The organism is Streptomyces sp. NPDC026515 (assembly GCF_055567595.1).
Genome location: NZ_JBVHQD010000003.1, coordinates 224,717 through 338,308 on the forward strand (window position 1 = coordinate 224,717; position 113,592 = coordinate 338,308).

General features: G+C 71.3%; 102 protein-coding genes, 1 tRNA gene and 6 pseudogenes (2 of these 109 only partly in view). 64 read left to right on the forward strand and 45 right to left on the reverse strand.

What is annotated here, in order from left to right; translation table 11 throughout:
• From ACZ4O3_RS07075 to ACZ4O3_RS07085, 3 genes are all read right to left on the reverse strand, one after another.
• Positions 1-528, reverse strand: the 5' portion of a protein-coding gene (locus ACZ4O3_RS07075) for a PP2C family protein-serine/threonine phosphatase (protein ID WP_467721663.1). Its footprint begins 1,062 nt before the window's first position; only the first 528 of its 1,590 coding nucleotides appear in the window; the start codon lies at positions 526-528; its stop codon lies off the left edge, out of view.
• Between the two features lie 244 nt (positions 529-772).
• On the reverse strand, positions 773-1,981 hold the full coding sequence (locus ACZ4O3_RS07080; protein ID WP_467721491.1) for a phospholipase D-like domain-containing protein: 1,209 nt from the start codon (positions 1,979-1,981) through the stop codon (positions 773-775).
• A 206-nt stretch (positions 1,982-2,187) separates the two neighbouring features.
• Positions 2,188-2,853: a hypothetical protein gene (locus tag ACZ4O3_RS07085; RefSeq protein ID WP_467721492.1), complete on the reverse strand. Its 666-nt coding sequence runs from the start codon at positions 2,851-2,853 to the stop codon at positions 2,188-2,190.
• Between the two features lie 300 nt (positions 2,854-3,153).
• Here ACZ4O3_RS07085 and ACZ4O3_RS07090 point away from each other — a divergent pair, with 300 nt between their 5' ends.
• Both ACZ4O3_RS07090 and ACZ4O3_RS07095 read left to right on the forward strand, forming a co-directional pair.
• Complete coding sequence (locus ACZ4O3_RS07090; protein WP_362726577.1) at positions 3,154-3,294, forward strand: hypothetical protein; 141 nt, start codon at positions 3,154-3,156, stop codon at positions 3,292-3,294.
• Positions 3,294-4,376: a glycoside hydrolase family 25 protein gene (locus ACZ4O3_RS07095; protein WP_362726580.1), complete on the forward strand. Its 1,083-nt coding sequence runs from the start codon at positions 3,294-3,296 to the stop codon at positions 4,374-4,376. Before ACZ4O3_RS07090 ends, ACZ4O3_RS07095 begins: the two co-directional genes overlap by 1 nt.
• Before the next feature lie 310 nt (positions 4,377-4,686).
• On the opposite strand, the gene ACZ4O3_RS07100 is transcribed toward ACZ4O3_RS07095, so the two are convergent.
• Complete coding sequence (locus ACZ4O3_RS07100) at positions 4,687-5,160, reverse strand: ArsI/CadI family heavy metal resistance metalloenzyme (RefSeq protein WP_362726583.1); 474 nt, start codon at positions 5,158-5,160, stop codon at positions 4,687-4,689.
• Positions 5,161-5,653: 493 nt separating this feature from the next.
• Positions 5,654-6,517, reverse strand: coding sequence for a helix-turn-helix transcriptional regulator (locus ACZ4O3_RS07105; RefSeq protein ID WP_362726586.1), 864 nt, complete (start codon positions 6,515-6,517; stop codon positions 5,654-5,656).
• 131 nt (positions 6,518-6,648) lie between these two features.
• On the opposite strand from ACZ4O3_RS07105, the gene ACZ4O3_RS07110 reads away from it, so the two are divergent.
• Entirely contained in the window at positions 6,649-7,572 is a 924-nt protein-coding gene (locus tag ACZ4O3_RS07110) for an SDR family NAD(P)-dependent oxidoreductase (RefSeq protein ID WP_467721493.1), read from the forward strand.
• A 65-nt stretch (positions 7,573-7,637) separates the two neighbouring features.
• Positions 7,638-8,528, forward strand: coding sequence for an NAD(P)-dependent oxidoreductase (locus tag ACZ4O3_RS07115; RefSeq protein ID WP_467721494.1), 891 nt, complete (start codon positions 7,638-7,640; stop codon positions 8,526-8,528).
• A 60-nt stretch (positions 8,529-8,588) separates the two neighbouring features.
• Here the strand turns inward: ACZ4O3_RS07115 and ACZ4O3_RS07120 are convergent, their stop codons facing one another.
• A complete protein-coding gene (locus tag ACZ4O3_RS07120; RefSeq protein WP_467721495.1) occupies positions 8,589-9,551 on the reverse strand; it encodes a zinc-binding dehydrogenase in 963 nt (320 codons plus the stop codon).
• 77 nt (positions 9,552-9,628) lie between these two features.
• Here ACZ4O3_RS07120 and ACZ4O3_RS07125 point away from each other — a divergent pair, with 77 nt between their 5' ends.
• Positions 9,629-10,273, forward strand: a complete 645-nt coding sequence (locus tag ACZ4O3_RS07125) for a TetR/AcrR family transcriptional regulator (RefSeq protein WP_467721496.1) — start codon at positions 9,629-9,631, stop codon at positions 10,271-10,273.
• A 204-nt stretch (positions 10,274-10,477) separates the two neighbouring features.
• Here ACZ4O3_RS07125 and ACZ4O3_RS07130 read toward each other — a convergent pair whose 3' ends face one another.
• Complete coding sequence (locus tag ACZ4O3_RS07130) at positions 10,478-11,191, reverse strand: VOC family protein (protein ID WP_467721497.1); 714 nt, start codon at positions 11,189-11,191, stop codon at positions 10,478-10,480.
• 201 nt (positions 11,192-11,392) lie between these two features.
• A pseudogene (locus tag ACZ4O3_RS07135) lies at positions 11,393-11,821 on the reverse strand (TetR/AcrR family transcriptional regulator); the annotation flags it as partial.
• Between the two features lie 38 nt (positions 11,822-11,859).
• Between ACZ4O3_RS07135 and ACZ4O3_RS07140 the strand changes: the two are divergent.
• Positions 11,860-12,159, forward strand: coding sequence for a hypothetical protein (locus ACZ4O3_RS07140; protein WP_467721498.1), 300 nt, complete (start codon positions 11,860-11,862; stop codon positions 12,157-12,159).
• Positions 12,159-12,443: a hypothetical protein gene (locus ACZ4O3_RS07145; RefSeq protein WP_467721499.1), complete on the forward strand. Its 285-nt coding sequence runs from the start codon at positions 12,159-12,161 to the stop codon at positions 12,441-12,443. The genes ACZ4O3_RS07140 and ACZ4O3_RS07145 overlap by 1 nt, the downstream gene beginning before the upstream one ends.
• Before the next feature lie 114 nt (positions 12,444-12,557).
• Here ACZ4O3_RS07145 and ACZ4O3_RS07150 read toward each other — a convergent pair whose 3' ends face one another.
• Positions 12,558-12,914, reverse strand: a complete 357-nt coding sequence (locus tag ACZ4O3_RS07150; protein ID WP_362726652.1) for a CAP domain-containing protein — start codon at positions 12,912-12,914, stop codon at positions 12,558-12,560.
• Between ACZ4O3_RS07150 and ACZ4O3_RS07155 the strand changes: the two genes are divergently transcribed.
• The 3 genes from ACZ4O3_RS07155 to ACZ4O3_RS07165 all read left to right on the forward strand — a co-directional run bounded on the left by ACZ4O3_RS07155 (position 12,901) and on the right by ACZ4O3_RS07165 (position 14,809).
• Positions 12,901-13,140, forward strand: a complete 240-nt coding sequence (locus ACZ4O3_RS07155) for a hypothetical protein (protein WP_467721500.1) — start codon at positions 12,901-12,903, stop codon at positions 13,138-13,140. The two genes, ACZ4O3_RS07150 and ACZ4O3_RS07155, sit on opposite strands and share 14 nt — an antisense overlap.
• Before the next feature lie 9 nt (positions 13,141-13,149).
• The gene (locus ACZ4O3_RS07160; protein ID WP_467721501.1) at positions 13,150-13,410 is read left to right on the forward strand and encodes a hypothetical protein; all 261 of its coding nucleotides are present in this window, start codon (positions 13,150-13,152) and stop codon (positions 13,408-13,410) included.
• A 652-nt stretch (positions 13,411-14,062) separates the two neighbouring features.
• Positions 14,063-14,809, forward strand: coding sequence for a phosphotransferase (locus ACZ4O3_RS07165; protein WP_362726643.1), 747 nt, complete (start codon positions 14,063-14,065; stop codon positions 14,807-14,809).
• Positions 14,810-14,954: 145 nt separating this feature from the next.
• Here the strand turns inward: ACZ4O3_RS07165 and ACZ4O3_RS07170 are convergent, their stop codons facing one another.
• Both ACZ4O3_RS07170 and ACZ4O3_RS07175 read right to left on the reverse strand, forming a co-directional pair.
• Entirely contained in the window at positions 14,955-16,022 is a 1,068-nt protein-coding gene (locus ACZ4O3_RS07170) for a DNA polymerase III subunit beta family protein (protein WP_467721502.1), read from the reverse strand.
• 129 nt (positions 16,023-16,151) lie between these two features.
• Positions 16,152-16,529 carry a hypothetical protein gene (locus ACZ4O3_RS07175; protein ID WP_467721503.1) on the reverse strand — a complete coding sequence of 126 codons (378 nt, stop codon included), beginning with the start codon at positions 16,527-16,529 and terminating at the stop codon, positions 16,152-16,154.
• Between the two features lie 204 nt (positions 16,530-16,733).
• Here ACZ4O3_RS07175 and ACZ4O3_RS07180 point away from each other — a divergent pair, with 204 nt between their 5' ends.
• The 3 genes and pseudogenes from ACZ4O3_RS07180 to ACZ4O3_RS07190 all read left to right on the forward strand — a co-directional run bounded on the left by ACZ4O3_RS07180 (position 16,734) and on the right by ACZ4O3_RS07190 (position 20,077).
• Positions 16,734-18,539 carry a RecQ family ATP-dependent DNA helicase gene (locus tag ACZ4O3_RS07180; RefSeq protein ID WP_467721504.1) on the forward strand — a complete coding sequence of 602 codons (1,806 nt, stop codon included), beginning with the start codon at positions 16,734-16,736 and terminating at the stop codon, positions 18,537-18,539.
• Between the two features lie 228 nt (positions 18,540-18,767).
• A pseudogene (locus ACZ4O3_RS07185) lies at positions 18,768-19,391 on the forward strand (glycoside hydrolase family 16 protein); the annotation flags it as partial.
• Between the two features lie 101 nt (positions 19,392-19,492).
• Positions 19,493-20,077: a YrhB domain-containing protein gene (locus ACZ4O3_RS07190; RefSeq protein WP_467721505.1), complete on the forward strand. Its 585-nt coding sequence runs from the start codon at positions 19,493-19,495 to the stop codon at positions 20,075-20,077.
• A gap of 73 nt (positions 20,078-20,150) precedes the next feature.
• On the opposite strand, the gene murQ is transcribed toward ACZ4O3_RS07190, so the two are convergent.
• Both murQ and ACZ4O3_RS07200 read right to left on the reverse strand, forming a co-directional pair.
• Complete coding sequence (gene murQ, locus ACZ4O3_RS07195) at positions 20,151-21,059, reverse strand: N-acetylmuramic acid 6-phosphate etherase (protein WP_467721506.1); 909 nt, start codon at positions 21,057-21,059, stop codon at positions 20,151-20,153.
• Positions 21,060-21,125: 66 nt separating this feature from the next.
• Complete coding sequence (locus ACZ4O3_RS07200; RefSeq protein WP_384990276.1) at positions 21,126-22,070, reverse strand: MurR/RpiR family transcriptional regulator; 945 nt, start codon at positions 22,068-22,070, stop codon at positions 21,126-21,128.
• 216 nt (positions 22,071-22,286) lie between these two features.
• Between ACZ4O3_RS07200 and ACZ4O3_RS07205 the strand changes: the two genes are divergently transcribed.
• From ACZ4O3_RS07205 to ACZ4O3_RS07220, 4 genes are all read left to right on the forward strand, one after another.
• Positions 22,287-23,291 carry an N-acetylglucosamine kinase gene (locus tag ACZ4O3_RS07205; RefSeq protein ID WP_467721507.1) on the forward strand — a complete coding sequence of 335 codons (1,005 nt, stop codon included), beginning with the start codon at positions 22,287-22,289 and terminating at the stop codon, positions 23,289-23,291.
• 8 nt (positions 23,292-23,299) lie between these two features.
• Complete coding sequence (locus tag ACZ4O3_RS07210; protein WP_467721508.1) at positions 23,300-24,865, forward strand: sodium:solute symporter; 1,566 nt, start codon at positions 23,300-23,302, stop codon at positions 24,863-24,865.
• Positions 24,866-24,998: 133 nt separating this feature from the next.
• On the forward strand, positions 24,999-26,216 hold the full coding sequence (locus ACZ4O3_RS07215) for an anhydro-N-acetylmuramic acid kinase (protein WP_467721509.1): 1,218 nt from the start codon (positions 24,999-25,001) through the stop codon (positions 26,214-26,216).
• Between the two features lie 41 nt (positions 26,217-26,257).
• Entirely contained in the window at positions 26,258-29,110 is a 2,853-nt protein-coding gene (locus ACZ4O3_RS07220) for an FAD-binding and (Fe-S)-binding domain-containing protein (RefSeq protein WP_467721510.1), read from the forward strand.
• Positions 29,111-29,149: 39 nt separating this feature from the next.
• On the opposite strand, the gene ACZ4O3_RS07225 is transcribed toward ACZ4O3_RS07220, so the two are convergent.
• From ACZ4O3_RS07225 to ACZ4O3_RS07235, 3 genes and pseudogenes are all read right to left on the reverse strand, one after another.
• Positions 29,150-29,317, reverse strand: a complete 168-nt coding sequence (locus tag ACZ4O3_RS07225) for a hypothetical protein (protein ID WP_362731004.1) — start codon at positions 29,315-29,317, stop codon at positions 29,150-29,152.
• 82 nt (positions 29,318-29,399) lie between these two features.
• Positions 29,400-30,290: an NAD(P)H-binding protein gene (locus ACZ4O3_RS07230; protein WP_362731006.1), complete on the reverse strand. Its 891-nt coding sequence runs from the start codon at positions 30,288-30,290 to the stop codon at positions 29,400-29,402.
• A gap of 606 nt (positions 30,291-30,896) precedes the next feature.
• A pseudogene (locus tag ACZ4O3_RS07235) lies at positions 30,897-31,634 on the reverse strand (SDR family NAD(P)-dependent oxidoreductase); the annotation flags it as partial.
• A gap of 93 nt (positions 31,635-31,727) precedes the next feature.
• On the opposite strand from ACZ4O3_RS07235, the gene ACZ4O3_RS07240 reads away from it, so the two are divergent.
• The 3 genes from ACZ4O3_RS07240 (at position 31,728) to ACZ4O3_RS07250 (ending at position 34,071) form a co-directional block, all read left to right on the forward strand.
• Entirely contained in the window at positions 31,728-32,024 is a 297-nt protein-coding gene (locus ACZ4O3_RS07240; RefSeq protein ID WP_467721511.1) for a hypothetical protein, read from the forward strand.
• 237 nt (positions 32,025-32,261) lie between these two features.
• Entirely contained in the window at positions 32,262-32,888 is a 627-nt protein-coding gene (locus tag ACZ4O3_RS07245) for a TetR/AcrR family transcriptional regulator (RefSeq protein WP_467721512.1), read from the forward strand.
• 196 nt (positions 32,889-33,084) lie between these two features.
• The gene (locus ACZ4O3_RS07250; RefSeq protein ID WP_467721513.1) at positions 33,085-34,071 is read left to right on the forward strand and encodes an NAD-dependent epimerase/dehydratase family protein; all 987 of its coding nucleotides are present in this window, start codon (positions 33,085-33,087) and stop codon (positions 34,069-34,071) included.
• A 278-nt stretch (positions 34,072-34,349) separates the two neighbouring features.
• On the opposite strand, the gene ACZ4O3_RS07255 is transcribed toward ACZ4O3_RS07250, so the two are convergent.
• Positions 34,350-34,853, reverse strand: coding sequence for a MarR family winged helix-turn-helix transcriptional regulator (locus ACZ4O3_RS07255; protein WP_362729430.1), 504 nt, complete (start codon positions 34,851-34,853; stop codon positions 34,350-34,352).
• Positions 34,854-35,121: 268 nt separating this feature from the next.
• Here ACZ4O3_RS07255 and ACZ4O3_RS07260 point away from each other — a divergent pair, with 268 nt between their 5' ends.
• The 4 genes from ACZ4O3_RS07260 (at position 35,122) to ACZ4O3_RS07275 (ending at position 38,061) form a co-directional block, all read left to right on the forward strand.
• Complete coding sequence (locus ACZ4O3_RS07260; protein WP_467721514.1) at positions 35,122-36,066, forward strand: NADP-dependent oxidoreductase; 945 nt, start codon at positions 35,122-35,124, stop codon at positions 36,064-36,066.
• Positions 36,067-36,212: 146 nt separating this feature from the next.
• Positions 36,213-36,286, forward strand: a tRNA-Met gene (locus ACZ4O3_RS07265).
• A 179-nt stretch (positions 36,287-36,465) separates the two neighbouring features.
• Complete coding sequence (locus ACZ4O3_RS07270) at positions 36,466-37,398, forward strand: SMI1/KNR4 family protein (RefSeq protein WP_467721515.1); 933 nt, start codon at positions 36,466-36,468, stop codon at positions 37,396-37,398.
• Positions 37,399-37,761: 363 nt separating this feature from the next.
• Positions 37,762-38,061, forward strand: coding sequence for a hypothetical protein (locus tag ACZ4O3_RS07275; RefSeq protein ID WP_467721516.1), 300 nt, complete (start codon positions 37,762-37,764; stop codon positions 38,059-38,061).
• Positions 38,062-38,192: 131 nt separating this feature from the next.
• On the opposite strand, the gene ACZ4O3_RS07280 is transcribed toward ACZ4O3_RS07275, so the two are convergent.
• A complete protein-coding gene (locus ACZ4O3_RS07280) occupies positions 38,193-38,519 on the reverse strand; it encodes a hypothetical protein (protein ID WP_467721517.1) in 327 nt (108 codons plus the stop codon).
• 626 nt (positions 38,520-39,145) lie between these two features.
• Between ACZ4O3_RS07280 and ACZ4O3_RS07285 the strand changes: the two genes are divergently transcribed.
• Together ACZ4O3_RS07285 and ACZ4O3_RS07290 are read left to right on the forward strand one after the other, a co-directional pair.
• Positions 39,146-39,691 carry a helix-turn-helix domain-containing protein gene (locus ACZ4O3_RS07285; protein WP_467721518.1) on the forward strand — a complete coding sequence of 182 codons (546 nt, stop codon included), beginning with the start codon at positions 39,146-39,148 and terminating at the stop codon, positions 39,689-39,691.
• Positions 39,692-39,708: 17 nt separating this feature from the next.
• A complete protein-coding gene (locus ACZ4O3_RS07290) occupies positions 39,709-40,770 on the forward strand; it encodes a threonine aldolase family protein (RefSeq protein WP_467721519.1) in 1,062 nt (353 codons plus the stop codon).
• A 164-nt stretch (positions 40,771-40,934) separates the two neighbouring features.
• On the opposite strand, the gene ACZ4O3_RS07295 is transcribed toward ACZ4O3_RS07290, so the two are convergent.
• Both ACZ4O3_RS07295 and ACZ4O3_RS07300 read right to left on the reverse strand, forming a co-directional pair.
• Positions 40,935-41,165, reverse strand: a complete 231-nt coding sequence (locus ACZ4O3_RS07295; RefSeq protein WP_467721520.1) for a hypothetical protein — start codon at positions 41,163-41,165, stop codon at positions 40,935-40,937.
• A 363-nt stretch (positions 41,166-41,528) separates the two neighbouring features.
• Positions 41,529-42,725 (reverse strand): MFS transporter, encoded by a 1,197-nt coding sequence (locus tag ACZ4O3_RS07300; protein WP_467721521.1) that lies wholly within the window; start codon positions 42,723-42,725, stop codon positions 41,529-41,531.
• 444 nt (positions 42,726-43,169) lie between these two features.
• Between ACZ4O3_RS07300 and ACZ4O3_RS07305 the strand changes: the two genes are divergently transcribed.
• On the forward strand, positions 43,170-43,400 hold the full coding sequence (locus ACZ4O3_RS07305) for a hypothetical protein (RefSeq protein WP_467721522.1): 231 nt from the start codon (positions 43,170-43,172) through the stop codon (positions 43,398-43,400).
• A 576-nt stretch (positions 43,401-43,976) separates the two neighbouring features.
• Positions 43,977-44,261 carry a hypothetical protein gene (locus tag ACZ4O3_RS07310; protein WP_467721523.1) on the forward strand — a complete coding sequence of 95 codons (285 nt, stop codon included), beginning with the start codon at positions 43,977-43,979 and terminating at the stop codon, positions 44,259-44,261.
• A gap of 169 nt (positions 44,262-44,430) precedes the next feature.
• Here ACZ4O3_RS07310 and ACZ4O3_RS07315 read toward each other — a convergent pair whose 3' ends face one another.
• The 4 genes from ACZ4O3_RS07315 to ACZ4O3_RS07330 form a co-directional block, all read right to left on the reverse strand.
• Complete coding sequence (locus ACZ4O3_RS07315) at positions 44,431-45,501, reverse strand: helix-turn-helix transcriptional regulator (protein WP_362727934.1); 1,071 nt, start codon at positions 45,499-45,501, stop codon at positions 44,431-44,433.
• 152 nt (positions 45,502-45,653) lie between these two features.
• Entirely contained in the window at positions 45,654-48,287 is a 2,634-nt protein-coding gene (locus ACZ4O3_RS07320; RefSeq protein ID WP_467721524.1) for a carboxypeptidase regulatory-like domain-containing protein, read from the reverse strand.
• A gap of 343 nt (positions 48,288-48,630) precedes the next feature.
• The gene (locus ACZ4O3_RS07325) at positions 48,631-49,002 is read right to left on the reverse strand and encodes a hypothetical protein (RefSeq protein WP_467721525.1); all 372 of its coding nucleotides are present in this window, start codon (positions 49,000-49,002) and stop codon (positions 48,631-48,633) included.
• Between the two features lie 391 nt (positions 49,003-49,393).
• Positions 49,394-50,173 (reverse strand): hypothetical protein, encoded by a 780-nt coding sequence (locus ACZ4O3_RS07330; RefSeq protein WP_467721526.1) that lies wholly within the window; start codon positions 50,171-50,173, stop codon positions 49,394-49,396.
• A 120-nt stretch (positions 50,174-50,293) separates the two neighbouring features.
• Between ACZ4O3_RS07330 and ACZ4O3_RS07335 the strand changes: the two genes are divergently transcribed.
• The 6 genes from ACZ4O3_RS07335 to ACZ4O3_RS07360 all read left to right on the forward strand — a co-directional run bounded on the left by ACZ4O3_RS07335 (position 50,294) and on the right by ACZ4O3_RS07360 (position 56,933).
• Positions 50,294-51,163, forward strand: a complete 870-nt coding sequence (locus ACZ4O3_RS07335; RefSeq protein WP_467721527.1) for an alpha/beta hydrolase — start codon at positions 50,294-50,296, stop codon at positions 51,161-51,163.
• A 233-nt stretch (positions 51,164-51,396) separates the two neighbouring features.
• Positions 51,397-53,016 carry an FAD-dependent oxidoreductase gene (locus ACZ4O3_RS07340; protein ID WP_467721528.1) on the forward strand — a complete coding sequence of 540 codons (1,620 nt, stop codon included), beginning with the start codon at positions 51,397-51,399 and terminating at the stop codon, positions 53,014-53,016.
• A gap of 132 nt (positions 53,017-53,148) precedes the next feature.
• A complete protein-coding gene (locus ACZ4O3_RS07345; protein ID WP_467721529.1) occupies positions 53,149-53,730 on the forward strand; it encodes a hypothetical protein in 582 nt (193 codons plus the stop codon).
• 216 nt (positions 53,731-53,946) lie between these two features.
• On the forward strand, positions 53,947-54,519 hold the full coding sequence (locus ACZ4O3_RS07350; protein WP_362721664.1) for a TetR/AcrR family transcriptional regulator: 573 nt from the start codon (positions 53,947-53,949) through the stop codon (positions 54,517-54,519).
• A gap of 111 nt (positions 54,520-54,630) precedes the next feature.
• Positions 54,631-55,614 carry a zinc-dependent alcohol dehydrogenase family protein gene (locus tag ACZ4O3_RS07355; protein ID WP_467721530.1) on the forward strand — a complete coding sequence of 328 codons (984 nt, stop codon included), beginning with the start codon at positions 54,631-54,633 and terminating at the stop codon, positions 55,612-55,614.
• A gap of 914 nt (positions 55,615-56,528) precedes the next feature.
• Complete coding sequence (locus tag ACZ4O3_RS07360; RefSeq protein WP_362721672.1) at positions 56,529-56,933, forward strand: VOC family protein; 405 nt, start codon at positions 56,529-56,531, stop codon at positions 56,931-56,933.
• A gap of 55 nt (positions 56,934-56,988) precedes the next feature.
• Here ACZ4O3_RS07360 and ACZ4O3_RS07365 read toward each other — a convergent pair whose 3' ends face one another.
• Positions 56,989-59,106 (reverse strand): GAF domain-containing SpoIIE family protein phosphatase, encoded by a 2,118-nt coding sequence (locus tag ACZ4O3_RS07365; protein WP_467721531.1) that lies wholly within the window; start codon positions 59,104-59,106, stop codon positions 56,989-56,991.
• Positions 59,107-59,243: 137 nt separating this feature from the next.
• Here ACZ4O3_RS07365 and ACZ4O3_RS07370 point away from each other — a divergent pair, with 137 nt between their 5' ends.
• On the forward strand, positions 59,244-59,531 hold the full coding sequence (locus tag ACZ4O3_RS07370) for a hypothetical protein (RefSeq protein ID WP_384990229.1): 288 nt from the start codon (positions 59,244-59,246) through the stop codon (positions 59,529-59,531).
• Positions 59,532-59,550: 19 nt separating this feature from the next.
• On the opposite strand, the gene ACZ4O3_RS07375 is transcribed toward ACZ4O3_RS07370, so the two are convergent.
• From ACZ4O3_RS07375 to ACZ4O3_RS07385, 3 genes are all read right to left on the reverse strand, one after another.
• Entirely contained in the window at positions 59,551-60,318 is a 768-nt protein-coding gene (locus ACZ4O3_RS07375; RefSeq protein WP_467721532.1) for a copper homeostasis protein CutC, read from the reverse strand.
• Positions 60,315-61,838, reverse strand: coding sequence for a M81 family metallopeptidase (locus ACZ4O3_RS07380; protein WP_467721533.1), 1,524 nt, complete (start codon positions 61,836-61,838; stop codon positions 60,315-60,317). The genes ACZ4O3_RS07375 and ACZ4O3_RS07380 overlap by 4 nt, the downstream gene beginning before the upstream one ends.
• Before the next feature lie 62 nt (positions 61,839-61,900).
• On the reverse strand, positions 61,901-63,157 hold the full coding sequence (locus ACZ4O3_RS07385; protein ID WP_362726163.1) for an ROK family transcriptional regulator: 1,257 nt from the start codon (positions 63,155-63,157) through the stop codon (positions 61,901-61,903).
• Between the two features lie 319 nt (positions 63,158-63,476).
• Here ACZ4O3_RS07385 and ACZ4O3_RS07390 point away from each other — a divergent pair, with 319 nt between their 5' ends.
• From ACZ4O3_RS07390 to ACZ4O3_RS07420, 7 genes are all read left to right on the forward strand, one after another.
• On the forward strand, positions 63,477-65,291 hold the full coding sequence (locus ACZ4O3_RS07390; protein WP_467721534.1) for a peptide ABC transporter substrate-binding protein: 1,815 nt from the start codon (positions 63,477-63,479) through the stop codon (positions 65,289-65,291).
• Positions 65,292-65,458: 167 nt separating this feature from the next.
• Positions 65,459-66,418, forward strand: a complete 960-nt coding sequence (locus tag ACZ4O3_RS07395; protein WP_362730242.1) for an ABC transporter permease — start codon at positions 65,459-65,461, stop codon at positions 66,416-66,418.
• A complete protein-coding gene (locus ACZ4O3_RS07400) occupies positions 66,415-67,314 on the forward strand; it encodes an ABC transporter permease (protein WP_467721535.1) in 900 nt (299 codons plus the stop codon). Before ACZ4O3_RS07395 ends, ACZ4O3_RS07400 begins: the two co-directional genes overlap by 4 nt.
• Positions 67,311-69,053, forward strand: a complete 1,743-nt coding sequence (locus ACZ4O3_RS07405) for a dipeptide ABC transporter ATP-binding protein (protein ID WP_467721536.1) — start codon at positions 67,311-67,313, stop codon at positions 69,051-69,053. The genes ACZ4O3_RS07400 and ACZ4O3_RS07405 overlap by 4 nt, the downstream gene beginning before the upstream one ends.
• Before the next feature lie 41 nt (positions 69,054-69,094).
• Entirely contained in the window at positions 69,095-70,039 is a 945-nt protein-coding gene (locus tag ACZ4O3_RS07410; RefSeq protein WP_467721664.1) for an ROK family protein, read from the forward strand.
• Between the two features lie 294 nt (positions 70,040-70,333).
• Positions 70,334-71,560, forward strand: a complete 1,227-nt coding sequence (locus ACZ4O3_RS07415; protein ID WP_467721537.1) for a cytochrome P450 — start codon at positions 70,334-70,336, stop codon at positions 71,558-71,560.
• A 323-nt stretch (positions 71,561-71,883) separates the two neighbouring features.
• On the forward strand, positions 71,884-72,165 hold the full coding sequence (locus tag ACZ4O3_RS07420) for a hypothetical protein (protein WP_467721538.1): 282 nt from the start codon (positions 71,884-71,886) through the stop codon (positions 72,163-72,165).
• Here the strand turns inward: ACZ4O3_RS07420 and ACZ4O3_RS07425 are convergent.
• The 4 genes and pseudogenes from ACZ4O3_RS07425 to ACZ4O3_RS07440 form a co-directional block, all read right to left on the reverse strand.
• Positions 72,093-72,851 (reverse strand): SDR family NAD(P)-dependent oxidoreductase, encoded by a 759-nt coding sequence (locus ACZ4O3_RS07425; protein ID WP_362730373.1) that lies wholly within the window; start codon positions 72,849-72,851, stop codon positions 72,093-72,095. The two genes, ACZ4O3_RS07420 and ACZ4O3_RS07425, sit on opposite strands and share 73 nt — an antisense overlap.
• Positions 72,852-72,917: 66 nt before the next feature.
• The gene (locus ACZ4O3_RS07430; protein ID WP_467721665.1) at positions 72,918-73,382 is read right to left on the reverse strand and encodes an MFS transporter; all 465 of its coding nucleotides are present in this window, start codon (positions 73,380-73,382) and stop codon (positions 72,918-72,920) included.
• A gap of 49 nt (positions 73,383-73,431) precedes the next feature.
• Positions 73,432-74,256 (reverse strand): annotated as a pseudogene (locus ACZ4O3_RS07435) (MFS transporter); the annotation flags it as partial.
• Positions 74,257-74,370: 114 nt separating this feature from the next.
• A complete protein-coding gene (locus ACZ4O3_RS07440; RefSeq protein ID WP_467721539.1) occupies positions 74,371-74,955 on the reverse strand; it encodes a TetR/AcrR family transcriptional regulator in 585 nt (194 codons plus the stop codon).
• A gap of 139 nt (positions 74,956-75,094) precedes the next feature.
• On the opposite strand from ACZ4O3_RS07440, the gene ACZ4O3_RS07445 reads away from it, so the two are divergent.
• The 6 genes from ACZ4O3_RS07445 to ACZ4O3_RS07470 all read left to right on the forward strand — a co-directional run bounded on the left by ACZ4O3_RS07445 (position 75,095) and on the right by ACZ4O3_RS07470 (position 81,711).
• Positions 75,095-75,838 (forward strand): TetR/AcrR family transcriptional regulator, encoded by a 744-nt coding sequence (locus ACZ4O3_RS07445; protein WP_362725363.1) that lies wholly within the window; start codon positions 75,095-75,097, stop codon positions 75,836-75,838.
• Between the two features lie 16 nt (positions 75,839-75,854).
• Complete coding sequence (locus tag ACZ4O3_RS07450) at positions 75,855-78,308, forward strand: SpoIIE family protein phosphatase (RefSeq protein WP_362725360.1); 2,454 nt, start codon at positions 75,855-75,857, stop codon at positions 78,306-78,308.
• A 326-nt stretch (positions 78,309-78,634) separates the two neighbouring features.
• Positions 78,635-79,558 carry an aldo/keto reductase gene (locus ACZ4O3_RS07455; protein ID WP_467721540.1) on the forward strand — a complete coding sequence of 308 codons (924 nt, stop codon included), beginning with the start codon at positions 78,635-78,637 and terminating at the stop codon, positions 79,556-79,558.
• A 495-nt stretch (positions 79,559-80,053) separates the two neighbouring features.
• A complete protein-coding gene (locus ACZ4O3_RS07460) occupies positions 80,054-80,611 on the forward strand; it encodes an RNA polymerase sigma factor (RefSeq protein WP_362725354.1) in 558 nt (185 codons plus the stop codon).
• The gene (locus ACZ4O3_RS07465; RefSeq protein ID WP_467721541.1) at positions 80,608-81,279 is read left to right on the forward strand and encodes a hypothetical protein; all 672 of its coding nucleotides are present in this window, start codon (positions 80,608-80,610) and stop codon (positions 81,277-81,279) included. The genes ACZ4O3_RS07460 and ACZ4O3_RS07465 overlap by 4 nt, the downstream gene beginning before the upstream one ends.
• 129 nt (positions 81,280-81,408) lie before the next feature.
• Positions 81,409-81,711 carry a hypothetical protein gene (locus tag ACZ4O3_RS07470; RefSeq protein WP_362733016.1) on the forward strand — a complete coding sequence of 101 codons (303 nt, stop codon included), beginning with the start codon at positions 81,409-81,411 and terminating at the stop codon, positions 81,709-81,711.
• 131 nt (positions 81,712-81,842) lie between these two features.
• Here ACZ4O3_RS07470 and ACZ4O3_RS07475 read toward each other — a convergent pair whose 3' ends face one another.
• From ACZ4O3_RS07475 to ACZ4O3_RS07485, 3 genes are read right to left on the reverse strand one after another with little or no spacing between them, the layout of a single operon-like run.
• Complete coding sequence (locus tag ACZ4O3_RS07475; RefSeq protein ID WP_467721542.1) at positions 81,843-83,045, reverse strand: bifunctional class I SAM-dependent methyltransferase/NUDIX hydrolase; 1,203 nt, start codon at positions 83,043-83,045, stop codon at positions 81,843-81,845.
• A 28-nt stretch (positions 83,046-83,073) separates the two neighbouring features.
• Positions 83,074-84,021, reverse strand: a complete 948-nt coding sequence (locus ACZ4O3_RS07480) for an NUDIX domain-containing protein (RefSeq protein ID WP_467721543.1) — start codon at positions 84,019-84,021, stop codon at positions 83,074-83,076.
• On the reverse strand, positions 84,018-86,009 hold the full coding sequence (locus tag ACZ4O3_RS07485) for an ATP-binding cassette domain-containing protein (protein WP_467721544.1): 1,992 nt from the start codon (positions 86,007-86,009) through the stop codon (positions 84,018-84,020). Before ACZ4O3_RS07485 ends, ACZ4O3_RS07480 begins: the two co-directional genes overlap by 4 nt.
• Positions 86,010-86,553: 544 nt before the next feature.
• On the opposite strand from ACZ4O3_RS07485, the pseudogene ACZ4O3_RS07490 reads away from it, so the two are divergent.
• A pseudogene (locus ACZ4O3_RS07490) lies at positions 86,554-86,703 on the forward strand (MFS transporter); the annotation flags it as partial.
• A 151-nt stretch (positions 86,704-86,854) separates the two neighbouring features.
• Here the strand turns inward: ACZ4O3_RS07490 and ACZ4O3_RS07495 are convergent.
• On the reverse strand, positions 86,855-87,079 hold the full coding sequence (locus tag ACZ4O3_RS07495) for a hypothetical protein (protein ID WP_467721545.1): 225 nt from the start codon (positions 87,077-87,079) through the stop codon (positions 86,855-86,857).
• Positions 87,080-87,195: 116 nt separating this feature from the next.
• Between ACZ4O3_RS07495 and ACZ4O3_RS07500 the strand changes: the two genes are divergently transcribed.
• Both ACZ4O3_RS07500 and ACZ4O3_RS07505 read left to right on the forward strand, forming a co-directional pair.
• Positions 87,196-87,606, forward strand: a complete 411-nt coding sequence (locus ACZ4O3_RS07500) for a hypothetical protein (RefSeq protein ID WP_467721546.1) — start codon at positions 87,196-87,198, stop codon at positions 87,604-87,606.
• Between the two features lie 79 nt (positions 87,607-87,685).
• Positions 87,686-88,249, forward strand: a complete 564-nt coding sequence (locus ACZ4O3_RS07505; RefSeq protein ID WP_467721547.1) for a class I SAM-dependent methyltransferase — start codon at positions 87,686-87,688, stop codon at positions 88,247-88,249.
• A 131-nt stretch (positions 88,250-88,380) separates the two neighbouring features.
• Here the strand turns inward: ACZ4O3_RS07505 and ACZ4O3_RS07510 are convergent, their stop codons facing one another.
• The 3 genes and pseudogenes from ACZ4O3_RS07510 to ACZ4O3_RS07520 all read right to left on the reverse strand — a co-directional run bounded on the left by ACZ4O3_RS07510 (position 88,381) and on the right by ACZ4O3_RS07520 (position 90,595).
• Entirely contained in the window at positions 88,381-88,965 is a 585-nt protein-coding gene (locus ACZ4O3_RS07510; RefSeq protein ID WP_362732859.1) for a 3'-5' exonuclease, read from the reverse strand.
• A 247-nt stretch (positions 88,966-89,212) separates the two neighbouring features.
• Positions 89,213-89,407, reverse strand: a pseudogene (locus tag ACZ4O3_RS07515) (beta-galactosidase); the annotation flags it as partial.
• A 219-nt stretch (positions 89,408-89,626) separates the two neighbouring features.
• On the reverse strand, positions 89,627-90,595 hold the full coding sequence (locus tag ACZ4O3_RS07520) for a helix-turn-helix domain-containing protein (RefSeq protein ID WP_467721548.1): 969 nt from the start codon (positions 90,593-90,595) through the stop codon (positions 89,627-89,629).
• A 246-nt stretch (positions 90,596-90,841) separates the two neighbouring features.
• Here ACZ4O3_RS07520 and ACZ4O3_RS07525 point away from each other — a divergent pair, with 246 nt between their 5' ends.
• Positions 90,842-94,579, forward strand: coding sequence for a S8 family serine peptidase (locus tag ACZ4O3_RS07525; RefSeq protein WP_467721549.1), 3,738 nt, complete (start codon positions 90,842-90,844; stop codon positions 94,577-94,579).
• A 368-nt stretch (positions 94,580-94,947) separates the two neighbouring features.
• Complete coding sequence (locus tag ACZ4O3_RS07530) at positions 94,948-95,418, forward strand: helix-turn-helix domain-containing protein (RefSeq protein WP_362715527.1); 471 nt, start codon at positions 94,948-94,950, stop codon at positions 95,416-95,418.
• 10 nt (positions 95,419-95,428) lie between these two features.
• Here ACZ4O3_RS07530 and ACZ4O3_RS07535 read toward each other — a convergent pair whose 3' ends face one another.
• Both ACZ4O3_RS07535 and ACZ4O3_RS07540 read right to left on the reverse strand, forming a co-directional pair.
• On the reverse strand, positions 95,429-96,082 hold the full coding sequence (locus ACZ4O3_RS07535) for a class I SAM-dependent methyltransferase (protein ID WP_467721550.1): 654 nt from the start codon (positions 96,080-96,082) through the stop codon (positions 95,429-95,431).
• Between the two features lie 272 nt (positions 96,083-96,354).
• The gene (locus ACZ4O3_RS07540) at positions 96,355-96,966 is read right to left on the reverse strand and encodes a hypothetical protein (RefSeq protein ID WP_467721551.1); all 612 of its coding nucleotides are present in this window, start codon (positions 96,964-96,966) and stop codon (positions 96,355-96,357) included.
• A 410-nt stretch (positions 96,967-97,376) separates the two neighbouring features.
• Here ACZ4O3_RS07540 and ACZ4O3_RS07545 point away from each other — a divergent pair, with 410 nt between their 5' ends.
• The gene (locus tag ACZ4O3_RS07545) at positions 97,377-97,580 is read left to right on the forward strand and encodes a cold-shock protein (protein WP_190192812.1); all 204 of its coding nucleotides are present in this window, start codon (positions 97,377-97,379) and stop codon (positions 97,578-97,580) included.
• A 99-nt stretch (positions 97,581-97,679) separates the two neighbouring features.
• On the forward strand, positions 97,680-98,381 hold the full coding sequence (locus ACZ4O3_RS07550) for a hypothetical protein (RefSeq protein WP_467721552.1): 702 nt from the start codon (positions 97,680-97,682) through the stop codon (positions 98,379-98,381).
• Positions 98,382-98,419: 38 nt separating this feature from the next.
• Here ACZ4O3_RS07550 and ACZ4O3_RS07555 read toward each other — a convergent pair whose 3' ends face one another.
• Positions 98,420-99,322: a DUF3152 domain-containing protein gene (locus tag ACZ4O3_RS07555; protein ID WP_467721553.1), complete on the reverse strand. Its 903-nt coding sequence runs from the start codon at positions 99,320-99,322 to the stop codon at positions 98,420-98,422.
• 154 nt (positions 99,323-99,476) lie between these two features.
• On the opposite strand from ACZ4O3_RS07555, the gene ACZ4O3_RS07560 reads away from it, so the two are divergent.
• From ACZ4O3_RS07560 to ACZ4O3_RS07570, 3 genes are all read left to right on the forward strand, one after another.
• The gene (locus tag ACZ4O3_RS07560; protein WP_362714599.1) at positions 99,477-100,166 is read left to right on the forward strand and encodes a response regulator transcription factor; all 690 of its coding nucleotides are present in this window, start codon (positions 99,477-99,479) and stop codon (positions 100,164-100,166) included.
• A gap of 116 nt (positions 100,167-100,282) precedes the next feature.
• The gene (locus tag ACZ4O3_RS07565; RefSeq protein WP_467721666.1) at positions 100,283-101,776 is read left to right on the forward strand and encodes a sensor histidine kinase; all 1,494 of its coding nucleotides are present in this window, start codon (positions 100,283-100,285) and stop codon (positions 101,774-101,776) included.
• Positions 101,777-101,787: 11 nt separating this feature from the next.
• Positions 101,788-102,369, forward strand: coding sequence for a hypothetical protein (locus tag ACZ4O3_RS07570; protein ID WP_467721554.1), 582 nt, complete (start codon positions 101,788-101,790; stop codon positions 102,367-102,369).
• 67 nt (positions 102,370-102,436) lie between these two features.
• Here ACZ4O3_RS07570 and ACZ4O3_RS07575 read toward each other — a convergent pair whose 3' ends face one another.
• Positions 102,437-103,600, reverse strand: a complete 1,164-nt coding sequence (locus ACZ4O3_RS07575) for a VanZ family protein (RefSeq protein ID WP_467721555.1) — start codon at positions 103,598-103,600, stop codon at positions 102,437-102,439.
• Positions 103,601-104,101: 501 nt separating this feature from the next.
• On the opposite strand from ACZ4O3_RS07575, the gene ACZ4O3_RS07580 reads away from it, so the two are divergent.
• Positions 104,102-105,646 carry an FMN-binding glutamate synthase family protein gene (locus ACZ4O3_RS07580; protein ID WP_362714591.1) on the forward strand — a complete coding sequence of 515 codons (1,545 nt, stop codon included), beginning with the start codon at positions 104,102-104,104 and terminating at the stop codon, positions 105,644-105,646.
• Between the two features lie 354 nt (positions 105,647-106,000).
• Positions 106,001-106,372 carry a hypothetical protein gene (locus ACZ4O3_RS07585; RefSeq protein WP_467721556.1) on the forward strand — a complete coding sequence of 124 codons (372 nt, stop codon included), beginning with the start codon at positions 106,001-106,003 and terminating at the stop codon, positions 106,370-106,372.
• 428 nt (positions 106,373-106,800) lie between these two features.
• Here the strand turns inward: ACZ4O3_RS07585 and ACZ4O3_RS07590 are convergent, their stop codons facing one another.
• Positions 106,801-107,103 (reverse strand): muconolactone Delta-isomerase family protein, encoded by a 303-nt coding sequence (locus ACZ4O3_RS07590; RefSeq protein WP_362714587.1) that lies wholly within the window; start codon positions 107,101-107,103, stop codon positions 106,801-106,803.
• A 40-nt stretch (positions 107,104-107,143) separates the two neighbouring features.
• A complete protein-coding gene (locus ACZ4O3_RS07595) occupies positions 107,144-108,022 on the reverse strand; it encodes an ABC transporter substrate-binding protein (protein WP_467721557.1) in 879 nt (292 codons plus the stop codon).
• Positions 108,023-108,707: 685 nt separating this feature from the next.
• On the opposite strand from ACZ4O3_RS07595, the gene ACZ4O3_RS07600 reads away from it, so the two are divergent.
• The 4 genes in view from ACZ4O3_RS07600 to ACZ4O3_RS07615 are tightly spaced (at most 28 nt apart) and all read left to right on the forward strand, a layout consistent with a single transcriptional unit that may run on beyond the window.
• Positions 108,708-109,904 (forward strand): CaiB/BaiF CoA transferase family protein, encoded by a 1,197-nt coding sequence (locus tag ACZ4O3_RS07600; RefSeq protein ID WP_467721558.1) that lies wholly within the window; start codon positions 108,708-108,710, stop codon positions 109,902-109,904.
• Between the two features lie 28 nt (positions 109,905-109,932).
• A complete protein-coding gene (locus ACZ4O3_RS07605; protein WP_362714581.1) occupies positions 109,933-110,820 on the forward strand; it encodes a TIGR03619 family F420-dependent LLM class oxidoreductase in 888 nt (295 codons plus the stop codon).
• A gap of 24 nt (positions 110,821-110,844) precedes the next feature.
• Complete coding sequence (locus ACZ4O3_RS07610; RefSeq protein ID WP_121417686.1) at positions 110,845-112,293, forward strand: aldehyde dehydrogenase family protein; 1,449 nt, start codon at positions 110,845-110,847, stop codon at positions 112,291-112,293.
• On the forward strand, positions 112,275-113,592 hold the 5' portion of the coding sequence (locus ACZ4O3_RS07615) for an AMP-binding protein (protein ID WP_467721559.1). Its footprint extends 305 nt past the window's final position; only the first 1,318 of its 1,623 coding nucleotides appear in the window; the start codon lies at positions 112,275-112,277; its stop codon lies off the right edge, out of view. Before ACZ4O3_RS07610 ends, ACZ4O3_RS07615 begins: the two co-directional genes overlap by 19 nt.

A 113,592-nucleotide genomic window follows, 5' to 3' on the forward strand; every position in this document is an offset into this window, starting at 1 on the left:
CACCTCGTCGGGGTCGACCATCTCGTGGGTCTGGGTGGGGGTGCCGCCGCGCAGGCATGTCACCACCGGCAGTCGGCTGCCGCGCGAGGGCGCGATGGCCAGTGCGGCGTCCGCGAGGCTCTCGGCGGCCAACTGGGCGGTCACGTCCATGCAGCGCCCCAGATTGAGGGAGGAGAGCAGGGTGTTGGACGCCTTCGCCAGGAACGCCGTGCGCTCCCGCTCCACGCGCAGGGCCTCCCGGGCCAGCTGGTGATCGGTGTCGTCCACCAGCCACCAGGCCACCGTGCCGTCGGTACGGACAGTGGGATGGGCCTCGAAGTGACGGCCGTCGATCGCACCGGTCGGCGGCTGCGGGGCGGCGAGGTCAGGCTCCGTGCGCGGGCCGGGGGAGGACAGCGCGTGATGGGCCGCGGCGAGCCACGGCGGGGCCACGTCGGCCAGACGTGCCCCCGGCTCGGCCCGGGGCAGGAGGGAGGAGGCGACGTCGTTGCGCTGCACGAGCGTGCCACGGGGGTCGGCGACCAGCACGGGGTACGGGGCACTTCCCCAGGGGAAGTCCTGAGCTGCTTGGGCGGTCTGCGCTTGGGTGGAAGCCAAATATCGAGGACCCGCTGCGCGAATCCCTCACCTCACTTACTCGACGGAAACATTGCTCTAAAGCAACCATCCTCCACCGTGACGCTCCCTGACAAGCGGCCCCTCCCCGTCCTGCGGGCGCGCCTCCCTCCGCCGACACCGTCTGACGGGCAGCCAGGATTCACGGCGGTGCGGCTCACAGGAAGCGCCGGAAGGGGGTGACCGCGGCCTCCTTGGCGCGTTGCAGCACCGGCCGGCGTCTCCATCGCGTCAAGTCGACTTCCGCGCTGCGCAGCACGTCCGCGTCGTAGTCGCGGTCGAGCGCGGTGGTGAACGTCTCGTCCAGGACCGCGAGCATGACCTCCTCGTCATGGTCCATGGACCTTCGGTTGAAGTTGGTGGATCCGATGAGGGAGGCCACCGAGTCCACGGTGATGATCTTGGCGTGCATCATGGTCGGCTGGTACTGACGAAGGCGCACTCCCGCCCGCAGGAGGCGTGTGTAGTGCTGCTGGCCGGCGAGTTGACAGGCACGCTGGTCGGTGTGCGGCCCGGGCAACAGGATCTCGACCCGCACACCGCGCCGCGCTGTTTCGCACAGCAGGTCGATGAAGTAGGTGTCCGGGGCGAAGTAGGCGGTGGCCAGCCGGAAGCGTTCCTCGGCGGAGGTGAGCATGACCCGGATGAGGGTCTGCATGTCCTGCCAGCCGATACTCGCGGAACCGCGGACGACCTGCACCACCGACGAACCGGTCTGCGGGTGCTCCGCGAAGAGGTCACGGTCGTCGAAGAGCTCGTCGTGACACTCCGCCCAGTTCTGCGCGAACGCGGCCGCCACACCGTCCACGGCCGGGCCGCGCACCTGGACGTGGGTGTCGCGCCACTCGGCGGGGTTGCGGGCGTCGCCGCACCATTCCTCCGCGATGCCGACGCCGCCGGTGAAGGCGGTGTGCTCGTCGACGATGAGGGCCTTGCGGTGACAGCGGTGGTTCTGCTTGAACGGCGACAGCCACACGGGTTTGCGGAACCACGCCACCTGTACGCCCGCCGTGCTCATGAGGTCGAGCAGCTGCCCCTCGATCTCCTTGGCGCCGAAACCGTCGAGCAGCAGACGCACGCGCACCCCCGCGCGGGCGCGCTCGGCCAGCGCGACGGCGAAGTCGTGAGCTATGTCACCCCGCCAGTACACGAACGTCATCAGGTCGATGGTGTACTGAGCCGCACGGATCGCCCCGAGCATGGCGGGGAAGATCTCATCACCGTTGCGCAGGCGTACGAGTTCGTTGCCTTCGGTGGCGGCCACGCCGATCAGCCGCTCCAGGCGGCGGCGCAGGCGCTGCTTGCGCGCCGCGGTGTCGCCGGGCGCGGTGTCCTGAGCCGAAGGCACCGGTACGTCGTCGACCATCACGGCAGATCCCCCCACTGGGCCGGAAAACGGAATGTCACGGGCCTCGGCACGAGCCCGAACAAGCGGATGCCCGTTCGGGCCGGCCCTACTCCAGCCATCTGCCGGGGCGAACGCACCGGGGGCGCACCCGTGGGCGCGACCGGGTAGGTTGCGGTGCCCGGCCCGGGGGCCGGGCACCGCGTCGGTCTCCTGCGCGGGCGGCGTCAGTGATGCAGGGCCGGCAGGCCGGCGGGTGCACGCAGTGCGGCACTGCGGTAGCTGGAGATGCCCACGGCGAGCAGCCAGTAGCTGAGGATCGCGCCCATCAGGGCCGTGGTGCCCCAGCCGTTCGCCGCGTAGAAGTGTGCGGGGTCGTTGCCGAAGAACAGGGACGGTACGAAGACCAGGTTGGCCGTGGCCAGGACGTAGGCCGAGCGGCCTGTCCACCGTGGCAGCAGGCCGGTACGGCACACGCCGTAGCCCAACGTGATCAAGAAGAGCGCGAGCATGAGGCGGCCGATCGCCCCGTAGAGGATGTAGGTGCCGCTGACCGCGACGGTCGGGTCGATCGGGTGGTCGGCGGCGATGACCGCGCCGGCTTCCAGACCGCTGGAGACCAGGGTGATCGTCGCGTAGACAAGTCCGGTGGCGAAGGCCATCGTGCCGACCCACTCGTACCCGGGGTTCACGAGCTTGACCAGTTCGCGGAAGGCCGTCACGAACACGGTCAGGAATGCCAGTGCGACGATTCCGATCAGCAGCCTGGCCAGGACGTTCGAGTCCGGCGGTGGGCCGGAGTAGATGAAGTACAGGGGCACTTCGACGATGAAGGCGGTCGCGGCGGCGATGCCCGTGAGGCCTGTCAGGCGCCTGGCGATGGTTTCGTTCATGGGTCTCCCCCGGGGCGTCCGTTGCTGGGTTCTCCGTCGGCTCGTTGCCGACGACATCCACCTTGTCGCTCTCGGCGACGCTCGTCGCTGGGCCTGAACACCGGACGGGGGGTGGTCCTACCGCCACCTGGTGACCGGGTGCTGGACTCGCGACCGACCGTACTCGACAACGGTCTGACCACTTCCGGGCGGTCTCCGAAACGCAAGATCCAATCGCGGCACAAATGTGCTCTTATCCGCGTGTTCCCCCCGAGAGGGTGTAAGCGTGGTCAATCCATGGCTGAGCACAGGGAGTCGACCATGCCCAAGCCCCGAACCATCTGCGTCCGCGCCCCGCGGCCCGACCGCGACGCCCTCCGTCACCACATCCGGTGCGCCTGGGCGGCCGCGGCGGACGCCGTCCCGTCCGAGGCCGTCCGCGCGACGGAAGGCGGTGTGTGATGACTCCGTCCACGTGCCGCGGCATCGATGTCTCCGAGCATCAGGTCCCGCAGGACTGGGCAGCGCACAGACGGGACGGCGTGGCCTTCGGTTTCGCCAAGGCCAGCGAGGGCGAGCACAGCCACGACAGCCGCTTCGCGCGGCACATCTCCGGTATCGTCGCCGCCCAACTCCTCCCGGGCTCCTATCACTTCGCCTGGCCCAACCAGGATCCACAGGCCGAGGCGGCGAACTACATCGGCGCCGCCCGGCCCTACGCGGCCGTACAGCCGCTGTACACGCACTGGCTCGATCTGGAGGTCTATCCCGACCGGCGCAACTACGCGGGCCGTTCCGCCGCGCAGATCCGGGCCTGGGTGACGACCTGGACCGCGGCCGTGCGGGCCGCCTTCCCCGAGCAGCGGGTGGGGATCTACACCTCGGGTGACGACCTCGCCGCCGGTCACGTCCCCGACGGCCTGCCGTTGTGGTACCCGGCCTATCCCTGGGGCGCCGCCGACTACCCGCGCGCCGAGACCGCCGCACAGCCCCGGCCGGCCGGGCGGACGCCGCTGCTGTGGCAGTTCACCAGCACCCCGCTGGACCGATCCATCGCCTACCGTTCCGAGGCCGCCCTGCGCGCCTGGGCCGCGGGTACGACGGCGAGCACCATCGAGGAGGACCCCGTGCCCGACGAAGTGAACCTCGGTATCGCCAAGCCCTACGAACTCGCGCCCGGCGCCTGGGACTCGATCGAGTTCACCACGGAGTGGAACGACACCGCGAACGAGCACGCCGCCGGCGGGAGCGTGTTCGTGCGCGGCGCCTGTCGGTTCACCGGCTCGGTCAGCCTGCGCATCAACGGACTCCCGGTGGGCGAGACCGTCCAGGTCCGCATGTCCGAGTACGAGGGTGAGCGGCACATCGCCGACCACCCGATCGACGAGGCCGTCGGCACCCGCGGCGACACCTTCCATGTCACCCCGCTCACCAAGCACCTGGCGGCCGGCCGCGGCATGCGTGTCCGTCTCTTCAACAACGGTGGCACCCCGGTCACGGTGCGGTCCGCGGTCCTCACCGCGCTCTTTTGGCCGACGACCTGACAAGGGGCGTTGTCAGGGGTGCCTGTCGGTCTGGCCGGTGGAGCGAGACCGGTCAGAGAACCTTCGAGGTCCGCGGTCCAGGGGGCCCAAAGGTCCCAGGGAGCCACCTCGGGACCATGTTGCAGGCCGTGGAGCCCCACCCCCTCATCCGCGGAGAGGGCCATGGGCACCGGCCCGCTTCCGGCCCGAAGCCCACGAAGAGGCGTTCTGGCACCGGCAAGCCACGGGACCGGGGGCAGTCGGCCGCCGCGTATCCGGTGGGCGAAGCCCTCGGGCGGACCTGGGCCGGCCGGTCAGGCCGTCCGGCTCGCTATCCGCAGGCACATCCGCCGGCTGTGGGCGCGGTCTCCTCCGCGTCCTGGCCGGTGCAGCAGCCGTCGCCCGTCGCGGCCGGGCCGGCGCTCCTGCCGAGGGTGTCCGCGTCGGCCTTGACCACGTAGACCTCCCACGGCTCCTTGCCGGGGCCGTGCACCCACACCTTGTCCTGGAGGGCGTAGCAGCAGGACGTGTCGTTCTCCTCGAAGGTGGCGAGGCCGGCCTCCGTGAGCCGAGTGGTGGCGGCGCCGACCTGGTCGGTGGAATCGACCTCGACGCCGAGGTGGTCGAGCCGGGTCTCCTCGCCGGGGCCGCCCTCGATCAGGACGAGTTTGAGCGGGGGCTCGGTGATGGCGAAGTTGGCGTATCCCTCGCGACGCTTGGCCGGTTCGGTGCCGAACAGCTTCGAGTAGAAGCTGATCGACGCCTCCAGGTCGCTGACACGCAGGGCGAGCTGAGCGCGGGACATGGCGGGCTCCCATCGGCTTGCATTGATGTCTGTCAATGCGAGCTTGCGTCCTGGATAGAAGATTGTCAACATAGACGCATGTCGAAGCCAGAGCTTGTGGTTCTCGGACAGAAGGACGAGAACGGCGGCCGGTCTGATCGACTGCGAGCGACGGGCACCTGGGCCTCCTGCTGGGCGCTGTCCGCCACCCTCGAGCGGCTGGCGCTACCTCGACTGGGGCTCCAGGATCCGGCCGGACAGGGCGCAGACGCCGTACGGCGGCCCGCGACGGGATCGAGAAACGCATCCGCGGCCCGGCCGACGGGACCGCCCCCACGGCCGGACCATGAACATGCCGCCCGGCCTGCACATCACGAGCATGCCGGGCGAAGTCCCGACCATCCACGGACTCGGCACCGACGAGGGCCGCGCCGCCTTCGAGCTTCGATTCCCTGGTGGTGGGCCGGCGGCAGGGAGATGACCCGCCGGATCGTCCAGGTGAGGGGAGTGCCGGTCAGGCTGACTGACGCCGTGGGACACGCGCCGTGGCCTGGCCGGAGGCGTTCATGCTGGCGAGCAGGCGCAGCCGCTCTTCGGTGGCGCTGCCGGGCTGCGCGTGGTAGGTGATCAGGGTCTGCCCGTCGGTGCCCGGGAGCAGCAGCTTTTCGTAGTGCAATTCCAAAGGGCCGGCCTGGGGGTGACGAAGCAGGCTGACGCCGGTGGTCTTGTGCTTGACGTCCTGCCTTGCCCAGAGGGCACGGAACCGTTCGCTGCGCAGGGAGAGTTCGCCGACGATCTCGACCAGGCGCGGGTCCTCGACGTCCGCGCCGGCGACCGAGCGCAGGTAGGGGACGACCCGGGCGGTCATGTCCTCCCAGTCCTCGTGGAGTTCCCGCATCTCCGGTTCCAGGAACGCGGCCAGGATGCCGTTGTGTCCCGGCGCGTTGAACGGCGAGAGCGCGATCGCGAGGCTGTTGGCGGCCAGGACGTCCATGTACTTGCCGTGGACGTACGCCGGGGTCAGCGGCCACGAGTCGATGAGCGTGCGGATGCCGTCGCCGGCCTTCTCCGGCCTGCGGGGCCGTCTGCGGCGCGGGCTCTTGCGGGTGGCGATCTGCAGCAGGTACGCCGTCGCCTCCTCGTCCAGTCGCAGGGCGCGGGCGATGCTGCGCAGGACCTGCTCCGAGGGGTTCCGGTCGCGGCCCTGCTCCAGGCGGTTGTAGTAGTCGGAGCTGATCCCGGCGAGGAAGGCGACCTCCTCGCGCCGCAGGCCGGGGACGCGCCGGTTGGCCGTGTCCCGGGCGTCGTCGGGTTGGACCAGTTCCCTGCGGGCGCGCAGATACCGGCCCAGGGCGTTCGCGTCTCCGGCGGCTGTCATGTTTCCAGCGTACGGACGTGTTCCGGGCTGGTGGGTGGCCCTGCCAGTCCCAGTCCCATCCCGTCCTGGTGCGGTCCACCGTGCTCGGCGCACTCTGGCGGAGCACTGCGACGACCAGAGGAATGCGTCATATGTCGAAAATGCTCACCACCCCGTTCCACCGCACCAGCACCGCCTCGGAGGTGATCGAAGGCGTCGACCTGTCCGGCAGGCGGGCGATCGTCACGGGAGCCAACTCGGGCATCGGCGTCGAGACCGCCCGCGCCCTGGCGGCCCACGGGGCCGAGGTCACTCTCGCCGTCCGCCGCCCGGCAGCGGGCGAGCAGGCCGCGGCCGATCTGCGCAGGACCACCGGGAACGAGGAGATCCATGTCGCCCGCCTGGACGTGGCCGACCTGGAATCGGTGCGGGCGTTCACCGCCGCCTGGCAGGGCCCGCTGCACATCCTGATCAACAACGCCGGCATCATGATGCCCCCGGAACTTGAGCGGGGCACCGCCGGGCACGAGCAGCAGTTCGCAACCAACTACCTGGGGCACTTCGCCCTGGCTCTCGGCCTGCACCGCGCTCTCGCCGACGGCGACGGGGCACGCCTGGTCTCGGTCTCCTCCGCGGGCCATCTCTACTCGCCCGTGGTCTTCGACGACATCGACTTCCGCTTCCGCCCCTACGACCCGCTCGCCGCCTACGGCCAGTCCAAGACCGCCGAGATCCTCCTCGCCGTCGAGGCGCAGCGCCGCTGGTCCGGCGACGGCATCACGGCAAACGCGCTGCACCCCGGCGCCATCGCCACCAACCTGCAGCGCCACACCGGAGGCCTGCGCACCCCCGAGCCGTACCGCAAGACCGTGGAGCAGGGCGCCGCGACCACCGTGTTCCTCGCCGCTTCCCCACTGGTCGAAGGCATCGGCGGCCGCTACTTCGAGGACGTGAACGAGGCCCCGCTCGTCCCGGCCCGGCCCACCGGACCGGGCGTCCCCGGCGTGGCCCCCTACGCACTGGACCCGGCGAACGCCGAGCGCCTGTGGCAGGTGGCGAGCGAGATCGTCCGCTGAAGGGCCGGGGGCGCGGCTCGCCCGCCTTCACCCGAACCGTCATGACCAAAGGAAAGAACATCGCAATGACGACGACGATCAGCAGGGTCGGTTTCATCGGTCTCGGTGACCAGGGCGGGCCCATGGCGGAAGCGATCGGCGAGCGAGGCTTCGCGCTGCACGTGTGGGCGCGGCGCCAGGCATCGCTCTCGGCGGTGGAGAGGGTGCCGCACACCGTGCACGGCACCGTGGCGGAGCTGGGGGCGTCCACCGAGCTGATCGGACTGTGCCTGCGCGACGACGCGGACGTCTGGGATGTGCTGGACGGGCACGGGCTGCTGGCCGCCATCACCCCCGGAACGATCATCGTCAACCACGGTACCGGCGACCCCGCCGAGGCGGTCCGACTCGGCGAGCACGTGGCCCAGGCCGGAGGCGTCTACCTCGACGCACCCGTCAGCGGCGGCAGCCCCGGCGCCCGTGCCCGCACCCTGACCACCTTCGCCGGGGGATCGGAGGACGCCTGCGAAATGGCGCGCCCCGTGTTCGACACGTTCAGTGACACCGTCACGCTGATGGGGCCGGTCGGCGGAGGTCAGCTCGCCAAGCTGTTCAACAACGCGCTGACCATCACCAACATGAAGAACGCCGAGGACGTCCTCGGTCTGGCGGCGCAGGCCGGCCTGGACCTTCCCGCGCTGATCGACGTGATCAACGCCAGCAGCGGTGGCAGCGCCGCGCTGCGCTCCCTCGGCAGCGACCTCACCCCGGAGCTGGCCGAACACGTGCACCTGCTGATGGAGAAGGACATGCACCACTTCGCCGACGCCGTGCGCGCCGGCGGTGGAGGTGACCCCTCCGAGGTGCTCCGGCACGGTCTGGCCGGCGCCGCCGGACTGGTCGGTACCACCCGCATGATCGCCCGTGCCCGGCAGACCGGTGCGCGCGTGGGGGATGCGGCACGGCCCGCGGCCTAACCGGAACCGTGACGGGCAGGGGGAGGGCTCGGCGAGGAGGCCGCTGCCGGGCGGCCCGGCTCAGGGCACCAGGACGACCCGGCCGAACACGGTGCCCGCGTCCATTTCGCGGTGGGCAAGCACCGCCTCGTCCAGCGGCATCATCGCGTGCACGACCGTGCGCAGGGCCCCGCGCGCGGCATCGGCGAACTGGGACGACCGCACGGCCTGCCGTTCGGGGCGGGGCACGGTGTCGGAGCTGAAGGTGGCGAACGACAGCGACTTGCGGAAGGCGTCCGTCAGCCGCGTACCGAAGTCCGCGGGCGGCTGCCCACCGACCACCCCGACAGCCACGTACCGCCCGTTGGAGTTCAAACTGTCCAGGAACAGGGGAAGCCGGGGACCGCCCACGACATCGATCACCACGTCGAAGCCCGACGGCGCGTCCGGGCCGCCCTCGCCGGAGCGGTCGAGGACATGGGTCGCGCCCAGATCCCGCAGGCGGGCACCACGCTCCCACGACGAGGTGGTGACGGCGACCGCGCCGGCACCGCCACCGGCCGCGAGCTGGACCGCCGTGATCCCGATGCTGCCCGCCGCACCGCGCACGAGCAGCGTCTCGCCGGGCGCGAAGCGGGCTCGCTCCAGGGCGAAGTGGGCGACCACGCCGGAGCCGCCGAGAGCCACCGCGTCGGCGCCGGTCAGGCCGCCGGGCAGCGCGAGGACGTCCTCGACCGAGGCGACGGCCTGCTCGGCGTACCCGCCGGACAGACCGGTGAACGCCCACACCCGGCGCCCCTTCCACGAGGCGTCCACGCCCTCTCCCACCGCGGTGACGGTTCCCGCCACCTCACTGCCGAGCAGGTGTCCCTCCCGGAAGCCGTATGCGGCGAGTGTTCCGCGCCGGATCACGGCGTCCACACCGCCCCCGCCGATCGCTTCGGTGGCGATCCGCACCTGTCCCGCGGCAGGGACGGGCACGGGGAGGTCGACGACCTCCAGGCCGTCGGGGCTTCCGAACGTCCTGATGACGACGGCTTTCATCTCTGCTCCTCACGTCGGTGGACACCGCCGTCGGACCGTAACGGACGCCCTTGTCCGGTTGGCTAAAGTGAGAAACCATGACCGACGGTTTGCCTCACACGCTGCGCTCCGACGCCCGCGACAACCGGGCCCGCATCCTGGACGCGGCCCGCGAGGTGTTCGGCGAGGAAGGCCTCGGCGCGCCCATGCGCGAGGTCGCCCGGCAGGCAGGTGTCGGCCCCGCCACGCTGTACCGGCACTTCCCGGCCAAGCGGGAACTGATCGCGGAGACCTTCGCCGAGCAGCGGCGAGCCTGCCACGCCGCCGTCCGCGACGCCCTCACGGACACGGACCCGTGGCGCGGATTCCGGAGCCTGGTCGAGCGCATCTGCGAACTCCACGCGCACAGCCGGGGGTTCGCCGACTCCTTCATGGCGGCCTTCCCCGAGGCGCTGGACTTCGCCGCCGACCGGGAACGGACGCTGCGCGCGGTCGCCGAACTGGCCCGTCGCGCCCAGGAGACCGGCCGGCTCCGTGCCGGCTTCGTCGTCGACGACCTGATCCTCATGCTCATGGCCCACCGGGGCGTCCAGGAGGCGCCGCCTGCCGCCCGTGTCACGGCCTCCCGTCGCTTTGCCGCCTACGTGATCGAGGCGTTCCGTGCCGCGCCCGGGACGGAAGCGCCCGCGCCTCTGCCGCCGGCGCCACGCCTGCAGCTCGCGCACTCGCCCGGCACGTCGTGAGCCGCCACGCAGGTGGACGTGGAGAGCCCGCGTCCGCACGGCGTGGCCGCGGGGTCGGGGGCCGGCATCATGGCCGCGGCGGACCGTCCGGCGTGCGCCGCACGTCGGACGTGGATCTCGAGTGACACGCGGCGGGCGACCGTCACCGCAGCTGCCGGCCCGCGCCGCGGCAACCGCCGGCCGTGGCTCCCGGCAGGTCGGGCTTCACTGTCCCGTGAGCACGCGGAACGCGTGGCCGTCGGGGTCGGCGAGCAGAACCGCGCCGTCCTCGGCGCGGGCGGGATCGAGACGCTTGGCTCCGAGGGAGAGCAGGCGCTCGGTCTCCGCCCGGTGATCGCCGTCAGGCGCGAGGTCGAAGTGCAGGTCCTTGCCGGGGTCCGGCATGAACGGCGGACCGCCCCACGTGATCTTCGTACCGCCGTTCGGTGACTGGACGGCGGTCTCCTCGTCCTGGTCCCAGACCAGCGGCCAGCCCAGCGCCTCGTTCCAGAAGTAGCCCACGGCCCGCGAACCGTCGCAGGCGAGCGCCCCGATGAAACCACAGCCGGCGAAAAAACCGTTGCCGGGTTCGCTGACACAGAACTCGTTGCCCTCGGGGTCGGCGAGCACCACATGCAGGGCGTCCGGTCCCTGGCCGACGTCGACGTGCCGCGCGCCGAGGCCGAGCGCCCGTGCCACGGTCTCCTGCTGGTCCTCCAGTGAGGAACTCGTCAGGTCGAAGTGCAGCCGGTTCCGGCCGACCTTCCGCGTCCGGGCCGGCCGGAACCGCAGACGGTATCCGGCGTCGTTCCCGGACATCAGGGTGACGGCGTAGGAGGAATCGTCGGCCGGCGCCAGGTCCAGGACACCGGACCAGAAGTGCGCGAGACGGTCCGGCTGGTGCGCCTCGAAGGAGAGTGCGTCGAGTCGGCTGGTCATTGCGTCACGCTTCCTCGGTCCGTCGAGCGACAACTGCCGACAGGGCTCCACGTCAAAGCCCTGGGACGAGGATAGGTACATCTCCGCTGCACGGAAGTGCTGCGTTGCGGCCTATTCGCGGCCGCTGTGAACGGGTGGCCGGTGACCGGTGACCACGCACACGCGGGCGGCGCCGGGCACCTGCCTGCGGGCGTCCTTCGGTCAGTCGAGGTCGGGAAGCGGGCGCCGGGCCACCTCGTGGGCGTCGTCCGCCGGGACGCCCAGCATGCGCAGGACCAGCTCGGCGAAACTCACCGCGGCCTCGTCGCCGTCCAGGTCGGGGCGGGCGAACCTCAGCTCCACCAGGGACAGCAGCGTTCCGCCCAGCGCCGACAGCGCGACGGCCGGGTCGACGGCGGTGAAGCGGCCGCAGGACATGCCGCGCTGGAGGTCGCGCATCGCGCGGAAGGCCAGGCCGTTGTCCGAGTGGATGTGGCCGAGGCCGCGGCGGCGCACGATCTGCATCAGCTCCGGGTGGGACACGGTCAGGCGCGCACTGAGCCGGAATCCCGCCGCGACCAGCTCGGCCGGGTCGTCGATTCCCCTCAGGTGCTCGTCGAAGTTCTGGCCGAACTCCTCCAGAGCGTCCACCCAGACCTAGCGAGCCAAATATTGGGAAGCGAGCTGAAATGTCCGCTCCGTACCGAATCGACGTCCACCAGCACCTCGTCCCGCCCGCCTACCGGGAGACGACGGACCGGAACGGCGTGACGGCCGGCGGTCGGCCCACGCCCGCCTGGGACGCGGCGAGTGCGATCGCGGCGACGGACCGCCGCTCGATCGCCACCGGCATCCTCTCGATCAGCTCACCCGGCACCCACTTCGGCGACGACACGCAGGCCCGCGCGGTCGCCCGTGGCGTCATCGAGTACGCGGCGGAGAGGCGGCGTACGCGCTGGACGAACTGCACGCCGACGGTGTGGTCCTGATGTCCCACGTCCGAGAGCGCCAGCTCGGCGACACGGCGTACCAGCCGCTCTGGGCGGAGCTCGACGCCCGCGCCGCCGTGCTCTTCATCCACCCCGACGCGCCGCCGACACCCATGCTGGAGGGCATGCCCAGCCCCTTGCCGGACTTCCCCTTCGTGCCCGAGGAGCCCGGCGCCTTGCTCGACGCCGTGCTGGACGGCTACGAGGATTTCGCGCAGGGGCAGCCGGAGGCGATCAACCACGGCAGTGCGAAGGGCCTCTTCCCCCGTCTCGCCGGAGCCTGACCGGCCGGCACCCACCGGGGCCGCCGGCCGGTCGCCCGGACGATCAGGGGCAGGGTCGACCGGTTCCGTCTCGGCCCCGCGCTCTGACCAGCCCGGAGAAGGCGGTCCCCGCGCTCAGCGGGCCGTGGCGAAGTCCTGGGTCCAGTAGCTGCCGGGCTGTGCCAGACCGACGCCGATCTCCTTGAACGCGCAGTTGAGGATGTTGGCCTTGTGGCCGGGGCTCGCCATCCAGCCCGCCATGACCTGCTCGGGAGAGGCGTAGCCGTAGGCCACGTTCTCGCCGTAGGCGCTCCAGGTGTACCCGGCACTGGTGATCCGGTCTCCCGGGGCGGAGCCGTCGGACCCGGTGTGCGACATGTTCTGGTGACGCGCCATGTCCTCACTGTGCGCCTGCGCGACCTTGGACAGCGTCGTGTTCAGGGTCAGGGCCGAACAACCGACCTTGCCGCGCTCGGCGTTGACGAGTTCCACGACGCGGGCGACGGCCCCGGACGCCGTGGCGGTGGGCTTCGGAGTGCTCGAGGGACTGGGGGCCGTGGACGGGGCCGTGGTGGGCTTCCGGGTGCTGGGCGAGGCGGTGACGCGGGGCTTGGGAGCGGTGGTCCGTGCGGTGTGCGAAGGCGCCGAGGGCTTCCGCTTCGACGCGGCGGCCTTCCGCTTCGGCGCGGTGGTCTTCCCGGCGCCCGCCGACGCGTGAGGGGTCCTGGTGGCACTCGCGGAGGCGGTCGGAGTCTTCGTGGCGGCCGGCACGGCCGAGGAGGGCTCGCCGGCCGGGCCGGCGTTCCAGGGGCGGCCCCAGGTCGCGTCGTTCCACCAGCCCTTCTCGTTCCACGCGCTGTCCGCCGCGCTGTTCGCGGCGGCGACGGACCGGTGTCCACCGCCGCCGGGCCAGTCGGTGCACGCCACGGCGGCGGACGGAATGCCCACGGTGCCCACGGCGACGGCAGCGATGACTATCCGCCGGTAATGCGTGTTCTTGCGATGTTTACCCATGTGTAACCCGCTCCTGAGCTGCGGCGGCGTCCTGCTGCGTCCTGCGGATCGTCATTCTTAGGACGCCTTTACAGAGGGCGCAAAGGGCCCCGCTACTAGGCCGCTTCGTAGGATCTCCCGGCCCTTGCCGTGGGAGTGGGCCACCCGGGCCCGGCTTACGGGGGATCCGCGAGATTCTGTCGGCCCGTCAGAACCCCTGCGCGCGTGCACAACAGATGGAGGCGATTCGCAGGCGCGAAGCCACGGGGCCGGGCGCGATGCATTCGCGTGCCAAGACGGACAAATCCCATATGTCGGCAGAGGGGTTTCTACTATCCGGCACGGCTAGATCGCGGTCGGCTGTGACGGATGTCACGAAATACTTCTCTCCGTACCCGCCACCGGCCGTGGAGCCGGGGCCGCGAGCCGTCCCGGGATCCGCGCTTCAGCAGCACAGTGCCCACGAACTGGGCTGATCGCTGGTAGAGGGTGATCCGGTACTTCTCACAGGGCCGGCCGGGATCGGCGAGAGCCATCTGGCGTGTGCCGGTGGAAAGGCATTGGCAGCAGCGGGGCGCGGGCGGCCGCGTGATCGCACGCGATAAATCCGGCGACGTCGGCGATCGTCCCCGGGATACTGGGCGCCCATGGACGAGGTCGAAGTCGTCGTCGCACATTCCGAGCGCGCGACTCTGCGCGTCGGCGACGTGTTCTTGAAGGTGGACGCCGATCAGGCGCGTATCGACGTCGAGGTCGAGGCGATGTCCCTCGCACCGGTCCCGACCCCCGAGGTCCTGTGGCGCAAGCCGCCCGTGCTCGCGCTCGCCGCGCTCCCGGGAAAGACGCTGGGGAGCCTCGGCGGGCCCTCGACCGGGTCACCGGCGGCGTGGGCCGCCGCGGGCGCCGCCATCCGGAAGCTGCACGACGCACCGCTGCCGCCCCTGCCGGTCCGGGCCGGGCGGAGCGTCGTCGCGCTGACGGCGGAACTCGACGACGAGTGCGAGGCGCTCGTGACGACCGGCGTGCTGCCCGCCGACCTGGTCACCCGCAACCGCCAGGTGGCCGAGGCCGCGCTCCGGCCGTGGACTGCGGCGTTCACCCACGGCGACCTGCAGATCGCCCACGTCTTCGTCGACGGCGACGAGGTCACGGGCATCATCGACTGGTCCGAGGCGGGCGAGGGCGACGCCCTGTACGACCTGGCCACCTTCACGCTCGGACACGAGGAGCACCTCGACGACGTCATCGCCGGCTACGGCACCGACGTCGACCTCGATGTGATCCGCGGGTGGTGGTCGTTGCGAAGCCTGCTGGTGGTCCGCTGGCTGACCGAGCACGGCTTCGACCCCTTCGCGCCGGGCTGCGAGGTCGACGTGCTCAAGTCCCGGATGTGAGGCTGCGCGGGTCCGGCCGGCGTCGTCCCGTCGGTCGGGTCCCCGTGTCAGGGGGCGGCGGTGCCACGGGCCGGTGGGCTCGCCCGGCGCCCCGGGCCGGCCGCGTCCGACGAAACGGGCGGGCCGGATCGGGGCGAGCGGACCGTCAGTCCTCCAGGCGGACCGGCATCAGGATCGAGAAGGTGGTCTCGTCGTCAGGCCGACGGATCGCGATGGGTGCCGTGGGGGTGCCGAACTCGAGAACCAGCCGGTCCCGGGCCCCGGCGACCAACGCGTCCAGCAGGAACCGGCGGTTGACGGCGACACGGTTCGGATCCGCGTCACCGTCCGCGCACAGGGTCACGGTGCCGCCGTCCTCGACCCGGAGCACGCTGAGGTCGCAGGCTCCGTCCTCTCCGCAACGGACCGGACCGGTCTCCAGGGCCTGCCGGAAGGCCGCCACCTCGACGACGCCACGGCGCCCGGCGTCCCGCGGGAGAAGACGACGGTAGTCGGGGAAGTCGTGGTCGAGGCAGTGACCCGCCGCCTGCCTGTCACCCGACTCCAGCGTCACTCGGCCGCCGTCGACGGACAGCCGCACGGGTCCCTCACCGTCCAACAGCGCCCGCATCGCGTCGACGAGCGAGGCGGGCACGATGGACTGCACCCGGCTCCCGTCGTGCCCGGTGGTACGGGCCCGCGCGACAGCCATGCGGTACCGGTCGGTGGCCACGACGTGCAGGCTCCCACCCTCGATGTCGAACAGGACCCCGCCGAGCATCGGCAGTTCAGAGTCAGTGCTCACCGCGAAACGGACCGAGTCCAGCGCGGCCGCCAGCTCGGGTGCGGCGCCGGACAGCTGGACGGTGGCGGTGCGGAGTGAAGCCATGGCGTTCTCCCGGTGATCGAGTAGTGCTCGGAGTGCGGAGAACTCCCTGCGGGCGTCGGACAGTCCGTCTTCGAGGCGGCACAGGTGCGCCCTGAGCAGATTTCGGACCAGATCGGTGTCCGCGCCGGACCAGCCGGCAAGCACCAGCCTGATGTCCGGCAGCGGCATTCCGGCCCGGCGCAAACGGGCCAGCAGCCGTGCCTCCTCGAGCTGCTCGGGTTCGTACCAGCGATACCCGCTCACCGGATCCACCCACGCCGGGACCAGCACACCGGCACGGTCGTAGAACCGCAGAGCGCTCACGCCCAGGCCGCTGTCGCGGGCCAGCTCGCCAATACTGCGCATGTCGTTCTCCACGTCCCGCACTCTGGGCCCTGTACAAGGTCGAGGGTCAACCCGGCCGGGCAGCGGATCTCGCGGCCACGGAAGACCGGTGCTGCCGGACGGCGGTGGGGTGTGCACAAGGGCCGGCGGCTACGCGTGGCGAGGCCGGTCGGTCCGGGTGAAGACGCCGGTGACCGTGTGCCCTGGGACGAGGTGGCGGTCGGTGTGAGGCAGGGGCAACTCCACGAGCCGCCCCTCGTAGAGCATCCACAGACCGAAGCAGTCGTCCTCCTCGTCCTGGACGAGCACCTGCACCGAATACGGGTCGGGCCACGGCAGCGACTCCAGACGGGCGAGCAGCCCGTGCCAGTTCAGCCGCGTGAACTCCACGGCCCAGGCATCGAAGGACCTTCCGCCGATCGACTCGAAGCACTGATGCCACTCCCGACCCTCATCCGGCCGAGTCAGCGGCTCCATGACCTCGTGCGCGTCCTTGGCGATGACGATGACCTGGGCGAATCTACTCATGGGGCCAGTATCTCGGCTGCCGGCGAGGGATGGTGTGGGCAGGTGCTCACCTCTCGTCCGTCAGCGACCGGCGACTGATCGAGACCAAGCGCCCTCACTCTCCGGCCGCCCGCTCTTCATCATCACGTGAGGCGATAACCCGGCGAAGCGGGGTAGCCGCCAGTCACGACAAGGCGGTTGGACGCCCACCCTTCAAGGAGAACCATGTTCGCACTCACGTCCCGTCGTCTTCGCGGCACCGCCCGTCGGGTCTTCGGCTGGCAGCAGCTGCGTCCGGCCCAGATCAGCGCGATGAAGGCCGTGATGAAGGGGCGTGACGTACTCGCCGTCATGCCGACCGGCGCGGGCAAGTCCGCCGTGTACCAGGTGCCCGCGGTCCTGCTCGGCGGTCCGGTCGTGGTCGTCTCGCCGCTGATCGCGCTTCAGCGGGACCAGATGCAAAGCCTCCTCGGATCCGGCGCGCTGCGCGCCGCCGCCATCAACTCCGCTCAGCGCCGAAGCGACAACGAGACGGCGTGGGCCCGGATCAGCGCCTCATCGGTCGACGTGGTCTTCCTCGCCCCCGAGCAACTCGCCAAGGCGGACGTCACCGACCGGCTCGCTGCCGTCCGGCCCCGGCTGCTGGTCGTGGACGAGGCGCACTGCGTCTCGTCCTGGGGGCACGACTTCCGGCCGGACTACCTGCGGCTGCGCCACGCGCGCGAGCGGCTCGGCAACCCGCCGGTGCTCGCCCTGACCGCGAACGCGGCGGCCCCGGTACGCCGGGACATCGCCGAACGGCTCGGCATGAACGACCCGGTGGAGATAGTGGCCGGCTTCGACCGTCCCAACATCCACCTTGACGTGTCGCCCTTTCAGGACGCGGCCGCCAAGGACCGGTTCGTCGTGGAGCGGGCGGCCGTCGAGGAGAAGCCGGGAATCGTGTACGCCGGGACGCGGAAGGCCGCGGACGGCTATGCCGAGCAGCTGAACGACCTCGGACTCTCGGCCGCGAGCTACCATGCGGGCCGGTCCGCCGCCGAACGCGGCCGGACCCAGGACCGGTTCGCCTCAGGTGACCTCGACGTGGTCGTCGCGACCTCGGCGTTCGGGATGGGCATCGACAAGGCGAACGTACGGTTCGTGCTGCACGCGTCCGTCCCCGGCTCGCTCGACGCCTACTACCAGGAGATCGGCCGGGCCGGCCGTGACGGGGCACCGGCCAGGGCGATTCTGGCCTACCGCCCACAGGATCTCGGCCTGCAACGCTTCTTCGCCGCGGGCGCTCCCGACGCCGACGCGCTGCGCCGCGTCGCCGAGCGCTTGCGGGGCGAGGAGGGCGCAGTAAGCGCGACCCGGCTCCGGGCCGACTGCGAACTCGGCGCGACGGCACTGTCCGCCGTGCTGAACCTGCTGGAGGAGGCCGGTGTCGTCCGGACCGGACGAGAGGGCAGCCGCTTCACCGGTACGGCCGATGCCGGCGGCGTCTGCGCGGAGGACGACGTCGACGCCGCTGTGCGGAGCGCCCTCGCCGTCCACGCCACGCACCGCAAACTCGAGCAGTCCCGGGTCGACATGATGCGCGGGTACTGCGAGACGACCGACTGCCGACGGCGGTTCCTCCTCGGATACTTCGGTGAGTCCGTCCCGGTCCCGTGCGGGGCGTGCGGCAACTGCACAGGGCAGGCGGCCGATCCCGCCGGCGGGCCGGGGCGCGAGCGGTTTGGGGATGCCGGACGGCCGAACAAGGCTGCCGCGGGGCGGCGCCGGTGGAGCCGCGCCGGTACGCACACGGGCGCCTCCGCGAGTGCCGTCCGGGTGGCGGAGACGGTCGTACGGCCCGCTGCGGACGACCACGCCTACCTGCCGGGCGTCCGCGTGCGCCACGACCGGTGGGGCCAGGGCGAGGTCATGAGCGAGGGCGACGGCAAGATCACCATCCTGTTCGAGTCGGTCGGCTACCGCACCCTGTCGCTGGCTGTGGTGACGGAGAAGCAGTTGCTCGACACATTGCCCGACTCGCCGCGCTGACGCCCGACCTGTGCGGGGTTTGCGCCGAGGGCCTCCTCACGGACCTCGAATCGACAGGACGGCGTCGCGTCGCGGCACGACGGCGCGGCCGTCAGCGATGATGGGCTGCGGCTACCACGGCGCGGACGTGCCGGGCGCCATGCCCGGTGCGAGGCCTCCCGGGTGTGCTGCACCGGGGACGGGGGGTGAGTCAAGGGAGAGGCGGGAGACGAGGCGGTAGCGGTAGCCTCCGGCACCGCCGAGAGCACCCGGCAGACCGAAGTGGCCACCAAGGCGATGAAGTTCAAGAACGGCACCTACGCCGCGCGCGTCAAGTTCTCCGACGCTCCGGTGTCCGGGCCCGACGGCGACCACCTCGTCCAGACGTTCTTCACCATCAACGACCTGACGGCCCCGATGGCCGACGACTACGCCGAGTACGACTTCGAGTACCTGCCCAACGGCGGCTGGGGCGAGCCGTCGAACATCCTGTACACGACATCGTGGGAGACGTACAACCCCGACCCGTGGCAGGCGGTCAACCAGCACACCGAGTCCCGGCAGAGCTACGCCGGCCGGCACGACCTGCTGCTCACCATCGACAACAGCAGCATCAAGTACTACATCGACGGACAGCTCTTCGGCACGCACGACGCCGCCTACCTGCCCGAGCGGCCCATGTCGATCAACATCAACCAGTGGCTGATCGACCTCGCCGGCCAGACCGGGACCACGCCCCGCGCCTACGACGAACAGGTCGACTGCGTCCTGCACGTCAAGGACCAGGTCCTGACCCCGGCCCAGGTGACTGCCAGGATCAACGCCTACCGCACGGCGGGCACGACGTTCGCGGACACCGTTCCCGGCAGCTAGCCCCTACCGGCACCCCACCCGGCCACGCCGAGAGAGACGGCGCGGTTCTGGGCCGTGCACATTCGCTGGTCGGCAGAGGGCCCGCACGGGATGCTGTGTCCGTGATCGAGCGAGAAGCTGCCGTGCGGGCCGTCGAAGTACAGCTGGAGCGCGACTACCAGCAGTGGCGGGCCGTGAGTGCCGCCGCGACGCGGATGGCTGTGGCCGGTGTCAGGGAGCACGAACTGGTATGGATCGTCTCCTGGCAGTCCGAGGAGTTCGTGCGCCGTGGGAACGCGCAGAAGATGCTCATCGGCAATGGCCCGTACCTGGTCGACCGCGTCGACGGGGGACTGCACCAGACAGGCGTCGTCGCCGCGGTGACCGGAGAGTGGGAGGCCGACTATCGAGCCCGGATACGTGGGCTGCCGGTGCGCACCGCGATGGACGATCTGCACGATGCGCTGTACGGAATCGCCGCTGCCCGCGGACGCCTGCACGCTGTGCGGACACTGCGTCAGAGGGTTCCCGGGTTCACGCCTGCCGAGGGCATCGAGTACGTGGGCGCGCTGCTGGCCGGTGAGGCACCGGCACGCCTCGTGGCCGTCGCCACCAGGGAACTCGTGGAGCCACTCAACCCGGTCTTCGCGGTGAAGACCATTCTGGGTGACGCGGTGACCCGAGCCGGTGAGAAGCCCGGGGGATGACGGATCGGCCGCGGGCCACGCAAATCCAGCCCAGGACCCCGACCGCCTGAAGCCTGCCTCCGCTCCGCGCACCTCAGCCGGCGAGGCCGATGGCCGTCCGCGTGTCTCCCTGGGCCGCGTCGAGGCGCCGGGCGGCCTCCTCGGCCGTGGTGCGGGCGAGGAGCATGACGATGGCGGTCTTGGCGTGGCCGCCCGCCGCTCGCAGGGCTTCCGCGGCGCTGTCGGGGTCGGCGCCGGTGGCCTGGACGACCATCCGGCGGGCGCGGTCGACGAGCTTGTCGTTGCTGGCCTTCACATCGACCATGAGGTTCCCGTAGACCTTGCCCAGGCGGACCATCGACGCGGTCGAGAGCATGTTGCAGACCATCTTCTCGGCGGTGCCGCCCTTGAGGCGGGTCGACCCCGTGAGGATCTCGGGACCCGTGGGGACCTCGATCGGGATGTCGGCGTACCGGCTGATCACGGCATCGCGATTGCAGGCGACCGACACCGTCACGGCGCCCTTGGCGGCAGCGTGCCGCAGGCCGCCGACGACGTACGGCGTGCGCCCGCTCGCGGCGAGCCCGACCACGGTGTCCCGGTCGTTCACACCGATCTCGTCGAGGTCGGTGACCGCCCTCGCGGGCTCGTCCTCGGCTCCCTCGACCGCCACGATGAAGGCGCCGGGGCCGCCCGAGAGCAGGCCCACCACCTGGTCGGGGGAGGTACCGAAGGTGGGCGGGCATTCGACGGCGTCCAGCAGGCCAATCCGGCCGCTGGTCCCGGCGCCTACGTAGATCAGACGCCCGCCCCGTCGCAGGGATTCGGTGATCGCCTCGACGGCGGTGCCGATCTCCTGGAGCGCGTCACGCACCGCGAGGGCGACGGTCTGGTCCTCGGCGTTCATGACGGAGAGCAGTTCGGTGACCGGCATGCGGTCCAGATCGGCGGTGCGCTCGTTGCGGGTCTCGGTACCGAGTGTGCCGAGTGTGCTGAGGTCCACGGCGCGGTCGTCCTTTCAGGGGTGGTGCTCAAGCTGGTGCTGGTGCTGGGTGGGGGAGGGCGGTGGTCAGTCGCCGGACGGTGTCTGGCGCGGCGGCTGCCGGCGCCTACGGCGCTGGACGGCGCCGTAGGTCTCCTTGAGGGCCACGGTCGTGGCGTCGAAGGAACGCTGGGCGACGCCCACGAACAGGCAGTCGATGACCGCGAGCTGGGCGATGCGGCTGACGGTCGCCCCGGAACGGAAGGGGGTCTCCCGGGCACAGGTCGTCAGCACGAGGTCCGCGTTCGCCGCGAGGGTGGAACGCGGGACGTTGGTGAGGGCGATCGTGGTGGCGCCGCGTTCGGCGGCGGCCTGGAGGGGCTCGACGGTGTCCTCGGTCTCCCCGGAGTGGGAGATGGCGACGGCGACGTCGCCCGGCCCGAGGAGGGCGGCCGCGGTGAGGGCCGCGTGCCGGTCGGTCCAGATGAACGCGATATGGCCGATGCGGTGCAGCTTCTGGTGGAGGTCCTGGCCGACGAACGCGCTGGCACCCACGCCGAAGATGTCGATACGACGTGCTCCCGCCACGGCGTCCACCGCGCGGCCGAGCACCTCGATGTCCAGTTCCGCTCCGGAGTCCTCCAGCGCGCGCACCTCGTTGTAGATGATCTTTCCGACGATGTCGCCCAGGGTGTCGGTGGCGCTGATGTCGGTGCCGGGTGCCGGGCGCTCACCGCCCACGGCGTGCTCATGGGCGGCGGCCGCCGCCAGCGCCAGACGCAGCTGGGGGTAGTTGCCGATCCCTATGGCACGGCAGAAGCGCATCACCGTGGCCACCGAGGTCTCGGCCTGCTTGCCGAGGGCGCTGATGGAGAGCTCCGACGCCTGCGCGGGGTCGGCCAGGACGGCTTCCGCCACCCGCCGCTCCGACGGCGCCAGGGAGGGCAGGGCCGCGCGGATCCGCGCCAGGGTCGCGGCAGGCGAGCTGTCCTCTGCGGGCTGGGCGGTTCTGACGGGTTCCTGGCGGGCCATGGGCCATTCCCTCCTGAGTGGGTGGCGCCACAGTAACCAGGGCGTACGCGGTGCGTCAAAAATTTACCTCCTCAATTGCTTGAAGTTACTTATTGACATACGGATGTCGACCTTCCGATACTCGCTGCACCGCGATCCGCGCCGGTCATCCAGCCCCCCCGGCTGGCCCGTGACCGTTCGACGCGACGGATCCGTGACGACACGAAGGTGTGCCTGATGACAGCAGCAGTGGCGGTGGACCTGGGCAAAACCGGCTGCCGTGCCGCGCTGTGGGACGACGGCACCGGTTCCGCCCCGGACGTCCACGAGGTGCCTGGGGCTCCCGGGCTCGCCGCCGACCACGGGGTGGAGCTGGCCCGTGCCGCCGTGTGTGCCGCCGTTCTTCCGCTTCTGAAGGGGCGGCCGCGGCTCCGGCCGGCGTCGGTCTGCGTCGGCGCCGCGGGAGCGGCCGCCGCTCCGGAGGCCGCCCGGGACCTGGCCGGTCTGCTCCTCGAGGATCTGTCCGCCGACGAAGTGGCCGTCACGAGCGACGCCGTCACCGCTCACGCCGGCGCCCTCGGCGGGCGTACCGGTGTGGTGCTGGCGATCGGCACCGGCTCCGTCGCCGTCGGTATCGGCGCGGACGGCTCGTACGCCCGCGTGGACGGCTGGGGTCCCTGGCTCGGCGACGAGGGCAGCGGCGCCTGGATCGGCGCCGCCGGACTGCGCGCGGCACTGCGCGCCCACGACGGCCGCGGGCCGGACACCGCGCTGCTGGCCGCCGCCGAGGCACGCTTCGGTGACCCCGACCGGCTGCCCTCGGCCCTCGGACGGGACCGAAACCCCGCACGTACCGCCGCGGCCTTCGCCCCGGACGTGGCCCGCGCCGCCGCCGCGGGTGACGCGGCGGCCTCGGCCGTCATCCGGGGCGCCGCCACGGCACTCGGCGAGGCCGTGCTCGCCGCCGCTCACCGGGTCGGCGGCGACGACGTCCTCCCCGTCACGATCACCGGTGGACTCACCGGCCTCGGCGAACCGCTCCTCGGTCCGCTCCGGTCGGCGCTCGCCGGTTCTGCGCGCCCCCTGGAAATGAGGCCCCCGCTCGGGGACCCGCTGGACGGCGCACGCCTGCTGGCACTGGACGCGTCCGCGCCGCACGAACCCCACGTCGCCCGCGTACGGCGGACGACGTCCCACCCCCCTGTCCCCTCCGCGCCGGTGACTCCGCCGGCCGATGTTTAGGAGTGAGCGTGCGCCAACTCGACCTCGTGGTGATCGTCGTCTACTTGGTGGCGATCGCCTGGATCGGACTGCGCCTGGCCGGTCGTCAGAAGACCGCGAAGGACTACTTCGTCGGTGAAGGCCACATGCCGTGGTGGACCGTCTCGTTCTCCGTGGTGGCCACCGAGACCAGCGTGCTCACCGTCATCAGCGTGCCCGGCGGGGCGTACAGCGGACAGGGCTTCGGCAACGTCGAACTGGCGCTCGGCTACGTGATCGGACGCGTCGTCGTGGCCACCGTGCTGATACCCCTGTACAAGCGGGGCGGCTTCGTCAGCGCCTACCAGTACCTGGGCAGCAGATTCGGGCTCAGACTGCAGGGCCTGGCCTCGGTGACGTTCGTCTTCACCCGCCTCCTCGCCGAGGGCGTCCGGCTCTTCGCCTCCGCGATCCCGATCAAGCTGCTGCTCGACGAGTTCGGTGTGCACGCCGGTTACCGCGTCATCATCATCGTGCTCACGGTGATCACCGTGATCTACACCTACCTCGGCGGTATCAAGGCGGTCATCTGGACCGACGCCATCCAGATGGCCCTGTACCTGGGCGGTGCGATCCTCGCCATCGCGGTGCTCTCCGGCCACGTGGGCGGCGGCGGCTTCTCCAGCGCCCTGCACTCGGGCCACTTCAAGCTCTTCGACACCAACTTCGACCTCGCGCACGTCCTCACCAGCCCCTTCGCCCTGCCGACGGCGATCATCGGCGGTGCGATCTTCGCGATGGCCAGCCACGGTTCCGACCAGCTGATCGTCCAGCGCGTCCTGGCCACCCGCTCGCTGCGCGACGGCCAGAAGGCCATGATCGCCTCCGGTGTCTTCGTCACCCTCCAGTTCGCCGCCTTCTCCCTGGTCGGCGCCCTGCTGTGGTCGTACAACAACGGCAAGGACTTCAAGGCGCTGGGCCTGGCCAGTTCGGACAACCTCTACCCGAACTTCATCCTGCACGGCCTGCCCGTGGTGATCTCGGGCCTGCTCGTGGCCGGCATCCTCGGCGCCGCGATGGGCTCGCTGTCCTCGGCGCTGAACTCCATGTCCAACTCGACGGTCGCCGACATCATCCACAGCTTCTTCCGCACCACGCCCTCCGAGGAGTCGCTGCTGAAGCTCGCCCGGGTGATGACCCTGGTGTGGGCGGTCCTGATGGCGATCTTCGCCTGCGCCTTCAGCACCAGCACCGGCAACGTCTATCTCACCGGCCTGACCATCGCGGGCTACACCTACGGCGCCCTGCTCGGAGCGTTCCTGCTCGGCAGACTCGTCCGGCGGGCCAACGAGATCGACTCCGTCGTGGCCTTCCTGGTGACGATCGGCGTCATGACCTACATCGTGCGCGGTGTGAAGATCGACGTGACCGTGGCCGGTGCCACCGTGCCGACCGCGATCGCCGCCCAGTGGCTGGTACCGATCGGCGTGGTGATCACGCTCGTCGTCGGTGGCGTGATGAGCTTGTTCCACCGCGCTCCCGAGCCGGCCGAACTCCCCGCCGCCGACGGCGAGTCGGGCCCCGAGCGGCTCGCGGTCGCCGCCGGCCAGGAGTGACGGCACGTCCACCCCACCCGGTGCGGGGCCGTCACCGCGGCCCCGCACCCGCCCCGTTCCGACCTTCCCAGGGAGAATCCATGCCGCAGCAGCCGACCCCGCCCGCGCGGCGGACTGCGCACCGGGAGGCACCGTGCGTGTGATCGGCCTGATGTCGGGCACCTCGTACGACGCCATCGAGGCCGCCGCCGCGGATCTCACCCTGGACGGCGACACCCTGCTGCTGCGACCTCTCGGACACCTCTCCGCCCCCTACCCGGACGACCTGCGGGCCCTGATCGCGGCCACGCTGCCGCCGGCCACCACGACCATGCGGTCCGTCTGCGCGCTGGACACCGCTGTCGGCCAGGCGTTCGCGGCCGCCGCCGGCCGCGCCCTGCGCGAACTCTGCGACGGCACCGCCGACCTCGTCGTCTCGCACGGCCAGACCATGTACCACTGGGTCGAGGACGGCAGCGTCCGCGGCACGCTCCAGCTCGGCCAGCCCGCCTGGATCGCCGAGTCCACCGGCCTGCCGGTCGTCTCCGACCTGCGCAGCAGGGACGTCGCCGCGGGCGGTCAGGGAGCTCCGCTGGTCGGCATGACCGACACCCTGCTGCTGCGCGGCCTCCCCGGTACGCCGGCCGCGCTCAACCTCGGCGGCATCGCCAACGTCACCGTCCTCGCGCCGGGCGCCGAGCCGCTCGCCTTCGACACCGGCCCCGCGAACGCCCTGCTGGACGCGGCGGTACGGCACTTCACCGACGGGGCCGCCGACTACGACGAGGACGGTCGCAGGGCCGCCGCCGGCCGGACCGGGCCGGAGCTCCTGCGTGTTCTGCTGGACGACCCCTACTACCGCAGGCCCGCCCCGAAGAGCACCGGCAAGGAGCACTTCCACCTGCCGTATCTCCTGCGGGCGCTGGAGACCGTACCCACACCCGATCCCGACGACGTACTGGCCACCCTGACCCGGCTCACCGCCGTCACCGTGGCCGACGCCTGCCGTGCCCACGGAGTGACCGAACTCGTCGTCTCCGGCGGCGGCGCCCGCAACCCCGTGCTGATGCGCATGATCGCCGAAGAACTTCCCGGCGTCACCCTGCGCGCCAGCGACGAACTGGGCCTGCCGTCCGACGCCAAGGAGGCGCTGGCCTTCGCGGTACTGGGCTTCCTCACGCTCCACGGCCTGCCGGGCGCACTGCCGTCGGGCACCGGGGCGCGCCGGGCCACGCTGCTCGGCAGTGTCACCCCGGGCCTGGCACCGTTGCGTCTGCCCGAACCGGTGTCGCGGCCACCGCGCCTGATGCGGATCACCGGATCCGCCGCCTGTGCCGCAGTCTCCGCGGCCTCCACCCCGTCCGCCCGCTGACACCGCACCCGCTGACACCGCAGGAGCGAGGACCAGGACCCATGAGCGCCACCGCCGTCACACCCCCTGCCGCCGACAGGTCCGCGGACCTGGCCGAACTCCTGGCCGCGTGCGTCAGCGACCCGGCCCGCGTGAGCACCGAGGTACCGCGCCGGGTCGCCGCGGCCCACGACGCGTCGCCGTACCTGTTCACACCGCAGGCAGTCGTGCGCGCCGCGTCCGCCGCCGAGGTCGGCGCCCTGATGGCGGGGGCCCGCAGGGCAGGACTGCCGCTGACGCTGCGCTCGGGCGGCACCAGCCTGGCGGGGCAGGCGGGTGGCGACGGCATCCTCGTGGACGTCCGCAGCCACTGGCGCTCCGCGACGGTCCTCGACGACGGGCTGCGGATCCGCCTGCAACCAGGACTGACGGTACGTCAGGCCAACGCGCGGCTGACCCGGTACGGGCGCCGGCTCGGCCCCGACCCGGCGAGCGAGTCCGCCTGCACCATCGGGGGCCTGGTCGCCAACAACTCCAGCGGCATGAACTGCGGCACCCAGGACAACGCCTACCGGACGATGGAGTCGATCCAGTTCGTCCTGCCCTCCGGCACCGTGGTCGACACCGCGGCCCCGGACGCGGACCAGGCGCTGCGCGCCCGCGAACCGGAACTCCACGCCGGGCTGCTCCGGCTGCGCGACCGGATCCGCGACTCCGCCGCCTCACGGGCCACCGTCGAGCGGCTGTTCGCGATGAAGAACACCATGGGCTACGGCCTCAACTCCTTCCTGGACCACAGCGATCCGGCCGACATGCTCGCCCATCTGATGATCGGCAGCGAGGGCACCCTCGGCTTCGTCGGCGAGGCCGTCTTCCGCACCGTCCCGCTCCTGCCGCACACGGCGACCGGGCTGCTGGTGCTGCCCGGCCTCGCCGAGGCCACCGACGCGCTGCCCGCACTGCTGGCCGCAGGCGCCCGGACCGCCGAACTCCTCGACGCCGCCTCGCTGCGGGTGGCGCAGCAGGCACCCGACCCGGTGGACGAGGTGCGCGGGCTGCGTGTCGAGCGGCACGCCGCCCTCCTGGTCGAGTTCGCCGAGGACAACGCCGAGGCGCTGGCGGCACGGGTCGCCGCGGCCCGACCGGTCCTGGACCGCCTGCCCGCGGTCACCGGTACCTCACTGGTGCGCGACCCGCGCGTCCGGGCCCGGCTCTGGCATCTGCGCAAGGGCCTCTACACGGCTGTCGCCGGGGCCCGCCGTCCCGGGACGACCGCGCTGCTGGAGGACATCGCGGTACCGATGGAACGCCTGACCCGTACCTGCGAGGGTCTCATCGGTCTCTTCGACCGGCACGGCTACCAGGACGCGGTGATCTTCGGCCACGCCCGCGACGGCAACCTGCACTTCATGCTGACCCAGGACTTCGACTCCGTCCAGGAGACCGAGCGCTACGCCCGGTTCACCGACGCCATGGTCGACCTCGTCCTGGACGCGGGCGGAACGCTCAAGGCCGAGCACGGCACCGGCCGGGCCATGGCCCCCTTCGTCCGCCGCCAGTACGGCGACGAACTGTACGGCGTCATGCGGGAGTTGAAGCAGCTGTGCGACCCGCACGGCGTACTCAGCCCGGGCGTGCTCCTGGCGGACGACCCGGCCGCACACCTGCACAGCCTCAAGAGCGTCCCCGAGGTCGACCCCGCCGTCGACGCATGCGTGGAATGCGGCTACTGCGAGCCCGTCTGCCCCACCGCCGACGCCACCACGACACCCCGGCAGCGCATCGCCCTGCAGCGCGAGATCGCCCTGGCCACCGCCGCCGGTGACGACGAACGCCGCCGGGCACTGGAAGCCGACTACACCTACGCGGCCGTCGACAGCTGTGCCGCCGACAGCCTGTGCGTCACCGCCTGCCCGGTCACGATCGACACCGGCGCCGTCATGAAGCGACTGCGCGCCGACCGGCACAGCGCCACCGCGCAGCGCGCCGGGAACGCGACGGCCCGGCACTGGGGAACCGCGGTCAAGGGCGTACGGGCGGCGCTCAACACCGCGCACGTGCTGCCCGCTCCCGCCCTGCGCGCCGCCACCGGCGCGGTACGCCGGCTCGGCACGGGGGAGCTGGTGCCCGCGTGGGCCGACGACATCCCGCGTGGCGGTCCGGCCCGCCCCGCGCCCCGGCGGCCCGCCGAGCCGCAGGCGGTGTTCTTCGCCGCCTGCATCGGCAGCGTCTTCGCCCCCGAGGGCACCACCGGCGGTGTGTCCGCCGCGTTCCTGCGCCTGTGTGAACGCGCCGGCGTCCAGGTCACCGTGCCAGGCGAACTGGCCGGGCTGTGCTGCGGCACGCCCTGGCAGTCCAAGGGTTACACCGACGGGCACCGCACCATGGCGGCCCGCACGCTGGAGGCGCTGTGGCAGGCCAGCGACCACGGCCGGCTGCCGGTGGTGTGCGACGCCTCCTCCTGTACGCACGGCCTGGAACAGCTGCCGGACAGCCTCCCGGAGCCCGACCGGGTCCGATTCGCCGCCCTGCGCTTCGTCGACAGCGTCGTCTTCGCCGCCGAGCACCTGCTGCCCGCCCTGCCCGAGCCCCGCCGTATGAGCAGCCTCGCCCTGCACCCCACCTGCTCCACCGTCCACCTGGGCATCGACGGCGCCCTGCGTTCCGTGGCCGCTGCCGTGAGCGACGACGTCACCGTGCCCGACAACTGGGGCTGCTGCGCCTTCGCCGGGGACCGCGGCCTGCTGCACCCGGAGATCACCGCGAGGGCCACCGCCGCCCAGGCCGCCGAGATAAAGGCCGGCACGTACGACGCGTACGCCTCCTGCAACCGCACCTGCGAGATGGGGATGACCCGCGCCACAGGTCACCCCTACCGGCATGTGCTCGAACTGCTGGACGAGGCGACCGCCTGAGGCGGTCCTGCCCGGGCACCGCGCTCCAGGGGCTGGGCGTCAGTCGTCGTCGGCCGCTTCCGCCAGATCCGCGGCCTCCTGGACGGGAGGCGGCGGCGGGAACAGGCGGTCCTCCAGTATGGGCAGCCCGAACAGGAGGAGCAGCGGAACCAGTGGGGCGAGCAGAGCAATCAAGATCACGACGCCTCCCCGAAAGCTGGCGGTCATGGCCTTTCCTTGGCCGCGTGCCGGCCATGTCCATCGTGCGGCCGAACGGGGTACGCCGCACCTCGGGACGGAGTCAGGCGAGTCAGGCCACGCCACGTGCCGTGTGGGGTGACGGCCACCACGCCGCGTTCGGCACCGGCGTGGCCGGCCGTCCGGTGAGCCGGGGGACGACGTCGGTGACCACGGAGACCTCATCGCGTTCGATCGCCTGGTACCACGAGATCCAGGTCTCGATCTGTTCGCCGCTCATGCCGCGCCGCCAGCGCCGGGCGAAGGCTTCCTCGAAGGTCTCCGACTCGAAGCGGTACGGCCGACCGGTGGCGGCGGCGATCCGTGCCACGCATTCGTCGAGGGTCAGCGCCTCGGGTCCGGTGATCTCCAGGATCGCGCCGTCGTACTCGGAACGAGGACCGTCGTCGAGCGCGACGGCGGTGATCACGTCGGCGATGTCCTCGTGGGTGACGAACGCGGCGCGTCCGGTGCGCGCGGGGCCGCTCACGACGAACTCCTCGTCGGCGAGGGCGGCCGGTGTCGACGTGTAGATGCCCGCCCGCAGCACGGTGTGGCGGATCCCGGCGCCGGCCAGGAACTGTTCGGTTGTCCACTGGTCCCGCGCGTTGGTGTAGGTGGCGATGGGCGAGGCGCCGACCAGGGACACGTACAGGACCCGGTCGACGCCGACCGCGGCCGCTGCCTCGACCGCCATGGCGTGCTCCTCAAGACGACGCCCCGTGCGGTGTCCGGAGACCAGGACGAGGGTCGACGCTCCCACCAGGGCCGTGCGCATGGCGGCGGCATCGCCGTAGGCGGCCGGACCCCGTCGCTGCGCACCCGGCAGGTCGGGCATCCGGTCCGGCCTGCGCCCTACGAGCAGCAGGGGAACGCCACGACCGGCGAGGCGGGGCGCGATCCGGCCACCCAGCGCCCCGGTCACTCCGGTGACCGCCACGGTGGCGTGCTTCTTCTCCGGCATGGGGTTTTCCCTCGTCCGGGGCCGGCGTCGGTCGGGACGGTCGCGCTGACGATCACGTCTGGCACGCCTGGCGGGGGAGTGACACCCTGTCTCCTCCGGCCGTGCGACGGCCCGCTGGCCCACCACTACGAGAATGCCCCGGGCCGCCCTGAGCCGCGAGGCGGCCGGTTCGCAAGAGGCGGACGACCTGGTCGTCTCCGTCCGCAGCCTGCTCTTCGGCCAGCAATGCCCGGACTTCCACAGCACCAGAAACGAAGCTCGCTGACACCTGACACCTGACTCATGGCATGGGCGTACTCGCCTGCTGCGTCGAGTGCGACGTCGAAGTCCCTGACGTCCCGCTCCTCCTGCTGCCGCCAGTCGCCGCCGTTGACCCAGTAGCAATCCCCGCCTCCGGAACGAGCACCGTGACGGCGATCGCGACCATGGCGTCACCGAACGCGACCACCCGGGCAGGGTCACGCTCGTCACCGAAGGGCGCCCAGCCTTCCGGTTGTGCCAGGGGGGGCGGGCGTGATTCGGATGCCCCGCTGGCTTCATCATCCGCTGATCAGGCGTCAGAGACGAAACGTCCTAGTCGTGATCGGTGGCGAGGGCGACGTGCCGTCAGGCGCCCATCTCCTTGCGGAAGGTGTCCAGCTTGTCGTCGAAGGCGGGCAGGGTGTCGGTGCCGAGCGGGAGGCGCAGGGGCGGTTCGGGGGTGGCGGCCAGTTCGACGATGGCGCGCGCGGCCTTGGCCGGGTCGCCGGGCTGGGCGTGGTTCAGGCTCGCGGCGGTCGTACGCATCGCCCCGGCGGTGGGCGCGTAGTCGTCGATCGTGTCAGGGCCGGTGTGCAGGCTGGCGGGGTCGAGGAAGTCGGTCCGGAAGAAGCCCGGTTCGACGAGTGTCACGTGGATGCCGAGGGGGGCCAGTTCGGTGTGGAGGGTCTCGGTGAAGCCTTCGACGGCGAACTTCGTGGAGGCGTAGATGCCCCAGCCGGGCGCGGTGGCGAAGCCCACGATGGAGCTGATGTTGATCACGTGGCCGGCGCGCTGGCGGCGCAGTACCGGCAGCGCGGCGCGCTGGACGGCGAGCGGGCCGAACACGTTGGTCTCGTAGACCGCGCGGACCGCGGCGTCGTCGGACTCCTCGACGGCGGCGAGCAGTCCGGTGCCGGCGTCGTTGACCAGGACGTCGATCCGGCCGAACCGGTCGACCGCCGCGTCGACGGCCGCCTGGATGCTCTGCGGGTCGGTCACGTCCAGCGCCATGGTGAGCAGCGCGTCGTCGACGGACGGGAAGTCGACGGCCGGGAACCGCTCGCGGACGGTTTCGGCGCTCCTGGCGGTCGCGACCACCTGGTGGCCCGCGGGGGCCCGCGCTCTAGGCGAAGGCGATCGAGGTCAGGGGCGCCGGGGCGATGGAGACGCCCGCCCGCCCCAGCACTGCTGCCGGCCGTGAGCCTGCTGGTGTTCGCCACCGCCCAGGGGCCCGGGTGGGACTGGACGGACGTCCGCACCCCGGCTCTGTTCGCGGCAGCGGCCGTGGCCGCCGCCGCGGTCCTCGAACCCACCCTGCACGCCAGGGCGCCGGTGACCGAGAGGCAGGTGTTCGCCGGCAGGCCGTTCGCCGCCGCCGTGGCCCTGTTCCTGTTCTCCGCCGGCCTCGCCGTCGTCCTCCTCAGGACCGCTCTGTTCATGCAGGAGGTCTGGCACTTCAGCCTCCCGCGGAGATCCACCGCCGGTCCGGGGTGACGAGCAGGCCCCCGACAGGTGGACCCGCCGAAGCCGCGATCACGCCCACGCCGGCCCGCGGACCGACCCTGGGGAAGCTCGGCTGGAGCAGGCCGAGCGACCGTCCGCGGTGCAGCCTGTGTGGACATCCCGTCCGCCTCTCCGGAGAAATGGGCTTGGCAACCCTTTTTAGCTGGCCTCCAGAGAACCTCCCGAGGAATGGGTTGTCAAGCCCCTTTCTGTTGTACGGTGGTCGTCATGACCACCACCAGCGAAGTGTCGGGTCAGAAGCTGACCGCCAAGGGGCTGGCCACCCGCGAACGCATCGTCAGGGCAGCCGCCGAGCTGATCTACGAACACGGCGCGCAGAACACCAGCAACGAGCAGATCCGGGAGGCCGCCGGGGTCAGCGGCTCGCAGCTCACGCGCCACTTCCCCACCAAGGAGTCCCTGGTCCGCGCGGTGCTCGCCTGGCAGGCCGACAACATCGTCGCCCGCCACCAGGCACCCGAACTGGGCGAGCTGGACAGCTTCGCCGCCCTGCACCGATGGGCCGACTCCTACATCGCCTCGCAGGACATGCTGCGCGGCGGCTGCACGTTCGGCTCCCTGGCCGCCGAGATCGTCAAGAACGAGGCCTCCCACCGGGACGCGGTGGCCGACGGGTTCGAGAGGTGGCAGGCACTGTTCAGGCGGGGCCTGAACAAGATGCGTGAGCGCGGCGAACTGCGGCCGGAGGCCGACCCGGCCGCGCTCGCCCACCTGCTCGCCGCCGCGTTCCAGGGCGGAGCGCTGCTGGACCAGGCGGCCGGCGAGTCCACACCCCTGCGCGACGCGCTGTACGGAGCCCTCGCCTACATCGAGTCGTTCGCCGCGGAACGCTGACCGTCCAGCGGGGTACGACCACGCAGCCGCGCGGCGGATCTGATCCGGCGGTCGGCGGCGAAGCGCGCGACAAGGGGTCCCGGGCGGATCTCCGGTCGGCCGGACCTGCCCGCCCTTCTCCGAAGCCATACGGCTGGCCCTCTGCTGTCAGCGAATCCGCCTGGCCGGGCGGTGGTCCGGGTGCTTGTGTGTCGGCATGGAGATCCTGGTTCTGGGTGGAACGGCATGGGTGGCCAGGGAGCTGTCGAGGCAGGCGATCGAACGCGGGCACCGGGTGACCTGCCTCGCGCGTGGCGAGAGCGGAGAAGTCGCGGACGGAGCGGTACTGGTCGCCGCCGACCGGTGCGACCCGTCCGCCTACGAGCCCCTGCTCGACCGCGTGTGGGACGCGGTCGTCGAGGTGTCATGGCAACCGGGATTCGTCCGTGGGGCGCTCGACGCGCTGGGCGGCAAGGCCGGGCACTGGGCGTACGTCTCGTCCGGCAACGCCTACGCCTCCCACGCCACGCCGGGGGCGGACGAGTCGGCGGCCCTGCTCGCCCCGACCGACCGGAGCGAGGCCGACCGGGAGTTGTACGGCGAGGCGAAGGTCGCCTGCGAGCAGGCGTCGACGGCCGCTGTGGGCGACCGCCTCCTCATCGCACGAGCCGGGCTCATCGGCGGCCCGGGCGATCACAGCGGGCGCTCCGGCTACTGGGCCGCCCGCGCCGCACGCGATCCGCGAGGACCGATGCTGGTCCCCGACACACCGGCCGTGCCCACCCAGGTGATCGACGTGCGGGACCTCACCTCCTGGCTGCTCGACTCCGCGGAGACGGGGGTCACCGGCACGTACAACGCCGTCGGCCCGGTCGTTCCGTTCGAGGAGTGGATCGACCTTTCCCGCGCGGCGGGCGGTCACACCGGTCCGGTGGTCACCGCCGAACCGGCGTGGCTGCTCGCCAACGGCGTGGCCCAGTACATGGGGTCCGAGTCGCTGGCGATGTGGCTGGTCGAGCCGGGCTGGGAAGGGTGGTCGGCCCGGGACGGGTCTTCGGCGTGCGCTGCCGGACTGCGCCACCGGCCCCGGGCGCAGGTGCTCGCCGACACGCTGCGCTGGGAACGCGAGCAGGGGCTGGACCGGGAAAGGCGCGCAGGCCTCAGCGCGCGGCGCGAGCGCGAGTTGCTCGACGCCCTCGGCTGACGACCGGGCGCTGGACCGGTCTCGCGCACCTGAGCATCAGCACTGGCGCACGCCGTATCGCCCGGTCGGTGCGGGTCTTCACGGTGAGCGGGGTGACGAAGAGACGTTCGTCGAGCCGGGGAAGCGCTGCCGGATCAAGGCCGTACGCCTGGTGGGCCTCGATGCCCGGCATGGCGCTGCCCTCCCCGAGCGCCCGCCTCACGTCGTTGCCCCACCGCGGACATCGCGTCTACCGCGAACGCGGCAGTGTGGATGCCCCCTGACCACCGGCCTGGTCCCTACTCCTTGTCTTTGCGGCGGCGAGGCCCCGCCGAGCGTGGTGGCGTCGAGCGCATGTGGTCGCGCACCGGCGCCAGCAGGCGGGCGAGGGTCTCGACGTCGTCGCGGGAGAGCGGTTCGAACAGCAGGCCGCTGACCACCTCGATGTGGCCGGGCAGTACCCGTGCGAGCAGTGCGCGCCCGGCATCCGTGATGGTGACCGTGATGCTCCGCTCGTCGTCCGCGGAAGGAGCGCGCACGACCAGGCCCGCCTTCTCGAGCGAACCGGCCTGGTAGGTCAGGCCGCTGCGGCTGTAGACGACGCCGTCCGCCAGGTCGGTCATGCGGTGACTGCCCGTCGGCGAGTCACCGAGCCGGGCCAGCAGCTGGAACTGTACGTAGCTGAGATCGCCGGCCTCGCGCAGCTGCTGTTCGACCGCGTGCCGGAGCAGGCTGGTCACCTCGATGAGGTCGAAGTAGGCGCCGAGCTGCACGGGGTCGAGCGAAGGCGGCGAATCATGCATGGCCGGAGTCTACTGCTTCGAATTCGAAGAGTGTGGTACGCCGCCGTCCGGGCCGCGACGGGCGCCCGGTGTGGCGCCAGGAACCCGGTGTCGGGACGAGCCCCTGCGCGTGGAGCCCGGTACCTGTGGTCACCGCCGGGCTCATGGCGCCGACGAGGGTGGACCGGAGGTGACCGAGGGCACTTGCTTCGAATTCGAAGTAGCAGTAGCGTGTTCCCTAATTGCTTCGAGTTCGAAGCAATTACCCTGACGTGAAAGCGGGACTCTGATGAAGGCAGTGCGTTTCCACGAGTACGGCGACCCCGACGTCCTGCGCTTCGAGGATGTCGAACAGCCCGCCCCCGGAGCCGGAGAGGTCCGCATCCGCGTCGCCGGGACGTCGTTCAACTCCGTGGACGGCAACATCCGCGGCGGCTTCATGCGCGGCCCCATCCCGGTGGTGCTGCCGCACACCCCCGGTATCGACGTCGCCGGCACGGTCGACGCGCTCGGTGAGGGCGTGCACGGCGTCGAGGTCGGCGACGACGTTGTCGCCTTCCTGCCGATGGACGGCGACGGAGCCGCCGCGGAGTACGTTCTGGCCCCGGCCGAGATCCTGGCCCCGGCGCCGAAGAGCGTCCCGCTGGCCGACGCCGCCGCGCTGCCGGTGGTGGGCCTGACCGCGTACCAGGCGCTGTTCGACCACGGCAAGCTGACGGCCGGGCAGCGCGTGCTGATCAACGGCGCCGGCGGTGCGGTCGGCGGCTATGCCGTGCAGCTGGCCAAGAACGCCGGTGCCCACGTCATCGCCACAGCCAGCCACCGCAGCGGCGATGCGGTCAGGGCGGCCGGCGCCGACGAGGTCATCGACCGCACCACCACCAGCGTGACCACCGTGGTGACCGAGCCGGTCGACATCGCGCTCAACCTCGCACCGGTCGACCCGGCCGAGCTGGCCGCGTTGGCCACTCTGGTCCGTTCCGGCGGGGTCGTCGTGAACACCACGGTGTGGATGCCCGCCCCCGGCGACGAGGAGCGCGGCGTGCGGGGCATCGACCTGTTCGTCCGCAGCGATGCCGGGCAACTGGCACAGTTGGTGGAATTGATCGACCGCGGCGAGCTGCGCGTCGACGTCGCCGAGCGGGTGCCGCTGGCCGAGCTGGCGTCGCTGCACGCACGAGCCGCCGAGGGCGCGGTGCACGGCAAGGTCGTCGTCGTCCCGTCCGCCGGCTGACGCCGATCCTTCACCGGAGGAAGCGGCCACGGCACTCGGTCCGGATGCCGACATCGCCGTCGTGCCGGCCCCGACGCGGCCGGCACGACAGCGAACCTGTAATTCCCGGCGACGCTGTTCCGCATCGCGTAGGATGGGGTCATCGACGCGGGGTGGAGCAGCTCGGTAGCTCGCTGGGCTCATAACCCAGAGGTCGCTGGTTCAAATCCGGCTCCCGCTACGACAGTTCGGCCCCCTCGGCGCAAGCCGAGGGGGCCGAACGTACGTCAAGCCGACTCCGAGGCGCGGCCGTCGGCCTCTGCGGGTGCACGCGCACTGAGCGCACGCCCTTCACAGCTGCGGCAGGCTCACCACGCTATGGTCGTCTCGAACTTTCGTCCCACCTGAGAAGACGTACCGGTGAACGCCAGGATCAGCCGGATCCACACCAAACTCGCCGCGCTGCCGGAGACGGAGAAGGCCGTCCTCGGCCCCCCGCTCACCGAAGCACAGCTCTCGGAGTTCGAGGAGGGCCATGGCATCCGACTGCCCGAGGAATTCCGCCAGTTCCTCACCCGGATCGGCCACGGGGGATACGGTCCCACCCACGGCCTGCTGCCGATGGAGCAGTGGGTCGGCCGGCAGCCCGGCGTGGGACCGCTCGCCGAGTCGTTCCCGATCGTCCCCGACCTGGACGTTCCGCAAGGGCCCGCTGGCCGAGACGAGTTCACGGGCACGTTCCCCGGCACCATCACGGTCGTCTACCGGGGCTGCAGCGACTTCACGCTGCTTGTCGTCACAGGCCCTGGGCGCGGGCGCCTGGTCGAGGTCAACAGGGAGGGGTTCTTCGCCCCCCGTTTTCACACCGACTCCGACTTCCTGTCCTGGTACGAGCGGTGGCTCGACTTCGTCCTGACCGGGCACCGGGACCTCACCTGGTTCGCCGATCAAATGTCCGGCGACGAGGTGCGGCTTGCGGCCACGCTCCTGGAAGACGGACTCGCGACCAGACGGAGAGCCGCCGCCTGCACGTTCATCACTCACCCGGAGCCGGGCACCGACCTGCTCGGCACGCTGCTGCGGGCACTGACCACCGAGACTCATCCAGCCGTCCGGGAAGCGATTCTCCGTGCCCTGGCCGCCCAGGGGGAACCCGGCCGAGATCTGCTCGCCTCGGCACTCGCCGATCCGGTCCCCGGCATCCGCTCCCTCGCGGCCATCCTGATGACGACGCGCACGCCGGAAGGGTGGGGGCTGCCCGCCCCGCGACGAGAGATCCTCGGCCGGCACCTGGCCGACGAGACGGACGAGGCGGTGCGCGACTCCATCGAGAGAGCGCTCAACATGACGTGACACCGCGCCCAGGTCTGGGATGGACGTCAGCGGCTCAGCGAAAACAGGTCCGGCCGGTGCTGGGCGGAGCCTGGGTGTCAGCCTCGGCCGGTAGCGTCTGCGAGGTGACCGACGACGCTGCTGTCCGGAACCGGCCGGCCGCTCTGCTGCCGGAGGCCGGAGCCCGGGAAGTCAACGACTGCTGGGACATCGGAGAGCAGGAGGCGGGGCTCGGCCTGCTCGTCTCCGGCCTCCTCGGCCACCAGGTGCCGATCAGCGGGACCGTCAGGGCCCAGATCTCCGTACTCGCAGAGACCTGGGGTGAGCGGGAGGCACTCACGCCTCGCATCCTCCACTGCGCTGACGAGGGCATACCCGGGCCCCGTGAAGCTGACCGAAGGCGACGCGAGCACCGTCCCCGAGGCTGTGAGCGCGGTCGAACCGGACCTGGCCGGCCTCGTTCTCGTCCCCTGGATCACCCGCACGCGATGCGGCCGGGTCCTGATGCGCGCCCATGCCCGGGAAAGCTGGGGAGACCTCTCCTGTCCGGCCCGGCATTACGTCATCACCATGCCGAACCGGACCACTGTCGTGCGGCTGTGCCCTGCCGACGCTGCTGACGTGGCCTTCGCGTTCCTTCGGCGGTCGTGTTCGGACGCATCGGGAGAACCAGTGGCTCCGTGACGGATGCGAAGGCGAGTCGATGGCACGGTCGACGGTCGCACGGGGGACCCGTCACATGGAGCCTCCCGCGCCGCAGGCGCCCGATCCCTCATGGAAGCCCCGGGGGCGCCTGCGGCAGACGGGCATCTGCCCTACATTCCCCGCCTCTGCCGGCCCTCAAGTTCCCGCCTGGCGGCGAGCGCCTTCGCCAGTACCTCGGCTCGGTACGGATTCGCGGTGCGCAGGGCCGAGGCCACCGCGACGGCCTCGTCCAACAGTGCCAGCCGCTGCTCGGGCAGCTCCTGCACCAGAGGTGAGAGGCTTGCCTCTACCAGAACGTACGCGAGCTTCGACCCGTACACCTCCGGTTGGACCTGCGTGAGCAGGCGGTAGATCCGCAGGCCCTCGGTGCCGCGTACCACCCGCCGGTTGGCACTGAGCAACTGGACCCTCGCCCGCATGACGATGTCCTGATCCATCGTTCCCCCTCCGTTCCTCACTCCCGCCTGCACCCGTCCCACGACGGGACAGCACGACGAACGTGTCGGCACCCGAGAGGGGATGCCGACACAGACGTCGGAGAGTGGATGACGACGAGTGTGCGGGCGGGCGACCACCCCGGACAAGCCTGAGTGGACGTGCGCTCGGTCCTACCGCAAACCGCGTCCGAGCAGGCATGATGGACCTGACACTCGCTCAAGCCCGCAGCCGGCGCGGCGCGACCGCCGGGGGTGCTGCGGAAGGCGGCTGCGGTGTTGCCGGGCCGGGCGAGGCCCGGCCCGCTCTGAGCGGTTGGGTTTCCGCGGTTGTCAGTCGTCGATCTCGTACCGCCGATCGTCCGGAAGCACCGCAGAGCCTCCGGGCTGCCGTCGTCGAGGACTGCCGGGATCGCGGCCCTGACCTGGTCGTCCGTCAGTTGTCCGCCCCGAACCCAGTCAGACCCGCAGCCCTCACGGTGGCCGGCGGACGAAGCAGGTCGGGTCGTTCGTTCGGTAAAATGAACGCTGGGTTCAATGGATCGGCGCGTACGTTATAGTGAACGTATGGTTCATTCATGCACTGACGGGGATCACCGATGACACCCCCGCCACCTGCCCGCCCTCCGGTGAGCAGTACCTCCGCCGCCGTCGGGGCGAAGATCCGGCTGCGCCGCCAGCAGCGAGGGATGAGCGCGGCGGAGATGGCCCGGCGCGCCGGGCTGAGCAAGGCCACGCTCTCGCAGCTGGAGGCGGGCCGGGGCAACCCGACGATCGACACGCTGGACGCGATCGCGATCGCCCTGCGGATTCCGATCGCGGACCTGTTGGCACGGGACGCGGACACCGGGCCGGTCCACCGGCCGGGTACGGACGCCGAGCCCGGCGAGGTCACCCGCGAACTGCTGCGCCGGATCAGCAGCGGCAACAGCCTGGAGATCTGGCGCCTGCGGATCCGGCCCGAGACCGAGCTGGCCGGCGTGCCCCACGCCACCGGCACGATCGAGCACCTGATCATCTCCAGCGGGTCCGTGACCGCCGGCCCCGTCGACGCCCCGCAAGACCTCGGACCAGGCGACATGCTCGCCTTCGCCGGCGACGCCCCGCACTTCTACCGCACCGGCGCCGAGGCCGTGGACATCACCGTCGTCTTCGCCTCACCCCTCAGCACCTGAACCACGAGGACCCTCACATGAGCACCGCTCCCGGCACCACCCCCTCCGGCCTCTCCTTCAGCAGCGACAACATGGCCGGCGCCTCCCCACGGATAGCCCAGGCCGTCGCCGACGCCGCCCTCGGGCAGGTCCTCCCGTACGGTAACGACCCCTTCACCGCCCGGGCCCGCAACAAGCTCGCCGAAGTCTTCGAACGCGAGGTCGGCGTCTTCCCCGTCTCCACCGGATCCGCCGCCAACGGTCTGGCCCTGGCCGCCCTCACCCCGCCGTGGGGCAGCGTCCTGGCCCACCGCGACAGCCACATCCACCACGACGAATGCGGCGCTCCCGAATTCTTCACCGGCGGTGCCAAGCTGGTCGGCCTGGCCGGTGACGACAGCAAGCTCGACCCCGACGCCCTGCGGACGGCAGTCGGTCGCCGCGCCGGCGACGTGCACAGCATGCAGCCCTCGGTGATGAGCATCAGTCAGGCCACCGAGAGCGGCAGTGTCTACAGCGTCGCCGAGATCCGCGAGCTGTCCGCCATCGCCAAGGAAGCGGGCCTGCGCACGCACATGGACGGTGCCCGGTTCGCCAACGCCCTCGTTCACCTCGGCGTCACCCCGGCCGAGATGACCTGGAAAGCCGGCATCGACGTCCTGTCCTTCGGCGCCACCAAGAACGGCGCGATGACCGCCGACGCCATCGTCTCCTTCGACCCGGCCCTCGCCGACGAACTCGCCTTCCGCACCAAGCGTGGCGGCCAGCTCACCTCCAAGATGCGCTTCCAGACCGCCCAGCTCGATGCCTACCTCACCGACGACCTGTGGCTGCGCAACGCCCGCCGGGCCAATGCCATGGCCACCCGTCTCGGCGACGGCCTCAAGGCCATCCCCGGCATCGGGCTCCTGGCCACCCCGCAGGCCAACATCCTCTTCTGCCGCCTCCCCGCGCACGTCACCGAGGGGCTCCTCGCCGAGGGCTACGCCTTCTACCACGACCGCTGGGAAGAAGGCATCGTCCGCTTCGTCACCGCCTTCTCCCACACCACCGAGGACATCGACCAGCTCCTCGACGCCGTCCGCCGCCACAGTGCCTGAACCCTGGGGTCTCCCGCAGGCGTATCGGAGAACCTGGTCGGCTCGTCGCCGTCCTACAGCCCTCGTCCCGAGCCCCGTGACAGGCACGAGGGCGGTGGGCGAGCGCCCTCAGCCGTTGACCGGATCGAACTCCTCCCATGGGCCGATGGCGGTGCGGTCGGCGATCAGGGGAGCGGCACCGGCGTTCTCGGCGGTGACGTAGTCGCCGTTGGCGTGCGCCTTGAGGAAACGACGGAGCCGGTGCCGGGCGTGCCGCCGCCGTCGATGCCGATCTGCGCGGCACCCAGATGCCTGGCGGTGGTCGCGGGGGAGCCGGAGACCTGTGCGTAGGGCAGCGCGGTGGTGGGGGCCGCGACCGGCTCCACCAGGTAGGACTGGCCGGATACGGCCGGCACGTTGAAGGTGCCGGCGCTGGTGGAGCCAGGCTGCCGCCCCGCACCTGCACGCTCACCCTGGTGTTGCCCCGCACCGCGACGGTGCCGCTGACGTCCCAGCCCGCCGGCCACGCCGGTGCGATCCGCAGGGTGCCGTCGTAGTCCTGCACGAGTGCCTCGCCGAGCGCGGCGGCCACTCCGGAGATCTGCTCGATGCAACCCTCGGTGCCCACGGAACTGCCCAGATCGGCAAGGCCGTTGATGTACACCTGATGAGGTCGTGCATCGCACCGGGGTCATCTGTGTAAGGTCGGGCGAAGTGCGGGGCGGCGGTCGGCGCGACGCAGCCGCACGCCTCCTGCCGGTGGCTGCCCTCGGACCGTGTCAGGTTCGTTCGTCATCCGCCTCCGGCGACCCCTTCAGGCCGCCGAGCGCCAGGACCGTCATGGTCACCGCCGCCCCCGCCGCCACGCCGAATCCGCCCTGCGCACCGCCCGCGTCGACCACCTGTCCCGCGACCGCCGCGGCGGCTGCCGACCCTGCGGCGCTTGCGGAGTTGCCCCAGGTGAACGCCTGGGTGAGGACGGCGCGCGGGACCGCCGACCGAGTGAGGAGCGTGGTCAGGATCAGCAGGACCGGCACGGCGAGACCGGTCAGGGCGAGGGTCGCGCTGACCGCGACAGGCGTGTCGAGGACGGTGAGCGGGAGGGTGGCCAGGGAGAGACCGGCGGCGGCAGCGGCTTGGTGGCGCTGGGGGGAGCCGCTGTGGCGCCATGCTCCGTACGCCCAACCGCCGATCAGACTGGTGCAGTTGGAGGCGAAGTAGAGCGGCGCGGCCGCGCCTGGTGTGCCGCGTCCTACGGCGTATGCGGTGACGGACACCTGCATCGCGCCGAAGAACACTCCGAGTGCGAGGCCGAGCGCGACCTGCCGCAGGAACGCGGGGCGGAACAGCGCCCGTTGGGCACGCCGGCCCTCCGCGCGGTCGGTGAGGGGCGGCATGGTGCGGCGGTTCGCGGACAGGGCGAACCCGCCGCCGACGACCAGCGCGGCGGCGAGCAGCGTTCCGGCATCCGGATGGCCCGCCGCGCCCAGGACGCTCACCAGAACCGGGCCGGTCAGGTAGGACACGCCGTTGGCGAGGGCTTCCAGGGCGAAAGCGGTGGGCAGCGCCGCAGCCCGTTCGCCGGACAGCAGGGCGGACCAGCGGGCGGCGGACAGGGCAGAGAGCTGAGGCAGGGTTGCCCCGACCAGCATCCCGGCGACGAGGTCCGGAACGGCGCCGGCGAGCAGCAGTGCCACGGCCCCGGCATGCGCGCCCAGCGCGCACGGAAGCACACGCGCTTGCCCGAACCGGTCGACGAGGCGTCCGATCTGGGGCCCGGCTACGGCGTCCGCGATGGCGAATCCGCCGGTGACGAGACCCGCGGCGGCATACGACCCGGTGCGTGCGTGCACCAGCCAGACGATGCCGATGCCCGTCATGGCGATGCCCAGACGTCCGACAGAAGAGGGAAGGAAGAAGGCCACGGCACCCGAAGTGCGCAGCAAGGTGCGGTAGTTCGCCGATGCCGAAGGCACGACGCATCCCTTTCGCCGCCCGGCGGGACGCGCCGAACGGGGCGTCGGCGTCCGGAGGTGCCGACCCGTGGCTGCGCCTGAAGCCGTCCAGTGGTGGCGTGGAGCGGGGACGCGCACCCCACGCCGACTCCGTCACCGGGCAGATGTCATACGGTGGTTGAAGATCTCCTCGAGCATAGAGGAACCGTGCACGGAAACGAACGGAGGAGAGGCACTCTTCGGTCGTCCGGCTGTCGGGCGCCCGTCCGGGCCCGTGCGGGGATGCGGAGGCCGATGACCGCGTGTCCGGGGCTTGGGAGCTGTGGTGGAGGGACGAGGACGCCTGGGGGCCTCCGGGGAAGGAACTGCGGGACCTGGAACGCCAGGTCGCCGAGGAGAACGCCCGGCTCCCCGACGGGAGGTACCGCACCCTGGTCTTCCTCGCCCCCCTGAGTCTGCAGAAGGGTGTCTACGACGACCCCCCCGCTCGGCCTGCAGATCCTGCGCGGCGCGATCGCCCAGCAGCATCGGCTGAACGCCGGCGTCCGCCAGAACAAGATGCCCATCCGCCTGCTCATCGCCAACACCGGCCAGTGCTTCCAGTACGGCGCGCGCAACCGCACGGCGCCGAAGGACCCGGACATCGCACAGATGATCATCCGTCGGCAGCGCGCGGACCAATCGCCGCGGTCATAGGCATCACCCAGAGCCGCCCCGAGTCGCTGAAGGCGGTCCAGGAACTCGACCGGGCCGGCATTCCCGTCATCGCCAACGGCGTGTCCGGCAGCATCACGGTCGGACCCCGGTCCCCGCAGCGGTACTTCCAGATATCCGCACCCAACACACGCCTGGGACCCGTCTTCGCCGACTTCATCCGCCCCTCGCCGGAGATCCACCGCCTCACCGGTGACAGGCCCCGCGCCGTCGTCGTCTACGACCCGACGGACACCTCCCTCAGCACCGACCTGAGGAACGTCTTCGTGCGCGCCTACCGGACGTACGGCGGCATCGACGAGGTCACCTACAGCGAGAAACCCGGAGCCACCACACCGGACACCATCGCCACCGACGTGTGCAACAAGGTCTCCGCCACGTACGGGATCGTCGTCTACCTCGCACGGTCGGGTGTACTGCCCGGCTTCCTCAACGCCATCCAGCGCGCGGGCGGTCACTGCCGGCCGCCCCAGGGCACGACCATTTTGCCTGATCGCCGAGAGCGCCCCCATCGACTTCCAGCTCCGCCCCGCGCGGACGGCACGGGCCTACCCGTACATGACGCTCTTCTACGAGACGGCGAACGCCCCCACGTCGGACCCCCGGGATCCGTACGCCCAGTTCACGCAGGACTTCGCAGGTGTCTTCGGGCACCTGAGCGCCGACGCCGACGCGGCCGGCGGGTTCGACACCGTCGGCATCGTCTCCAAGGTCATCGAGAACCTGCTGCCGGCCTCCACGGACGTCCAGCCCAACGACATCTACCTGTGGCTCACCGCCCACGGCGTGTCCCGGTACCCGGGCGCTTCGGGGGTGCCGCAACTGGACGGCAGGAACAAGTAGCCGCCCGACAAGGCGGTCTACATCCGCGAGATCCTCCCACCGGACGGCGCCACCACCACGTTGTTCAGCTGCGGCATCCTGCCCGACCGGCAGAACCGCGCGACGTGGGGCACCGCGCCGGACACCTTCCTGTGCCCCCGTCAGGGCACGGGGTCACCGTCCGGCGGCGTCACGACGTGACGGCCGTACGGCCCGGCCCGTGAGCGTGCCGTGTGCCCGGGGCCTGGCCGGGAGCGCGCCGGTCCAGCCAGCCCTGCTCCGCCGCGAGGAGACCGATCTGGAAACGCGTCTTCGCACCGAGCGCCGTACCCGCGTCGCTGACGTGCTTCTGGACGGTGCGGCGACTGATTCCCAGCGCCCGCGCGATCGCGTCGTCCTTCATGCCGGTCGCCATCAACCCGAGGATCTCCCGGGTCCGTTCGTCGACCGGTACGGCGGCAGGTCGCCGGGGCGGCGCCGTCCGGGCGTGCCCGGCGTTCAGGGACGCGGGGACCGCCTGGTCCCACACCATCTCGAAGAGCGCGGCCAGCGACGCCACCAGCGCGAAGGAATGGACCACCAGCGATCCTGCCGCCGGCCGTTCGGAACGCACCGGCAGCAGTGCCGAGGTCCGGTCGAACACCACCAGTTTCGTCGGCAGGAAGGACGCGAGGCGCAACTCCCCACCACCGGCCGTGCCGCGTGACGCGGTGTCCAGCGACACCGCGTCGGTGAATCCCTCCGTCTCGTACACGGAGCGAAGACGCACCCCCGGACCGACCTCCGGCACCGGTGCGGACGTCCGGTCGGCCGTGACGTAGGGGGGCTTCGCCAGGTGCAGGACCTCGACGGAGCTGCCCCGCAACAGCTGCGCGTAGCGTCCGGCCACCTCCTCACCCTGTTGCAGGACCTCCACCAGGTGCGCGGACCGCGGGGCGGAGGCCGCCTCGTACGCCGCGTAGAGGCGTTCCGCCAGATCCTCTGCCCGGGCCAGTTCGGTGCGACGGCGTGCCAGCAGTGCCCCGAGCGAGGACCGCGGCGGACCGGCCGTCCAGCGGGCGGGCTGTCCGGCGCTCCGCTGCACCAGTGAGACCTCCTCCAGCCGGCGCAGCGCCTGCTCGGCCTTGGCCGTGGACACCCCCGCCACATGCGCCACCGATGCGGTGTCGGCCGGCGGCGACCCCATCAGGTGCTCCAGCAACTGCCCCTCGAACCGGTCCAGTCCGATAGACCCCCAGGGACTGTCCGACGTGACGTCCATACGGTGTGACACTCCTGTGCGCCAAAAAGCGGTACGAACCCAGGCCGGACAACCCGACCGGCCGGACTCGATGGTAGTTCCGGGGCGGATCACCGCGGGCGGTGCCGTGCCCGGTGGGCACGGCACCGCCCGACGGCCGTGACGCGGGGTTCCTAACCGTGGCGGCGCACCCGGAAGTCCACCCGGGTGACCCGGTCGTCGTGCACCGCCGCCGTGTGGGTGAGCGGTGCGTAACCCGGTGCCTCGGCCCGCAGGCCCTGGCGGCCGGAGCGGGGCAGGAACAGCGTGTACAGACCGTCACTCACGTTCGGATCGTCCGGAGTGGCGGCCGTGACCGCGGAGTTGTCCGGGGCGCGAGTGTCGAGGACGGTGGCGCCGACCACGCCCGCGCCGCTCCTCGCGTCCCGGACGGTGCCGACGGCCAGCCCGCCCGGGACCGGTTCCAGGAGGCGGCTCTGGAGGGTGACGTCGTCGAGCGCCCAGTAGTAGCCCCAGTCGGCCACGAAGTGGAAGCGCAGGCGCACGGATCGTTGCCCGGCGTACTGGCGCAGCGGCACGGCGACGCTCAGGTGGTCCTCCGAGCCGCCGACCCTCGGTCCGCCCCAGACGTTCTCCCAGGTCTTTCCGTCGTCCGTGCTGGCGTCCACGGTCATGTGCTGCTGGCTGAGGTTGGCCGTGTAGGCCGTCCGGAAGGTCAGCTCCGCGGACTGCGCGCCCGACAGATCGTAGGCCGGAGAGGTCAGCCGGCTGTCCTGGTGCGGTCCGAACGGTCCCTGGTCGCTCTCCACGACGGCGAAGGAACCGGTTCCTCCGGTGGCGTTGCCGCGCTGGATGGGATCGTCGAACTGCCATCCGTTGCCGGTGCCGGCGGCGTTCGTGACCGTCCAGCCGGCCGGGGCCGCGGTGCTGGAGTCGAAGGTCTCGGTCGCGTCGGCGCGGCGGGGGGTGTAGCCGACCGCGGTGGCGGCGTCCGGGTCGGCGGTCATGGCCACGTTCGCGGTCACCGGCCTGGCCGCCACCGTCACCGCTCGGGTGAGGGGTTCGTAGCCGGGCAGCGCGGCACTGACATCCAGCTTGTAGCCGGCGTTCTTCGGCAGGGTGATGTCGTACGCGCCCGTCACCGGATCGGTCCAGGCCGGGGCCTCGGGCGACCCCTCGACGGAGAGGCGGGCGTAGAGCGGCCAGCCGTGTCCCGAGCCGTCCCTGACCGTGCCGCGGACGTGCACGCGCGGCAGCGGCGCCATGGCGACGTCGTGGGTCACCGCCTGGCCGTCGGCGATGTCGAGGGCGATCGGCGCGGTGGTGCGGTAGCCGAACGCGGTGACGGTCAGGCCGTCGACCCGGCCGGCGGGCAGGTTCAGGGAGTAGGTGCCGTCCTGGAGGGTCGTGGCGACGTCGAGGCCGGTGCCCACGGTGGCTCCGGCGACGGGGCGGCCGGTCCTGGCGTCCTTGACCACGCCGGAGACGGTGCCGCTCGGGCCGCTGCGGAACGCCGCCAGGCCGGACGGTGTGCCGAGTCCGGTCGGTCCGTCGTAACCGGCGCCCGCGGTGCACAGGTACGCGGTGTCGCAGGTGCCGTTCGATCCGCCGGTGATGTCGGTCAGGCCGGCGCCGCCCGCCGCGTAGGGATAGGAGTTCGGGTACGTGCCGGGACGCGGGCTGCCCGCCAGCGCGTACACGGCCGCGATCACGGGCGTGGCGACGCTGGTGCCGCCGTAGCGCTGCCAGCCCGTTCCGGTCGAGCCGAACGTGGAGTACACGGCAACGTTGTCAGCTACGGCCGAGACGTCGGCGACACTGCGGCCGGCGCAGCCGGTGTCCTTCTGGAAGGCGGGCTTCGGCTGATGTGTGGCGCATCCGGAGCCGGGCGCGTAGGTGTCGCGGTTCCAGACGGTCTCGGACCATCCGCGGGCACTGGACGGATCGGCGACCAGGTCCGTGCCGCCGACCGAGGTCACCGTGGACAGGGTCGCGGGGAAGGCGACCCCGTATCCGTTGTCCCCGCTCGCCGCCACCACGGCGACACCGGGATGGTCGTAGGAGGCGCCGTACGTCGCCTGGTCGGTGTCGGAGTCACCGCTTCGGCCATAGGAGTTGGAGACGTACTTGGCGCCGAGGGCGACCGCTCTGTCGACCCCGGCCGCGAGGTTGTCGAGGCCGTCGTTGTCGGTCTCCACGAGGATGATGTGCGCCTGCGGGGCGGCGGCGGAGACCATCTCCAGGTCGAGGGCGATCTCGCCGGCCCAGGAGTCGCTCGTCATGGGGTAGGCGGTACCGCCGCGCTGGTCCACCTTGTCGAAGCAGCCGTTCGCCGTGGTGCACGGCGGAAGCCCGAACTGGGCGCGGTAGACGGCGAGATCCGCTTCGGCGTTGGGGTTGTCGTACGCGTCGACGATCGCGATCGTCCGCCCCGCTCCGCCGTCGGACGGCAGGTCGTAGGCGCTGCGGATGTCCTGCGGTCCCAGCCCCGCCGGAGTCTGGGCCGCACTCAGGCGGGCCGTCCCGCCCGGTGTGCGCATGGCGTAGCAGGCCGCGTGCCCCGGGGCGGGGGTGCCGCCGCACAGGGGCGTGAGGTCGGCCCCGGAGACGTCGGTCTCGGCACCGGCCGTGCCGAGCCGCGTCGATGAGGCGGCCGGGTGCGGCTCGGGGCGGGTTCCGGCGTGCGCGGCGGGCTGGACACCCAGCAGGGCCACCGCCGCGACGCCGAGGAGCGCGGCGCCGCGCCGCAGAGCGCGAAGCGCGGGATGTGCGGGAAAGTCGCTCTCCGCGCGTTTGGATATCGTCATGTTCCACCTGTGGCGATATGGCCTTCACAAGAGGGCCGGTGGCAGGAAATGTGTAGGCGCTGATGCGCAGCGCTAATTAGCTGCCGTGCACGGTGCGACTGTCAATGCGTGGCCTGTTACGAGTGCATGTCCCCGCTACAAGTGGCCGGAAAAGGGGGAGTTGATGCATATTTTCGCGGTAGCTCGGCCGCTATGGGCTCGGTAAGCCGCCTCGCGATTCTCACTTGTGCAGCCGCACGAATGTCCTGTCTTCCGCCATTGCCCATGCGGACCGCCCGGTTGCACAATCCATTCGGGTGCGTACCTGGCGCGGCGGATATCCGGCTCTCCATTCGGGGCGAATTCAAATTGGTGCGCAGCGCCGCGACGGTATTCGGACGTGCCTCGCAGAGCGTCGGTGGGCGCCTTTCCGGCTGCGGCGGTCAGCGGGAGGCGAGAAGGGTCTCGGACTCGACTCGGTGAGTTTTTCGGGGTTGCGGACGTAGTAGAGGCGGGTGACACGGGCGTTCTCGACGCTGAAGGCCAGCACGCCGTCGATGGCGCCGTCCACGCGCAGGACGAGTGCGGGGCTGCCGTTGACCGTGGTCGGCTCGCTGGTGAAGGTGCCACCGGCCTTGGCGACACTGCCGGCCAGGTAACGGAGCACCTTGTCGGCGCCGACGACCGGCCGCAGGGCCGTCAGCCTGAGGCCGCCGCCGTCGCTGACGAACACCACGTCCGGGGCGAGTACGTCGAGCAGTCCCTGGAGGTCTCCGGTCCCAGGCCCGTGGGAGGCGGTCGGCCGGCGGGGTCAGGTGCGGCGTGGGCGGTGGCCGGGGATGTCGCCGACGTCCTGTTGCCGGCCCCCGGGCGTGAGCGTCTTGCGGGTGATTGCGCAGATGCGCTCGATGGCATCGTCGACGTTCATGTCCCACAGCCGTGTGGGAACGTCTCCGGCCGGGCCGACAAGGGGACCCTGGCCGCGGGCGGCGCCGACGGCCGGGGCGTGTCCGTCCGGGCCGGACGCCGCCGAGTCGATCCGGGTGGGAGTCCGCCCCTCGAGTACGGGCTGTGCGGCCCACGGGACACCCCGAGGCCGAGGAGGCTCCTGCGCAGTCGTGCGCGGGTTACTTCAGGTTGAGTACGTCTGCGGCCGACACCTTCAGCGAGGTGGTCGTGGTGCCGGGGAAGTACCAGCGCCAGCTGCCGGCCGACGCGACCGTCACCCTGGTGCTCAGCTTTCCGGCGTCGCCGGTGGTCACGGTCCTGACCGTGCTGTAGTGGGCGGCGCCCTTCTTGCGGAACTGGAGCTTGACCTGCTGCCCGGTGAACCCGTGGTACTTCAGGTCTTCCCAGTTGGCCCGTGACAGCTTGCCGGTGATGGTGGCCTTGGCGCCCTTGGCGACCTTCTCGGGTGCGATCACCGTGGTGAGTCGAGCCGCCCGCTTGACCTTGTACTCGGCGATGTGGTCGCAGATCCAGTAGTCACCGTCGTTCGCCTTGACGGTGGCGTCGACCCGCCAGACCCCGGCGACCCTGTTGCTGTCGATGTCGTCGCTGTCGGGAATCCAGGCGGGGACGATGGTGATGGTGGCCCGGCACACCGAGGTGGTCGAGCTCTTCTTCGTGCAGGACGAGTCGGAGTCCCAGGCCGCGAAGGTGTAGGCGTTCGTCTTGTTGAAGGTGAGGACGTCCGTGAGTTTCTTGACTCCCGAGTTGTCCTTGACGGTGATGTCGATCGGGTAGCGGATCGTCTTCGACGTTCCCACGATGACGTTGCCGCCGCCGTTGACGACGGTCTTCACCACCCGGACGTCGCCCCGCCCCTCCGCGTGCGCTCCGGTCGCCGTCGTCACCACCAGCGCCGCAGCCCCGCCGGCCGCGGCCCAGGCCGTTCTGCCTCGCATGATCCTCCCCTTGTCGTGTGCGTGCGAGGAGAGGTTATGTGATCAGCGTCCTCGCCATGCCGCACGGATCCACCGGGGCCGCTGTGAGAGGGCTGTACTCGCGTCGAGCCGGGAGAACACGTGGACGTTGCTGAACACGAACTGATCCATCCCTGGGAAGGCGTTCTTGTCACGCCCGCGCGCGGCAGTGACGTCGGCGTTCTGGTCCTGGCCGGTTCCAGCGGACGTATCGAGCACGAGAGAGCACGCATCCTCGCCCGGCAGGGCGTCATCGCTCTGTCCATCCGTTGGTTCGGCGGACCAGGACAACCCCGGGGAATCTGTGAGATCCCCTTGGAGACCTTCACCGCCGCGGTCGACCTCCTCATCGCGAACGGGGCCCGGCGCGTCGGCATCCTCGGTGTCTCCAAGGGAGCTGAAGCAGCTCTGCTGACGTCCGTGCACGATCCGCGCGTGGACGTTGTCATCGCGGTGTCACCCACCTCGCGAGTCTGGTGCAATGTGGGCCCGGGCACGGATGGGGAGCAGCGCCCGTATCGCTCTTCGTGGACTTGGCAGGGGCAGGCTCTGCCTTTTGTTCCCATGGATGATTCCTGGACCCCCGCCGGCCCGGAAAACGGTCCGGTCGCCATCCGTGGATGGTACGAAGCCAGCGAGCGGCGTTTCGCTCACCTGCTCCCTCGGGCGCAGATCCCCGTCGACAGAGCGCGGGCCGATCTGGTGCTCGTCGCCGGCGGCGACGACGCGATGTGGCCCTCTCTCCCCTTCGCCGGACAACTGGCGGCACGCCGGCGCTCAGCCGGGACCACCGCCCATCTGATCGCCCGCCAGGACGCCGGCCACCGACCACGCTTTCCCGGCGAGAGCCCGGCGTCGGCCTCCCCGCACTTCCTTTACGGAGGCACGCCAAGAGCGGACGCGCTCCTGGGAGAGGCTGCGTGGCCGCACATCCTCGACAGGCTAGCCAGGACAGCTCCCTCCGGTTGGTGACCTGCCTCGGCCTCCCCCGAGGCGGCGAAGTACTCGTCGGCGACGGTCCGGTCCAGGGGCTCGCCCTCGGCCGCGGGCCCGCAGCCCGTGCAGCGGCGTTTCCCCGCGGCCTCGATACGGCATCCGGGCGATCACTCGGGCGTGATCAGCCAGAAGTCGGCAGAGGTGAGGAAGAGTCCTCCAGGGAGGCGCTGGTGCAACACGGCGCTCCGGACCCTGGAGGAGACGATCGTATGAACGGTAGCGGTGACGCTGACGAACATGTACCCGTGCTGATCGCCGGGGGAGCGCTCGTGGGACTGTCCGCATCGTTGTTCCTCGGGCGCCTCGGCATCCGCCACCAGGTCGTCGAACGCCGTACGACGCTGTCGGAGCACCCGCGCGGCCGGCGCACCAACATGCGGACGATGGAACTCTTCCGGACCGCGGGCCTGGAGCCGGCGATCCGCCGGGCGGCGGGAAACCTGTCACACAACCGGGGAATCCTCCGGGTGGACACGCTGCACGGCGAACACCGCGAGTGGTTGCAGGCGCCGGTCACCGGCAGCCCGCCCGAGCACGGTCTCTGTTCCGCGGTTCGCTGCGACTGCCCCCAGAGCGACCTCGAACCGGTACTGCTGCGGGGCACCAGGGAACTCGGCGGGGACGTACGGTTCGCGACGGAGCTGACGTCGTTCACACAGGACGATCGCGGTGTGACGGCTGTCGTGCGCGACACGGGATCCGGTGAATCCCGCACGCTGCGCGCGGACTACCTGATCGCCGCCGACGGCCCGCGCAGCACCGTCCGCGAGCGGCTCGGCATCGGGCAGACGGGACCGGGAGTCCTGTTCCACCGCCTCAGCGTCGTGTTCCGCAGCCGGATGTTGCGCGAGATGGTGGGGGAGGACCATTTCGTCCTGTGCTACGTCACCGATCCTGCCGGCCAGGGTGTGCTCCAGCCCGTGGACGACAAGGAGTGCTGGATCTTCCAGCTGCCCTGGTTCCCCGAGAAGGGACAGACGGCCGAGGACTTCACCGACGAACTGTGCACCGAGCACATCCGCGCGGCGGCCGGGATGCGCGACCTGGACATCGAGATCACCAGCAAGGCGCCCTGGTGCGCGGCGGAGCGGCTGGCGGACGGCTACCGCGACGGCAGGGTGTTCCTCGTCGGCGACTCGGCACACGAAATGCCGCCGACCGGAGCCTTCGGCGCCAACGTCGGCATTCAGGACGCACACAACCTCGCGTGGAAGGTCGCCGCCGTCCTGCGCGGCTGGGCGGACCCCCGCCTGCTCGACACCTACGAGGCCGAGCGCCGCCCGCTGGCCCAGGCCATCAGCACACGGTCGACCTCCCAGGCGCGCAGCGACCAGAACTCCGGCTACACCGCCAGGAAATCGGCGGGGTACTCCGAGGTACCGATCACGGTGGCGCTCGGATACCGCTACACGTCCGCGGCGGTGGCCGGTGCCGGCGGACCCGTCGTCCCCGATCTGCTGCGCCTGTGCGCCGACCCGGGCAGCCGCGCCCCCCACATGCAGGTCGTACGCGGTGGTGAGGCCCTCTCCACCATCGACCTGTACGAGGACTCCTTCGTCCTGCTCTGCGGGCGCCCGGACTGGGCCGAAGCCGCGCGCGGGACGGCCGGACGGCTGGGTGTGCCGATCGAGGCCTACCTCATGGGCAGGGGAGACGCATTCGACCTCGACACCGGAGAGGGCCCCGACTGGTCGGCCGTACACGGGACGACACCCGACGGCGCGGTCCTCGTGCGCCCGGACGGCTTCGTGGCCTGGCGATCCGACGACGGACCGGCAGCCGACGGACGTGAACTGGACGACGTGATCAGGCGGCTGCTCGGACGGTGAACGACGGCCCAGGTCGGCCGCTTCACGGGGTTGGGCGGCGGCCCATGGGCTCGTCCTGGTGCACCGGCGCCGGCATGCCGGCGACCGGCCACCGCCCTGGGCACGGAAGTGTGGCAGCACCCTGCGCGGCAGGTGAAGAGGTACGGCGTGCGGTTCACGCTGGCCCCCGACCTGATGAAGATCGCGCTCGGCGCCGCGCCGGCCCGGGACGCCGCGGCCGAACGCGTCCGCAACCCGCTCGGCGAACCCGAGGTGCAGCGCGCGGCAATGCACCGCCGGTCGGTCGTCACCGCCGTGACCGCTCTCACCAGCGCTCTCACCAGCCACGCCGACGCAGCGAAGGGGAGGCGACCCCATGACACCGGGAGAGCCGACGGCCGGACACCGTCGGTCGGGGTGACGGTGCAGGACCTGTCCGGCGTCGGCGGAACGTTCCAGCCTCGGCGAGGCGTGTCCGTGCATAGGGAAACTGAACACAAGAGCCGTCGCGAAGCCGTCACCGGTGCCGCGGGGTGCCTGACGGCGGTACTCGGTGCGCCGGCGGGTTTCGCGGTCTGCCTCCCGTACGGCCGGAAGGGCCTTCTCGGCGCTTTCGAGGGCGAGACCACCCCGGACGTGATCCTGCTGGGCCTGCCGGTCCTGGTGTTCGGCGGGACCGCCGCCGCCCTCGCTGCTCTCGCCGCCGTACGGGGCCGGCGGCGTGCCGCGCTCTGACTGGCGACGGCCGTCGCGGGGCTCGCCGCCCTCGGTTACGGCTTCGACGTCCTGGCCGGTCCGCGGGCGACACGGGACCGCGGGTCGCCTTGCCGAGCTCGCCGTGAATCCACCGATCGTTCCAGCGGGATACGAGGAGCCGCCCCCCGCAGCTGAGGTGCGTTCTTGCATCGACTAATCGAACGAACTAGTCTGTTCGATTAAGGAGGTGCGGTCATGGTGACGCAGATCAGGAAGACGAAGTCCGAGGAGCGGATCCTCGCCGCGGCGGCCGAGCTGTTCTACGCGAACGGACTGCGCGGGGTGGGGATAGAGCAGGTCATCGCGGCGTCAGGCGTCGCGAAGTCGACGCTGTACGTGCACTTCCGCACCAAGGAGGAGCTGGTCGCGGCCTACCTGCGCAGGACGGACGACTCCTGGACGGCTCAGTTGCAGGGCGCCGCCGCTCGCGCGGGGGACGACCCGCGCGAGCAGCTCGTCGGGCTCTTCGACGCACTGACGGACGCCTTCGACCGGCACGGCTTCTTCGGATGCCCGTTCGTCAGCGCGGCGGTCGAGGCCGACCTCGACTCGGAGGCCCGGGCCATCACCGTGCAGCACACGCGACGCCGTCAGGCATGGCTGACCGAGGTGAGCGAGAAGGCCGGCGCAGCCACCCCCGAATCGCTGGCCCGGCACATCGGCCTCCTGATAGACGGTGCGCTGGCTTCCGGGCGCCTGCTCCAGGACCGCACCGTCGTGGACGAGGCGAAGTCCGCGGCTCGCCTGCTTGTCGCCGGCCACCTGTGATCGCACACCCGCGCGCGGTGGGACTGCAGCCGTCGGACGCCCGCGGCTTTCCGGGCAGTCCTTTCCGCGTCGCCCCCATATTCACCTGACAAAACGGAAAGAGGCGCAGTCATGCGCGCAGTGGTCCTGCAAGAGTTCGGTACTCCGCTGATCCTGAGCGAGGTCGAAAAGCCCACCGCCGGCCCGGGCCAGGTGCTGGTCAAAGTCGAGGCCAGCGGCGTCAACCCGCTGGACACCAAGATCCGGGCGGGCAAGGCCGCCCATGCCAAGAGCGCGCTGCCCGCCGTGCTCGGCATGGACCTCGCCGGCGTGGTCGAGGAAATCGGCGCGGGCGTCACCGACTTCGCCCCCGGCGACGAGGTCTACGGCATGACCGGTGGCGTCGGTGGTCTGCAGGGCTCGCTCGCCGAATACGCCTCCGTCGACGCCCGCCTGCTCGCCCGCAAGCCGGCCTCGCTCACCATGCGCGAGGCCGCCGCCCTGCCTCTGGTCTTCATCACGGCCTGGGAGGGACTGGTCGACCGGGCGCGGGTCCACCCGGCGCAGAAGGTCCTCATCCACGGCGGTGCCGGCGGAATCGGCCACGTGGCCGTCCAGATCGCCCGTGCCCGCGGCGCCGAGGTCTTCGCCACCGCGTCGCCCGCGCGGCTGGAGGTCGTCAGGAGCCTGGGGGCGACGCCGATCGACTACACCACCACCGGCGTGGACGAGTACGTCGCCAAGTACACCGCGGGAGAGGGCTTCGACATCGTCTTCGACACCGTCGGCGGTCCGGTGCTCGACGCGTCCTTCACGGCGGTACGCACCTACACCGGACACGTCCTGAGCGCCCTGGGCTGGGGCACCCACAGCATCGCCCCTCTCTCCTTCCGCGGAGCCACCTACTCCGGTGTCTTCACCCTGTTGCCGATGCTGACCGGCCACGGTCGGGAGCACCATGGAGAGATCATGCGTGAGGCGGCCGCGCTCGCCGACGCGGGGACACTCAAGCCCCGGCTCGATCCCCGGCAGTTCACGCTCGCCACCGTCGCCGACGCCCACGCGGCCGTGGAGAACGGCACCGCCCAGGGCAAGATCGTGGTCGACATCGACTGACGCTCGTCCATGCGCCACCGGCCGACCTGCAGACGCGTCCGACCACGGCCGGCCGACGACGTCGGTACCAGGGGCACGTACACGGCATGCGGTTCGGTCCAGCCGGTGAGTCGGGCGGACGTTGTGGCCGACCGGTACGTCGACGCATCTCCGACGCCGCCCGATGGGCGCTCGTGGCGTACATGCCGAGTATGCAGGTGCGGGTCGCCGTCCGGACATGCAACGCGTCCCGCACACCCAGTTGCGTCCTCCGTCGACAGGCGGCATGAATCCTTTCGGAGCGGCCCGCGGGGCGGCTCTGGCGGTGGTCGCCGCCGCTGCCGCCGCAGTGTTCGGCCTCGCGGTGGCCGCTTTCGGCAGCGGCTCAGCCGTGGCGGCGGTCGGCGGGCAGAGCATCCGCCGAACCCGTGGGCCGCCGGGGCCCGGTACCTGCCGTCCAAAGTGGAGTCGCTCGCCGCCAACGAAAACCTGTGGAACTCCACCGTCTTCGTCCTCCGCCACCTGCGGCTCGTCGAGACGGTCGTGCGGCCGGGGGACTGTCCGGACGCGGGCCGGTGAAGTTCACGCCGATCAGCAGGTGGCGGCGCCGGACCTCCGGTGACTGCACCGGCGCCCTTCGGTTGCTCGACCGATTGCCGGCCCCGTCCGAACCGCGGTTCGAGGCCTCCACCACGGCGGCGAACCGGGCCGCCCAGACCGCCGCCGCGACCCGGCCGATGCCCGGCCCGGCCCAGTCGATGCCCCGGGCAGGAACACGAGCACGGCCACGGGAACTGCTCCACGGCCTCCGCGACCGCCGGGCGGAGCACGCTTTCGCCCGGCGCTAGGATCACGGGCACGGCATCGCGTGTCGGTCACCGGCCGGGTGAGGCATGGAGGTGCCCGTGAGATTGCCTTGCGGAGGCATTCCACACATGTCAGTCGAGTTGAATCACACCATCGTCCATGCCCGGGACAACCGGGAGTCGGCAGAGTTCCTGGCGCACCTTCTGGGGCTTGAGGTCGGGGCCGAGTGGGGCCCGTTCATTCCCGTGACCACCGGCAACGGGGTCACCCTGGACTTCGCCGCGATCCCGCGGGAGTCGATCGCCGCGCAGCACTACGCGTTCCTCGTGTCCGACGAGGAGTTCGACGCGGCCTTCGAACGCATCCAGCGGGCCGGGATCACGTACTACGCCGATCCGCGTCTGCGGCAGCCTGGAGAGATCAACCACCATCATGGTGGGCGCGGTCTGTACTTCATGGATCCGGCCGGGCACGGCATGGAGATCATCACGCGGCCCTACGGCAGCCACGAGCAGTCACCGACGGCCTCGTGAGGCGGTGGTGGGCCAGGGCGTGCCCTGGCCCACCCGCGCCGGGGCCGACCGGACGTCAGCCGGTGAAGCGGACCAGCAGCACGGCGATGTCGTCGGCGTGCGGATTGCACGACGCGTCCCCGAGCAGCCTGTCCGTGAGGACTTCGATGTCGTCGTCCGGGGACTGTGCGAACCGGACCGCGAGCGCGGTCACGGCATCCCCGATGTCGACGCCGGGCGCCTCGACGAGGCCGTCGGTGTACAGGGCCAGCGCGGTGCCCGCGACCAACGGCAGCTCCACGCACGGGTAGTCGGCGTCGGGCACGATGCCCAGCAGCGGTCCGGGCGGGAGCGCGAGGGCCTCGGTACGGCCGTCCGGACGGCGCAGCAGAGGGGGAAGATGACCGGCCGTCGCGAACAGGACACGGCGGCGGGTGAGGTCGAACTGGAGGCAGAGGCAGCTGGCGAACAGACCGGTGCCGAAGTCGCACATCACCTGGTTGGTGCGGGCCAGCAGATCGTCCGGACCCATGCCCGCGACGGCGTGGGTGTGTACGGCGGTGCGCAGCTGGCCCATGACGGCCGCGGCCTGGACGTTGTGGCCCTGGACGTCGCCGATGACCGCCGTCACGCTGTTGCCTTCGCTGCGGATCAGGTCGTAGAAGTCGCCCCCGACGTCCATGCCGAGTCCGGCGGGCAGGTAGCGGGCGGCGACGCTCAGGCCGGGGACCGTGGGCAGGCGTTTCGGCAGCAGACCGGTCTGCAGGGTGCGCGCGAGGTCGTCCTTGGCCTCGTGCAGACAGGCCCGGTCCAGGGCCTGGGCGACCAACCCGGCCATGGAGACCATGAGATGACGCTCCGCGGCAGGGAAGTCCCGGGCGTGGTCGAAGGACAGGACCAGCATTCCCACCGGCCGGCCGCGGATGACCAGTGGCAGGAACGCCCAGGCGTTCCTGGCGCCGTACTGGACCGCGTCCGGGTAGGCCCGCTTGAACTCGGCGAAGCTGCCGAAGAACAGCGGAGTATGACCGGTCAGCGCCTTCGCGGGCGGGTTGTCCGAGCCGAGGGAGTGGCCGTCGAAGAGGGACAGGAAGGCCGTGGTGTAACCGCGTTGGCCGACCACGTGCAGCCGTCCCTCGGACGCCGCCATCAGGATCAGGCCCGCGGCCCCGAAGGCGGGCAGGAGCTGGTTGGCGATGGTCTCCGCGACGTCCTTGACCCGCACGGTCTCCGTGAGCGCCGCCGCGAGGTGCATCAGCTGGTGGTAGGGCCTGACCTCGGTGTGTTCCGCAGGGGAGACGTGAGGGAGCCGGGCGGCCGACGGAGGGTGGGGGAGCGGGGTCATGTGGACGCTGACACCGCTCGCGTCGGGGTAGAGCTCGAAGCGCACACGTGCGTCAGGTGTCCGCCCGGCCGTGAAACGGACGGGCCGGTGGCCGATGACCGCGGCACGGAACCGCTCCTCGAAGGCGCTGTCACCGAGCCACGGCACACGTTCCCACGGCCGCCCGGCCGCCAGGTCCGCCGCCGGCACCCCGAGCAGACCGGCGGCCGCGTCGCCGGCGAAGGAGATCCTGCCGTCCAGGTCCAGGGACATGGCTCCCGGCAGACGGACGACGTAGTCGTAGGCCGCCAGCGCCTCGGCCGCTTCGGGTGGGCCGGGGCGGTCCGAGTCCACGGCCAGCGCACGCGCCCCGGACACCAGTGGATGCCCGCTCCGGCTCGCACGCTCCAGTAACCGCCCCGCCTCCTGGCAGTACGCCTCGATCGCCGCCGTTTCTCCCGCGCTCAGATCGCCGGGGTGCGACGGCGGCCACAGCAGGCAGACCGCACCCCGCACGGTGTCCGCGGCGACCATGGGGGCCGCCACCACCATGTGCTCCGGCACCATGAGGGCGAGCCGGGGGTAGTGCATCGCCAGCACCTGGGGGTCGCCGACCCAGACCACGCGCCGCTCCCGCGTCGCCTCGGCCGCCGGGATCGACTCCTCCACATGGATCCGCGCCCACGGCGAGGCGACGGTCCAGGACATCCCGTACAACATCGACAAGTGGAGAACCGGTTCCTCGGTCGGGAGGAGGAACACCATGGCGCTGGACGCGGCGGCGTCCTCGGCCAGGCGCCGCAACAGCCGGGCCATGTCCGCCCAGTCCCGTTCGGAGCCCGAGGCGGCAGCCCACACCACTACCCTCACCGCCCTTCCTGAACTCAGGCGCGTTCAGGCGTCACACCTGGCCCACCGAGACGACAAAATGATGTATACGGACAATAGCCCGATACCTCCGTTCGGTCGCGCAGGCTCCGCGACGGCTCGCACGGGATCACGCGGCCATGAGCGGCGACCTGGACGTGAGTGCCCTGGCGATCAACGTCACGATTCCGGAGGGACTCCGCTGGACGGACACCCGCCGCGGCGAGGCGTTCACGCTGACCACGCTCAACGTACGGCTCCTCCCCGACGGCCGGCTCGCCGCGAAGGCCTACGGCCGCCCGGTCGCCGGCGGCCGGGGCGCGTACGTCTCGTTCCCGGTCCCGGACGAGCCCGGACTGACGGCTCTGATCGCCGAGGCCGCCACCCGGGCCGGAGCGTTGTGGGAGGCGCACCGCGGCCTCGGCTGACCGCGGTGCGCCGGGGCGGTCAGACCGTCGTCCGGGGCGCCAGCATCCTCCTGGCCTCGGCGACCACCGCCGGGTCGGTGACGAAGTGCGTGTCCTGGCCGGCGGAGGAAGTGGAGGCGCCGAGCGGGACCCACGCGGCCCCGCGCCGTGGTTCCGCGCGCTGCTTCGCCGACAGGTGGACGGCGGCCACCCCGGCGGCCGCCAGCGCCGGGATGTCGGCCGGCCGTACCCCGCCGCCCGCCATCACCTGCACGCCCGGCGCGGCCTCGACCATGGCTGCCAGACGCGCCAGCCCCTGCCCGGCGGCCGGCGCGCCGCCCGAGGTGAGCACCCGGGTGAGCCCCAGCGCGGGCAGCCGCGCCGCGGTGGCGACGGGGTCCGCGGACAGGTCGACCGCGCGGTGCAGCGTCACCTCGACGGAGCGCCCCGCGTCCTGGGCCGCCGCGGCGAGGCGGGTGACGGCGTCGGTGTCGAGACCGCCGTCGGCGTCGAGCGCGCCCACGACCACTCCGGAGGCACCGGCGGCGATCACGGACCGTACCTCGGCGACCATCAGGGCGACCTCCTCTGCGTCGTAGACGAAGTCGCCCGGACGGCACCGGACCAGTACCTGGACCGGCAGGCCCACGGCGGTGACCGTCTCGACCAGGGCGGCCGACGGGGTCAGACCGCCCAGCTCCAGGCCGGTGCAGAGCTCGACGCGATCGGCTCCGTGGTCCAGGGCGACCCGGGCGCCCGCCGGTGAGGTGACGGCGATCTCCAGTTCGGGCACGCTGCGGTCGCTCACTCGTCGTTCCCGGTGAGCGGCTGGTCGGAGGCCGGGATGAGACGGGCCGTCAGGTCCGGCGTGGCCATGTCGCGGTCGAAGGGGAACATCGGGCGGCGGATGCGGCGGTGACCGAGGCGCATCAGGTCCTGGTCGACACCACCGGGGGTGAGGGCCATCTTCCAGCCGACCGACATGTCGAACAGCTCGGGCTCCAGGTAGCCGATCTTGACGATCACGATGTCGGCGGAGCGCGGGTCGAGGCCGAGGCCGGTGAAGTCGTGCTCGTGGTGGTACGGCTTGCGCAGCGCGGTGAGGATCGCGTGCACGCTGCCGACGCGGACGACGACCTCGGTCCCGGCGTCCCGGTCGCCGTGCCGTATCGCGTGGACCACGCCGGTCAGGGTGACGGGTCCCGCGTGCCGGTCGTCGACCTCCGCGCCGGCGGTGACGGTGACCGTCGCCCCGACGCCCGCGGCGACGGCGGTCTCGATCGCGGCGGGTGCGGGCACCGAGGCGTAGATGACGACCGGCCCGTCCTCCTTCTGGAACTCGGGGCGCTCCAGCAGGCGGGTCAGCCCCCAGGTGACGTCGCCGGCGCCGCCCGCGGTCGGGTTGTCACCGGTGTCGCTGATGAAGTAGGGCCGCTGGTCGGAGGTGAGGGCCTCGTCGAGGAGGTCGTCGTAGGTGCCGGTCGGGGCCACGAAGTCGAAGTCGTCGCGGGCGTCCCAGAAGCCGCGGGCGAGGCGCTCGGCACCGGCCGAGACCGCGGCCGTGTCGTCGCCGGTGACGACCACCACCGCGCGGTTGCGGGGTTCGTCCGCCCAGGCGTAGCCCACCCAGATCGCCGCGTCCGTCACACCCGCGGTGGCCTCGACCTCGTCGACCGCCGCGTAGACGCTCTTGGCCGGTTCGATCCGGGTGGAGGTCTGTTCGCCGGCCAGCAGTACGGGGACCGGGACCCACGCCTTGACCGGCCGGGGGCCGCCCGATACCAGGAGGTCGACCAGGTTGCGCACGGCGCGCTCCTTGGTCTCCATGTGGTCCTCGTGCGGGGCCATCCGGTAACAGGTGATCAGGTCGCTGCGGTGGGCGAGTTCACGGGAGACGTTGCCGTGCAGGTCCATCGAGGTGGAGACGATCACGTCCGGGCCCACGGTGGCGCGGATACGTTCCAGCAGCACGGCCTCGGCGTCGTCGACCCCCTCCACGGTCATGGCGCCGTGGATGTCGTACCAGAGACCGTCCAGCGGGGGGAGCGCGGCGAGGCGTTCGATCAGTTCGCCGGTGAGCGCGGTCCACGCGGCGGCGGTGACGGTGCCGCCCGGCAGCGACTTTCCGACCAGTGCGCCGTGCCATGCGGCGGCCTCGCGCAGCTCCTCGCCCGGGGCGAGGAAGGGGTACCGGTCGAACACCTCGTCGCCGCGCGAGGGATGGAAGGCGGGCGCCTCGGTGCGGGCGGGGGAGAAGGTCGAGGACTCGATGCCGAGGCCGGCGACGGCGATGACGGGGCGGGCGACGGCGGTGCGGGTGTGCGTCATGGCTCCTCGTACGGGGTGGTGCGGAGTGGGCGGTGCTGCGAAGGGGAGGTCTGCGGAGGCCGTCAGCCCCTTCTGGGGGGTAGGGCGGTGTGGAACCGGTCCGTGACGTCGCCACCGGCGTCGCCCAGGGCACGGGCCAGGGCGCGCTGGAGGGCGAAGAGTCCGACGCCGACCAGGCCGGCATCCGCGCCGAGGAGGGCCCGCTCGATGGTGAGGTGTTCGGTGGCCAGCGGGTGGCAGCTCTCGTAGAGCTGGCTGCGCACCGCGGCGACGAACGGCTCCAGCGTGGACAGGATGCCGCCGAGGTAGACGGCGTCCGGGTTGAAGAAGTTGACGTTGGCGGCCAGCACCCGGCCGAGGTGGTCGCCGGCCCGGCGGACGGCGCGGGTGGCCTCCGGATCGGAGTCGGTGGCGAGCTGGACCACGTCCTCGGTGCTGGCCACGTCCACCCCGCGTTCGTGCAGGATGCGCACGAGCGCGGCGCCGGACGCCACGGTCTCCAGGCAGCCGGTGTTGCCGCAGGAGCAGGGGATGTCCGCGCCGCCCTCGATCCGGATGTGGGTGATGTCGCCGGCCGCCCCGGTCGCACCCCGGTAGAGGTGCCCGTCGATGATGACGCCCGCGCCGATCGCCGACCCGATCTTCACCGTGATCGTCCGCCGGTGCTCGGCGGGCCGGACGCTCTGCTCCCCGACGGCCATGCAGTTGGCGTCGTTGTCGACGACGGCCGGGACGCCGAAGCGCTCCTCCAGCCAGGCGGCCACCGGGAACCGGTTCCAGCCGGGCATCCGGGAGGGCAGGACGACGGCGCCGGCGGCCACGTCCACCGGTCCGGGCAGGGAGAGTCCGACGCCCCGGAGCCGGTCGCGTCCCCGCTGCTGGGCGAGGGACTCCAGGTGCTCGGCGAGCCTCGGCAGCGCCGCCTCGGGGCCGTCGGCGATCTCGAAGGGCACGTTGGCGACGTCGCGGACCCCGTTGCCCGGCAGCACCACACCGATCCGGGCGTGCCGCCCGCCGACGTCCGCGGCAACGGCGTACTCGTCGGTGCTGCCGGCCCTGAGCACCCGGCGGGGGCGGCCCCCGGTCGAGGACTGGGTGCCCTCCTCGGCGATGAGCCCGCGCTCGACCAGCTCGGCCACCGTGAGGGAGATGGTGGAAGGGGCCGTGCCGAGGAGCTGCGCCAGCTCGGCGCGGGACGACGCCTGCCCCGACGCGACGAGTTCGAGGACCCGCGTGGCGAGGGCCGCGCCCTTCGGCACGGCGCCCTTGGTATTCACGCCCTTGCTGCTCTTGCGGTCCCGTGCACTTATTTCAGTCATGTACGAAGTAACTTCCGCGGTGATGGGGTGTGCCGGAGACAGTACGCCCGTTCCGGCACGTGGGGAACGGTTCCGTGAGGGAACCGCGAGCATCGACGCAGTGTCAATATCCAATAAATCGGTACAAAACGGGAGCAGTATGCGTCCGGTGTGAGCGATTCCGACTTTCTTCGAGATCGCAGTAACTTACTTGTTATTCATTCTTGTTTGTTTGTTCGACACGTCCGTCGTTGACTGTCGCCATACGCAGCGCCGATCCCGCGGCGCCGGTTTGGGTCCTCCCATGACGTTTGCGGGTCCTTTCACTCTGAGGAGAGCCATGTTCCTTGCTCCCACGGCCGCCGGCCGCCGCTGGGCCCTCGTCGCGGGTGCCGCCGTCATGACCGGCGCGCTGGTCACCGGCTGCTCCGGCGGCGGCACCTCGTCGTCCGGCCCGGCGTCGTCGGACACGATCAACTACGCGCTCCCGGCGAACTTCACGCCGAACTGGATCCTCCCGATCGGCACCGCCGCGCACCTCAACACCAACAACTCCTCCATCTCCCAGGCCGTCTGGGAGCCGCTGATCGCGTACGACGGCTCCACCGGCAAGGTCGGCTGGAACAAGGACAACTCCCTGGCGACCGACGCCAAGTTCGCCGCGGACAGCAAGAGCGTGACGATCACCCTCGGCCAGCGCCACTGGAGCGACGGCAAGCCGATCACCTCCCGCGACGTGGAGTTCTGGTTCAACCTCGTCAAGGCGAACAAGGCGGACTGGGCCAGCTACAGCCCCGGCAAGGCGCCGGACAACTGGACGTCCTTCAAGACGGTCGACGACACGCACTTCACGATCACCTTCGACAAGGCCTACAACCAGCAGTGGATGCTCGCCAACGAGCTGAGCATGATCCGCACGATCCCGCAGCACGCCTGGGACAAGACCAGCGAGTCGGGCGCCGTCTCCGACCTGGACCGCACCGCCGCCGGCGACAAGCAGGTCTGGACGTACCTCAACAACGCCGCCAAGAAGATATCCGGCTACGCGACCGACCCACTGTGGAAGACGGTCAGCGGCCCTTACACCATCAAGTCGTTCTCCACCGCGGGCCGGGTCGAACTCACCGCCAACGCCAAGTACGACGGCGGCGGCAAGGCCAACATCAAGAACGTCAACCTGCTGCCGTTCACCACCACCGAGGCCGAGGAGAACGCCCTCCGCGCCGGCACCGTCGACTACGGCTACATCAACGCCTCCGACCTGGGCCAGGAAGCGTCCTTCAAGGCCAAGGGCTACTCCGTGAAGCCGTGGAGCGGCTGGGCGATCACCTACATGCCGTACAACTTCAACAACCCGTCCATGGGACCGGTGTTCAAGCAGCTGTACGCGCGCCAGGCGATCCAGATGTCGGTCGACCAGGCCACCCTCTCCAAGGTGGTCTTCAACGGCACCGCCGTCTCCACCTACGGGCCGATCCCGCAGGGCCAGGAGTCGTCCTTCGTCTCGGCCGACCAGAAGAACAACCCCTACCCCTTCGACACCGCCAAGGCGAAGAAGCTGCTCACCGACCACGGTTGGACCGAGCAGGGCGGCACGATGGTGTGCAACGCCCCCGGCACCGGTGCGAACCAGTGCGGCGCGGGCGTCGACAAGGGCACCAAGTTCGAGATGCAGGTGCTGTCCCAGTCCGGCTCGACCGTGACCGACAACATGATGAGCGCGCTCCAGTCGTCGTTCGCGAAGACCGGCATCAAGTTCGGCATCAAGACCGCCCCGGTCAACTCCGTGCTGTCGCAGGCAGGTCAGTGCAAGCCCAGCGATGCGAGCTGCTCCTGGCAGCTGTCCTTCTTCGGCACCGCGGGCAGCTGGTACTTCCCCGCCTACCCGAGCGGTGACTCGCTCTTCGCCACCGGCGGCGGCTCCAACTTCGGCAACTACTCCAACGCCGAGGTCGACAAGCTGATCACCCAGACCACGACGTCCTCCTCCGACGAGGCGGTGCAGAACTACAGCGCCGCACTCGCCAAGGACCTCCCCGTGATCTGGCTGCCGGAGCCCGACTACCAGATCTCCGTGGTCCGTGACGGGCTCGGCGGCTTCGCCCAGGACTCGCTCGCCAACTTCCACCCCGCCATGTGGAAGTGGACCAAGTAGGCCCGGTCGGTGCCCGCGCGGGCCGACGGCGGCCGGCCCACGGCCGGCCGCCCGAGGCTCGCGCACACCCCTCGCGCACCCGCGCCGCACCGACGTCCACGTCGCGGTGAGGCCCCTGTCCAGGTGACGCCCCCGAGCGCCACAGAGACGAAGCGACCGGAAAACACATGAGCACTTCCTCGTACCTGATCAGACGCGTCCTCCAGGCCGTCGCGGTGATCGTCATCGTGACCGTCGTCGTCTTCGGCCTGCTGCACGCGCTCCCCGGAGGCCCCGCGCGCGGGATCCTCGGTCCCCAGGCCACCGCCCAGCAGATCGCGAGCTTCAACCACGAACAGGGCCTCGACAAGTCCCTGCCCGTGCAGTACTTCCACTACCTCGGGCGGCTGCTGCACGGCGACCTCGGGACCTCCTACACCCTGAACGAGCCGGTCTCCCAGCTCATCGGCGAACGGCTGCCGAAGACCCTGGTCCTCACCCTGCTGTCCGCTCTCGTGGGCCTCGTCCTCGCGATCCCGCTGGGCATGTGGCAGGCCGTGCGCCGCAACAAGGCCACGGACTACGTCATCACCACGCTCAGCTTCATCGCCTACTCCACGCCCGTGTACTTCCTCGGGCTGATCCTGGTACTGGTCTTCAGCCAGGAGCTGGCGTGGTTCCCCTCGCAGGCACCGCAGGGGGAGACCCTGGGGCAGGTGTTCTCCGAACCGCAGGGCCTGGTCCTGCCGGTGTTCGCGGGCGCGGCCTCCATGATCGCCGTGTTCAGCAGGTACATGCGGGCGGCCACCCTGGAGAACCTCTCCGAGGACTACGTCCGCACGGCCAGAGCGGGCGGCTCCCGCTCCCGCGCCATCCTGGCGCGGCATGTGTTCCGTAACTCGCTGACCCCCGTGGTGGCCATGCTCGGCTACTACATCCCCGTGCTCTTCGGCGGCGCGCTGGTCGTCGAGCAGCTGTTCAACTACCCCGGCATGGGGCTGCTGTTCTGGACGGCGGCACAGTCCTCCGACTACCCGGTCCTGCTGGGCTGCGTGCTGGTGATCGCCGTCGCCACCGTCACCGGGACGCTGCTCGCCGACATCGTCCAGCGGATCATCGACCCCCGAGTGAAGGCAGGCCGGGCATGAGCGCCGTCATCCAGCCGGACGCGGTCCCCACGAAGGCCGCAGCTCCGCGTGAGGCCACCGGCACGCGCCTCGCCGTCCGCCGCTTCCTGCGCAACAGGCTGGCCGTCGTCGGCCTCGCCGTCGTGGTCCTCTTCTTCCTGTTCTGCTTCGCCGGTCCGCTGGTGTACTCCACCGACCAGACCCACACCATGCTCGAACAGGTCAACCTCGCCCCCAGCGGCGCCCACTGGCTCGGCACCGACGCCGTCGGCCACGACGAGCTGGGCCGGCTCATGTACGGCGGCAAGGTCTCGCTGATCGTCGGCCTCGCCGCGGGCGTCCTCGCCACCTGCATCGGCACCCTGTGGGGTGCCGCCGCCGGCTACGCGGGCGGCTGGATCGACGCCGTCATGATGCGAATCGTCGACGCCGGCATCGCGATCCCGGCGCTGTTCATCCTGCTGGTGGTCTCCGCGATCACCACACCGGGCCTCGCCGGACTCGTCCTCATCCTCGGCCTGGTGTCCTGGCTGGTGCCCTCCCGGCTGGTCCGCGCCGAGACCCTGACACTGAAGAACCGGGACTACGTCCTGACCCTGCGCGCCATCGGCGGCACGCACGCCCGGGCGATCCTGCGGCACATCCTGCCCAACTCGGTCTCCACCGTCATCGTCGCCGCCACCTTCCAGGTCGCAGACGCCATCCTGCTGGTCGCCTACGTCTCCTACCTGGGCATGGGAGTCCGGCCGCCGCAGACCGACTGGGGCGGCATGCTCTCCGCCGGCCTCACCGCCGCCTACTCCGGCTACTGGTGGCTGATCCTGCCGCCCGGCCTGGCCATCATCCTGGTGGTGTGGGCGTTCAACGCGATCGGGGACGGACTCCGCGACGCATTCGATGTGAGGGGACGCGAATGAGCGCGACCACCGACGGCTCCGCCGCCCGCACCGCGGCGGCCGAGCCGATCCTCGAACTCGACGGCCTCGGCGTCGTCTTCACCACCGAGACCGGCGACGTACCCGCGGTCAGGGGCGTGTCCCTCCAGGTCAGGCCCGGCGAGACGCTCGCCCTTGTCGGCGAGTCCGGCTCCGGCAAGTCGACCATCGCCCTTGCCGCGATGGGCCTGCTGACCGGCAACGCCCGGGCCACCGGCAGCGCCGTCATCGCCGGCACCCAGATCGTCGGCGCCTCGGAGAACGGCCTCGCGGCGCTGCGCGGCAAGACCGTCTCCATGGTGTTCCAGGAGCCGGCCACCGCACTCGACCCGCTCACCCGCATCGGGAAGCAGATCGCCGAAGTGATCCGCAACCACCGTGAGGTGAGCGCCAAGGACGCGGCCGCCGAAGCCGTCGACCTGCTGCGCCGGGTCGGCATCCCCGAGCCGGAAAGGCGCGCCCGCGCCTACCCGTTCCAGCTCTCCGGCGGACAGCGCCAGCGCGTCGTCATCGCGATGGCCATCGCCAACGAGCCCCGACTGCTCATCGCCGACGAGCCGACCACCGCCCTCGACGTGACCGTGCAGGCCGAGATCCTCGACCTGCTGCGCCGGCTCGCCGTCGAGACCGGCACCGGCGTGCTCCTCGTCACCCACAACATGGGCGTCGTCGCGGACTTCGCGGACCGGGTCGCCGTCATGTACCAGGGCGAGATCGTGGAGACCGGGGCGGTCGAGGACGTCCTGCTGCGCCCCGCCCACGACTACACCCGGCGCCTGCTGGCCGCCGTACCGCGGCTGTCGGTCGTGGGGACGGCCGCCTCGGCGAAGACCGAGCCGGTCACGGCGACGGCCGCCCGGCCGGGCGGCGGGCCGGTGGCCGACGCGGTGGTCGAACTGCGCGACATCAGCGTGGTGTTCGGCCGGGGCAGGACCGCCGTGCACGCCCTCGACGGGGTGTCCTTCCGGGTCGGCCCGGCGCAGACCCTCGGCCTGGTCGGCGAGTCCGGCTCCGGCAAGTCGACCGCCGCACGGGTCGCGCTCGGCCTGATCGCGCCCACATCCGGAACCGTCTCCCTGTTCGGCACCGACCTGGGCCGCACCCGCGCCCGGGCCCGCCGCGCGCTGCGGGCCGGCATCGGAGTCGTCCTCCAGGATCCGGTGGCCTCCCTCGACGCCCGCATGACCATCGGCGAGTGCATCGCCGAACCCCTGCGCATACACCGCCGCGACCTGACCGCCAAGGACCGCCAGGCCAAGATCGCCGCAGTCCTCGATCAGGTACGGCTGCCCCGCGAGGTCGCGCGCCGCGCGCCGCGCGAACTCTCCGGCGGACAGCGCCAGCGGGTCAGCCTGGCCCGCGCCCTGGTGCTCGAACCCCGGCTGCTGGTCGCGGACGAACCCACCAGCGCGCTCGACGTGAGCGTGCAGGAAGCGGTCCTGGAGGTGATCACCGAACTCCAGGGCGAACTGGGCTTCGCCTGCCTCTTCGTCTCCCACGACCTCGCCGTCGTACAGCACTTCGCCCAGCACGTCGTCGTGATGCGCGCCGGACGTATCGAGGAGCAGGGCTCCACCGGAACGACCCTGCTGCATCCGGAGACCGACTACACCCGCCGTCTGCTGGCCGCCGTGCCGGTGCCCGACCCGGTGGTGCAGCGTGGCCGCAGGACCGAGCGCCTGGCCGCCCTCGCGGCCGGCCGTACGGAGGCCCAGGCGTGACCGGACCCCTTCTCTCCCCCCACACCCCGCAGGACCTCACGATGCGCACCTCCCCCCGGCCGCTGTTCGCCGGTATCGACATCGGCGGCACCACCACCCAGGTGGTGGTCTGCTCGGACGACCTGACGGTCCTCGGCCGGGCGGAGACGGCCACCCCGGCGCGGGAGGGCGGCGCGGCCATGATCGGCGCCGCGCTCGACGCCCTCGCCCCGCTGCTGGCCCGCACGCAGGGCCGTCTGGTGGGCGCCGGAGTCGGCGCCGCCGGGGTGGTGGACTCCGCGAACGGCCGCATCCTGGTCGCCAGCGACTCCTTCCAGGGCTGGGCCGGCTTCGCCGTCACCGCCGCCGTCGAGGACGCCCTCGGTGTCCCCGCCTACCTGGACAACGACGTCAACGCCTTCCTCCACGGAGAGGTGAGCGGCGGGGCGGTGCGCGGCGAGACCGACGTGCTCGGCATGACCCTGGGGACCGGCGTCGGCGGCGCCCTGTGGACCAACGGTGCCCTGTACGCGGGACCGCACGGCGCCGCCGGCGAGATCGGGCACATCCCCGGCTTCGGAGACCTGCCCTGCTCGTGCGGTGGCCGCGGCCACCTGGAGACACTGGCCTCCGGCCGTTCCATCGCGGCCCGCTACGCCGACCGCACCGGGCGTCGGCGTACGGCCCGTGAGGTCGCCGAAGCCGCGGCGAGCGGCGACGAGGACGCCCGTGAGGTGTACCGCGTGGCGGGGGCGGGTATCGCCCGTGCGATCGTGATCACGGCGGGCGTCGCCGACATCACGACGGTGGTCGTCGGGGGCGGCGTCACCCGGGCCTGGCCCTTGCTGGAACCGTTCATCCAGTCCGCTCTCGCCGCCGACCCCCCGGTCAGCGGTCACCCCGTACGCCTGGTCCGGGCCGCACTGGCCTCCGACGCCGTCCCGGTCGGCGCCGCCGCCCGCGTGCGAGGTGAACTGGGCACGAAGTCGGGGGCGACGACGGCGTAACCGGGCGGGCGGACGGGCCGGCGGGCCGTCACACCCGGCCGTTCGCGGTGGACGCAGGGACCCTGGTGGTCCATCGTGCCCCGGAACCTGCGACCGATCCGTGGCCGGCCCTGGCGGACCGCGGGTCGTGCCGGAAACCCAACCCGGCACGACCCGGCCCGGCACGCGGGCCCTGATCGGCTTCCGCACAACGACCGTGCGCCAACGCTCAACTTCGGCCAGGACTGGCCTGTTTGAGCCGCCGTAAGATCAATAGGCTGGCGGGAGAACGCTGACTTCCACCCGAGGAGTTCCGTGTCCGCCGCCCCGCAGGTCCCCGACATCCTTTCGCCCGAGTTCGCCACGGACCCTTATCCCGCCTATGCGGTGATGCGGGAGAAGGAACCGCTCATCTGGCACGAGGCGACCCGGAGTTACGTCATCTCCCGTTACGAGGACGTCGAGCGCGTCTTCAAGGACAAGAACGCGGAGTTCACGACCGACAACTACAACTGGCAGCTGGAGCCGGTCCACGGCAAGACCATCCTGCAGCTCAGCGGCCGCGAGCACGCCACGCGCCGGGCACTCGTCGCACCCGCCTTCCGCGGCAGCGACCTGCAGGAGAAGTTCCTTCCGGTCATCGAGCGCAACTCGCGTGAACTCATCGACACCTTCCGGCACTCCGGCTCCGCCGACATCGTCGGCGACTACGCGACCCGGTTCCCGGTCAACGTCATCGCGGACATGCTGGGCCTGGACAAGGCCGACCACGCCCGGTTCCACAGCTGGTACACCGCGGTGATCGCCTTCCTCGGCAATCTCTCCGGCGACCCCGACGTGACCGCGGCGGGCGAGCGGACCCGGGTGGAGTTCGCCGCATACATGATCCCGGTCATCCGCGAACGGCGCGGCAACCCGGGGGACGACCTGCTGTCCTCCCTGTGCGCCGCCGAGGTCGACGGCGTCCGGATTAGCGACGAGGACATCAAGGCCTTCTGCAGTCTGCTGCTCGCGGCCGGCGGTGAGACCACCGACAAGGCGATCGCCAGCATCCTGGCCAACCTCCTGATGCACCCGGCCCAGTTGGCCGCTGTCCGCGAGGACCGGAGCCTGGTACCCGCGGCCTTCGCGGAGACGCTGCGCTACACCCCGCCGGTGCACATGATCATGCGGCAGGCGGCGACGGACGTCGAGGTCAGTGGTGGCACCATCCCGGCCGGGGCCACCGTGACGTGCCTGATCGGTGCCGCCAACCGGGACGAGCGGCGCTACCGCGAACCCGGCCGGTTCGACATCTTCCGCGACGACCTCACCACGACGTCGGCGTTCTCGGCCGCCGCCGACCACCTGGCCTTCGCGCTCGGCCGCCACTTCTGCGTCGGCGCGCTGCTCGCCAAGGCGGAGGTCGAGACCGGGGTGAACCAGCTGCTGGACGCGATGCCCGACCTCCGTCTCGCCGACGGCTTCGACCCGGTCGAGCAGGGGGTGTTCACCCGCGGACCGCAGTCACTTCCGGTCCGTTTCACCCCGCACGGCGGCTGAGGGCCACTGCCCTCGGCCCGTCCGGGGCGACAGGTCAAGGGCCACCCGGCCGGGGAACGAGGCCGGACTGGATGGCCCTTGCGCCTCTAGGGGGCGTGCCGGCGCCTGCGGAGTCGCAGCGGTCAGGAAGCGGGACGCCCCGGGGACGGCAGCCCGGCCGCCGAGGTACGCACGCTCCCACCGGCGGCCGGCCCCGTGCGCAGTGCCTTCGGATCGCATGCGGCGCACGGCGCGACCGCCGCCTCCGCTGCCGATTCGTCGTCGCGCAGCCCGGTGGCGGACCTCACGACCATGCCGGTGTCGCAGGCGTCTGAGGAGGCGTCATGGTCCGTGACGACCACGCCGACCCGTTGACCGGCACCGTCACGGTGACCGTCGGCCGCCCGCGCCGCGAACTCGGCGCTCCCCGGATCATCGTCACCACACCCGGCGTGAGGTACCGGATCGTCGACCCGGCCGTACCACCCGACCGATCTTCGACCACCAGCGGACGAACCTCCACCACGCCGCCGTCGCCGCTCGGGCAGGCCGGTCAGGCGGAGGCTCCGCTGTCGATCACCAGGTCGGAGCCGACGACCGGGCCGGCGAGCGGAGAGGCGAGGTAGAGCACGGCCGCCGCCACCTCCTCGGCCTCGGCGACCCGGCCGAGCGGGTTCTCCTTCTTCACCCGCTCGGCGCGGTCGGCCGGGCTCTCGCCGGGGCGCAGGGACATGGGGGCGTCGGAGGCCCCGGGGCTGACCGCGTTGATGCGGATGTTCTGGTCGATGTGGTCGAGGGCGGCGGCACGGGTGAGCGCGGAGACCGCGGCTTTGGAGGTGATGTAGGCGGCCGCGTTGCGAATACGGTGGTGTGCGCCCAGGTTCGCGGACACGTTGACGATCGTTCCGCCGCCGTGTTCCTTCATGTAGGCCACCTCGTGCTTCATGGCCAGCCACACGCCGGTCACGTTGGTCCGCAGGACCGCGTCCCAGTCCGCTTCCTCGATGTCGGCGGCGGGTACGCCGCCCCGGAACAGGCCGGCGTTGTTGACCGCGATGTCCAGTCCTCCGGAGCGGGCGACGCTCTCCTGCACGAGGTGTGCGAGCTGCCCCGAGTCGGTGACGTCCGCGGTGACGGCGGCGGCCGAACCGCCGGCGGCTTCGACGAGGGCGACGGTCTCGTCCAGGGAGGCCGCGGTGCGCCCCGCGGCGACCACGTACGCGCCCTCGGCGGCGAAGGCGAGCGCGATCGCGCGGCCCAGACCCGAGCCGGCGCCGGTGACGAGGACGGACTTGCCGTTGAAGCGGTTCATTGCGTGATTCCTTCGGGTGAGGGACGACCCCGTCGTGGAAGAGCGCGTGGGTCGTCGTGCGTGTGACTACTTGGTGCGTGGGTGGTGCAGGAGGGCGAGGGCGGCGAGGGCGACCGCAGTGGCGGTCAGGGACGTGGCGTCGCCGCCGACGGTGAGCAGGACGGCGAACACGACGGTGGGGCCCAGCTCCAGCGCGGTGTTGAGGACCCCGCCGGCGAGGCCACCCTGCTCAGGAGGAACACCTTCGGTGGTGAGGACGGCAGCGCCGGCGAAGGACGCGGCGGCTCCGGCCGGAAGGACCACCAGGCCGGGAAGCAGGCCCAAGACGTAGGGCGTGCGCACGTCGAACCCGGTGACCGCGAGCAGGACCAGCCCGGCGGCGGCCGTGACGAGACCCCAGGCGCCGACGGACCTGGCCCCGTACCGGTGGACGAGCGGTCCGGCCGCGCGTCCCGAGCCGATCAGCGCGAGGGCGAACGGCAGGAAGGCGGCTGAGGTCTCCAGCTGCGACCAGTCCCGGTCCTGCTGCAGGGACCACGAACGTCATTCCGGTCCCGCAGGCGCTGAGCGCGGTGGCGGCGAGTCCCAGCGCCCGCAGCCGGTCGCCCAGGAAGCCCGGCGGCAGCAACGGGTCACGGGATCGGCGCTCGGCGTACCGGAACGTCGCCGTCAGCGCGGCCCCTCCGAGCAGCGGCACCAGGACGTCCGCCGACAGCCAGGACCGGCCGTCGGTGACGAGAAACCCGTAGCCGGCCAGGGTGATCCCGGCGGTGGCGAGTACCGCGCCCGGCAGGTCCAGCGACCTGCCGCGGTTCGGAGCGGTGCCCGGCAGCAGCCCAGGGGCCAGGACGAGGGCGGCCACCGCCACCATGAGCGGTACGGCCAGGGCCCACCGCCACGAGAGCAGCGACGTGAGGGCACCCGAGAGCAGGTTGCCCGCGGCCGCGCCGAGTACCGACAGGCCGCCCCACGTCGCCATCGCCCTGCCGTACGCGGCCGGGGTGGGGAAGACCGTCCGCAGGACCGCCATCGCGGCGGGTGCCACGACGGCCGCACCGGCTCCCTGGACGAATCGGGCCGCGAGCAGGACGCCGAGGCTCTGGGCGAGCGGAGCCACGGCGGAGGCCGCGGCGAACAGCAGGAGGCCGGCGGTGAGGGAGCGCCGGCCGCCGAAGCGGTCGGCGAGACGGCCACCGAAGAGCACGAGCCCGGCGAACGACAGCCCGTACGCGGCGCTGAGCAGGATCAGATCCGCCCGGGCCAGGGTGAACTCACGGCCGATCTCGGGCAGCGGCACGGCGATGGCCGAGAGGGTGTAGATCAGCGTCGTCTGGGCGCTGCCGAGAAGAGCGAAGGCGCGTCGGTCGCGTACCGCGGAGACGCAGGCGGTGCTGGTGAGGGTCACGACCCTCCTTGATATTAGACCGAACGGTTTATTATGCGGATGTGCTGACGCCTCGGTCCGATCCGGTCCGGTCCGGCCCCTCCGGTCGCGCGGTCGCCTTTCCGTGGGCCTGGTCTAGGGCAGGAGGGCCAGCGCCTGTTCGGCCGCGTCCCGCACCCGCGCGGGATCGCTCGACACCTTGCCGACGACCCGCATCCCCTGCATCACGACGAGCAGCAGGTGGGCCAGGGAGCGCGGATCGCGGTCCTCGGAAAGCTCCCCCTGCGCCTGGGCTCGCACGAGCGCGGAGTGCAGCACGGTCTCGATGTGGTCCCAGCTGCTCTCCACGCGGCGGGCGGCCGCGGGATCGTGCGGGCCCAGCTCGGCCGCCGTGTTGGTGACCAGGCAGCCGGCCTGCCGGACTTCGGGTGCGGTGGCCTCCGCCGCGAAGCGACGCACCACCGCCCGCACCGCGGGCAGGACGGGGCCCGGCTGGGACAGCTCCTGGAGGATGCCCGGGTCGCGCATCTCGATGTAGCGGTCCACCGCCCTGAGGTACAGCTCGTGTTTGCTTCCGAAGGCCGCGTAGATGCTGGCGCGGCCGATCCCGAGGTGCTCGATCAGATCCGTCATCGACGTCGCCTCGTAGCCGCGCCGCCAGAACAGCTCGAGGGCCGACTGCAGTACGGCGTCCGGATCGAATGCTTTGGTCCTGGCCACGTTCCCAACGTAAGCCAAAATAGATCGATCGGTCAAATATGAGAGACGCCCAGCCGCTGTCTTCCTGATGATTCCGCACGGATCGGGGCAGTCTTATCAATGTTAATTAAAAAAACCACAACAGTGATAAATTGGGCGGATGCAAGAGCGGGCCGTACGCACCCGGCAACGGGTTCTGAGCGCCGCCGCGGAGCTCCTGAGTTCGCAAGGACGTGCGGGGATCTCCACGCGGGCCGTGAGCGCGGCCGCCGGCGTGCAGCCGCCGACCCTGTACCGCCTGTTCGGGGACAAGGACGGGCTTCTCGACGCCCTCGCGGCCTACGGGTTCGCGCAGTACCTGCGGGAGAAGCAGGCACTTGAGGAGACCGACGACCCCGTCGCGGACCTGCGCCGCTCCTGGGACCTGCACGTGGGGTTCGGCCTGTCGCGCCCCGGCTTCTACGTGCTGATGTACGGCGAGGGCCGCTATCGCGGGGGCGTGCCGGGCGGGCTCGAGACCGTCGCCATCCTGCGCCGGACCCTCGCCAGGGTGGCCGCGGCCGGCCGGCTCCGCATGAGCGTGGAGCGGGCCACGCAGCTCGTCCACGCCATGGGCCTGGGTGTCGTGCTGTCCCTCATCGCCACGCCGCCTGCCGAACGGGACGAGAGCCTGCCGGCCCGGGCCCGGGAACACGCACTGCGCATGATCACCACCACGGGCGCCGTCGGCGAGGAGAGCACCGACGAGGAGCCGGGCTCGGACGTGGCATGCCGGGCCGCGGCGCTGCGCGAGGCGTTGTCCCGGGGCGGCACCACCGCGATGACACCGTCCGAGGGCGCGCTCCTGGCGGACTGGCTCGACCGCCTTGCCGACACGGGACCCGCCGCCCGGTCGGCATTCTGAAGGAGGGAGGGCGCCGATGGCCGGAGCCAGGAACACGATGCCCGAGGCCGGACGGGAAGCCGGGCACTCGGTCGGCACGGCCGTGTCGGTGGTGGACGCGCACGGAGTGGTGGTCGCGTGGAGCCCGGAGACGGAGCGGCTCACCGGCGTCGTCGCCGACGACGCGATCGGGCGATGCGTCGGACGGCTCCTGGCGCACCCGGAGGTGATCCTCGGTTCGCCCGTCTTCACCGACCCGGGCCGCCGGGAGGAGGGGTGGTCCGGGATCGTCGGCCTCCGTCGCGGCGACGGACCGCCGCGGGACGTGTACCTGCGGGTCCGCCCCCTCACCGAGCGCGGCGGAGTGGTGCGCTGGCTGGTCACCGCGACCGAGATGACGGCCGTTCCCTCCTGGCCGATGAACGGCGCCGGGGTGCAGGCGCTCCTCACCGGGGCACCGATCGGCATCGCCGTGCGCGACACCGACCTGCGGTGCACCTGGGTCAACGACGCGCTGGCACTGCAGGACGGCATCCCGCGCGAGAAGAGACTCGGACGCCGGCTGACGGAGGTGCTGCCGGGACCCGAGGCCGAGTCGGTCGAGTCGGTGATGCGGCTGGTCCTGCGGAGCGGGAAGTCGCAGGTCGACCACGAGTACCGCGCGTGGATACCGACGAGGCCACAGCAGGAACACGCGTTCTCGACCTCGTTCTTCCGCCTCGACGACGCCGACGGGCGCACGTTGGGGGTGTGCGCCATGAGCGTCGACGTGACCGACCGGCAGCGGGCCCGCGAACGCCTTGCCGTCCTCAGCGAGGCCAGCACCCGGATCGGCACCACGCTGGAGGTGATGAGAACCGGTCAGGAACTCGCCGACCTCGCGGTGGCCCGCATCGCCGACTACGTCTCCGTGGACCTCGCGGAGTCCATCGCGAAGGGGGAGGACTCACTGGCCCGGCTCGGCTCGACGAACGGCCGCGTGCCCGCGTTCCGCCGGGCGGGGGTCGCCTCCGTCCACGACGGCGCACCGGAGTCGATCTGGTCGCGCGGGGAAACCGTGTCCGTGCCGTCCCCTTCCCCCTTCACGGAGGTCCTGGCCTCGGGCGAATCACACCTCGAACCGGTGCTGAACACCGCACGGGGCGCCTGGCTCGACGGGGACCAGGAGCGGTTGGACAAAATCGGCAGGTACGGCATGCACTCGCTGATGATCGTGCCGATCCACGCGCGCGGCGCGGTGCTGGGCGTCGCGGTCTTCGTCCGCATGGCCGACTCCGTGCCCTTCGAGAAGGAGGACCTGCGGCTGGCCGAGGAACTCGTCGCCCGTGCCGCCCTGTCCCTCGACAACGCCCGCCGCTACGTCCGCGAACGCACCGCGGCCCTCGCCCTCCAGCGCAACCTGCTGCCGGGCAGGCTGGTCGGCGGGGTGGCCGTCGAGGTGGCGTCCCGCTACGTTCCCGCCGACACGGAACACGGCGTGGGCGGCGACTGGTTCGACGTCATCCCGCTGTCCGGTGCCCGGGTGGCCCTGGTCGTGGGCGACGTGGTCGGCCATGGCATCAACGCCGCGGCGACCATGGGCCGGCTCCGGGCCGCGGTGCACACCCTCGCCAACATGGAGCTGTGCCCGGACGAGTTGCTGGCCCACCTCGACGACACCATTTCCCGCCTCGGCGTGGAGGACGGCGGCATCCCGGACCGCGCCGCCGCGGAGTCCGGCGCCACCTGCCTGTACGCCGTGTACGACCCCGCCACCCGGCGCTGCACGATGGCCCGGGCAGGTCACCCGCCGCCCGTGGTGGTCTCGCCCCAGGGCGGCGTGTTCATCCCCGACCTGCCCGCCGGTCTGCCGCTCGGTGTCGGACCGGCCTCCTTCGAGTCCGTGGAGGTGGAACTGCCCGAGGGCTGCGTCGTCGCGTTCTACACCGACGGGCTGGTGGAGACCCGGGACCAGGACATCGACGCCGGGATACGCCGGCTGGGCACCGCCCTCGCCCGGCCGGACCGCCCGCTGGACGAACTCTGCACCGCCGCGTTCGACACCCTGCCGTCCAGGGCGCTGGACGACGACGCCACGCTGCTCCTGGCGCGGCCCCGTTCGCTCCCGCCGTCGCAGATCGCCACCTGGGACCTGCCGAGCGACCCGGCCGTGGTCGGGCAGGCCCGGGCCCTGGCCACCGCCCAGTTGACCGAATGGGGACTGGAGGGGCTGGTCGCCGCCACGGAACTCATCGTCAGTGAGCTGGTCACCAACGCCGTACGCCACGGCGCCGGTCCCCTCACCCTTCGCCTCATACGGCACGAGGTGCTGGTGTGCGAGGTGACGGACACCAGCGACTCGGTCCCCCGGCTGCGCCATGCCCGTCCGACGGACGAGGGCGGCCGGGGTCTCTTCCTCGTCGCGCAGCTCGCCAGCCGGCGGGGCACCCGCAACTCGCCCGCGGGCAAGACGGTCTGGGCCGAACAGGAGATCAACCCGCCCGCCTCCTGAGGGGGTCGGCATCGAACCGCCCCGACCGCCGCGGTCCGGGGCGCCTGGTCTCTCTCCGGCCGGGACACCAGCGCTTGAAGCCCTCTAGCCCGATGACCTGCTGACAGATGCGCCGTTCTGATAAGGTTCTGGCCATCAGGTGAGCCTTCTCGCTGCGGATGCAGATCCGCCGGGGAGGCTTTTCCCATGTTCGGAGCCCGTCCGCCTCGACGCCGGCGGTCCCGTTGCGGGGTTGTCGCCCTGCTGGATGGCCTCAACGCGCCGCGCACCCCGCAGATCGGTACACGTCGGTTCCTTGTTTCTGACCGTGAGAGGAGACCCATGCCATGAGCCAACCCACGAATGCCGCGGCTGCCGCCGGTACTTGGCGGCTCGGTGACCGGACCGTCAACCGCATCGGGTTCGGTGCGATGCGCCTGACCGGTACCGCGCCCTTCGACCGCGGCGTGCCGCGTGACCGTGATCGGTCGATCCGCGTGCTCCGCCGGGCGGTCGAACTCGGGGTGAACCACATCGACACCGCCGCGTTCTACTTCTCGGCGACGCGTTCCGCCAACGAGCTGGTCAACCGGGCGCTGGCGCCGTATCCGGAGGACCTGGTCATCACCACCAAGGTCTGGCCGGGCCGTGATCCCTCGGGCGCCTGGTGGTGGGCCGCCCCGGAACAGTTGCGCGGCCAGGTCGAGGAGAACCTGCGCCAACTCGGCCGAGATCACCTGGACGTGGTGAACCTGCGCGTGCCGCCGAGCCTGCGGACCGGCTCGATCGGCGAGCACTTCGGCGCTCTGGCCGAACTGCGCGACGCCGGGCTGGTACGCCACCTCGGCGTCTCCAACGTCACGTCCGGGCAGCTGGCCGAGGCCCGGGCCATCGCCCCGGTCGTCTGCGTGCAGAATCCCTACGGCATCGATGCGCCGGACGAGGACCGGGCACTCCTGCGGCTGTGCGGTGAACTCGGCCTCGCCTTCGTCCCGTTCTTCGCGATCGCGGGCGCCGGGCGCGAGGCGGGTCCGGGTGCCGACGACCACGAGACGGTGTGCGCCGTCGCACGCGCGCACGGTGTGTCAGCGGCGCAGGTCCGGCTCGCCTGGACCCTGCAGCAGGGTCCGCACGTGCTGGCGATCCCGGGAACCGGTGATCCCGACCACCTCGCACAGAACGTGGCGGCCGGCACGCTTCGGCTCTCGGAAGACGAGATGGCAGGCCTTGCCTCGCTGCGGCCGGCCGGAACGCAGAGGCCGCCCCGCTGATGCCGCCGGGAGGACTTCGCAGCCGCCGTCGCTCCGCGGACCACACTCTCCATCACTCTTAGTGAAGCTTTGGGGCGCGCGTCGAGTGCGGCGTGCGCCGATGTGCGCCGGGCGCGCGCGGGCGGCGACCTGGTGTGATGTAGAACACGTCACGGATACGCAGAACTGTTCGCTCGTTCACTCTCACGGGTCCGGCCTGGTCAGAGCGCTACCGAGTGTGACTAGCACTGCTTGTTGAACGTTGCAGCACGCTGACCGGCAGGGACGCTCGGTGATTTTTTCTATGGGCGGTGAGTGATCCGCCCCGCGAATCACTTAGGTGGGTCTCAAGCCCAACGGCCCGTCGGCGCGCACGAGTTGGCGCCGGTCCCAGCCGACCCCGATGGAGAGGAAAAGCCTGCCCATGTGCCGTGCCGCCGGGAGGCCTGCGTGAATCATGACGAGGCCCCAGAGGACAGCCCAGCCCCAGACCAGGGTGTGAGGCTGTCACAGGACATGTACCAGCCGCTCGACCTGGCGATCGACTTCGAGGCGTTCTACCTCGGGCACCAGGAGCCGTTCCACGCCTACGCGGAAGTCCACTTCGGGACCCGCGAGCTGGCCGAAGAGGTCATACACGAGGTGTTCCTGCAGATCCATGCCGGCTGGACACAGCTGCTCAGCTCGGGCTCCCTGGAACAGGGCGCCTGGGCGATCATGCGGCGGGCCGTCCACGACCGCCTCGAACGCGAAGGCCGTGCACCCGCGTTCGTCATCAACGGACCCATCGCCCAGGCGCTGGCTCCGGCACTCGCCACGGCCCGGGACAAGCTGCACAAGATGGAGTCGACCAGTGGCCTGTACGAGGCGATCGCGGAACTGCCCAACCGCCAGTTCGAGGTGATCGTACTGCGATACATCCTCGGCTACCCCACCGCCAAGGTCGCCTGGTACGTCGGCATCGACGAACGCACCGTCGGCCACCACCTGCGCCGCGGCAAGGAACGCCTGCGCCTGAAGCTCGGCCTGCCCGACGAACGCAAAAGGCCTCATCAGAAAGGGGAACGGCCGTGACCACCACTCTCGACGCCCTGCTGAACGAAGTCCGGCTGCCCGTCGCAGCCCCGAGCCGGTTCGACGTCGCCGCAGGCCTGCGCCGACTCGCCGCCGACGCCCGCCGCCGTACCCCGACCACGGATATCGCCCGCGCCGCACAGGCCAGCCAGCGGTTGGGCGTGGTGTGCCGGTGGGTCCTCAACGAACCGGCTGTCGCCGACCACGTCGCCAAGATCGCCGAAGGTCCCGAGCGCGGACCGCTGACGGAGGAACACCTGGACGTCGACGGCGCCCTCGCCTTCGCCTGCCTGCTGTACCTCACCCGCCACCCCGAGTCCGCCCAGTTCTGGTGGCAGCTGGCCGCGGGCGCCGGCAGTCGCGCCGCCGCCTACTGCCTGCACCTGCACCACCTGGCCCTGGGCGAGTCCAAGCGGGCCCGGCACTGGTTCCACCAACTCACCCACTCCATGGCCGACACCGCACCACCCGACGCCGCCTTCCTGGAAGGACTCGAACTCTTCGCCCGCTACGTCCGCGCCAACGGCTCCACCGCCCTGGGCCCCACCGGCCGCCTGGAGAACGAGATCGACCGGCTCGCCGCCCGGGCACCCGGCCGCTCCGTCATCGTCGCCCGTCCCGACCGGCAACTGGTCGACCAACTGCAGGTATTCGCCGCCAGCCGCTGAACCGGGCCCGAGCACCAGGAAGAGAAAAGAAGAAAAGAAGGAGGGGAGCCCCGCTCCGGCCACCGGTTCCGAGGCCACCGGCCGGGCGGACTCCCCGCCAACGACGCCCTACACAAGGAGACGTCCCCCATGCACCTTAGCCCCCGCCGGCCCGTGCCAGACCCGACTCCGCCGACCAGTCCCACGCCCTGGCCCACCCCCGTCCAGTACGCCGGTCTGGCATACCTCCGGTACTGTGCCCGCCACGGCGTCCGGACCGACGTCATCGGCGTGGTCGTCCTGCACTGCGACAACCCCTGCTGCAGCCCACGACCGACGGCCTCGCCCGCGCACGAAGCCGCCGCACCGATCCGGGTGGCGAACGGCACGGCCGAGGCCGAGCAGGCCGCCCGCCCCCGCAGCCTCCCGCTGACGGGCTTCCCGCTCCGCTAGGGCGTCGCACCGCAGACGGGACTTTCGCAACACGACCTAGCCCGACACCCCGTGTTCGTGGCCGCCACCGTCGCCGGGAGACGGCGGCGGCCACGACCCCAGCGCCACCCGCCCACGCCACGCGCCGGCTGTCACGCCGGTGCTTCTGTCGTCGTGGTGACCGGTGGGCCGGGGGCGAAGCCGGTGAAGTGTGCGGGCGAGTGGTCGATGGGCAGGTCGGGTCGCCATGCGGTGAGGATCTGAGCGCTGCACACGAACAGGCCGTCGGGAAGGTGATCGAGGGGGTGCCACGCCCAGTCGCCGACGCTCTCGTCCGGCTGCGTGGCCGGCTCTCCCCGCCACGCGTGGACGAGGGCGCCGACGGTGACCCGCAGGACACCGTCGACGTGGTCGACGAGTGTGCCCAGGAGCCGGACGTCGGTGGGCCGTGCCACCAGACCGGTCTCCTCCGCGAGTTCGCGGGTCACCGCGGCTTCCAAGGACTCGCCTGCCTCCACGGCTCCGCCGGGCAGTTCCAGGGTGCCGTGCCGGTGCCGGCCCAACAGGATCCCCCGTTCGCCGAGGAGGATCGCTCCGACCCCGACGGCCGCGTGCGGCGTCGGCGCCTTGGTGGTGCGGGGGCGGCTGGAGATCCGTTTCGGCCGGCCGGGCAGGCGGCGGGCGCGGATGAGCTGCTGGACGACAGCGGCGCTCTCGTCGGGGTGCGGCAGGAGGTCGATGGCCTCGACTCGGAAGCCGTACCCGGTGAGGAGTTCCTCCCACACCTCGGGTGCCAGGACCCACATCCGGGTTGGCAGGGGCGGGTCGTCGCGCAGCAGGATCAGCTGCTCGCGCGGTGCCACTTCCATGGACGGACCGCGGCCGTGCAGGTCGGTGTGCAGGAGCGAGAGAACCAGCGGGGCGCCGGGACGCAGGCCGTCGCGCAGCGCGGGCAGCGAACGGTGCGGGTCGATGAACCCCAGGGTCCCGATCGCGTACGCGGCGTCGAACGGCTCGGCCCCGGCCAGGTACTCGGCCACATCTCCCTGGGCGAAGTCCACACCCCGCACGCTCGCGTGGGCGGTGACGGCGCGTTCGTGCTGGGTCGGGGACAGCTCGATTCCGGTGAGGTGAGCGCCGTGCGCCCGTACGAGATGGACGGCGATGTGGCCGGCCCCGGAGCCGATGTCCAGGACGCGGCGGCCGGTGATGTCACCGAGGATCTCAGCTCCCGGTCCGTCGCCCTGCCAGGGCGTCCAGGACATCCGGTCGGGGACGGGCGGCGTGTAGGCGCGGGCCAGTTGGCGCTGGCCGTAGATCTTCCAGGCTCGGGTGTTGATGTCCTCGACGGTCACGATGCCTCCTCGGTGGGTGAGCTGCGGATCAGTGGTGCGAGATGAGGTAGGCGGGGCCCTCCCCGCGCCGGGCTCGTTCGACGGCTGCGAGACGGGCGAAGTCGCGCGGCGCCATCAGCTCCTGCCAGGCGCTGAGATCGTGGACGGCCCACATGTCGTGTTCGGCGGGATCGAGTCGGATCCGGCCGAGCTGGTCCGCGGTCAGCCGGCCGCCGTCGAAGACAAGACCCACCCTGTTCAGCGGCTGGCGGGGCCCGGCGTGCAGGAAGTACGTCACGAGCAGCCTCGGAGTCCCGAGGGCCGGCTCCAGGCCGGTCTCTTCGACCGCTTCGCGCCGGGCGGTCTGGAGCGGGTCCTCTCCTTGGGCGTCCAGGTTTCCGCCGGGGAACTGCCAGGGCCGCGAGTGGTAGACCGAGCGCAGCTGGACGGGCCGGTCCTGCTCGTCACGGACGTACAGACAGCCGTACACCGTGTGGTGCGGGATGGTCCGCGCGTACTGCGTGGGTGTCATCGGCATGAGGCGGCCCGGCCTGGCCGGGCGGTGGTCGAACTCGAAGGCGAGGGCGCCGAGCGCCTCCTTGGCCGGCGGGTAGATGCCGCGCAGGCCGCGCAGCAGCTCCCCGCGGGTTCCGTCCGGGTCGATCCGGACGGCATCCTCCGAACCGAGCAGGTCCTCGAAGGAGGCGTACGCGGTGATCCGCTTCACGATGACGTCGAGTTCCCGGCCGCTGTCCCGGTCGTGGAAGACGAGGGCGTCACCCACCTGCACGGCTTGCTTCTCCGGGGTGGCGGCGCGGACCTCGATCGTCTTGCGCCCCGACTCGACCTGCGCGTAGTGGCGGCCCATGAGCCGGAAGTGATGCTGCCGGGGCGCGGACTGATCCTCGTCCTGCGTGGTGTACATGAAGACGCGTCCTTCCTGGTGGCGGGGGCGGGAGCGGGTCGGCTGGGAGTGGTGCCGCGGGAGATGGGTCATGCGTGGTCCCGGGCGGTGGGCGCGGCAGGGTTGGGGACGGTCACGGCCGGGGCGTACTGGGCGGCCTGGGCGTCGAACATGGCGGCGTACCGGCCGCGGGCGGCGATGAGTTGGTCGTGGGTGCCGTGCTCGGCGAGGTGGCCGTTGTCGAGGACGTAGATGTGGTCGGCGCGGCGGACGCCGGACATGCGGTGGGTGACCAGGACGACGGCCCGGTTCGGCGCGGCCAGGCGCCGGATGCGGTCGAAGGCTTCGATCTCTGCTTCGGGATCAAGGGCGGACGTCGGCTCGTCCACGATGAGGACCCCGTCCGCCTGCGATGTCGAACTACGCCAGTGCGTGCGGGCCAGACCCACTTTCTGCCATTCGCCGCCGGACAGTTCGATGGCACCGCGGAACATACGGGCGAGCAGACTGCGCAGGCCCTGGGGGAGTTTGGCGATCACGGGACCGGCTACCGCGTAGTCGACCGACGCCTCCAGATCCCCGTCGGGCGCGGGGTGAGCGGGGCGGCCGAGGCGGATGTTCATCGCGGCGGTCACGGGCCAGCGCTGGAAGTCCTGGGTGAGCAGGGAGACACGCTCGAAGACCTGGGCGCGGTCGAGACCGGTGAGGTCGGCCTCGCCCCACCGCAGTGTGCCGGTATCGGGCAGCAGCATGCCCGAGAGGATCTTCATCAGGGTGCTCTTGCCGGAGCCGTTCTCGCCCACCACCGCGGTGACCGACCCCATCGGCAGCGTCAGGGACACCCCGTCCAGGGCCGGGGTGTCCCGGTCGGGATAGCGGTAGGCGACCTGGTCCAGGACGATCTCCCGGACCCGCTCCGGCACAGGTGCACCGCCGGCGGGCAGCCTCCGCTGGGCGGCCTGAGTGAGGAACCGGCCGTGATCGCGGACGTAGAGACTCTCCTCGTGCAGCTGGTTGATGTTCATGACCAGGGCGCCCAGGCTCGCCGAGCCGGTACGCACGGCGATGACGGCGGTCCCGGCGACGGCGAGACTCATGTGACCGGCCAGGATCAGCCAGAACATGGCCCCGTACGTGGCGGCCGTCGCCAGACCGGACAGCGCGGAGGCGACCCACTCGGTCAGGGCCTTGCTGGAGGCGAGGCGTTCGTGTTCGGCTTCGGCGCTCTCCGCCATGCGCTCGTAGCGGCTGAGGAGGAACGCGCCGACGGCGTGCAGACGGACCTCCTGGGCGGCGGTACGTTCGGTGAGCAGTTGGCCGATGAGACGGCTGGCCCGTACGTGCTCGATCCAGCTCATCACCGACACATACCGTTCCTGGGCGACCCGCATGGCGCCCCAGCCGCGCGGGGCGGCGATGAGAACCAGCAGGGGCAGCAGAACGGGGTGCAGAACGAGAAGGACGCCGGCGGTGGTGACCAGGGAGATGAGTCCGTTCAGCGCGGCGACGCAGGCGCTGATCATCCGGCGGGCCGCGCCGGGGCCGTGCTGGGCGATGTCCAAGAGCCGCCGGAAGTCGGGGTCGTCGATGGCCTCCAGTTCGACGCCCACGGCGGCGGCCAGGTACTGGGTGGTGGCGGTCCGCTCGACCTTGGGCTCCAGTCGCCCGGCCCGGGAGGTGGACCAGGCCGACAGGGCGGAGTTGACGACGGCGATGGCGGCGGCGGCCAGCAGGCCGGGTAAGAGGACATGCAGCCGTTCGGCAGCGCTGCCGGTCCCGGCGAGCAGCGCGTGCATGACGGCGTTGACGGCGAGCAGGCCGGCCGCCGCGGCGATGCCCTGACCGATCTCGCTGACTCCGACGGAGAGCAGGGCACGCCGGTCCGCCTGCCATGCCATGCGCAGGGTGGCGCCGATGAGCGCGGGCATGGAGCGCAGCGCGGACATCATGGTCAGGTCCAGGGGCGCGTGCTCGTGCCGGGACCAACCCATGTCGTAGCGCAGGGGCCCGCCGAACAGCTCCTGCTCGGCGTCGGAGACCTGCGGGTCGACCATCGTGACCGGGCCGAAGAACCTCTTCACCGGGCGCCTCCAGGGGGCCAGTTCGGTGCCCGACAGGACGGGCCGTGGGTGAGCGGCCGGGTGGGGGTGGCAGTCCGGCGGGGGTTCTTCCATCGGTACCCAGATTTCCACCGGCACCTGGAGCAGGCTCTTGCGCTTGTCCGGATCGGTGTTCCGCGTGACTTGGGACGCCGCCGCTTCCTCACGGGCAGGGGTGTTGTCACGACGCGTGCCAGAGTGTCCGTCGCCGGTGGCGAAGAGCGGTGCGGATCAGGAGGGTGGGGACGCGGTGCTGGAGATCGGCGCCTTGCCTTCGCTGGTGGGCGGAGCTGTTCGACGGGAGCCGGATGAGGAGTCGTCGCTGCACGTCTTCCCGCCGGCACTCGCGTACGCGCTCGGAGTTGCCCTCCAGGCCGGACATCTCTCCGTCGGTCTTCGCTGTCCGATCGACGGCACCCTGGACCTCTTTCCCGGCAACGCACTCGTGGTACCGCGGCAGTTGTCCGGAAAGAGATCGGCGAGCCGGTCCGGCGCGCTCTTCGCGGCGGCGTTCTGCCGTCAGAACGTGCTCGGCGCCGGATTCGCCACCGTGATGGTCACCGCCACCGGGACCGCGGTCGGTGACGCGCGTCCTGGGTACGCGGGAGTCGTCGGCGGGCTCAAGCAGACCGCCGTGAACTTCGGGCCGGTCCTCGGCATCGCCGTCGTGGCCGGCACGACCACGTCGTCACTGCCCGCCTTCGACTCCACCCTGTGATCCTGGCGTGAATCGCCGTCCTCGGCCTGCTGCCCGCCGCGGCTTCCCTCCGGGCGACCGGTTGACCACGCGGGACGGTGACCGCTGGAACCGGCATCGCCCGTGCTCGTCAGCCCCGCCTCCTACGCCGCCGAAGAACACCAGCGGTGCCGCCGAGCGCCACGAACAGAGCGCCGCCCACCAGCCAAGGCAGGTTCGAGGTGACGGACATCGCGGAGTGGTGCTCGATGACCGTCCGCGACACCGCCTCCCCGAGCAGCCCGCCGGTCAGCGTGAGCCCCCAGATCATCAGAAGGATCGTCCAACCGCTCCGGCCACGCGTCCAGTCGTTCACGCGTCCGTCTCCCATCCCGCCCGTTCCGGGCTGTGCCGCGATCACACCGCGGCGCTGAGCTGAATCGCTCTTCGCCTGACCGTTCGTCGTAGTCTCACCCCGAAACAGGGGGTGCCGTGCAGGATAAGGGTGTCGTCGCGGATCCGACTGACCGGAGTCCTGCGACCGAGTGGGGTTGGTTCCTGGCATGGCTGGCGGTCGGGGGGTGTCTGGCCTTCGGGCTTGCGGCCCTGCTGACGGTGGGCATCGCCCTGATCGTCCTGGCCGTCACCGCCGCGGTGTTCCTGCTCCGGAAGGGGCCCAGGGCCGCGGTCGTCGGAGGTGTCGCGGGCCTGGCGCTGCCGGCCTTTCATCTCGCCTACCTGAACAGGGGAGGCCCGGGGAACGTGTGTCACGCGACGGCCGGTGGGAGCACATGCGTCGACGAGTACGCGCCGCTGCCGTTCCTGGTAGTCGGAGCACTTCTGTTCGTCGCGGGCTTCCTCGTCTTCCTGATGCGGAAACGCCCGCACCGGGGCAACGGCTGACCGACGAGTGCCGGGTTCCGCGGGCGGGTCAAGGGCGCCTGGAGCCCTTGACCCGCCCGCGGAACCCGCGGAGCAGCTGGTGAAGGGATGCCCGGATCGGCTGCGTGTTGCCCAGCCTGATGGGGCGGGAAATGTGGTGCCCGACGGTTCCTGTGGCATCGGTACGCAGGCCATCGGCCTGGCGTCGCGCGGGCACCGGGTCATCGGCACGGACCTCAGCGTCCGTGCCGCCGCCCGCGCTGCCCAGGAAGCCGTTCACCGTGATGTGCCCGCGTACACGGCCGCCGCCGGCATGCGACGCCTGCCGTTCTCCGACGGCGGGTTCGACACCGTCGTCTGCGCCGACAACGCCCTGCCCCATCTGCCGAGGGAGCAGGACGTCCACGCCGCCCTGGCGGAGATGCGCCGTGTGCTGCGTCCCGCCGGTCTGCTGCTGCTCAGCACGCGTCCCTACGCCGGCCTGCTGCGTGACCGACCCGCTTCGGCGCACCCACAGGCCCACCAGCCCGCTGACGGGGGAGCGCGGTCACGTTCCAGCTCTGGCACTGGCACGAGGACGGCGAGCACTACGGCGTGGAGCACTTCCAACTGCTGCCGGCCGTCCACTGGGCGCTCGGCCGGGACCGGCCGGCCGGACTCGTGACCGGTGCGGATTTCGGGGACGCCGAGTGGCGGCTGCCGCACGAGACAGGCTTGTTCCCAGCCGCTCCTCACGGCGCGCCCCGGCACGGGTGCCGGCGGCGCCCGGTGAACGCGCCGCGCCGGACGAGTGCGTCAGACGGCGTGTTCTGCCGGGGCCGGCCAGGCCCCCCGGCCGGCGAGGTGGAGCACGAGGGCCGCGATGTTCCAGGCGTCGTCCTCACCCCGGTGGTGACGGCCTTCGAGCCGAAGTCCGGCGACCCGCAGGGCCTCGGCCATGCCGGGGCGTTTGCGCAGACCGTACGCCTCGGTGAAGACAGCCTTGGCGTTGGTGTGGTGGCGCCCGAAGGGGTAGGGCGTCGGAGTGGTGCGGCACTGCCGTGTGAACTGGTTGCGGTCGTAGTCGCCCCAGCTGATCCACGGCCGGGCGCCCGCGCCGTGCTCGGCCGCCAGCAGCCGGCACGCCTCGGCGAAGGTGACCCCCCGGTCGGCCTCGTGCTGAGTGAGGCCGGTCAGTTCCGTACAGAACTCGCTGACCCTGGACCGGGCGGCCCTCACCACGATCCGGTGCCGGGCGAGGCGCTCGCCGGCGGCCAGGTCGACGACGGTCAGCCCGATCTCGATGATCTCGCTGACCTCGCCGGGAGGCGGGGAACCAGCCCAGCACGTCGCCTCCACGTCCACGACGTTGACGAGGCTCTCGGCCCGTGCGCTGTCCATGACGGGAAGCGTAGGGAGGCGCGGCGGTGGGGTCACCTGAGTTTCGGGACCGGCACGGCGGTGCCGGATGGAGCCTGTCCGGCCACCGGGAACACGACGGCGCCCCTGTGCGCGTCACGTGTCCGTGCCGGCGGCCGGCCGGCCGCCAGTCCTCGACGGGCCCCAGGTCGTGGTCGGGCACGAATCCGACCACGCTGCCCGGGGCGGTGTCGAGTTCGAGCACCACGAGGGTGTTCTCGCCGCCGGGATCGAGTACGGGGCCCGGGACGAACAGGGTTCGCTGCGGTCCGCGCGACCAGTACCTCCCGAGACGGAACCCGTTGATCCAGGCGACGCCCTTGCCCAGCGCGGAGACGTCCAGGAACCGGTCGCGCGCGTCCTCGGCACAGGGGGTGTCGGTGGGGGGAGGGCACGGCGTGCGGCGCGCTCGGAGGCCATGCAGAGGTAGACCGAGGCGGTCCCCGTCGTACTGCGGTCGCGCAGACCGGCCCCGGTCATCGCGTCGAAGTTATCGGCCATACCCGCTCCCGCGCAGGTTTCCATGAAGCGGGTCTCGATGTCGTCGGCGAGGTCGGGCCGCCCGCGGACGGTTGATCCCGCCGGCCCGGCACGACCGGCCGCCTCCGGCCACCCGCCGTCGTGGCCGGCCGGCGCACGCGTCTCAGATCCAGCCCCTCTTGGCGGCCTCGACGCCCACCTGAAAGCGGGTTTCGAGGCCGAGCCCGGCTGCGATCGTCGCGATCCGGCGGGTCACGGTACGGGCGCTCGTCCCCAGCTGCCGGGCGATCGCCTGGTCCTTGTAGCCCGCCTGCATCATCTTCAGCAGCAGGAGGTCCTGTGCGTTCGGCCCGTCGGGCGCCGCCGGAGCGGTCGCGCCGAGGGGCCGCGCCCGCTGCCAGTAGGAGTCGAACAGCTCGAGCAGCGCGTCGAGCAGGCCCGACTGGTGGACGACGGCGATCCTGTCGTAGCGGCCCGGGACGAGCGCGACCAGCGCGACGCGTCGGTCCATGATGCGCAGTCTGAACGGCAGGGCCGGCAGGATGCGCGCCTGCTCGCCGATCTGGGCGAGATGCGTGATCAGCTCGAACCGGTCCGGCTGCGCCAGTGCCTCCGGGGTGTAGACCGACCGTATGTCGACGCCGCGGCCCAGCAGGTCCATCGTCAGGGCCTCCTCCAACTCGGTGCTGTAGGGCCCGAGATAGGGGGGCCGGTCGAGCACCCAGAAATGAGTGCGGACCGACTGCATCAGTTCGGCGACGCGCAGCGTGATCTCCGCTTCACCGATGATCACTTCCACCAGTCCGGTCGGGTCCTCCTGCAGCCGGCCGGCGCGGTATTCGTCCGCCAGGTCGTCGACGGTGCCCCACACCGCGGAGAACGCCGCCTCCGTCTCGGCCCGGCGCCTGGCCAGCAGTGCCCGCAGCGCGGTGTGCGGGCTGACCGGCCGGTACTGGCCGTGTCCCTCCCGTCTCAGCATGCCCAGGTCCACCAGCCGGGAGACGGTGCGCCTGATCCGGCTGGGCGTGGTGCCCAGGGCCTCGGCGATCTCGGCAGCAGTCCGGTCCGACCTGGTCAGGTAGATGCGGTAGACCCGTTCGTCGAACTCGCTGATCCCCAGGGTACTCAGCACCGGCCGCCCTCCCCGTGATCACCGTCCGGCCGGCCGTCGGGACGACCGTGACGCGAATCGCCAACTGGCGATGTAGGACAGAAGTTTGATCTAGACATCAGTCATTCACAAGCTTTGACTCTGAACGTTCACGCCACCTGTGGAAGGGCTCCGAGCACCCTCGGCGCCCACGACCGGTCAGGCGGCGCCACTTGGACGGCAGCGGACGAACGTGCCCTGCCCGACAGCAGAGCCGGGAGAGACCTTGTGAAAGCACACCGCCGCAGACGCTGGAGTGTGCCGGTTGCCGCCGGCGCTCTGGTACTCGCGCTGGCCGGCCCCTACGAGGCGACGGCCCTCGCGTCCTCGGCAGCCCGTCCCGACGCCGCCGGCTCCCCGTCCACCGCAGCCACGTCCGACCGGGTCCCCGCCGGCGACCACTCCGTCACACTGATCACCGGTGACGTGGTCACCACCCGCGCGAGCTCCGGCACCGGCGGCATCGTCAGCGTCCGCGGTGCCGACGGGCGTCCGGTGCAGACCCACATCCTCACGTCGGGCGACGACCTGTACGTGTTCCCCGAGTCCGTGCTGCCCTACGTGGCCGAGGGCATCCTGGACCGGCAGTTGTTCGACATCACGGCCATGATCGCCGACAGGTACGACGACGCGCACCGCGACCGGCTGCCGCTCATCGTCTCCTACACGCGGTCCGCCGACGCCCGCGCCAAGGCCGCCGCCCTGCCCGACGGGACCACTCGGGTCCGTACCCTCGACGGCATCAACGGCGCCGCCCTCACCGCGGACCGCTCGCACGCCGCGGACTTCTGGAAGTCCGTGGCCGGGACTGCGGCGACAGCGGGAGCCCGCAAGCGGTCCGCCGCACCCGCCTTCGCCGACGGGATCGCGCACATCTGGCTGGACGGCCTCGTCCACGCCGACCTCGCCGACAGCACGGCGCAGATCGGTGCCCCCCAGGTCTGGGCGGACGGCGACACCGGACAGGGCGTGGACGTGGCCGTCCTGGACACCGGCGTCGACGCGGGACACCCCGATCTCGCGGACCGGGTCGCGAGCCGGCAGAGCTTCGTACCGGACGAGAACACGGACGACCACTTCGGCCACGGCACGCATGTCGCGTCCATCATCGCCGGCAGCGGCGCGGCCTCCGACGGCAAGGAGAAGGGCGTCGCCCCCGGTGCCCGCCTCGACATCGGCAAGGTGCTGGACGACACCGGGTCCGGTCAGACCTCATGGGTCCTGGCCGGTATGGAATGGGCCGCGGTCGACCAGCACGCCAAGGTCGTCAACATGAGCCTCGGCGACGGGCAGCCCTCCGACGGGACCGACCCCCTCAGCCAGGCCGTCGACACGCTCAGCGCCGAGACCGGCGCGCTGTTCGTCGTCGCCGCCGGCAACGCGGGCGCACCCGACACCGTCAGCGCGCCGGGCGCGGCGAGCGACGCGCTGACCGTGGGAGCCGTCGGGTCCGACGACGCCCTGGCCGGGTTCTCCAGCCAGGGTCCCCGCGTGGACGGCGCACTGAAGCCGGAGATCACGGCCCCCGGCGTCGACATCCTCGCGGCCAACTCCGAGTTCGACGGCAACGGCGAGGGTGCCTACCAGACCATGAGCGGCACCTCCATGGCCACGCCCCACGTGGCGGGCGCCGCCGCGCTGATGGCCGCCGCTCATCCGGACCTCACCGGAAGCCAGCTGAAGGATCTGCTGACCAGCAGCTCGCAGCAGACCCCGCAGTACGACGCCTTCCAGGCGGGCAGCGGCCGCCTCGACGTCGCCGCGGCCTCGCACGCCGGAGTCTTCGCCACGGCGACCGCGTACGCCGCGCAGGTTCAGCAGGGCCCCGCCGGCGGCGTGCGGCGCCCGGTGACGTACACCAACACCACCGGCACGCCCGTCACGCTCGCGCTGAGCGTCGAGGCGGCACACGCCCCCGCCGGGGTGTTCCGGCTCTCCGCCTCCCAGGTCACCGTGCCGGCCCACGGTACCGCCGGTGTCACCGTGACCATCGACGGTTCGGGCGTCACCACCGGCGGCCGGTACACCGGCCAGGTGGTCGCGAAGAGCGCGGACGGGAAGACCGCGGCGCACACCGCCGTCTCCCTCGGCGATGTCCAGCACAAGCTGACCATGGTGTTCAAGGACGCCCAGGGGCAGCCCATGTCCGGCGTGGTCGAACTGCTCAGGTCCGGTGACGACGTCCCGCAGTTCGTGGTGATCGACGGCTCCGGCACGGCGCAGATGTACCTGCCGAACGACGTCTACTCGGTGCTGTCCTTCAAGACGGTGCAGGGCGTTCACGGACCCCACTCCTGGGGCATGGCGCTGCTCGGCGACCCCGACGTCCGCGTGGACCGCGACACGACCGTCACGCTCGACGCGTCCAGGATCGACCGAGTCGACATGACGACCCCTCAGCGGACCGAGACGACCTACCAGCGACTGGACTACACCCGCCTGATGGGCGGCCAGAACTGGCGGGACTACATGGAGACCCAGACCAACTACGACAGCCTCTGGGCCCAGCCGACCACCCACAAGGTCACCCACGGCGACTTCTACCTGGCGGCCCGCTGGCGCAAGGAGCAGCCCGCCCTGTCCGTCTCCACCAGGACGACCGACTTCACCGACGTGCTGCGCCAGGACGGGGTCACCCCCCTGCCCAAGGGCACCGCCAAGCTCCCGCTGGTCTTCGCCGGTCAGGGCGCGACCACCGACTACGCCCACCTGGACGTGCGCGGCAAGGCCGTGGTGGTACGCCGTAACGACGACGTGTCCGACATGGACCAGGCATCCGCCGCGGTGGCCGCGGGCGCGAAGCTCATGCTGGTCGTGAACAACGTGGACGGCCGCGGCTTCCGCTCCTACAACGCGCCGTTCAGCTCGACGCCCGTCCGGCTCGACGTGGGCCTGCTCAGCACCGACGAGGGCGAGAAGCTCGTCCGGCAGGCCCAGGCCCGAGGCGCCTCGGTCACGGTCGGCTCCGCGCCCGTGAGCCCGTACGTCTACGACCTCGACCAGACCTGGCACAACGAGATCCCCGGCCACATGGTGGTGCAGGGCGGTTCCAAGAACCTCGCCCGGGTCGACGAGACCTTCGACAGCCCGGCCCCGGGGAGCACCGGCGGCGAGTTCCGGTTCGACTGGCCCACCTACAACAACTGGGCCATCGGGTCGATGATGCCGGAGCCGGTGCGCGGCAAGCGCACCGACTGGGTCTCCACCGGAGCCTTCAACACCTGGAGCCAGAGCGCGTACGCGGACGGCCTGGTCTTCGAGGCCGGTGCCAAGACCTCCTACCGGGCGGGCAGTACGCAGTCCGAGGAGTGGTTCAAGCCGATCGAACGGCCCTACCTGAACGACGACTACAGCCTGCCCACGCGCAGGGGTGACCACCTGTACATCGACACCCCGGGCTGGGGCAGCCGCAACCACGTCGGCATGAACCAGATCGACGGCGGAGCGGAGCAGCGGCAGACCCTCTACCAGGGCACCACGGAACTGGGCACGGGAACCTTCACGAACGTCTCGGGCGACGCACCCGGCGCCGGCAGGCTGCCGTACCGGCTGGTCGTCACCGGCAAGCGCGACGTGCCGTTCACCCCGTACTCCACCAGCACCCGTACCGAGTGGGACTTCACCTCGAAGGCGACGGCTGACGGCTCCGAGGCGGTGCTGCCGCTGCTGCAGATCGACTACGAGGTCGGCACCGACTCGGCCGGGCGGGCCGGACGGCACGACACCCTGTCCGCCACCGCCGCGCACCTGCCGGGTGCCGCCGGCACCGGCCGGGTCGGCGCGGTCGCCCTGGAGATGTCCTACGACGACGGCACGACGTGGCACAGGGTCACCCGTGATCACGACGGGCTCTACCACCTCGATGCCCCGAAGAAGGCGTCCTACGTGTCGCTCAGGGCGAGCGCCGAGGACTCGGCGGGCAACGCGGTCCACCAGAGGGTGATCCGGGCCTTCGGTCTGCGCTGACGCGCAGTCGAAGACCAGGCGCGGACGACGAACGGTCCGTCCGGGGTCGCACGACCCCGGACGGACCGTTCGCCACGCCGCGCGGCTCGCCGGCCAAGTGCCCTGTTGATCATGGCGAGTGTGCCCCGCAGGTCATCGGAGCGGAGGGACGCGATGGCCGGCAGGGCAGGCGCGCGCGCCGATCGTGCACATGTGTGATGCATATGTCGCGAGCAGATGTACGTGGTGGAGACACTGTGTTCGCCATCATGATCACGCGGGGTGCCTGTGCGGGGGGCTTGAACGTCGCGTGTTCCCGGACCGGCACCGCAACGGCAGAGATTCGTCGGCACAGGTCCGCACCACCCGGTAACAAGAGAGGCCGCCCCGTGAACCGACCGCCGTTCCTGCCCGCCGTCGCCCTGTCGGCCAGGCAGAGTCTGGGCATGTCACCTCAGCAGGTGACGGAGCAGATGAACGCGTGCGGGGTCCCCGTCGACATCTCACAGGTCCACGGATGGGAGGTCGGGGAGTACCGACCCACGGAACGCGAGCTGTTCGCCCTCGCTGACGTGCTGTGGTGTCGCACCGCGGATCTGATGGGGGTCGAGGATCCGCGCACGCTGATGGAACTCCGCCTGATACGTCAGTTCACCACGGCCAAGCTGGCTGAGCTGATCGGAATGGAGCCGGCTCAGTACGAGCGGGCCGAGGAACGCAACGCATGGACCGGCGACGCAGAGCAGACGGCCGCCCTGCTGCGGGTGCTGAACCTCACCCCGCTCCAGCTCAGGGCCGCAGCGCAGCCCGGTACACCGCGGCTGCCGGAGACGGCCCCGAGCCGCACGCGGTCACGGTGAGTCCTGCCGGCTACTCGGGGCGGCGGCGGGCGAGCAGCGTCGAGTCCTCGACGTCGACGTCCACGCCGTCCCGGACGAGCGTCCGGGGCCGCTGCTGCGCCGCGAGCACCTCGAACCCGTCGGGCAGCCCCGGCAGCAGCTCCTCCGCCAGGAACATGGCCCGCAGGTGCATCTGGGTGAGCTGGGTGAAGTGCGCGGTGGGGGAGTGCCCGACCACCAGGAGACGCCCGCCGGGAGCGACGGCCTGGGCGAGCTGCCGCACCACGTCCACCATCGCGCCGTTCGCCGGGTGCAGGTAGTGCGTCGTCACCAGGTCGTAGGTCCGTCCGCCCGCCGCGAAGTTCCGCGCGTCGGTACGCCACCAGTCGGTCCGCTCGGCCACGCCGGCCTCCTCGGCGTGCCGGGCGGCCCGCGCGAGACCCTCGGCCGAGAAGTCCGCGCCGGTGACCGTCCAGCCCTGGCGTGCCAGCCAGATCACGTCACCGCCCTCACCGCAGCCGACGTCGAGCGCGCGCCCGGCGTGCAGCCCCTCGGCCACGGCGACGAGCTGCGGGTTGGGTGTTCCCCGCCAGACGGACTCCTTCCCGGCGTACCGCGCGTCCCAGCCCGCCGGTTCGAACATCGCGGCCTGCGCGTCGGCCGGTGAGGTCTTCTCTGTGCCCATGAGGCGTCGTCCTTCCACGGTGCGGGGCGGGGGCGCCGGTGTGCCCGGCGTCCTCCGCCGCACCCGCCGCCGGTCCCGGTACGGGACCCCACCCGGCGGTCGATGCCGACCCGGGCGCCCTGACCGGAAATCCTGCCCGGCAACGTCGGGCGCGGCCAAAAACGTTGCCGGGTCGGCAAAAGCGCTGGTCCCACCGTGCGGAGGTCGCCGAAACGGTCATGCGTGGGCTCGGATGCGGGGGACCTTCCGATCGAGTCCGGCCGTCGGTCAGGTCACGCCGCGGGAGCCGTGACCGTCCAGTCGCCGGCGGGCAGGGTCTCGGTGCCGTCGGACTGCACGGCCGTCACCCGGTAGTAGCTGGTCGTGCCACGACGGGCGCCCGTGTCGACGTACTCGAACGTCCCGGCGGACGCCTCGTCGATCTTCTCGTAGGCGGAGGTGGCCGCGTTCCACCGGTAGATGCGGAAGCCCCGTGCGGATGCGGATGCGGATGCGGATGCGGAGGCGGAGGCGCCTTCTCCGCCCGCACCTGGTCCGGACCACGTCAGACGGTTTCCTTCGGAGTCCTCCGCCGCGGAGACCTCCAGGTGCAGAGGCGAGCTCTCGGGCGTCGCGACGCCCGGCGCCATGTCGAGCTCGGTCGCGGTCACGATCTGGGCCTCGCCGGTCCACTGGAAGTGGGAGTTCCCGGCATCGTCGACGGCGTCGACGACGAAGCAGCTCTCCTCGCCGTCGGGGAGAGTGGTGTACGCGTACGAGGTGGTGTCGGCCGGCAGGTAGTAGCCCGGGTAGAGGGAGCACACCTTCTCGTCGTCTCCCCAGAGTTCGCCGCGGCGGACCACGTAACGCGCCAGGTCCGGGGTGGGGTTGGCGTCCCAGTTCACCGCGAAGCCGTATTCGGTCGGGACGACGGTGACCCCGGTGACGGCGGAGGGCGGCCCTCTGGTCCTGATCGGGACGGGCGTTCCGGCCCGTGATGATCACGACTCGCAAGGCGGGGGGTTGGCTGTACGAATCTTTACTCACACCAGGACTCTGCTTGGCGGAAGTGTCCGCCAGAGGCGTCTCCGCGCCGCTGCCGGGGCACGAGGCGCGCGTCCTGCCCGCCGGCGTCGGGGGGCCGCGTCGGAGCCGGGCCGGTGCACCCGCCCCGAGGCGCCCGCGATCCGTGGGGGGATGATCGTATGACTGAACCCCGACCGGGGTAGGACGGACACCGAGCGCCTTCCCGCAGCGGAAGACGCCTACCCGCACCCCGGCCGGCGACGCCGGCAAGACAGAAGGACGAGGCAGTATGGCCAGCGGCACCGTGAAGTGGTTCAACGCCGAAAAGGGCTTCGGTTTCATCGCCCAGGACGGCGGCGGACCGGACGTCTTCGCCCACTACTCCAACATCTCCGGCAACGGGTACCGCGAGTTGGTCGAGGGCGAACCCGTCACGTTCGACGTCACCCAGGGCCAGAAGGGCCCCCAGGCGGAGAACATCGTCCGCGGCTGACGCCCGCCCCCGTCTCCGGGGTCCCGTGCGCCGTCGGCCCGGGACACCGGTGCGGGGGTGCTTCGAACCGTTCTCACCGGTCTCGGAGAGAATCCGGGCATGGTGATGGCACGGCACTGGTACTCCTCCTCGCCCGTCGTGGACGGGCATCCGCTCCTGCGGGAGCCGGGCTTCTGGCCGGCGCATCTGGCGGACTTGTCCCGGGGCGCGACCCCCGAGGACTTCGGCTCCGACGCGGGGGATGCCGGCGCCATGCTGGAGCGGCTCCACGATCCTTCGGCGTGGCCGGTGTTCACGGTGCCTCTGGTCGGCGGCTTCGCGATCGTCCTGCACTACAACAGCGGTGAGGAATGCACGACCACCGACTACTTCCTGACGCATCCCGACTGGAGCCGGGATCTAGTCCTGGCCAGCGACGACCAGGACCGCATCGGTCCCGGACTGTGCTGGCCCGAACTCGCCGCGCTGCTGAACGCACCGCCAGGCGCCACGGGTGTCACCGACCCCGACGCCCGGCTTCTCCTCCTTCTGCCGGTTCTCGGGGACGCCGCGGTTCCGGAGGAGGCCGTGACCGCCGTGGGCCGGGCGCTCGTCGCCCACGGGGCTCCCGAGGGGAGCCGGGCGTTGGCGGGACGTCTGCTCCAAGGGCACCCCATGTGGGGCGCCGAGGCCTGGTCGTTCGACGAGGACGAACGAAGCTGGATCTGCGAAGGCGAGCACAGCCCCCGCAGGACTCCCCTGGGTGACCATCTGCCCGCCCGGCAGCGGACGGCCCTCGAGGCGTGTCTCGAGCCCGGCTGACCGTCTCGGGCCGCGCTCGCCCTGGTCCCGGGATCCGCTCAGGGCACGTGCGGTCCGGAGACGTAGCGGCCGTTGCGGTCGTACGGCCAGGCGTTGGCGACGCATCCGTGCAGCCCCTTGATCTGCTGCATCATGACCGGTGCGAGTTGTCCGGGACCCCCGCAGGTCATGTGGGTGAGGCCCAGGGCGTGACCCATCTCGTGGTTGATGATCAGTGCACGGTACTCGTGGATGGGGCCGTCGAACGTGGGCGAGCCCCTGACCCAGCGCTTGAGGTTCACCACCACACCGCCGGGGATCTCGCAGTTGTACTCGCCGTGGGTGCTCTGGTGGATCCCCGCCCAGCACAGGGCGTCGGCCGTCCCCGGTGTCGCGATCTTTATCATCAGGTCGTACGGCTCACCCGTTCCCACCAGCTGGAACGAGTTGTTGCCGCTGTGGGTCCAGCCCCGGGGGGCGGCGAGTATGCCGGCGATCTCCTCGGCAGCCTGTCCCGGTGAGACGTCGAGCCCGCTCTCGACCTGTACCGCGTAGCGGATCAGATGCGCGCCACGGCCGACCTTCGCGCCACCGGCACGCGCGGTGACGAAGGCGCCGCTGCCCGTCGGAGGGACGTCGATCTCGGTAGGAGTCGGGGGAGGCGTGGGGGAGGGCGTGGGAGTGTGCCTGGGCGAGGGGGTGACGTGCTTCGCGATGCGCGCGGGCGCCGAACCGCTCGGCGCTCCGCTCCGCCCGCCGTTCACGAAGAACGCCGCGGAGCCGAGCAGGCCGGCGGCCGCCAGCGCCAAGATCAGGGAACGCCGGCCGAGGCGGCGTGGACCGCTCCGGCGGCGCGACGACTGGTGGCGCCCACGACGCCGGCTCCCCTTGGGAGGACGGTTGTGGTGGGAGGCGGCGCCATCGGTGGGCGGTGCGGATTCCCGCTCTCGTGCCGAATACATGGCAGCTCAAACTGGTCATTCCAGATGATCGCCATAGGTTCGGATGATCACGAAGGGATAACGGTCGATTCTGTTTATGACCGTTCTGCCACAAGCCCGCAGGGGGCCCCTTTTCCGGAGCGGCCGTCGAAAACGATCCGCCTACACTGTCGAGGTGTCGCGAGTCCTTATTGTCGAAGACGACCCGGATGTCCGTAACGCTGTCACCTTGGCGCTTCGGCATCAGGGTCACGACGTCATGGCCGCCGGGACGGGCGAAGAGGGTCTGGAACAGCTCCATCCCTTCCGCCCGGACGTCGTGGTGCTGGACCTCATGCTGCCCGGCATGTCCGGCCTCGACGTCTGCCGCCGGATCAGGGGCCGCGACCAGGTGCCGATCATCATGGTGACGGCCAAGGGCGACGACATCGACGTGGTCGTGGGGCTGGAGGCCGGTGCCGACGACTACGTCGTCAAGCCCGTACGGGCCCGGGTGCTCGACGCGCGCATACGGGCCGTACTGCGCAGACAGGGCCAGCCGCTCGCCGACGGTGTCCGGCCCAGGGCGGAGTCGCACGGCACGCTGGTCATCGACCGGGCCGGACTCGTGGTGACGAACCACGGCTCACCCGTCGCGCTCGCCCCCTCGGAGCTTCGGCTGCTGCTGACCCTGTCGGCCTCGCCCGGCCGGACCTTCAGTCGCCAGCACCTGCTGGAAGCGGTCTGGGAGCACAGCTACCACGGCGACATACGACTCGTGGACGCCTGTGTGAAGCGGCTCCGCAACAAGCTGGGTGAGCTGAGCGGAGATCCCCAGTACATACAGACCGTACGCGGCTTCGGATACCGGTTCGTCTCCCCGTGAACGGCGAGAGGGGCGCACAGGCGCGAAGGACCGAAGGCGCGGGCCCGGCCGTGGGTGAGCACGATTCCGCGCCGGTCGAACGGGGCACGAGGCCCGTGCGGCTCTTCCGGGCGCTCCTGGCCCGCATCCCTCTTCCGCTGCGCGGACTGCGCGCCCGCCTGGTGGCCGCCTTCGTCCTGGTGGCCGTCGTCAGCGCCCTGAGCACCGGGGCCCTGGCCTTCCGCGAGGCGCGCACGGGCGTGCTCCAGCAGAGCCAGGACTCGGTGATCAAGCAGTTCCGCAAGAGCGTCGAGAGCGCGGCTCCGAACATCTCCGCCACACCTGACCAGAGCGAACTCCAGGCGGCGGTGAACCGCGTGCTCTACGACAACCCGTCGCAGGGCTGGCGGGTGATGGCCACCTACGGCAGCCTCCGCACCTGGGCGCCGAGCGCCGAATTCCAGGAGCTGAGCCCGGACCTGCGCCGGACCGTGGCCACCACCAGCGCCACCGTCTTCCAGCGGGTCAACGTCGACGGCCGTCCCTGGCTCGTCGTCGGCACGCCGATCACCTACGACAGCGCCAAAGGCAAGTCCCGGCTCTCGGGAACGGCGATGTACCTGGTGGTGTCGCAGGACGCCGAGGAGGGCTACGTCCAGGCGATGGTCAGCGGCATCGAGCGTGCCACCGTCGTCGCGCTGGCCCTCGCCGTCGTCCTGGCGCTGCTGGCCGCCGGCGGTGTGCTCCGTCCCGTGCGGGCGCTGGGCCGGGCGACGCGCCGGATGGCCGAGGGGCATCTCGACGTCCGCCTGGCCGTCAACGGTTCCGACGAACTGGCGGAGCTCTCGCAGTCCTTCAACGACACGGCGGCCGCGCTGGAGCGTTCGGTCGCCGAACTGCGCCGCATGGAAGCCCGGGCGCGCCGCTTCGCCGCGGACGTCTCCCACGAACTGCGGACGCCGCTCACCGCGATGGCGGCGCTCACCGACGTGCTGGACGAGAACGCGCTGCGGCACGACCGGGAGACCGGCGACGCCCTGCGGCTCATCAGCGAGGGGACCACACGGCTGAGCGCACTGGTGGAGGACCTGATGGAGATCTCACGCTTCGACGCCGGCGTGATCAGGCTCAACCTGGACGAGGTCGACCTGGCGGAGTCCGTACGGCGCACCCTCGCCGCCCGCGGCTGGCAGGACCAGGTGGAGACCCACCTGCCCGCACCCGGTGCCGTCCGGACACGGGTGGACCCGCGCCGCCTCGATGTCGTCATGGCCAATCTGGTCGGCAACGCGTTGCGGCACGGGGCGCCACCGGTGCGGCTGACCATGAGGGTGCGCGAGGAAGGGGCGGACGTGGCGTGGGCCGTCATCGAGGTGACCGACAGCGGACCCGGGATCGCCGAGGAGGCGATGCCGCACATCTTCGAGCGCTTCTACAAGGCCGGGGCCTCGCGGGCCAGGAGTGAGAGCAGCGGGCTCGGCCTGGCCATCACGGCGGAGAACGTGTACCTGCACGGCGGACGGATCAGCGCGTCGAACCTCCCCGGGGGCGGGGCGGCGTTCACGGTCGAACTCCCCCTGCGCCGCGAGTCCCCGGCCCCCGACCACAACGCGTTCGCGGGTGCCCGGTGAGGCGCTCGCGTGTGACGGCGCTGCTGGCCGGGCTCGTGGCCGGGCTGACGCTGGCGGGGTGCGGGGTCCCCCCGTCCGGCGTCATCCAGGCAGGCCCGGCGGCGAGCGGCATCCTCCCGCCCGGCGGCGCGGAGCCCACGACGGCCACCGTCATCCCCCTCTACTTCGTCCACGACGGTGCGCTGAAGCCCTATCCGCGCAAGACCGTGACCCCCACGGATGTCCAGTCCGTCCTGGACATGCTGTTCGCCGGGCCCATCGGGCAGGAGTCCTCGTCGGCCACCACCAACCTGCCCCGCCTGGCCGGCGCGCCGGAGGTGACGATCGACGGCAGCAGAGTCCTGACCGTTCGACTGCCCGAAGAGGCAGGCCACCTGGGCAAGCTGGCCCTGATGCAGTTGACATGCACCCTGGCCGCGGTCGCCGGCCCGCTGGTCGCGAAGCCCGTGGGCAGCCCGAGCGGGGGCGCCTCCGCGGCTGTCCCTTCCGACAACGGCCAGGATTCCCTGGCCCGCACGAAAGTCAGGGTGAGCGGGAGCGGATGGACGACAGACCTGTCCGGAAGCTCGTGCCCCCACCTGCTCCCGTCGTAGCGGCAGCAGCGACCGTTCTCCTCCCGGACCTCGTGCGGGGGTCCTGGCGGTCGGGTGCGACGCGCTGTCAGCGCACCGATGACCCGCCGCTACGCCCGCACCCGTCTGCGGACCTCTTGTCCGGGCCGGTGTCGGCGGTCGCGGTCAGCTGGACGCCGAGGAGACGCCCGGCCGGATTCACCGTCACCGCGAGTGAGGTCACGGCCCGCATGCGGTCGTCGCGGTAGGGGTACGACACCGTCCACGTCCCGCCCGCGCCGTCGTCGGTCCGGTCCACCGAGGGCTGCCTCGTGTCGGCGGTGGGGTAGTGCGCGGCCACGTACTCGCCCGCGGCCAGCTCGGCGGTGGCCGTGTCGCGGACGTGCCCGGGAGAGCCCGGGATGGGTATTCCGCTCGCCGCGGCGTCGGACCCGAGCCTGGTCATCACATCGATGCGGAACCGGTCCGGGGCGGGCCAGTTCATGACGGCGATCGCACTGGGTTCCAGCTCCGCCCACACCTCTTCGTTCAGGCCGTCGATCCCGCACGGTGTGTCGTCCATGACGCGGCCGATCCTCACGCCGTCGCCCAGTGCCTGGCGGATCGCCTGCCCCACCACCGCCCGCTGGCCCGCGGAGGCCTGTCTGCTGGGCTCGGCGTGGTCGACGATCCGTACGTCGACGACCGTGCTCAGCACGACGGCGACGGCGAGGAATCCCAGCCCGGTCGTGACCTGGAGCGTGCGGTGACGCCTGGGCCAGGGCGGCGGCGTCGAGCCGGCGAGACGGAGGGAGACCACGGCGGCGGCCGCGCCCACGACCGCGCCGGCCACGTTGGTGATGAGGTCGCCGGTGTCGCAGTAACGGCCGATCACGGGGATACAGGCCTGGACGGTCTCGATCCCGCAGGCCAGGAGGACCGACAGCAGCAACGGCGGGAGCGGACGCCGGGCCGCTCGGACGCCGAGGAAGCCGATGGGCACGAACAGGGCGACGTTCATCCACCCTTGGGTCGTCCCGAACGACTCCCACACGTCCTTGCTCACGGTGCAGCGCACATAGCCCGTCCCGACGGGTCTGAACCAGAGCGTCAGGAGCAGGGTTGCCGTCGTGGTGGCCGCCCATGCCGCGTAGGTCCAGGGCCGGTCAGACCGGCCACGCAGCGCGAACGCGACGCTCCCCAGTACCGCGGCGGAGACCAGGGCGACGAGGAGGAGGTAGAGAAGGTGGCCTCCGAAAACGAGAGCGAGCAAGGCCGTGCCTTTCGAAAGCGGGAGGGGATCGGTCGAGGGCGCGCGATCGGGCGCGTCGGAGATCACCCTGGCTCCCGCAGGTGATGGCTTCGGGCTCAGTTCACGACCAGGCTGTAACAGCGTCGGTGGTGTCGAACCCGTCCGCGCGGCCGGTCTGGTGTGCGTTCTGGGCGGCGGAGAGCAGGGGCCGGTCGGCGGCGAGCACACGGCCCCGGGCGTCGAAGACGGGATCGGTCGTGTGGGTTCGAGCAGTCCGAGGACGACCGGCCGCTCGGTGGTGACGGGAACAACCGGCGCGGCCAGCCTGCGGTCGTCTCCTGACCCGGCCTCATAGAAAAACGAATGTTCGTCTTGACTTGTCTGCGGCCGCTGCCGCACGATGGGCTCCGCATTCCTCGACGGACGCTGACACCTGCTCGGTCGTCCCCACCGCCCGCCACCCGACACGAGACGACGGTCACCGTGTGGCGAGGAAGTCGAGGATCCAGGAGAGGAACGCCTATGCGCGCCCGGAGTATCGGCGCGGCCACCGCGACAGCACTGGCGCTGGTGGCCGCCCGCGACCTCATGCAGAAGAAGCACGCACTGCTACGGAACTTCCCGGTGATCGGGCACGCCCGGTACCTGTTGGAGATGCTCGGGCCGGAGCTGCGGCAGTACGTGGTCACCTCCAACGAGGAGGAGCGCCCGTTCAGCCGTGACCAGCGCACCTGGGTCTACGCGTCGGCGAAGGCGGAGAACAACTACTTCGGGTTCGGAACCGACGTCGACGTGGAGCACGTACAGGGGCACGCATACGTCAAGCAACGCACGTTCGCCGACACACGGCCCGACACCCACGACCCGCAGGCCTCGCTGCCCTCGGCCAAGGTGCTGGGCGGGCCGCGCGGGCGCGCCAAGGCGTTCCGGCCGGCGAGCGTGGTGAACATCTCGGCGATGAGTTTCGGATCGCTGTCGGGCGCGGCGATCGCGGCGCTCAACAAAGGGGCGGCGCTGGCGGGTGCCATGCAGAACACGGGCGAGGGCGGACTGTCGCCTCACCACCGAAACGGCGGTGACCTCGTCCTGCAGATCGGGACGGCGTACTTCGGCTGCCGCGACAAGGACGGCGGCTTCAACCTCGACAAGCTCAAGGCGGTGGTCGCCGGCGCCCCGGTCAAGGCGATAGAGATCAAGCTCTCGCAGGGCGCCAAGCCGGGGCTGGGCGGGATGCTGCCGGGCGCGAAGGTGACTCCGGAGATCGCTGAGATCCGCGGCATCGCGCCGGGCAAGGACTGCGCGTCCCCGTCGCGGCACTCCGCGTTCCGCGACGTCGACTCCATGCTCGACTTCGTCGAGTTGCTCGCCACCGAGACGGGTCTGCCGGTCGGGATCAAGAGCGCGGTGGGGGAGATGGGCTTCTGGCAGGAGCTGGCCACGCAGATGGCGCGTGGTGACCGTGGCGTCGACTTCGTGACCGTCGACGGCGGCGAGGGCGGCACCGGGGCGGCGCCGCTGATCTTCACCGACTCGGTGTCGCTGCCGTTCCGGATGGGTTTCTCACGGGTCTACACCACCTTCGCCGAGCTGGGTCTGACCGACGACGTGACTTTCATCGGCTCCGGGAAGCTCGGCCTGCCCGAGAACGCCGCGGTCGCCTTCGCTCTGGGCGCCGACATGGTCAACGTGGCCCGTGAGGCGATGCTGTCGATCGGGTGCATCCAGTCGCAGAAGTGCCACACCGACAAGTGCCCCACCGGCGTCGCCACCCAGAATCCGTGGCTGGCCCGCGGTCTCGACCCGACCTCGAAGGCCACCCGGGCCGCCGTCTACCTGCGCACCCTGCGCAAGGAGCTGATCAAGGTCTCCGCGGCCGTGGGCGTCGCCCACCCGGGACTCATCACAGCCACCGACATCGAGATCCTGAACGGCGACTACGACGCGCGCGTCCTGGCCGGGGTCTACGGCTACAAGGACGGCTGGGGCGAACTCGGCCCGCACCTCGCCGAGGAGGTCACCGCACTGCTCGCCACCGGGTCGACATCCGTCAGGAATCCGGCCGTCTGACGCGTGCCCCGCGAACAGGCCTCGCCGGGTGATCACCACAGGACCGAAGAAGTGAGATTCAGCAGCGTCGTCGGCCCCGAACTGGCCGGAACGATCGACCTGCCGACGGTGAGATCCGAGGCTGGGGAATCTTCGTCCACGGATTCACCCTCGGGATCGGGGACTCCGCCGGCGACTGGGGGGCCGGTTCTTTCACCGTGAAGGTCCAGGACACCGTCCGTGCGGCAACTCTGATGGCTGAACGCGGGACACCGGCGGACCTGTTGATGGGGCACTCCTGGGGAGGGGGCCGCCGTCATCGCCGCGGCGGCCGAGGCAACCGGCGTCCACGCGGTCGCCACGATCGGGGCACCGGTGGACCCCAGGCACGTCGAGAGACAGCACGACGCCGTCCTGGACCGTGTTCTGGGCCAAGGGGCGCACGAGTGGTTCGTCGGCGGGAGAACGCCGGTCCTCAAGCGTGCGTTCGTCGACAACGTCCGACACGCTCGTCTGGACGACCGGACAAGGGAGTTGCACCTGCCTCGCCTTGTCCTGCATTCACCGGTCGACGCCACCGTCGACATCGTCAACGCAGGGGAGATCTTCCGCAGGGCACGGCATCCCAAGAGCTTCGTCGCACTCGACGTACCTCAGGGGGCAGCGGCCGCGCCGGGCGACACGGGCGGCTCCGACGCCGACGCAGGTGGCACCGCGGATCCTGTGGTTCCTTCAGCCTGCCGCTGACGGGTTCCACCGCACCGCGGCCCGGCACCTCACGGTCCTGTGCCACACCCCTTCGGCTCACCGGCATGGCGTTCGGCGGCGAGGCGGGTGGGTCCGCCGCGAACGCATGGGGCGGCGGCCGACAAGTACAGGGTGAGACTGTCGTTCGGCAGCCGGGGACGGAGATTCCGTGGAACCAGATGACGAGGAACACGGCGATCGTGCCGGTGACGCCCAGCTGTCCAGGGCCGCCGACGATCCCCGCCGCCTTCACGCCGCTTGTCGAGAAGTGCTCGGCCGCTCTGCACGGCTGTTTCGCGCGGCGCATGCCGGGCGCGGCGGACGATCTGCCAGCGGGTACGCGCTGCCCCGCACACCCGCCGACCGCTGCGACCGCAGCCGGGCGGCCGGAGGTTGTGCGGGGACGGGCGCACGGAGCAGGCCGGACGTCAGACGGTCGCGTCCGCCTTGCCGGGGTCGCTCGGGTGCGACTCCAGAGGGGTGACGACGGACGTCATCCAGGACCACAGCGGCAAGGTGCTCAGGATCTCGTCACGCAACTCGGCCTCGTCGTTGGCCCGCCACAGGGCGATGCTGCGCATCTCACCCACCGGACGCCAGATCCGGACCAGGTGGCCCGAGGCGATCAACTCGACGGCCCGGGCGGCCTCCGCGGCGCGACGGCGGTCGACTTCGGCTGCCTCGGTTCCCTCGGGAATGTTGGTGGTGACCTCGATCAGGAACTCTTTCACAAGCCAGCCTCTCTGTAGTGCTGCGACAAGACACCGCGGCCTAAGCCGTGGTGGGTGCGGTGCGGTAGAAATCCGCCGCGGTGAACGTGGCGGGCACGCCCAGCTCGGCGGCGATCGCTTGGACGGCCGTCTCGGCGGTGACGAGGTCCGCCTGCCCGTCGATGCCGAACGACGGCGCGATGAACCTCTCGTAATGCGCCCGGACTTCCTCTTGCGTGTGTCCGTTGAGGAAGGCCTGGAGATACCTGACCGTGGTGTCGGGCTCGTCCCGGATCACCCGTAGCGCGCGCCGGTGGGCCAGCACGACGGCCTGGACCGCGGGGTCCTCCGGATCGGTGTGGGTCGGGTCGACCGACACACCGACGGTGGGGATCTGGAAGAGGTCACCGGCGAAGGCCAGCACCTTCCAGCCGTTCTCGGCCGCCACGGCTTCCGGCGCCAGGGCGTCACCCACCACCGCGGCGTCGATCGTGCCCTCGCGCAGCCGGCGCAGGTCCATGCCGTAGTCGCCGGGGGCACGGACGACGGTCTCGACATCGCGGTCCGGGTCCAGTCCGGCCTGGCGCAGCATGATGCGGGTGAAGCAGCCGGGCCCGGTGTGGGGCGGATGCACGGCCAGACGCTTCCCGGCCAGGTCGGCCAACGAGTCCAGGCCGGGACGGGCGAGGAACCAGAACTGGGGCCGCTGGGTGTTCACATTGAGCGCGACCCAGGGGATGCCGCCGACCAGCCGGGACAGCAGCGTCCGGCCCAGCCCGATGACGGCCCCGCGGCGCAGCCGTTCCGGGTCCCAGACCGAGCCGTCCCGCACGGCGACGTGGACACCGGCGTCGGCGTAGAAGTCCTGCTGGTCCGCGATGTAGGTGACCAGCTCTTCATGGGGTCCGCGCCCCACGTGGGCGAGATCGATCGTGTGCATGAGCGCCTTCCTCGGAGGTGGCTGTGTTCTGGACGCGGTCCGCACGCCGGTCGCATCCGGGAGGGCCCGGCGGAGGTGGGTCCGGGACGGCGTGTCGCTACAAGGACGTCCTGTAGGGATCCGACTGGAATGCCGCTTCTGGTGTGGAATGCGTCACATGTCCGCTGTGCGGATGGGGGTGGACCCGGCGAGCCGGTCGCCGATCGTGCGGGGCGCCGGAAAGCCGGGAATTCCGGGGTGCCGAAGGATCTCCCGCACGGCATGGCGAAGGCGGCGGAGCGGGGTGATTCCCGGGGGTGTGAGTGATCGGCAGCACTGTACACGCCGTCTCCGGCGTGGCCGAGCGTGCGAGCGAAACTCCCGGCGGGCGGCGGATTCCTTGATCGACTTCCGTCGGCCGAGGTCTCTTCGCGGCCCCTCCGGGTCCGGTCGGGGTGTTTTGCCGCTCTCCGGTGATGTGCCATGAGTTCAACTCCAAGTTGCCGTCAGGTGAAGCGATGTGGCGATGTGTCACGTCTGCGCGCCGGCCCTGCGGTCCGGTCCTCGGCGTGCCGGTGTCAGGGCCCCGGGGTGAGGACGCCTCCCCAGGAAGTCCCCAGGTGAGTCTTGACGCCGGTGAACACCCTACCTATGGTCGTTCCAAATGCTGGCGCGAGTTCGAGATAATGAACACGGGTGGTCAAGGATGACTCAGCAGGTGCGGGCTCTGGCAGGAACGCGGGTGATCGACGCCGCAACGATGGTTGCGGGCCCGCTGGGCGCGTCGATCCTGGCTGACTTCGGTGCCGACGTGGTCAAGGTGGAGCCCATCGCGGGGGACGAGTCCCGTACGTTCGGCCCCGGGCGGGACGGTATGAGCGGTGTCTACGCCGGGGTCAACCGGAACAAGCGGGCGATCGCACTCGATCTGCGCACGGAGGAGGGCCGGGAACTCTTCCACGAGCTGTGCGCCGGCGCCGACGTGCTGATCGAGAACATGCTGCCCGCGGTGCGTGCCAAGTTCGGCCTGACCGACGAGGAGCTCCGGGAGCGCCACCCCCACCTGATCTGCCTGAACGTGAGCGGCTACGGTGACAGCGGCCCGTCGGCCGGCCGGCCCGCGCTGGATCCCGTCGCCCAGGCCCTCACCGGCATGATCCAGGGCACCGGGGACCCCGACGGCCGCGGCATCAAGGCCGGCCCGCCGGTCGCCGACAGCTCGGCCGGATACCTTGTCGCCATCGCGGCCCTGGTCTCACTCTTCGCCAGGCAGAAGACCGGAGCCGGCCAGAACGGCTCGGTGTCGCTGGTGGCCTCGCTGTTCCACCTTCAGTCACCGTGGCTGGGCCAGTACATGCTGGCCGACTACGTGGCACCGCGCGTCGGCAACGCGAGCAACTTCTACGCGCCGTACAACGCGTACGCGACACGCGACGGCGGGGCCGTCCACATCGTCGCCTTCAACGACCGGCACTTCGAGCGGTTCGTGAAGGCGGCCGGCGCCGAGCACCTGCTCGACGACGAGCGGTTCACGAACGCGGCGAGCCGGCTGGCCCACCGCGAGGAACTCGACGTGGTGCTCGCTCCCTGGTTCGCCGAGCGCGACCGGGACGACATCGTCACCCTGCTCACCGACCAGAACATCATCTGCGCCCCGGTCCTCGCGTACGACGAGGCCGTGGAGCACCCCCAGATCCGCGCGCTCGAGATGGTCGTCGGCCTGGAGAGCGAGGCACTCGGCGAGGTCCGGGTGCCGGGCCTGCCGATCAAGCTGTCGGACACCCCGGGCCGTGTGGAGCGTCCGCCGACCGCCCTGGGCGAGCACACCGCCGAGCTTCTCAAGGAGCTCGGACACAACGACCAAGACATCGCACGGCTGCTGGCCGCGCGCGTCGTCCGCTGAACACACAACGTCCTGACAGGAGCATCACATGAAGGTTGGTATCAGGATCCCCGGCGCCGGTCCCTGGGCCGGACCGGACGCGATCAGCGAGGTCTCCCGCTACGCGGAGAAGATCGGCTTCGACTCGCTGTGGATGACTGACCACGTGGCCCTGCCCACGAAGGTGGAGACGGCCTACCCGTACACCGCCGACGGCAAGTTCCTCTGGGCGCCCGAGACCCCCTACCTGGACTGCCTCACCGCGCTGACCTGGGCCGCGGCCGCGACGGAGACCGTCGAGCTGGGTACGTCCTGCCTGATCCTGCCGTGGCGCCCGCTGGTGCAGACGTCGAAGACGCTCGTGAGCATCGACGTCCTGTCCAAGGGCCGGCTGTCCGTCGCCATCGGCGTCGGCTGGATGAAGGAGCAGTTCGAGGCGCTGGGCGCGCCCTTCAAGGACCGCGGCCGCCGGGTGACCGAGATGGTCAAGGCCATGCGCCAGATGTGGACCGAGGACGAGGTCTCCTGGGCCGGCGACTTCTACAACCTGCACGACTTCATGATGTTCCCCAAGCCCGTGCGGGGCACGATCCCGGTCTGGTTCGCCGGCTACAGCGAGGCGTCGCTGCGCCGTATCGCCGCGATCGGTGACGGCTGGCACCCGCTGGCCGTGGGCCCGGAGGACTACGCCGGCTACCTCGCCACGCTGAAGTCGTACGTGGCGGAGGCCGGCCGTGACATGAGCGAGATCACGCTCACCGCGCGCCCGCTGCGCAAGGCGCCCTACAACGCCGAGACGATCGAGGCGTACGGCGACCTCGGTGTCACGCACTTCATCTGCGACACCTCGTTCGAGCACGCCACGCTCGACTCCGCGATGGAGGAGTTGCAGGCCCTCGCCGAGGCGGTCCTGCCGACCGCGCACCGCCTCCCCTGAGGCCCGAACGAAAGAGAGCCGATCATGCGTGCACTGACCTCCAGTGTTCCGCTGGTCCTCGGCGACCAGCTCACGGACGCCTCGAACGGAGCCACGTTCGAGACCGTCAACCCCGCCGACGGCAGTGTCATAGCGAAGGTCGCCGAGGCGACCGTGGACGACGTCGCCCGCGCCGTCGAGGCCGCGCGAGCCGGCGCCAAGGCCTGGCAGCGGATGCGGCCTTCGCAGCGCACCCGCCTGATGCTGCGCTACGCGGCGCTCATCGAAGCGAACAAGGAGCGGCTCGCGGAGCTGCAGACCCGCGACATGGGCAAGCCGATCCGCGAGTCCGCGAAGATCGACCTGCCGGTCATGGTCGAGACCGTCGAGTACTTCGCCGGGCTGGTGACCAAGATCGAGGGGCGGACGACCCCCGCCCCCGGCCGCTTCCTGAACTACACGGTGCGCGAGCCGATCGGTGTGGTCGGTGCGATCACCCCGTGGAACTTCCCCGCCGTGCAGTCGATCTGGAAGATCGCGCCGGCCCTGGCCATGGGCAACTCCATCGTGCTGAAGCCGGCGCAGCTTGCGCCCCTCGTGCCGGTGGCGCTGGGTGAGCTGGCCCTGGAGGCCGGCATCCCCCCCGGTGTCGTGAACGTCCTGCCGGGCCGCGGCTCGGTGGCGGGCAACGCGCTGGTCCAGCACCCGGGCGTCGGCAAGATCACCTTCACCGGTTCGACCGAGATCGGCCAGGAGATCGGCCGGATGGCGGCGGACCGGCTGATCACCACCTCCCTGGAGCTGGGCGGCAAGTCGGCACTGGTCGCCTTCGCGGACGCGTCCCCGAAGGCGGTCGCCGACGTGGTCTTCACGGCCATGTACGGCAACCAGGGCGAGACCTGCACCGCGCCCAGCCGGCTCCTGGTCGAGCGCCCGATCTACGACGAGGTCGTGGAGCTGGTCAGGGCGCGGGTCGACGCGGCCAGGGTCGGAGACCCGCTCGACCCCGAGACGGAGATCGGCCCGCTGGTCAACGCGGCACAGCGGGACTCGGTTCACTCCTACGTGGTGTCGGGTGCCGAGGAGGGTGCCCGTCTGCTGGCGGGGAGCACCGAGGCTCCGGCAGACGGTCCGGGCTTCTTCTACCAGCCGGCGCTGTTCGCGGACGTGGCCCCGGACATGCGGATCGCTCGCGAGGAGATCTTCGGCCCTGTCCTCGGCGTACTGCCGTTCGAGGGTGAGGAGCAGGCGATCGGGCTGGCGAACGACACGATCTACGGCCTCGCGGCCGGCGTGTTCACCCGCGACGTCGGCCGGGCCCTGCGCTTCGCGGGGACGCTGGACGCCGGGAACGTGTGGATCAACAGCTGGGGCGTGCTCAACCCGGCCTCGCCGTACCGCGGGTTCCGCCACAGCGGCTACGGCAGTGATCTCGGGCGCAGCGCGATCGAGAGCTTCACGAAGGAGAAGAGCGTATGGGCACGTCTGGACTAGCGCCGCAGGGCGCCGACGTCCCGGTCGTCGCCCGCCTGCGGGACCTTCGGGGTGTCTCCCGGTGGTCGCCGGCCGCGGACTACTCGATCGCGCAGGACGCGCTCTTCGCGCAGGATCCGGACGCGGTGGCCGTGCTCACGGCCGGACCGCAGGAAGTCGGCGAGATCACGTTCGGCGAGGTCCAGGAGGCCGCGCTGCGGGTCGGCGATGTACTGCGGGCGCAAGGAGTCGCTCCGGGCGACCGGGTCGCGCTCTACCTCGACCCCTCGCCGGCCGCGGCGGAGGCCGTCCTCGGAGTGCTGGCCGCCGGGGCGGTGCTCCTTCCGATCCCGCGTCTCATGGCCGGCGGCTCGGTCGCTCACCGCCTGAGCGACTCGGGGGCGAAGGTGCTCGTCACCGACGGGCTGGGTCTTGACCGGCTGCGGTCGACGGGCTGCGAAGTCGAGGGCCTCGCCGTGCTGACGGTCGACGGGACCGAGGGGAAGGGGATTGCCGGCCGTAAGGTCGACGACCACTCCGCCGCACCTTGGCCGGCCGGTCCGACGACCCCCGCGCTGCTGATGTACACCTCGGGCACCAGCGGTCCGCCCAAGGGCATCCTGCACGGCCACCAGGTGCTGCTCGGCCACGCCGGAGTGGACTACGCCTTCGAGCTGTTCCAGCCCGGGGACGTCTACTACGGGACGGCCGACTGGGGGTGGATCGGCGGCCTCATGCTGGGGCTCCTCGTCCCGTGGTCGTTCGGCGTCCCGGTCGTCGCGCAGCGGCAGACGCGTTTCGATGCGAACGCCACGCTGGAGCTGTTCGAGCGGTGCGGCGTCACGACCGCCTTCCTGCCGCCTTCCGTCCTGCGCCTGTTGCAGGCGAACGGCCGGGCGCCGGAGCGCAGGCTGCGTGCCGTCGTCACCGGCGGCGAACCGGCGGGGCGCTCGGAGATGGCGTGGTCCCGGCTGCACCTGTCGCAGGCCGTGAACAAGGCGTACGGCCAGACCGAGGCGAACGCTCTCATCGGTGACTCGGCGGCGCTGGGCTCCGTCGACGACGACACGATGGGCGCCCCGTATCCGGGTCACACCATCGCCCTGCTCGGCGAGGACGGCCGGGAGGTCGCCCACGGTGAGGTCGGCGAGATCGCCCTGCGGCTTCCCGACCCGGTCGCGCTGCTGGGGATCTGGGATGCGAGGACCGAGGGCCCGGTACCCCCGGCCGGCGAGTGGCACCGGACGAACGACCTGGCCAGGCGTGCTCATGGACGGCGCCTGGAGTACCTGGGCCGCGCGGACGACGTCATCAAGAGCC

Coding starts and splice junctions, on each gene's coding strand:
- ACZ4O3_RS07145 (WP_467721499.1), top strand. CDS start 12,159: ATGTCCCACGTCCGAGAGCGCCAGCTCGGCGACACGGCGTACCAGCCG.
- ACZ4O3_RS07250 (WP_467721513.1), top strand. CDS start 33,085: ATGGAGATCCTGGTTCTGGGTGGAACGGCATGGGTGGCCAGGGAGCTG.
- ACZ4O3_RS07600 (WP_467721558.1), top strand. CDS start 108,708: ATGACTCAGCAGGTGCGGGCTCTGGCAGGAACGCGGGTGATCGACGCC.
- ACZ4O3_RS07260 (WP_467721514.1), top strand. CDS start 35,122: ATGAAGGCAGTGCGTTTCCACGAGTACGGCGACCCCGACGTCCTGCGC.
- ACZ4O3_RS07085 (WP_467721492.1), bottom strand. CDS start 2,853: ATGAACGAAACCATCGCCAGGCGCCTGACAGGCCTCACGGGCATCGCC.
- ACZ4O3_RS07425 (WP_362730373.1), bottom strand. CDS start 72,851: ATGAACCGCTTCAACGGCAAGTCCGTCCTCGTCACCGGCGCCGGCTCG.
- ACZ4O3_RS07605 (WP_362714581.1), top strand. CDS start 109,933: ATGAAGGTTGGTATCAGGATCCCCGGCGCCGGTCCCTGGGCCGGACCG.
- ACZ4O3_RS07205 (WP_467721507.1), top strand. CDS start 22,287: ATGACAGCAGCAGTGGCGGTGGACCTGGGCAAAACCGGCTGCCGTGCC.
- ACZ4O3_RS07130 (WP_467721497.1), bottom strand. CDS start 11,191: ATGACCAGCCGACTCGACGCACTCTCCTTCGAGGCGCACCAGCCGGAC.
- ACZ4O3_RS07545 (WP_190192812.1), top strand. CDS start 97,377: ATGGCCAGCGGCACCGTGAAGTGGTTCAACGCCGAAAAGGGCTTCGGT.
- ACZ4O3_RS07580 (WP_362714591.1), top strand. CDS start 104,102: ATGCGCGCCCGGAGTATCGGCGCGGCCACCGCGACAGCACTGGCGCTG.
- ACZ4O3_RS07225 (WP_362731004.1), bottom strand. CDS start 29,317: ATGACCGCCAGCTTTCGGGGAGGCGTCGTGATCTTGATTGCTCTGCTC.
- ACZ4O3_RS07535 (WP_467721550.1), bottom strand. CDS start 96,082: ATGGGCACAGAGAAGACCTCACCGGCCGACGCGCAGGCCGCGATGTTC.
- ACZ4O3_RS07230 (WP_362731006.1), bottom strand. CDS start 30,290: ATGCCGGAGAAGAAGCACGCCACCGTGGCGGTCACCGGAGTGACCGGG.
- ACZ4O3_RS07280 (WP_467721517.1), bottom strand. CDS start 38,519: ATGGATCAGGACATCGTCATGCGGGCGAGGGTCCAGTTGCTCAGTGCC.
- ACZ4O3_RS07455 (WP_467721540.1), top strand. CDS start 78,635: ATGAGCCAACCCACGAATGCCGCGGCTGCCGCCGGTACTTGGCGGCTC.
- ACZ4O3_RS07450 (WP_362725360.1), top strand. CDS start 75,855: ATGGCCGGAGCCAGGAACACGATGCCCGAGGCCGGACGGGAAGCCGGG.
- ACZ4O3_RS07180 (WP_467721504.1), top strand. CDS start 16,734: ATGTTCGCACTCACGTCCCGTCGTCTTCGCGGCACCGCCCGTCGGGTC.
- ACZ4O3_RS07220 (WP_467721510.1), top strand. CDS start 26,258: ATGAGCGCCACCGCCGTCACACCCCCTGCCGCCGACAGGTCCGCGGAC.
- ACZ4O3_RS07360 (WP_362721672.1), top strand. CDS start 56,529: ATGTCAGTCGAGTTGAATCACACCATCGTCCATGCCCGGGACAACCGG.
- ACZ4O3_RS07550 (WP_467721552.1), top strand. CDS start 97,680: ATGGTGATGGCACGGCACTGGTACTCCTCCTCGCCCGTCGTGGACGGG.
- ACZ4O3_RS07310 (WP_467721523.1), top strand. CDS start 43,977: ATGACGCTCTTCTACGAGACGGCGAACGCCCCCACGTCGGACCCCCGG.
- ACZ4O3_RS07110 (WP_467721493.1), top strand. CDS start 6,649: ATGTCGAAAATGCTCACCACCCCGTTCCACCGCACCAGCACCGCCTCG.
- ACZ4O3_RS07255 (WP_362729430.1), bottom strand. CDS start 34,853: ATGCATGATTCGCCGCCTTCGCTCGACCCCGTGCAGCTCGGCGCCTAC.
- ACZ4O3_RS07340 (WP_467721528.1), top strand. CDS start 51,397: ATGAACGGTAGCGGTGACGCTGACGAACATGTACCCGTGCTGATCGCC.
- ACZ4O3_RS07595 (WP_467721557.1), bottom strand. CDS start 108,022: ATGCACACGATCGATCTCGCCCACGTGGGGCGCGGACCCCATGAAGAG.
- ACZ4O3_RS07105 (WP_362726586.1), bottom strand. CDS start 6,517: ATGACAGCCGCCGGAGACGCGAACGCCCTGGGCCGGTATCTGCGCGCC.
- ACZ4O3_RS07140 (WP_467721498.1), top strand. CDS start 11,860: ATGTCCGCTCCGTACCGAATCGACGTCCACCAGCACCTCGTCCCGCCC.
- ACZ4O3_RS07115 (WP_467721494.1), top strand. CDS start 7,638: ATGACGACGACGATCAGCAGGGTCGGTTTCATCGGTCTCGGTGACCAG.
- ACZ4O3_RS07315 (WP_362727934.1), bottom strand. CDS start 45,501: ATGGACGTCACGTCGGACAGTCCCTGGGGGTCTATCGGACTGGACCGG.
- ACZ4O3_RS07165 (WP_362726643.1), top strand. CDS start 14,063: ATGGACGAGGTCGAAGTCGTCGTCGCACATTCCGAGCGCGCGACTCTG.
- ACZ4O3_RS07125 (WP_467721496.1), top strand. CDS start 9,629: ATGACCGACGGTTTGCCTCACACGCTGCGCTCCGACGCCCGCGACAAC.
- ACZ4O3_RS07555 (WP_467721553.1), bottom strand. CDS start 99,322: ATGTATTCGGCACGAGAGCGGGAATCCGCACCGCCCACCGATGGCGCC.
- ACZ4O3_RS07330 (WP_467721526.1), bottom strand. CDS start 50,173: ATGCGAGGCAGAACGGCCTGGGCCGCGGCCGGCGGGGCTGCGGCGCTG.
- ACZ4O3_RS07445 (WP_362725363.1), top strand. CDS start 75,095: ATGCAAGAGCGGGCCGTACGCACCCGGCAACGGGTTCTGAGCGCCGCC.
- ACZ4O3_RS07395 (WP_362730242.1), top strand. CDS start 65,459: ATGAGCACTTCCTCGTACCTGATCAGACGCGTCCTCCAGGCCGTCGCG.
- ACZ4O3_RS07410 (WP_467721664.1), top strand. CDS start 69,095: ATGCGCACCTCCCCCCGGCCGCTGTTCGCCGGTATCGACATCGGCGGC.
- ACZ4O3_RS07200 (WP_384990276.1), bottom strand. CDS start 22,070: ATGGCCCGCCAGGAACCCGTCAGAACCGCCCAGCCCGCAGAGGACAGC.
- ACZ4O3_RS07390 (WP_467721534.1), top strand. CDS start 63,477: ATGTTCCTTGCTCCCACGGCCGCCGGCCGCCGCTGGGCCCTCGTCGCG.
- ACZ4O3_RS07610 (WP_121417686.1), top strand. CDS start 110,845: ATGCGTGCACTGACCTCCAGTGTTCCGCTGGTCCTCGGCGACCAGCTC.
- ACZ4O3_RS07480 (WP_467721543.1), bottom strand. CDS start 84,021: ATGACCCATCTCCCGCGGCACCACTCCCAGCCGACCCGCTCCCGCCCC.
- ACZ4O3_RS07460 (WP_362725354.1), top strand. CDS start 80,054: ATGTACCAGCCGCTCGACCTGGCGATCGACTTCGAGGCGTTCTACCTC.
- ACZ4O3_RS07170 (WP_467721502.1), bottom strand. CDS start 16,022: ATGCGCAGTATTGGCGAGCTGGCCCGCGACAGCGGCCTGGGCGTGAGC.
- ACZ4O3_RS07470 (WP_362733016.1), top strand. CDS start 81,409: ATGCACCTTAGCCCCCGCCGGCCCGTGCCAGACCCGACTCCGCCGACC.
- ACZ4O3_RS07320 (WP_467721524.1), bottom strand. CDS start 48,287: ATGACGATATCCAAACGCGCGGAGAGCGACTTTCCCGCACATCCCGCG.
- ACZ4O3_RS07420 (WP_467721538.1), top strand. CDS start 71,884: ATGGTCCGTGACGACCACGCCGACCCGTTGACCGGCACCGTCACGGTG.
- ACZ4O3_RS07095 (WP_362726580.1), top strand. CDS start 3,294: ATGACTCCGTCCACGTGCCGCGGCATCGATGTCTCCGAGCATCAGGTC.
- ACZ4O3_RS07380 (WP_467721533.1), bottom strand. CDS start 61,838: ATGACGCACACCCGCACCGCCGTCGCCCGCCCCGTCATCGCCGTCGCC.
- ACZ4O3_RS07175 (WP_467721503.1), bottom strand. CDS start 16,529: ATGAGTAGATTCGCCCAGGTCATCGTCATCGCCAAGGACGCGCACGAG.
- ACZ4O3_RS07245 (WP_467721512.1), top strand. CDS start 32,262: ATGACCACCACCAGCGAAGTGTCGGGTCAGAAGCTGACCGCCAAGGGG.
- ACZ4O3_RS07350 (WP_362721664.1), top strand. CDS start 53,947: ATGGTGACGCAGATCAGGAAGACGAAGTCCGAGGAGCGGATCCTCGCC.
- ACZ4O3_RS07385 (WP_362726163.1), bottom strand. CDS start 63,157: ATGACTGAAATAAGTGCACGGGACCGCAAGAGCAGCAAGGGCGTGAAT.
- ACZ4O3_RS07080 (WP_467721491.1), bottom strand. CDS start 1,981: ATGGTCGACGACGTACCGGTGCCTTCGGCTCAGGACACCGCGCCCGGC.
- ACZ4O3_RS07120 (WP_467721495.1), bottom strand. CDS start 9,551: ATGAAAGCCGTCGTCATCAGGACGTTCGGAAGCCCCGACGGCCTGGAG.
- ACZ4O3_RS07400 (WP_467721535.1), top strand. CDS start 66,415: ATGAGCGCCGTCATCCAGCCGGACGCGGTCCCCACGAAGGCCGCAGCT.
- ACZ4O3_RS07355 (WP_467721530.1), top strand. CDS start 54,631: ATGCGCGCAGTGGTCCTGCAAGAGTTCGGTACTCCGCTGATCCTGAGC.
- ACZ4O3_RS07290 (WP_467721519.1), top strand. CDS start 39,709: ATGAGCACCGCTCCCGGCACCACCCCCTCCGGCCTCTCCTTCAGCAGC.
- ACZ4O3_RS07100 (WP_362726583.1), bottom strand. CDS start 5,160: ATGTCCCGCGCTCAGCTCGCCCTGCGTGTCAGCGACCTGGAGGCGTCG.
- ACZ4O3_RS07090 (WP_362726577.1), top strand. CDS start 3,154: ATGCCCAAGCCCCGAACCATCTGCGTCCGCGCCCCGCGGCCCGACCGC.
- ACZ4O3_RS07510 (WP_362732859.1), bottom strand. CDS start 88,965: ATGGACAGCGCACGGGCCGAGAGCCTCGTCAACGTCGTGGACGTGGAG.
- ACZ4O3_RS07405 (WP_467721536.1), top strand. CDS start 67,311: ATGAGCGCGACCACCGACGGCTCCGCCGCCCGCACCGCGGCGGCCGAG.
- ACZ4O3_RS07370 (WP_384990229.1), top strand. CDS start 59,244: ATGAGCGGCGACCTGGACGTGAGTGCCCTGGCGATCAACGTCACGATT.